135 protein-coding genes and 2 tRNA genes (1 of these 137 cut by a window edge) are annotated in these 106,360 nt (G+C 62.9%); 85 read left to right on the top strand and 52 right to left on the bottom strand.

Translation table 11 applies throughout. From position 1 onward, the window contains the following. The 3 genes from A9K66_RS24485 to A9K66_RS24475 all read right to left on the bottom strand — a co-directional run. Nucleotides 1-1,487, bottom strand: the 5' portion of a protein-coding gene (locus A9K66_RS24485; RefSeq protein WP_067328709.1) for a phage tail tip lysozyme. Its footprint begins 616 nt before the window's first position; the window shows 1,487 of its 2,103 coding nt (coding positions 1-1,487); its start codon is at nt 1,485-1,487; its stop codon lies off the left edge, out of view. 93 nt (nt 1,488-1,580) lie between these two features. Then, nucleotides 1,581-2,090 carry a hypothetical protein gene (locus A9K66_RS24480; protein WP_067328706.1) on the bottom strand — a complete coding sequence of 170 codons (510 nt, stop codon included), beginning with the start codon at nt 2,088-2,090 and terminating at the stop codon, nt 1,581-1,583. Nucleotides 2,091-2,098: 8 nt separating this feature from the next. Continuing rightward, nucleotides 2,099-2,530, bottom strand: coding sequence for a hypothetical protein (locus A9K66_RS24475; protein WP_067328704.1), 432 nt, complete (start codon nt 2,528-2,530; stop codon nt 2,099-2,101). 107 nt (nt 2,531-2,637) lie between these two features. Between A9K66_RS24475 and A9K66_RS24470 the strand changes: the two genes are divergently transcribed. Beyond that, nucleotides 2,638-2,826, top strand: coding sequence for a DUF1059 domain-containing protein (locus A9K66_RS24470; protein WP_067329104.1), 189 nt, complete (start codon nt 2,638-2,640; stop codon nt 2,824-2,826). A 64-nt stretch (nt 2,827-2,890) separates the two neighbouring features. On the opposite strand, the gene A9K66_RS24465 is transcribed toward A9K66_RS24470, so the two are convergent. From A9K66_RS24465 to A9K66_RS24400, 14 genes are all read right to left on the bottom strand, one after another. After that, a complete protein-coding gene (locus A9K66_RS24465) occupies nt 2,891-4,849 on the bottom strand; it encodes a DUF3383 family protein (RefSeq protein ID WP_067328703.1) in 1,959 nt (652 codons plus the stop codon). 25 nt (nt 4,850-4,874) lie between these two features. After that, nucleotides 4,875-5,606, bottom strand: a complete 732-nt coding sequence (locus A9K66_RS24460; protein WP_067328701.1) for a hypothetical protein — start codon at nt 5,604-5,606, stop codon at nt 4,875-4,877. After that, nucleotides 5,606-5,878, bottom strand: coding sequence for a hypothetical protein (locus A9K66_RS24455; RefSeq protein ID WP_067328699.1), 273 nt, complete (start codon nt 5,876-5,878; stop codon nt 5,606-5,608). The genes A9K66_RS24460 and A9K66_RS24455 overlap by 1 nt, the downstream gene beginning before the upstream one ends. Nucleotide 5,879: 1 nt before the next feature. After that, nucleotides 5,880-6,272: a hypothetical protein gene (locus tag A9K66_RS24450; RefSeq protein ID WP_067328697.1), complete on the bottom strand. Its 393-nt coding sequence runs from the start codon at nt 6,270-6,272 to the stop codon at nt 5,880-5,882. 6 nt (nt 6,273-6,278) lie between these two features. Further along, nucleotides 6,279-6,860 carry a hypothetical protein gene (locus A9K66_RS24445; protein ID WP_067328695.1) on the bottom strand — a complete coding sequence of 194 codons (582 nt, stop codon included), beginning with the start codon at nt 6,858-6,860 and terminating at the stop codon, nt 6,279-6,281. Nucleotides 6,861-6,877: 17 nt separating this feature from the next. Continuing rightward, nucleotides 6,878-7,321: a hypothetical protein gene (locus A9K66_RS24440; protein ID WP_067328693.1), complete on the bottom strand. Its 444-nt coding sequence runs from the start codon at nt 7,319-7,321 to the stop codon at nt 6,878-6,880. Nucleotides 7,322-7,325: 4 nt separating this feature from the next. Next, nucleotides 7,326-7,655, bottom strand: a complete 330-nt coding sequence (locus A9K66_RS30855) for a hypothetical protein (protein ID WP_067328691.1) — start codon at nt 7,653-7,655, stop codon at nt 7,326-7,328. A gap of 12 nt (nt 7,656-7,667) precedes the next feature. Then, nucleotides 7,668-8,093, bottom strand: a complete 426-nt coding sequence (locus A9K66_RS24430; RefSeq protein ID WP_067328689.1) for a DUF4054 domain-containing protein — start codon at nt 8,091-8,093, stop codon at nt 7,668-7,670. Between the two features lie 33 nt (nt 8,094-8,126). After that, the gene (locus A9K66_RS24425) at nt 8,127-8,558 is read right to left on the bottom strand and encodes a hypothetical protein (RefSeq protein ID WP_067328687.1); all 432 of its coding nucleotides are present in this window, start codon (nt 8,556-8,558) and stop codon (nt 8,127-8,129) included. A 370-nt stretch (nt 8,559-8,928) separates the two neighbouring features. Beyond that, a complete protein-coding gene (locus A9K66_RS24420; RefSeq protein WP_067328685.1) occupies nt 8,929-10,650 on the bottom strand; it encodes a SulP family inorganic anion transporter in 1,722 nt (573 codons plus the stop codon). A 132-nt stretch (nt 10,651-10,782) separates the two neighbouring features. Next, nucleotides 10,783-11,052 (bottom strand): helix-turn-helix transcriptional regulator, encoded by a 270-nt coding sequence (locus A9K66_RS24415; RefSeq protein WP_067328683.1) that lies wholly within the window; start codon nt 11,050-11,052, stop codon nt 10,783-10,785. Between the two features lie 668 nt (nt 11,053-11,720). Continuing rightward, a complete protein-coding gene (locus A9K66_RS24410) occupies nt 11,721-12,815 on the bottom strand; it encodes a hypothetical protein (RefSeq protein WP_197507516.1) in 1,095 nt (364 codons plus the stop codon). A gap of 60 nt (nt 12,816-12,875) precedes the next feature. Beyond that, entirely contained in the window at nt 12,876-13,823 is a 948-nt protein-coding gene (locus A9K66_RS24405; RefSeq protein WP_067328681.1) for a hypothetical protein, read from the bottom strand. Nucleotides 13,824-13,895: 72 nt separating this feature from the next. After that, on the bottom strand, nt 13,896-15,875 hold the full coding sequence (locus A9K66_RS24400; protein WP_082954059.1) for a DUF2213 domain-containing protein: 1,980 nt from the start codon (nt 15,873-15,875) through the stop codon (nt 13,896-13,898). A gap of 78 nt (nt 15,876-15,953) precedes the next feature. On the opposite strand from A9K66_RS24400, the gene A9K66_RS24395 reads away from it, so the two are divergent. From A9K66_RS24395 to A9K66_RS24385, 3 genes are read left to right on the top strand one after another with little or no spacing between them, the layout of a single operon-like run. Further along, the gene (locus A9K66_RS24395) at nt 15,954-16,232 is read left to right on the top strand and encodes a type II toxin-antitoxin system RelE/ParE family toxin (protein WP_067328679.1); all 279 of its coding nucleotides are present in this window, start codon (nt 15,954-15,956) and stop codon (nt 16,230-16,232) included. Further along, on the top strand, nt 16,232-16,543 hold the full coding sequence (locus tag A9K66_RS24390) for a HigA family addiction module antitoxin (RefSeq protein ID WP_156751149.1): 312 nt from the start codon (nt 16,232-16,234) through the stop codon (nt 16,541-16,543). The genes A9K66_RS24395 and A9K66_RS24390 overlap by 1 nt, the downstream gene beginning before the upstream one ends. Nucleotides 16,544-16,555: 12 nt before the next feature. Beyond that, nucleotides 16,556-16,939 (top strand): hypothetical protein, encoded by a 384-nt coding sequence (locus A9K66_RS24385; RefSeq protein ID WP_067328677.1) that lies wholly within the window; start codon nt 16,556-16,558, stop codon nt 16,937-16,939. 15 nt (nt 16,940-16,954) lie between these two features. Here A9K66_RS24385 and A9K66_RS24380 read toward each other — a convergent pair whose 3' ends face one another. The 11 genes from A9K66_RS24380 to A9K66_RS24345 form a co-directional block, all read right to left on the bottom strand. Further along, the gene (locus A9K66_RS24380) at nt 16,955-17,752 is read right to left on the bottom strand and encodes a phage minor head protein (RefSeq protein WP_082954058.1); all 798 of its coding nucleotides are present in this window, start codon (nt 17,750-17,752) and stop codon (nt 16,955-16,957) included. Next, nucleotides 17,697-18,227, bottom strand: coding sequence for a hypothetical protein (locus tag A9K66_RS30545; protein WP_156751148.1), 531 nt, complete (start codon nt 18,225-18,227; stop codon nt 17,697-17,699). The genes A9K66_RS24380 and A9K66_RS30545 overlap by 56 nt, the downstream gene beginning before the upstream one ends. 12 nt (nt 18,228-18,239) lie before the next feature. Continuing rightward, a complete protein-coding gene (locus A9K66_RS30540) occupies nt 18,240-18,503 on the bottom strand; it encodes a hypothetical protein (RefSeq protein ID WP_156751147.1) in 264 nt (87 codons plus the stop codon). 186 nt (nt 18,504-18,689) lie between these two features. After that, nucleotides 18,690-20,138, bottom strand: a complete 1,449-nt coding sequence (locus tag A9K66_RS24375; protein ID WP_067328675.1) for a DUF1073 domain-containing protein — start codon at nt 20,136-20,138, stop codon at nt 18,690-18,692. Between the two features lie 125 nt (nt 20,139-20,263). Then, complete coding sequence (gene terL, locus A9K66_RS31335) at nt 20,264-21,922, bottom strand: phage terminase large subunit (RefSeq protein ID WP_067328673.1); 1,659 nt, start codon at nt 21,920-21,922, stop codon at nt 20,264-20,266. Beyond that, a complete protein-coding gene (locus tag A9K66_RS24365; RefSeq protein ID WP_067328671.1) occupies nt 21,900-22,274 on the bottom strand; it encodes a hypothetical protein in 375 nt (124 codons plus the stop codon). Before A9K66_RS24365 ends, terL begins: the two co-directional genes overlap by 23 nt. A 51-nt stretch (nt 22,275-22,325) precedes the next feature. Beyond that, complete coding sequence (locus tag A9K66_RS30535) at nt 22,326-23,114, bottom strand: hypothetical protein (protein WP_156751146.1); 789 nt, start codon at nt 23,112-23,114, stop codon at nt 22,326-22,328. 387 nt (nt 23,115-23,501) lie between these two features. Then, on the bottom strand, nt 23,502-24,137 hold the full coding sequence (locus tag A9K66_RS24355) for a helix-turn-helix domain-containing protein (protein ID WP_067328667.1): 636 nt from the start codon (nt 24,135-24,137) through the stop codon (nt 23,502-23,504). A gap of 250 nt (nt 24,138-24,387) precedes the next feature. Next, a complete protein-coding gene (locus A9K66_RS30530; protein ID WP_156751145.1) occupies nt 24,388-24,537 on the bottom strand; it encodes a hypothetical protein in 150 nt (49 codons plus the stop codon). Beyond that, nucleotides 24,527-25,267 (bottom strand): ParB/RepB/Spo0J family partition protein, encoded by a 741-nt coding sequence (locus tag A9K66_RS24350; protein ID WP_067328665.1) that lies wholly within the window; start codon nt 25,265-25,267, stop codon nt 24,527-24,529. The genes A9K66_RS30530 and A9K66_RS24350 overlap by 11 nt, the downstream gene beginning before the upstream one ends. After that, nucleotides 25,245-26,510 carry a hypothetical protein gene (locus A9K66_RS24345; protein ID WP_156751144.1) on the bottom strand — a complete coding sequence of 422 codons (1,266 nt, stop codon included), beginning with the start codon at nt 26,508-26,510 and terminating at the stop codon, nt 25,245-25,247. Before A9K66_RS24345 ends, A9K66_RS24350 begins: the two co-directional genes overlap by 23 nt. 147 nt (nt 26,511-26,657) lie before the next feature. Here A9K66_RS24345 and A9K66_RS24340 point away from each other — a divergent pair, with 147 nt between their 5' ends. The 11 genes from A9K66_RS24340 to A9K66_RS24295 all read left to right on the top strand — a co-directional run bounded on the left by A9K66_RS24340 (nt 26,658) and on the right by A9K66_RS24295 (nt 34,373). Then, on the top strand, nt 26,658-26,909 hold the full coding sequence (locus A9K66_RS24340) for a hypothetical protein (protein ID WP_067328661.1): 252 nt from the start codon (nt 26,658-26,660) through the stop codon (nt 26,907-26,909). A gap of 129 nt (nt 26,910-27,038) precedes the next feature. Next, entirely contained in the window at nt 27,039-27,407 is a 369-nt protein-coding gene (locus A9K66_RS24335) for a hypothetical protein (protein ID WP_127335453.1), read from the top strand. Further along, the gene (locus A9K66_RS24330; RefSeq protein WP_067328657.1) at nt 27,407-27,661 is read left to right on the top strand and encodes a hypothetical protein; all 255 of its coding nucleotides are present in this window, start codon (nt 27,407-27,409) and stop codon (nt 27,659-27,661) included. The genes A9K66_RS24335 and A9K66_RS24330 overlap by 1 nt, the downstream gene beginning before the upstream one ends. Continuing rightward, nucleotides 27,648-28,382, top strand: a complete 735-nt coding sequence (locus A9K66_RS24325) for a DNA N-6-adenine-methyltransferase (protein WP_067328655.1) — start codon at nt 27,648-27,650, stop codon at nt 28,380-28,382. Before A9K66_RS24330 ends, A9K66_RS24325 begins: the two co-directional genes overlap by 14 nt. Before the next feature lie 490 nt (nt 28,383-28,872). Beyond that, nucleotides 28,873-29,736, top strand: a complete 864-nt coding sequence (locus A9K66_RS24315; protein ID WP_067328651.1) for a hypothetical protein — start codon at nt 28,873-28,875, stop codon at nt 29,734-29,736. 146 nt (nt 29,737-29,882) lie between these two features. After that, nucleotides 29,883-30,011, top strand: a complete 129-nt coding sequence (locus A9K66_RS31545) for a hypothetical protein (protein WP_259979827.1) — start codon at nt 29,883-29,885, stop codon at nt 30,009-30,011. A gap of 1,096 nt (nt 30,012-31,107) precedes the next feature. Then, nucleotides 31,108-31,248: a hypothetical protein gene (locus tag A9K66_RS30525; protein ID WP_156751143.1), complete on the top strand. Its 141-nt coding sequence runs from the start codon at nt 31,108-31,110 to the stop codon at nt 31,246-31,248. Beyond that, complete coding sequence (locus tag A9K66_RS24310) at nt 31,245-32,810, top strand: DUF4942 domain-containing protein (RefSeq protein WP_067328649.1); 1,566 nt, start codon at nt 31,245-31,247, stop codon at nt 32,808-32,810. Before A9K66_RS30525 ends, A9K66_RS24310 begins: the two co-directional genes overlap by 4 nt. A gap of 65 nt (nt 32,811-32,875) precedes the next feature. Next, complete coding sequence (locus A9K66_RS24305) at nt 32,876-33,232, top strand: hypothetical protein (RefSeq protein ID WP_067328647.1); 357 nt, start codon at nt 32,876-32,878, stop codon at nt 33,230-33,232. After that, entirely contained in the window at nt 33,217-33,666 is a 450-nt protein-coding gene (locus A9K66_RS24300; RefSeq protein WP_067328645.1) for a hypothetical protein, read from the top strand. Before A9K66_RS24305 ends, A9K66_RS24300 begins: the two co-directional genes overlap by 16 nt. Nucleotides 33,667-33,773: 107 nt before the next feature. Further along, nucleotides 33,774-34,373: a hypothetical protein gene (locus A9K66_RS24295; RefSeq protein ID WP_156751142.1), complete on the top strand. Its 600-nt coding sequence runs from the start codon at nt 33,774-33,776 to the stop codon at nt 34,371-34,373. A 594-nt stretch (nt 34,374-34,967) separates the two neighbouring features. Here the strand turns inward: A9K66_RS24295 and A9K66_RS30520 are convergent. Then, nucleotides 34,968-35,135 carry a hypothetical protein gene (locus A9K66_RS30520; RefSeq protein WP_156751141.1) on the bottom strand — a complete coding sequence of 56 codons (168 nt, stop codon included), beginning with the start codon at nt 35,133-35,135 and terminating at the stop codon, nt 34,968-34,970. A 369-nt stretch (nt 35,136-35,504) separates the two neighbouring features. Between A9K66_RS30520 and A9K66_RS24290 the strand changes: the two genes are divergently transcribed. From A9K66_RS24290 to A9K66_RS31325, 6 genes are all read left to right on the top strand, one after another. Beyond that, a complete protein-coding gene (locus A9K66_RS24290) occupies nt 35,505-36,107 on the top strand; it encodes a DUF6011 domain-containing protein (RefSeq protein ID WP_067328640.1) in 603 nt (200 codons plus the stop codon). Nucleotides 36,108-36,151: 44 nt separating this feature from the next. Beyond that, complete coding sequence (locus A9K66_RS24285; protein ID WP_082954056.1) at nt 36,152-36,652, top strand: hypothetical protein; 501 nt, start codon at nt 36,152-36,154, stop codon at nt 36,650-36,652. Continuing rightward, the gene (locus A9K66_RS24280; protein ID WP_067328637.1) at nt 36,652-37,173 is read left to right on the top strand and encodes a hypothetical protein; all 522 of its coding nucleotides are present in this window, start codon (nt 36,652-36,654) and stop codon (nt 37,171-37,173) included. The genes A9K66_RS24285 and A9K66_RS24280 overlap by 1 nt, the downstream gene beginning before the upstream one ends. Before the next feature lie 134 nt (nt 37,174-37,307). Continuing rightward, the gene (locus A9K66_RS24275; RefSeq protein WP_066993683.1) at nt 37,308-38,201 is read left to right on the top strand and encodes an ankyrin repeat domain-containing protein; all 894 of its coding nucleotides are present in this window, start codon (nt 37,308-37,310) and stop codon (nt 38,199-38,201) included. A gap of 411 nt (nt 38,202-38,612) precedes the next feature. Further along, complete coding sequence (locus A9K66_RS31330) at nt 38,613-39,119, top strand: hypothetical protein (protein ID WP_067328634.1); 507 nt, start codon at nt 38,613-38,615, stop codon at nt 39,117-39,119. Then, nucleotides 39,007-39,819 carry a ParB/RepB/Spo0J family partition protein gene (locus A9K66_RS31325; protein WP_245307683.1) on the top strand — a complete coding sequence of 271 codons (813 nt, stop codon included), beginning with the start codon at nt 39,007-39,009 and terminating at the stop codon, nt 39,817-39,819. Before A9K66_RS31330 ends, A9K66_RS31325 begins: the two co-directional genes overlap by 113 nt. Before the next feature lie 377 nt (nt 39,820-40,196). Here A9K66_RS31325 and A9K66_RS24255 read toward each other — a convergent pair whose 3' ends face one another. The 11 genes from A9K66_RS24255 to A9K66_RS30850 all read right to left on the bottom strand — a co-directional run bounded on the left by A9K66_RS24255 (nt 40,197) and on the right by A9K66_RS30850 (nt 46,180). Continuing rightward, nucleotides 40,197-40,472 (bottom strand): hypothetical protein, encoded by a 276-nt coding sequence (locus A9K66_RS24255; protein ID WP_067328628.1) that lies wholly within the window; start codon nt 40,470-40,472, stop codon nt 40,197-40,199. After that, nucleotides 40,469-41,155 carry a hypothetical protein gene (locus tag A9K66_RS24250; protein ID WP_067328626.1) on the bottom strand — a complete coding sequence of 229 codons (687 nt, stop codon included), beginning with the start codon at nt 41,153-41,155 and terminating at the stop codon, nt 40,469-40,471. Before A9K66_RS24250 ends, A9K66_RS24255 begins: the two co-directional genes overlap by 4 nt. Further along, nucleotides 41,155-42,252: an SAM-dependent methyltransferase gene (locus A9K66_RS29830; protein WP_082954054.1), complete on the bottom strand. Its 1,098-nt coding sequence runs from the start codon at nt 42,250-42,252 to the stop codon at nt 41,155-41,157. The genes A9K66_RS24250 and A9K66_RS29830 overlap by 1 nt, the downstream gene beginning before the upstream one ends. Before the next feature lie 3 nt (nt 42,253-42,255). Next, entirely contained in the window at nt 42,256-42,591 is a 336-nt protein-coding gene (locus A9K66_RS24240) for a hypothetical protein (RefSeq protein ID WP_067328624.1), read from the bottom strand. Between the two features lie 90 nt (nt 42,592-42,681). Further along, a complete protein-coding gene (locus tag A9K66_RS24235) occupies nt 42,682-42,990 on the bottom strand; it encodes a hypothetical protein (RefSeq protein ID WP_067328622.1) in 309 nt (102 codons plus the stop codon). Further along, nucleotides 42,990-43,415 (bottom strand): hypothetical protein, encoded by a 426-nt coding sequence (locus A9K66_RS24230; RefSeq protein ID WP_067328620.1) that lies wholly within the window; start codon nt 43,413-43,415, stop codon nt 42,990-42,992. Before A9K66_RS24230 ends, A9K66_RS24235 begins: the two co-directional genes overlap by 1 nt. Continuing rightward, nucleotides 43,405-44,106 carry a hypothetical protein gene (locus A9K66_RS24225; RefSeq protein WP_067328617.1) on the bottom strand — a complete coding sequence of 234 codons (702 nt, stop codon included), beginning with the start codon at nt 44,104-44,106 and terminating at the stop codon, nt 43,405-43,407. The genes A9K66_RS24230 and A9K66_RS24225 overlap by 11 nt, the downstream gene beginning before the upstream one ends. Continuing rightward, entirely contained in the window at nt 44,103-45,038 is a 936-nt protein-coding gene (locus tag A9K66_RS24220) for a helix-turn-helix domain-containing protein (RefSeq protein ID WP_067328615.1), read from the bottom strand. Before A9K66_RS24220 ends, A9K66_RS24225 begins: the two co-directional genes overlap by 4 nt. Before the next feature lie 80 nt (nt 45,039-45,118). Further along, the gene (locus A9K66_RS30515) at nt 45,119-45,328 is read right to left on the bottom strand and encodes a hypothetical protein (RefSeq protein ID WP_156751140.1); all 210 of its coding nucleotides are present in this window, start codon (nt 45,326-45,328) and stop codon (nt 45,119-45,121) included. 95 nt (nt 45,329-45,423) lie between these two features. Next, the gene (locus A9K66_RS24215) at nt 45,424-45,714 is read right to left on the bottom strand and encodes a hypothetical protein (protein WP_067328612.1); all 291 of its coding nucleotides are present in this window, start codon (nt 45,712-45,714) and stop codon (nt 45,424-45,426) included. 229 nt (nt 45,715-45,943) lie between these two features. Beyond that, nucleotides 45,944-46,180: a helix-turn-helix transcriptional regulator gene (locus A9K66_RS30850; protein WP_067328610.1), complete on the bottom strand. Its 237-nt coding sequence runs from the start codon at nt 46,178-46,180 to the stop codon at nt 45,944-45,946. Between the two features lie 75 nt (nt 46,181-46,255). Between A9K66_RS30850 and A9K66_RS24205 the strand changes: the two genes are divergently transcribed. From A9K66_RS24205 to A9K66_RS24140, 14 genes are all read left to right on the top strand, one after another. After that, nucleotides 46,256-46,879 (top strand): XRE family transcriptional regulator, encoded by a 624-nt coding sequence (locus tag A9K66_RS24205; RefSeq protein WP_179294523.1) that lies wholly within the window; start codon nt 46,256-46,258, stop codon nt 46,877-46,879. A gap of 323 nt (nt 46,880-47,202) precedes the next feature. Beyond that, on the top strand, nt 47,203-48,324 hold the full coding sequence (locus tag A9K66_RS24200; protein ID WP_067328608.1) for a hypothetical protein: 1,122 nt from the start codon (nt 47,203-47,205) through the stop codon (nt 48,322-48,324). Continuing rightward, on the top strand, nt 48,321-48,632 hold the full coding sequence (locus A9K66_RS24195) for a hypothetical protein (protein ID WP_067328606.1): 312 nt from the start codon (nt 48,321-48,323) through the stop codon (nt 48,630-48,632). Before A9K66_RS24200 ends, A9K66_RS24195 begins: the two co-directional genes overlap by 4 nt. Before the next feature lie 2 nt (nt 48,633-48,634). After that, complete coding sequence (locus A9K66_RS24190; protein ID WP_067328604.1) at nt 48,635-48,820, top strand: hypothetical protein; 186 nt, start codon at nt 48,635-48,637, stop codon at nt 48,818-48,820. Beyond that, nucleotides 48,817-49,923: a hypothetical protein gene (locus tag A9K66_RS24185; RefSeq protein WP_067328602.1), complete on the top strand. Its 1,107-nt coding sequence runs from the start codon at nt 48,817-48,819 to the stop codon at nt 49,921-49,923. Before A9K66_RS24190 ends, A9K66_RS24185 begins: the two co-directional genes overlap by 4 nt. A gap of 2 nt (nt 49,924-49,925) precedes the next feature. Continuing rightward, entirely contained in the window at nt 49,926-50,336 is a 411-nt protein-coding gene (locus A9K66_RS24180) for a hypothetical protein (protein ID WP_067328600.1), read from the top strand. Then, entirely contained in the window at nt 50,333-50,587 is a 255-nt protein-coding gene (locus tag A9K66_RS24175; RefSeq protein ID WP_067328598.1) for a hypothetical protein, read from the top strand. The genes A9K66_RS24180 and A9K66_RS24175 overlap by 4 nt, the downstream gene beginning before the upstream one ends. 4 nt (nt 50,588-50,591) lie before the next feature. Further along, on the top strand, nt 50,592-50,795 hold the full coding sequence (locus tag A9K66_RS24170) for a hypothetical protein (protein WP_067328596.1): 204 nt from the start codon (nt 50,592-50,594) through the stop codon (nt 50,793-50,795). Beyond that, on the top strand, nt 50,792-51,076 hold the full coding sequence (locus tag A9K66_RS24165; RefSeq protein ID WP_197507514.1) for a hypothetical protein: 285 nt from the start codon (nt 50,792-50,794) through the stop codon (nt 51,074-51,076). Before A9K66_RS24170 ends, A9K66_RS24165 begins: the two co-directional genes overlap by 4 nt. Then, nucleotides 51,073-51,312 (top strand): hypothetical protein, encoded by a 240-nt coding sequence (locus A9K66_RS24160; protein WP_067328594.1) that lies wholly within the window; start codon nt 51,073-51,075, stop codon nt 51,310-51,312. Before A9K66_RS24165 ends, A9K66_RS24160 begins: the two co-directional genes overlap by 4 nt. Further along, nucleotides 51,312-51,527, top strand: coding sequence for a hypothetical protein (locus A9K66_RS24155; RefSeq protein WP_067328592.1), 216 nt, complete (start codon nt 51,312-51,314; stop codon nt 51,525-51,527). Before A9K66_RS24160 ends, A9K66_RS24155 begins: the two co-directional genes overlap by 1 nt. Further along, complete coding sequence (locus tag A9K66_RS24150; protein ID WP_067328590.1) at nt 51,527-51,706, top strand: hypothetical protein; 180 nt, start codon at nt 51,527-51,529, stop codon at nt 51,704-51,706. The genes A9K66_RS24155 and A9K66_RS24150 overlap by 1 nt, the downstream gene beginning before the upstream one ends. Beyond that, the gene (locus A9K66_RS24145; protein WP_067328588.1) at nt 51,706-52,098 is read left to right on the top strand and encodes a hypothetical protein; all 393 of its coding nucleotides are present in this window, start codon (nt 51,706-51,708) and stop codon (nt 52,096-52,098) included. The genes A9K66_RS24150 and A9K66_RS24145 overlap by 1 nt, the downstream gene beginning before the upstream one ends. Then, complete coding sequence (locus tag A9K66_RS24140) at nt 52,098-52,613, top strand: hypothetical protein (protein WP_067328586.1); 516 nt, start codon at nt 52,098-52,100, stop codon at nt 52,611-52,613. Before A9K66_RS24145 ends, A9K66_RS24140 begins: the two co-directional genes overlap by 1 nt. Here the strand turns inward: A9K66_RS24140 and A9K66_RS24135 are convergent. Further along, nucleotides 52,597-53,244, bottom strand: a complete 648-nt coding sequence (locus tag A9K66_RS24135) for an outer membrane protein (RefSeq protein WP_067328584.1) — start codon at nt 53,242-53,244, stop codon at nt 52,597-52,599. The two genes, A9K66_RS24140 and A9K66_RS24135, sit on opposite strands and share 17 nt — an antisense overlap. A 346-nt stretch (nt 53,245-53,590) precedes the next feature. Here A9K66_RS24135 and A9K66_RS24130 point away from each other — a divergent pair, with 346 nt between their 5' ends. The 7 genes from A9K66_RS24130 to A9K66_RS24100 all read left to right on the top strand — a co-directional run bounded on the left by A9K66_RS24130 (nt 53,591) and on the right by A9K66_RS24100 (nt 57,715). Beyond that, nucleotides 53,591-54,397, top strand: a complete 807-nt coding sequence (locus A9K66_RS24130) for a glycosyltransferase family 25 protein (RefSeq protein WP_067328582.1) — start codon at nt 53,591-53,593, stop codon at nt 54,395-54,397. Between the two features lie 163 nt (nt 54,398-54,560). Then, a complete protein-coding gene (locus tag A9K66_RS24125; RefSeq protein WP_156751137.1) occupies nt 54,561-55,145 on the top strand; it encodes a hypothetical protein in 585 nt (194 codons plus the stop codon). Between the two features lie 35 nt (nt 55,146-55,180). Continuing rightward, nucleotides 55,181-55,621: a MucR family transcriptional regulator gene (locus tag A9K66_RS24120; RefSeq protein WP_067328578.1), complete on the top strand. Its 441-nt coding sequence runs from the start codon at nt 55,181-55,183 to the stop codon at nt 55,619-55,621. A 234-nt stretch (nt 55,622-55,855) separates the two neighbouring features. Beyond that, nucleotides 55,856-56,083, top strand: coding sequence for a hypothetical protein (locus A9K66_RS24115; protein WP_067328576.1), 228 nt, complete (start codon nt 55,856-55,858; stop codon nt 56,081-56,083). Further along, nucleotides 56,080-56,352: a hypothetical protein gene (locus A9K66_RS24110; RefSeq protein ID WP_067328574.1), complete on the top strand. Its 273-nt coding sequence runs from the start codon at nt 56,080-56,082 to the stop codon at nt 56,350-56,352. The genes A9K66_RS24115 and A9K66_RS24110 overlap by 4 nt, the downstream gene beginning before the upstream one ends. Next, complete coding sequence (locus A9K66_RS24105; protein WP_067328572.1) at nt 56,349-56,528, top strand: hypothetical protein; 180 nt, start codon at nt 56,349-56,351, stop codon at nt 56,526-56,528. Before A9K66_RS24110 ends, A9K66_RS24105 begins: the two co-directional genes overlap by 4 nt. 23 nt (nt 56,529-56,551) lie before the next feature. After that, complete coding sequence (locus tag A9K66_RS24100; RefSeq protein WP_067328570.1) at nt 56,552-57,715, top strand: tyrosine-type recombinase/integrase; 1,164 nt, start codon at nt 56,552-56,554, stop codon at nt 57,713-57,715. Between the two features lie 83 nt (nt 57,716-57,798). On the opposite strand, the gene A9K66_RS24095 is transcribed toward A9K66_RS24100, so the two are convergent. Beyond that, nucleotides 57,799-57,866 (bottom strand) — tRNA-Thr (locus A9K66_RS24095). A gap of 220 nt (nt 57,867-58,086) precedes the next feature. Between A9K66_RS24095 and A9K66_RS30845 the strand changes: the two genes are divergently transcribed. From A9K66_RS30845 to A9K66_RS24050, 10 genes are all read left to right on the top strand, one after another. Continuing rightward, the gene (locus tag A9K66_RS30845) at nt 58,087-58,263 is read left to right on the top strand and encodes a hypothetical protein (RefSeq protein ID WP_095802509.1); all 177 of its coding nucleotides are present in this window, start codon (nt 58,087-58,089) and stop codon (nt 58,261-58,263) included. 142 nt (nt 58,264-58,405) lie between these two features. Then, nucleotides 58,406-59,698, top strand: coding sequence for a UDP-N-acetylglucosamine 1-carboxyvinyltransferase (murA, locus tag A9K66_RS24090; protein ID WP_067328567.1), 1,293 nt, complete (start codon nt 58,406-58,408; stop codon nt 59,696-59,698). 78 nt (nt 59,699-59,776) lie between these two features. Beyond that, nucleotides 59,777-60,208, top strand: a complete 432-nt coding sequence (locus A9K66_RS24085) for a DUF2948 family protein (protein ID WP_067328564.1) — start codon at nt 59,777-59,779, stop codon at nt 60,206-60,208. Between the two features lie 9 nt (nt 60,209-60,217). After that, entirely contained in the window at nt 60,218-61,510 is a 1,293-nt protein-coding gene (gene hisD, locus A9K66_RS24080) for a histidinol dehydrogenase (protein WP_067328562.1), read from the top strand. Between the two features lie 2 nt (nt 61,511-61,512). Beyond that, nucleotides 61,513-61,998 (top strand): UPF0262 family protein, encoded by a 486-nt coding sequence (locus tag A9K66_RS24075; protein ID WP_066993793.1) that lies wholly within the window; start codon nt 61,513-61,515, stop codon nt 61,996-61,998. Continuing rightward, entirely contained in the window at nt 61,986-62,450 is a 465-nt protein-coding gene (locus A9K66_RS24070) for a low molecular weight phosphatase family protein (protein WP_082954052.1), read from the top strand. The genes A9K66_RS24075 and A9K66_RS24070 overlap by 13 nt, the downstream gene beginning before the upstream one ends. 196 nt (nt 62,451-62,646) lie before the next feature. After that, entirely contained in the window at nt 62,647-62,865 is a 219-nt protein-coding gene (infA, locus tag A9K66_RS24065) for a translation initiation factor IF-1 (protein ID WP_006200926.1), read from the top strand. Between the two features lie 19 nt (nt 62,866-62,884). After that, nucleotides 62,885-63,511 (top strand): Maf-like protein, encoded by a 627-nt coding sequence (locus A9K66_RS24060; protein ID WP_067328560.1) that lies wholly within the window; start codon nt 62,885-62,887, stop codon nt 63,509-63,511. Then, complete coding sequence (gene yacG, locus A9K66_RS24055; RefSeq protein WP_067328558.1) at nt 63,508-63,729, top strand: DNA gyrase inhibitor YacG; 222 nt, start codon at nt 63,508-63,510, stop codon at nt 63,727-63,729. Before A9K66_RS24060 ends, yacG begins: the two co-directional genes overlap by 4 nt. 157 nt (nt 63,730-63,886) lie before the next feature. After that, nucleotides 63,887-63,962: transfer RNA gene (locus A9K66_RS24050), tRNA-Phe, on the top strand. Between the two features lie 151 nt (nt 63,963-64,113). On the opposite strand, the gene A9K66_RS24045 is transcribed toward A9K66_RS24050, so the two are convergent. Both A9K66_RS24045 and A9K66_RS24040 read right to left on the bottom strand, forming a co-directional pair. After that, on the bottom strand, nt 64,114-64,320 hold the full coding sequence (locus A9K66_RS24045) for a hypothetical protein (protein WP_066993806.1): 207 nt from the start codon (nt 64,318-64,320) through the stop codon (nt 64,114-64,116). A gap of 377 nt (nt 64,321-64,697) precedes the next feature. Further along, nucleotides 64,698-65,579, bottom strand: coding sequence for a hypothetical protein (locus A9K66_RS24040; protein ID WP_067328555.1), 882 nt, complete (start codon nt 65,577-65,579; stop codon nt 64,698-64,700). A gap of 152 nt (nt 65,580-65,731) precedes the next feature. On the opposite strand from A9K66_RS24040, the gene A9K66_RS24035 reads away from it, so the two are divergent. Together A9K66_RS24035 and xth are read left to right on the top strand one after the other, a co-directional pair. Continuing rightward, nucleotides 65,732-65,941 carry a hypothetical protein gene (locus tag A9K66_RS24035; protein ID WP_066993812.1) on the top strand — a complete coding sequence of 70 codons (210 nt, stop codon included), beginning with the start codon at nt 65,732-65,734 and terminating at the stop codon, nt 65,939-65,941. A 58-nt stretch (nt 65,942-65,999) separates the two neighbouring features. Next, the gene (gene xth, locus A9K66_RS24030; RefSeq protein ID WP_067328553.1) at nt 66,000-66,788 is read left to right on the top strand and encodes an exodeoxyribonuclease III; all 789 of its coding nucleotides are present in this window, start codon (nt 66,000-66,002) and stop codon (nt 66,786-66,788) included. Nucleotides 66,789-66,815: 27 nt separating this feature from the next. Here xth and A9K66_RS24025 read toward each other — a convergent pair whose 3' ends face one another. Further along, on the bottom strand, nt 66,816-67,103 hold the full coding sequence (locus tag A9K66_RS24025; RefSeq protein ID WP_067328551.1) for a hypothetical protein: 288 nt from the start codon (nt 67,101-67,103) through the stop codon (nt 66,816-66,818). Further along, nucleotides 67,084-67,377 carry a DUF768 domain-containing protein gene (locus A9K66_RS24020; protein ID WP_189413692.1) on the bottom strand — a complete coding sequence of 98 codons (294 nt, stop codon included), beginning with the start codon at nt 67,375-67,377 and terminating at the stop codon, nt 67,084-67,086. The genes A9K66_RS24025 and A9K66_RS24020 overlap by 20 nt, the downstream gene beginning before the upstream one ends. Nucleotides 67,378-67,849: 472 nt before the next feature. On the opposite strand from A9K66_RS24020, the gene A9K66_RS24015 reads away from it, so the two are divergent. The 12 genes from A9K66_RS24015 (at nt 67,850) to A9K66_RS23960 (ending at nt 79,399) form a co-directional block, all read left to right on the top strand. Next, a complete protein-coding gene (locus A9K66_RS24015; protein ID WP_245307660.1) occupies nt 67,850-69,052 on the top strand; it encodes a phospholipase D-like domain-containing protein in 1,203 nt (400 codons plus the stop codon). A 241-nt stretch (nt 69,053-69,293) separates the two neighbouring features. After that, complete coding sequence (locus tag A9K66_RS24010; protein ID WP_067328545.1) at nt 69,294-69,698, top strand: DUF982 domain-containing protein; 405 nt, start codon at nt 69,294-69,296, stop codon at nt 69,696-69,698. A 463-nt stretch (nt 69,699-70,161) separates the two neighbouring features. After that, nucleotides 70,162-70,944, top strand: coding sequence for a heme-binding protein (locus A9K66_RS24005; protein WP_067329090.1), 783 nt, complete (start codon nt 70,162-70,164; stop codon nt 70,942-70,944). Nucleotides 70,945-71,045: 101 nt separating this feature from the next. After that, on the top strand, nt 71,046-72,821 hold the full coding sequence (locus A9K66_RS24000) for a methanol/ethanol family PQQ-dependent dehydrogenase (RefSeq protein WP_067329088.1): 1,776 nt from the start codon (nt 71,046-71,048) through the stop codon (nt 72,819-72,821). Nucleotides 72,822-72,870: 49 nt separating this feature from the next. Then, entirely contained in the window at nt 72,871-73,671 is an 801-nt protein-coding gene (locus A9K66_RS23995; protein ID WP_245307659.1) for a substrate-binding domain-containing protein, read from the top strand. After that, nucleotides 73,668-74,201 (top strand): c-type cytochrome, encoded by a 534-nt coding sequence (locus tag A9K66_RS23990; protein ID WP_067328541.1) that lies wholly within the window; start codon nt 73,668-73,670, stop codon nt 74,199-74,201. Before A9K66_RS23995 ends, A9K66_RS23990 begins: the two co-directional genes overlap by 4 nt. Then, nucleotides 74,198-75,211, top strand: a complete 1,014-nt coding sequence (gene coxB / locus A9K66_RS23985) for a cytochrome c oxidase subunit II (RefSeq protein ID WP_245307658.1) — start codon at nt 74,198-74,200, stop codon at nt 75,209-75,211. Before A9K66_RS23990 ends, coxB begins: the two co-directional genes overlap by 4 nt. Beyond that, on the top strand, nt 75,208-77,184 hold the full coding sequence (ctaD, locus tag A9K66_RS23980; protein ID WP_082954049.1) for a cytochrome c oxidase subunit I: 1,977 nt from the start codon (nt 75,208-75,210) through the stop codon (nt 77,182-77,184). The genes coxB and ctaD overlap by 4 nt, the downstream gene beginning before the upstream one ends. Next, complete coding sequence (locus tag A9K66_RS23975; protein WP_067328539.1) at nt 77,181-77,786, top strand: cytochrome c oxidase subunit 3; 606 nt, start codon at nt 77,181-77,183, stop codon at nt 77,784-77,786. The genes ctaD and A9K66_RS23975 overlap by 4 nt, the downstream gene beginning before the upstream one ends. Beyond that, entirely contained in the window at nt 77,786-78,127 is a 342-nt protein-coding gene (locus A9K66_RS23970; RefSeq protein WP_067328538.1) for a hypothetical protein, read from the top strand. Before A9K66_RS23975 ends, A9K66_RS23970 begins: the two co-directional genes overlap by 1 nt. Then, entirely contained in the window at nt 78,124-79,002 is an 879-nt protein-coding gene (locus tag A9K66_RS23965) for a cytochrome c oxidase assembly protein (protein WP_067328536.1), read from the top strand. The genes A9K66_RS23970 and A9K66_RS23965 overlap by 4 nt, the downstream gene beginning before the upstream one ends. Then, complete coding sequence (locus A9K66_RS23960) at nt 78,983-79,399, top strand: c-type cytochrome (protein ID WP_067328533.1); 417 nt, start codon at nt 78,983-78,985, stop codon at nt 79,397-79,399. The genes A9K66_RS23965 and A9K66_RS23960 overlap by 20 nt, the downstream gene beginning before the upstream one ends. A 30-nt stretch (nt 79,400-79,429) precedes the next feature. Here A9K66_RS23960 and A9K66_RS23955 read toward each other — a convergent pair whose 3' ends face one another. Next, nucleotides 79,430-80,347 carry a hypothetical protein gene (locus A9K66_RS23955; protein ID WP_067328531.1) on the bottom strand — a complete coding sequence of 306 codons (918 nt, stop codon included), beginning with the start codon at nt 80,345-80,347 and terminating at the stop codon, nt 79,430-79,432. Nucleotides 80,348-80,671: 324 nt separating this feature from the next. On the opposite strand from A9K66_RS23955, the gene A9K66_RS23950 reads away from it, so the two are divergent. Together A9K66_RS23950 and glf are read left to right on the top strand one after the other, a co-directional pair. Beyond that, nucleotides 80,672-81,844, top strand: coding sequence for a glycosyltransferase (locus A9K66_RS23950; RefSeq protein ID WP_067328529.1), 1,173 nt, complete (start codon nt 80,672-80,674; stop codon nt 81,842-81,844). Nucleotides 81,845-81,846: 2 nt separating this feature from the next. Further along, complete coding sequence (glf, locus tag A9K66_RS23945) at nt 81,847-82,983, top strand: UDP-galactopyranose mutase (protein WP_067328527.1); 1,137 nt, start codon at nt 81,847-81,849, stop codon at nt 82,981-82,983. Between the two features lie 9 nt (nt 82,984-82,992). Here glf and A9K66_RS23940 read toward each other — a convergent pair whose 3' ends face one another. From A9K66_RS23940 to ftsZ, 4 genes are all read right to left on the bottom strand, one after another. Next, a complete protein-coding gene (locus A9K66_RS23940) occupies nt 82,993-84,171 on the bottom strand; it encodes a beta-glucosidase (RefSeq protein WP_082954076.1) in 1,179 nt (392 codons plus the stop codon). Between the two features lie 96 nt (nt 84,172-84,267). After that, nucleotides 84,268-85,098, bottom strand: a complete 831-nt coding sequence (locus tag A9K66_RS23935) for an SIR2 family protein (RefSeq protein ID WP_067328523.1) — start codon at nt 85,096-85,098, stop codon at nt 84,268-84,270. Nucleotides 85,099-85,269: 171 nt separating this feature from the next. Next, nucleotides 85,270-86,526 carry a hypothetical protein gene (locus A9K66_RS23930; RefSeq protein WP_197507513.1) on the bottom strand — a complete coding sequence of 419 codons (1,257 nt, stop codon included), beginning with the start codon at nt 86,524-86,526 and terminating at the stop codon, nt 85,270-85,272. A 480-nt stretch (nt 86,527-87,006) separates the two neighbouring features. Beyond that, nucleotides 87,007-87,999, bottom strand: coding sequence for a cell division protein FtsZ (ftsZ, locus tag A9K66_RS23925; protein ID WP_067328519.1), 993 nt, complete (start codon nt 87,997-87,999; stop codon nt 87,007-87,009). 430 nt (nt 88,000-88,429) lie between these two features. Between ftsZ and A9K66_RS23920 the strand changes: the two genes are divergently transcribed. The 8 genes from A9K66_RS23920 to pqqE all read left to right on the top strand — a co-directional run bounded on the left by A9K66_RS23920 (nt 88,430) and on the right by pqqE (nt 96,049). Beyond that, on the top strand, nt 88,430-89,677 hold the full coding sequence (locus tag A9K66_RS23920; RefSeq protein WP_067328516.1) for an ABC transporter substrate-binding protein: 1,248 nt from the start codon (nt 88,430-88,432) through the stop codon (nt 89,675-89,677). A 19-nt stretch (nt 89,678-89,696) separates the two neighbouring features. Beyond that, nucleotides 89,697-90,668, top strand: a complete 972-nt coding sequence (locus tag A9K66_RS23915; protein WP_082954048.1) for a YVTN family beta-propeller repeat protein — start codon at nt 89,697-89,699, stop codon at nt 90,666-90,668. Nucleotides 90,669-90,746: 78 nt separating this feature from the next. Further along, nucleotides 90,747-91,535, top strand: a complete 789-nt coding sequence (locus tag A9K66_RS23910) for an ATP-binding cassette domain-containing protein (protein ID WP_067328512.1) — start codon at nt 90,747-90,749, stop codon at nt 91,533-91,535. A gap of 11 nt (nt 91,536-91,546) precedes the next feature. Continuing rightward, entirely contained in the window at nt 91,547-92,407 is an 861-nt protein-coding gene (locus A9K66_RS23905; protein ID WP_067328510.1) for an ABC transporter permease, read from the top strand. 537 nt (nt 92,408-92,944) lie between these two features. After that, a complete protein-coding gene (gene pqqB, locus A9K66_RS23900) occupies nt 92,945-93,883 on the top strand; it encodes a pyrroloquinoline quinone biosynthesis protein PqqB (RefSeq protein ID WP_067329083.1) in 939 nt (312 codons plus the stop codon). Further along, entirely contained in the window at nt 93,880-94,638 is a 759-nt protein-coding gene (gene pqqC, locus A9K66_RS23895) for a pyrroloquinoline-quinone synthase PqqC (RefSeq protein ID WP_067328508.1), read from the top strand. Before pqqB ends, pqqC begins: the two co-directional genes overlap by 4 nt. Then, the gene (gene pqqD / locus A9K66_RS23890; RefSeq protein WP_067328506.1) at nt 94,635-94,931 is read left to right on the top strand and encodes a pyrroloquinoline quinone biosynthesis peptide chaperone PqqD; all 297 of its coding nucleotides are present in this window, start codon (nt 94,635-94,637) and stop codon (nt 94,929-94,931) included. Before pqqC ends, pqqD begins: the two co-directional genes overlap by 4 nt. Continuing rightward, nucleotides 94,928-96,049, top strand: coding sequence for a pyrroloquinoline quinone biosynthesis protein PqqE (gene pqqE / locus A9K66_RS23885; RefSeq protein WP_067328504.1), 1,122 nt, complete (start codon nt 94,928-94,930; stop codon nt 96,047-96,049). The genes pqqD and pqqE overlap by 4 nt, the downstream gene beginning before the upstream one ends. A gap of 101 nt (nt 96,050-96,150) precedes the next feature. Here pqqE and A9K66_RS23880 read toward each other — a convergent pair whose 3' ends face one another. Continuing rightward, on the bottom strand, nt 96,151-96,828 hold the full coding sequence (locus A9K66_RS23880; protein WP_067328502.1) for a GntR family transcriptional regulator: 678 nt from the start codon (nt 96,826-96,828) through the stop codon (nt 96,151-96,153). A 126-nt stretch (nt 96,829-96,954) separates the two neighbouring features. Between A9K66_RS23880 and A9K66_RS23875 the strand changes: the two genes are divergently transcribed. The 9 genes from A9K66_RS23875 to A9K66_RS23835 all read left to right on the top strand — a co-directional run. Then, complete coding sequence (locus A9K66_RS23875; RefSeq protein ID WP_067328500.1) at nt 96,955-97,542, top strand: amino acid synthesis family protein; 588 nt, start codon at nt 96,955-96,957, stop codon at nt 97,540-97,542. Further along, on the top strand, nt 97,535-99,328 hold the full coding sequence (locus tag A9K66_RS31540) for an alpha/beta fold hydrolase (protein ID WP_067328498.1): 1,794 nt from the start codon (nt 97,535-97,537) through the stop codon (nt 99,326-99,328). Before A9K66_RS23875 ends, A9K66_RS31540 begins: the two co-directional genes overlap by 8 nt. Then, nucleotides 99,325-100,362, top strand: a complete 1,038-nt coding sequence (locus A9K66_RS23865) for an LLM class flavin-dependent oxidoreductase (RefSeq protein ID WP_067328495.1) — start codon at nt 99,325-99,327, stop codon at nt 100,360-100,362. The genes A9K66_RS31540 and A9K66_RS23865 overlap by 4 nt, the downstream gene beginning before the upstream one ends. Before the next feature lie 22 nt (nt 100,363-100,384). Next, nucleotides 100,385-101,857: an aldehyde dehydrogenase gene (locus A9K66_RS23860; protein ID WP_067328493.1), complete on the top strand. Its 1,473-nt coding sequence runs from the start codon at nt 100,385-100,387 to the stop codon at nt 101,855-101,857. Between the two features lie 65 nt (nt 101,858-101,922). Next, nucleotides 101,923-102,927 carry an ABC transporter substrate-binding protein gene (locus tag A9K66_RS23855; protein ID WP_067328491.1) on the top strand — a complete coding sequence of 335 codons (1,005 nt, stop codon included), beginning with the start codon at nt 101,923-101,925 and terminating at the stop codon, nt 102,925-102,927. A 61-nt stretch (nt 102,928-102,988) separates the two neighbouring features. Beyond that, the gene (locus A9K66_RS23850) at nt 102,989-103,849 is read left to right on the top strand and encodes an ABC transporter permease (RefSeq protein WP_067328488.1); all 861 of its coding nucleotides are present in this window, start codon (nt 102,989-102,991) and stop codon (nt 103,847-103,849) included. Between the two features lies 1 nt (nt 103,850). Then, on the top strand, nt 103,851-104,651 hold the full coding sequence (locus A9K66_RS23845) for an ABC transporter permease (protein ID WP_067328485.1): 801 nt from the start codon (nt 103,851-103,853) through the stop codon (nt 104,649-104,651). Then, on the top strand, nt 104,648-105,727 hold the full coding sequence (locus A9K66_RS23840; RefSeq protein ID WP_067328483.1) for an ABC transporter ATP-binding protein: 1,080 nt from the start codon (nt 104,648-104,650) through the stop codon (nt 105,725-105,727). Before A9K66_RS23845 ends, A9K66_RS23840 begins: the two co-directional genes overlap by 4 nt. Before the next feature lie 289 nt (nt 105,728-106,016). Then, the coding region (locus A9K66_RS23835) for a substrate-binding domain-containing protein (protein WP_156751134.1) at nt 106,017-106,360 on the top strand (344 nt) is incomplete at its 3' end.

Here is a 106,360-nt window from a genome sequence, read left to right as displayed (position 1 = left end):
CACCAGCCCCTTGTGCCAGCAGACGCACGCTGCGGGCCGCTAGGACCGTCCCTGCCCACCATGCCCCCGGCGAGCGCTCCGAGCTTGCCGGCCGAGCCGCCGGTACTGCCCCCGCCAAACAGACTGCCGACACTGCTGACCAGGTTGCTCCAGAAGCCGCCGCCATCGCTTTTCTGATCGGTGATGGTGACGGGAAGCGGATTGCTCTTGGAGACGGATTTGCCGTCGACCGTCGTCTCCGGCGCCTTGCGCAGATGCCTTATGAGGAAGTTGCCGATCGTGCCGTGATCTCCCGCATGAGGATCAGCACGCAGATGCGAGCCACCCCATTTGATCGCGGCCGCCCCGCCGAGAAGCATCCCGACACCGGTCGCCAGCGTCCCGAAAAAGCCCAGACCAGCGCGCGCTCCGGCGGCGCTGACACCGCCAGCGGCGGCACCTCCCGCGGCGAGCGAGCGAACGTTGGCGAGAACGCGCAGAAACTTCGAGCCGAGCCACAGGCCGAACAGGATCTCGGTGGCGTGGATGATACCGCCCAGCCCGTCGACCACGTCTTTCGCGCCGGTCGCGAAATTCTGCATACCGGTCCCGACGGCGTTCCAGTCGATCCTTTCGAGGAAGTCGATAAACTTCTTGACCGCATCGACGATGCCGGTCCGGATCCAGTCCTGGTTCTTCTCGATCCAGGCTGTCATCCTGTCCGCCGCCTCGACCAGGACCGGGCCGAGCTTGTCGTAGATGGCGTTGGCGAGGGCAATGAGGTGCTGGAGCAATTCGGCCCAGCTCGCTTGCAGCTTCTGCGCGGATTGAATCGCCTCGTTGGTAGGCGACAGGCTCTTTTCCAGCCTGCCCAAAAAGTCGTCGATGTTGCGGCCCATCTTGTACATGAGCTGCTCGGTCGCCGGGTCGATGCCCAGCGCCTGCGCGACGTTGTGGGCCGCGCCGGCGTCGATCTGGTGAAGCCTCTGCAAAGCCGCGGCGACATCGGACAGGTAGCGATCGAGCCCATGGTTGGGGTCGATCCGCATGCCGGTCCAGGCTTGCAGCTGCGAAAACTCGCGCGGCAGCGCCTCGCCGTTCTTGTTGAGGTTGTAGAGCTGCTTGTTGACGCGCTCCAGGGTCGACGCGGTGGCGTCGGCCGAGCCGCCGAAGCGTTCGGCTGCATTCTCCCAGGCCGCGATGCGCTGGGGCGATTCACCGAGACTCGAGGCGAAGCGGCCAAGCGAGGCGTCTGCATTGGTGAGCTTGCGCACAAACTCGCTGAGCGCCTGGCTGCCGGCGATGACGGCGAAGAGTTCGAGCACGCGCCGCGTGATCAGGTTGACGGTCTCGGCGGCCTTTTTCGAACTTTCCTCGACGTCCTTGCCGCCCTTCCGGAAAGCGTTGACGGTCTTGAGCCAGCTCTCGGACGTCTTCTTCTGCTGATCGGTGAAGTCCTTGGGATCGAGGCCGAGCGTGACGATCAGGCTGTCAATGACCGTTGGCATTCTCGTCCCTTTTCCTCAGCAGCATCAGGTTGTGGGCGTCGACCATCGCCACTTCGAGAAGGTCGTGGACGTCCTCGATCGACAGCCACTCGTCTAGCTCGCGGAGCGAGGTTTTGCCCTTTGAGAGAACCTGACCGATGGCTCGGGAGACATTGCCGTATTCGAGGAGGTGGACGCCGGCGACTGTGTCGAGATCGATTTCGACTGGTCGCCTTTGGTAAAAAAACCGACGTGAAGGTTGATGACCTCCTGCCGGAGCTGGATCAGCGTCGCGATCTCCTCGACGTCACCCTCGATCAGCGGGCGCTGGATGGCCGGGTTGCGGGGATCGGGCTTGATGGTGACGCATTCCATCATCTCGTCGAGCAGCGGCTCGGCATCCTCGAACGCGATCTTGGTGATCGCTCGTATGCCCACGATGGCGATGCCCTGCATGCCCATGCCGGCGAAGTCGTCGGGGAGCTCGACGCCGGAGCGCGCCACGGCGAGCAGCGCGCGCATCGCCCATTTCTCCGCGCGCGTCGCTGGCATCTCGCGGATGTGAAAGGTCTTGCCCTGGTCACGGCCGTCATCGGCGATCGTGACGTCGATCTCTTTACGCATGGATTACCTCAGTTCGGGACGCTTTGGACGCTCTGCCAGCGGATCGCGAAACGGCGCGGCTGCAGGATCTTGGCCGCCGCCGGCATCGGTGGCAGGCTCACCAGGAAGCCCTTGGTGGAGATGTAGGAGCGCCCGAGCGACGGCAGCGTCGTCGAGCCGTTGGCCGTGTAGACGTCCTTGGCCTGGACCTGCGTCGCGGCCCAGGTTTCGAAGAAGGCGATCGATGGGGAATCGGCCTGCAACACGAACGTCTGGTTGATCGGGTTGTAGACGAAGCCGCCCGACAGGATGCCGTCGACGCCCATGGCGGTCTCCACCTGGTCGACACTGTCCATGTCGTAGATGTTGTCGGTGGCGAAGCCCTGCAGTTGAACCGGCGTCGGAAAGAGGTTCGGCACGGCAAGGGTAATGACCGCGTTCGCGGCGGTGAGGGTCGACATGGTCTGGCTCCTTGAAGGGTCGTGTCTGGTGGTGGATTCTACGGTGCCGGTTGACAAAGCCCGCGCTCGGTCGCTCCATATTAGGTGTTCCTAAAATGGAGGCAGCGATGGCCTACACATATCGGTGCAAGGACTATCCGGGAATGGAAGCCTGTCCGGGGAGCTTTACGGCAGAAACCGCAGAAGAGGTCATGAAGCACGTCGAGCTTCATGCCAAGTCCGCGCATGGGGAAGACCCTAGCCAGTGGTCCAAAGACGATCGGCAACAGTTACAAGCGATGATGATCGCCAGCTAGACCCGCTTCGCAGCTTAGGCACAACGGCGTCCTTCTTCTCGCAAAGGTCCTCGAACCGGGCCGCTTACTGGACGAGGGTCGAGGTCAGCTCAATCTGCTGCACGGACTCGCCGTCCATGTACCAGAAGTTGATCGGCGGGCTCTGGCGGGCCTGGCGCACCTGCGGGGTGGCGTCCTTGACCTGGAGATACCAGCCTTGCAGCTGGAGGGTGTCGCTGGCCTTGACGCCGGCGGCCGAGTTGATCTGCGCGATCTGGAGCGCCGACAGCGTCACGCCGGCGCGGATGGCACCGAAATTCAGGGCCTGGTTGATCGGGTCGAGGCAGGCCGCCTTGATCAGCTCATAGCCAGCCGCGTTGTACGGCACCGAGTTGATGTTCTGGAGCAGCTCCATGAGGGAGAGCTGGAGCTGGTTGTTCAGCCAAATCTGGTTGATGTAGCTGTCCAGCCATTCGAACTCGCCCGACACCGTGCCGTTCTGGAACTCCAGGAACTGCTGCGCGGCCGTCGCATAGGCGCCGTAGAAGTTATAGCCGTTGGCGATGAGATTGCTCGCCACCGTCGCGGTGGTGACGCCTGCCACCAGGCCATCCTGCCCCCGGAATGCGAAGGTGATGCGGCCGTTGGTCTGCTGGAAGTCGATCGAGGCCGCCGCGCCGCAGATGAAGGCGGCGATCTGCGCCGGCGTCGTGATGCCGCCGGCGGGATGGTAGATGGCGCAGGTGCCGTCGAGATTGGCGCTCGAGATGATGTTGCCGAAGCTCGACGTCGCATCTTTGCCTTCGGTCGGCGTGATGTCCGTGTCCCATGCGATATAGGCAAAACGCTTGTTGGTGTTGTTGACCCATTCGGCGAAGGCCAGCTTCTGCACGTTGCCCGAGCCGCCATCGGGGTCGAAGATCGTCATGAACGTCGCCCAATTCTGGGTGAGCTGGGTGATCGCAGCCATGAAGGCGGCTGGCGTCGTTCCATCGGCGCCCTGAGAGAGCGTCGCGCCGGTCGCCTGCGTCAGGAAGAGGCCAGCCGCGACCGAGCCGGTGGCGAAGGCGGCGGACGACGCCGCACCGACAACGGCCGAGGTGATGACGAAGCCGCCGGAGACGGAGTCATAGGTGACGTCCAGCGGCGTGGCCGACGCCGTGATAGCGCCGCTCGCCACCGTCTGGGTCTTGTCGACGAAGTATGTGCCGGTAAGGCCCTCGCCGCTGCCAAGCTGCACGATGCACGTGCCAGCCGTCACCCCTGCACCGGCAAGCGTCTGGCCGACCGCCAAGGTGCCGCTTGCGAGCGCAGTGACCGTGAGGGTGCCATACGTTGCCGAGACGGCGGTGCTGGCGACAACCTGCCCGATCGACACGGCATATTCGCCGATGCCGCCGGGCGTTCCCGACAGCTGGTCGGTGATCTGCGTGCCGGCCGACACGCCAGCGCCGGAGAGCGCCGCCCCTGCGACCAGAACGCCCGACGTCACGCCGGTCACATACATGACATTGCCGGCGATGGAAGCGGTCACGGCTGCCGTTGCAGGGGCGATGGCGCCCGTCACGGTGGCCGCTTGCGGAGGAGCGGAGTTCAGGTCGGTCTGGATCAGCGCCGCGGCGGCCGAGAAGCTGTTTGCGCTCGACAGATCGATCGCGTTCGCGGTTCGCACATATCCGTCGACGTTGACGCTGAGCGTGCCGCTCAAAGCCTGGAGCTGCGCCAGCGAGAGCTGGTCGGCCTGGCCGCCTTGCAGATAGGCCGCGACCGACGCGGACGCATACTGCGCGAACAGGATCGTAGCCGGCTTCTGGGTCGAGTTGTTGAAGCCGTTGAAATAGACCGCCGCGATCTCGGCCTCTTCCGAGGACGGGCCGAAGAAGTTCGACACCGACACACCGTCGTTCGGAAACGAGAGCACCTGCCCAATCGGGACGCGGGTGTTTTGGGTCAGCACGAGGCCGTTCATCACGAGCGCGTTGCCGCCCGCGTTGAGAACGTTCGGAATGACGTTCACAAGCTGCGAGGCCGGGATGGTGGTCATGGACCAGGTCCTTTCTGTTTGAGGGTCAGGCCGGGAAAGTCGTTTCGACGTTGGCGACGTCCATCACGACTTGGTCGGCGAATTGCTGTGGCAGGCCAATTGCCTGATTGGCCTGCAGGTGCACGTCGACGACGTAGCGGGTCTCGTATTGCTGCTCGCCGTTGAAGAACGGGACCTGCTTTGGATCGTCAGCATAGAGCGGCGCGCCATCCATGCCGGCATCCGCGAAATACCGGGTCGCCCGCTCATCGCGGATCAGGGTGGCGATCGTCTGCGCCATGTCGGACGCGCTGCCATCCGACGCGCTGTGCACGTCAAGCTGGATGACGACGTCGGTCGGCTGCACGATGGTCTCGGCACCGCTCGATAGGATCTGCGCTGGCACGGTCTGTGCCGGCGCGATGGTATAGGTTCCGACGCCGCCCGGCGTACCGCCGGTCTGCTCGCTGATCACCGTGCCTGCTGTCACCGGCGTTCCGAAGACGGTCGCCCCCACCAGGAGCGCGCCGAACGAGACTTGAGTGACCGTCATCACCGCATCGGCGATGGAGGCCTCAAAGGCGCAGTCCTGATAGGTGTCGACGTTGGTCGAGAGCCGACCGCGGCGGCTCACCGTCATCGTGACGAAGTCGCCGGCCGGCTCCGGGACGCGGTTGTCTTGCGCCGAGATCACCTCGACGCCCGCGGGCAGGTATTGCAACAAAAAGCCGCGCAGGACCGTCTGGATGCCTGACTGGCTGGGGACCGGGACGCTCATCAGACGCTGGTGCCGATCCCGCGCACCGTGGCCTCGCCGGCGCCGACCGGCTGGCACCACACCTGGTCGCCGGCCGCGAGCGGGAACGAAACGAAGCCCTGGGAAAGCAGGACGCAATTCGAGGCATCCGCCCCCGGTTGGCTGTCAGAAATCGCTGCCATCACGCCGCCTATGCTGGTCACCTGCAACAGCGCCGATGAATAGTTGGCGCCGTCGGCGACCTTAGTCCACTGGCCGGCAGGGCATGCCACCATGTAGGTTCCGTTCGCCATATCAGGCTCCATCCGTTTGTAGGGTCAGGGCGCACTTGCACCAGTCGGGCCAGGACTCGAGCACGTGCGCCACGAGCCAGCTGTTGCCTTCCGGGAAAGTGCCGGCGGGGAAGACGAAGAGATCGCCGCCGGCTTGCAGCTCGCGCACCACGCCGAGGGCAGAACCGTTCAGGTAGACGGCGCGGCGCACGCCCTGAATGTTGAGGCCGTCGAGCAGCTGCAGATCGTCGTAGCTCAGCGCCTGCGCCTGCAGAGAGACGCCAGGCATGTCGACAAAGCTCGGCGTGCGCGTGCCGTCGGCCGCCGTGGTGTAGCCGCTCGACCGTCTCAGCGTGGCGGTCACGAACGGGTTCACCGTCCCGATCGCCGCCGAAACGATCCCGTGCAGGTTCATGGTCGATCAGCCGACGCGGTAGACCGTGAAGGTGCCGGCGCCCGTGTTGCGGAAGCGCAGGATGCCGCTCGACGGGATCGTGGGGCTGCTGTGCGCCGGGAAGTCCATCGACCCGACCAGCGTCATGCCGGCGTTGGTGGTGATGCTCGCATCCTCGGCATCGACGATGGAGGTGTTGATCACCGAGACATCGAAGGCGTCGTTGACCTGGAAGTCGGGCGGCAGCGCAGCCTGGAGCGCGGCACCCGTCGGGAGCTGCTGCACGGAGGCCGCGCCGCCGCCCTGGTCGATGGTGATGATGCGGGTGAGCAGATCAGCGGGAGTGAGCGTGCCGGAGACGGTGTGCGCCGCCGGATCGCCCTGCGTGCTGCCGACCTGCGCCGTGGCGGTCCAGATGGCAGCGCCAGGGGTCGCATCGACGCACATAAAGGCGGTGTCGCTCGCGGTGTTCACCCAGACAGAGCCGACCTGATACCCCTCGCTGGAATCGTCGATGGCGGCCGGATCGGTCACGGCCGAGAAATTGTTCTTGAATGCCAGGTCGGCTGGAATGTCGCCGACGTTGCTCGAAAAAAGGACGGCCCTCATCGTAGTGGTCTCCGGGTTCAGGATTTCTTGACGGCATAGTCGACCGACGCCAGCATGTGGCCGGTGTCGACGAGCTGCTTGTCGTTGCTCTTGCGGGCGATGGTGGCGGGCTGCAGCGGCGGGCCGTCATAGGCGGTGATCGCCGCCTGCAACTGGCCCTTAATGGCCTCGCCCATCTGGCCCAGCGTCTTTTCAGCGTCGTAGCCGTTCGCGACCAGGAGGTTGCCGACGGCGTCGGGCCACTCAGGGCTCTTGTCTTCGATCATGCCCCGGAAGTACGGGCGGGGCGGCGTGTCGCGGCTGCCGAACTCGTTCAGCGCCGCGACCAGCGGGACGGAGGTGCCGTCGGGATAGGTCGCGCCCTCCAGGAAGCCGACGTCGACCGAGACGGCCTTCTGCAGGCTCTTGGCTATCTCGGCCAGCCTCGCGGCGAGCTTGTCGCCGCCGGAGAGCTCGACCATTGCCTTACGCCTTCGCCTTGGCCTTCGGATCGGCGGCGCCGGTTGCTCCCGTGGCACCGGTCGCGCCGGCATCGGTCGCCGCGCCCGTGGCACCGGTTGCGCCCGTGGTGTCGGCCGCGCCGGTAGCGCCGGTTGCGCCCGCATCGGCCGCGCCGGTCGCGCCGGTCGTGCCATTTGTGCCATCGGTGACGACCGGAGCGGCGGGCGTCTCAGACGGCAGCTCGAGGGGTGGCGGGGAAGCGAGGCGCAGGCTGCGCTCAAGGGTCTGAATGCGATCCTCGGCGTGCTTGCGGAAGGCGCGGAACTCGCGCTGCAATTGCTGGAGGAGGTCCATGGGCGGTGTCCTTTACTGGTTGAGCCACGGGGTGACGGCGCGGCGCGGGCCGGGGATGTAGCGCATGGTCCGGTAGGCGGCGGTGGCCTGCCAGTAAGCCGCGCCGAATTGGGTTTGCATGAACCAGGCGTTGTTGGGCGTCACGGGGAAGTCGGCCTGCACCGACACGCTGCCCTCGGCAGCATTGGAGACGCGCCCAACGATCCCGGCCGGCGCCTGACCATTTGCGCCGTACATGAGCTGGCAGATGTGCGCGACCATCAGGTTGAGCAGCGTGGTTTGCGTCGCGGCATTGGTGACGGGGCCGCCGCCATCATTGCGGCAGTAGAGCGTCGCGACCGGGAGCGCGCCCTGCAGAACCTGCGGCTGGCTGAGCGATGCGAACTGCGGATAGATCGCCACGAAGGCGGCATGGTCGAAAGTAACGATGACGCCCATGGCGACCTCCCGAGTTCGCCTGTTTCAGTTAGATCAGGCCTCTTCCTTCTTGTAGGCCTGGATGCCACGCGGCAGGTTGTGGGGATCGATCGGCTCGAGGCCCGATTTCTGCGCCTCATGCTCCGTGATGAAGCCCTCGACCATATCGGTCTCGGTATGGGCCCAGACGAGGTTGTTCCTGACCGCGTCGAGGTCCTTGTTCTGCTCGAGCCACTTCTTGAAGAAATCGGCATCGACGCCATAGGTCAGGGCGTAGTTGCTGTCCTGCGCCATCGGGGCGGGCTCCTTGCGGCGGTCGAAGCGGCGCAGATAACCTTTCAGGACAACTGGATCGCCGATCACCTGGGCTCGCTTCACCTTACGAAAGCTGCCGCCGGCGGTCGGTTCATTCTGGTCGACCATCTCATGAAGGCGAAGGACGAGGCCATGCGGAAGCTTGCAGGCGACAGTGACAGTCGTGGACATTGATTTACTCCGGTTGGTGGAAAGGCGGTGGCCGTCGCCGATGGCGTCGGTGGAGCGGATGCTGGGAATCGAACCCAGCTCACAGCCGTGGGGCGGCCGTTTCTCTCAGAGCATCCGCGAAGATGATGGTGCCCCTCGCCCAATCCAATCGCCGATTGCCGGAGAGTTCGTCTCGGTGATGATCGGGCGCTGTTTGCGCCTCGGGCATAGAAGAGTTGGGACGGCTCGACCGCTCGCTACCCACCTCAGTCCGGTTTAGTCAGAGTCCCGACCTCATGCGCCAAAGCCTTCCGTCGCCTGATGCCTGATCGCCGCGCGCGCCAATCCGAAGCTAGCCGAGCCGATCGAAGCACCGGTGTGAGCAGGGCGCCTACGCAGTCTCCGCTTTTTCGTCCAGCTGCGCCCGCGCGTCACGGATCGAGGCGGCATAGGTCACCAGCGGCCGCTTGACGCCATGGCTTATCAGTGTGCGCCTCACCTGCGACGAGGCGCCCGCGATGATGAAGCGTCCTCCGGCCCGCCCTGCCTTGTGCACGGTGCTTTCAATCACGTTTGCCGCGGTCGAATCGAGAAAAGGCACTGCCGAGCAGTCGAGTATGAAGTTCTTGCTCTGGTCCGCGATGCGGTCGAGCACCGTGGCGACCGTTGCCGCCGCGCCGAAGAAGAAAGCACCGGATATGCGATAGATGACGGTGTCGGGATCCGTGGCTGAGCCAAGATCGTAGGCGAGGCGGCGGCCGTTCTCATCATCGGCGCGGTCGTCCGTCACCGGCGGGACATGCGCTTCTACCTCGACCGAACGTGCCATCCTACCGATGAACAGCAAGGCGCCCAGCGCAAAACCGATCACGATGCCGGTGGTGAGGTCGCGGAAGATGACAAGTCCGAAGGTTACCAGCAGCACCAGGGCATCGCCCCAGGACGATCGGATCAGCGCCAGGAAGGCGGGCTTCTCCACCATGTTCCAGGCCACGGTGGCCAGCACCCCGGCGAGCGCCGCCAGCGGGATGTAGCTGGCAAGCGGGGCAGCCACCACCATGAACAGCAGCAGGAAGGCGGAATGGAATATCCCCGACAACGGTCCATGCGCGCCGGCGCGGATGTTGGTCGCCGTGCGCGCGATCAGTCCGGTCACGCAGATCCCGCCGAAGAGCGCCGAGCCGATATTGGCGATGCCCTGCGCCACCAGTTCGCAATTGGAGCGGTGCCGTCGGCCGGTCATGCCGTCCGCGACCACGGCCGACAGCAGCGATTCGATTGCTCCGAGCAGGGCAAAGGAAATTGCGTCGGGTACTGCAGAGACGAGCTTATGCGCGTCGAAGGCCGGCAGAGTCGGGTCGGGCAAGATCCGCGGAATGCCGCCGAACTGGGTGCCGATCGTTTCGACGGGAAGACCGAGAAGCGTCGTGGCGAGCGAGGCCGCCGCCACCGCGACCAGGAGGCCCGGCCATGAAGGCCGCCAGTGCTTCATGCCCACGATGATCCCTATCGTCAGCGTGGCGACGGCAATGGCCGCTGGATTTACCGTTCCGGCCGCCTTGCCAAGCGCGATAAGCCTGGGCAACAGGTCGCCGGGCTCCTTCCCCGGCAGAGTCAAGCCGAACAGGTCATGCAACTGGCTGGACAGGATGATTACGGCAATGCCTGCGGTGAAACCAACGGTCACCGGATAGGGAATGAATTTCACATAGGCGCCGAGCCTCAGATAACCGGCCGCGAGCAGGAAGACGCCGGCCATGAGCATTGCCAGGATCAGTCCGTCAACGCCGTGATGATCGACAGCGGAGGCCACGACCACGATGAAGGCGCCGGCCGGCCCGCCGATCTGGAACCTGCTGCCGCCAAGCGCGCCGACGATGAAACCGCCGATGATCGCCGTAAACAGTCCGCGCTCGGGCTCCACATGCGAGGCGATCGCGATCGCCATCGACAGCGGCAGCGCCACGATGGCGACTGTCAGGCCGGCGATCACATCCGCCCTCAGCTGCTTGAGGTGGTAGCCCTCGCGCAGCACCGTCACCAGCTTTGGTGTGAACAGCTCGGCGAATGTCGGCCGTGCTTGATGGTGAATTGCAGGCCGAGCCGGATCCATGACCATATTCCGCTCCAAAGGGCGGCGGGATCGTCGGCTGCATGTCGGCGGTCGCCGTCGCGATAACTGTTGCGACCCCGCATTGCGCTGCCCGAAACCGGCAAGGGTTTCCGGGGCGGATGCGGTTGCGGCTCAGCCTTGCGGGTTCTGCGCCACGATGGCCTTGAGGCGTACGCCCCTGCCGCCGCGCTCGCTAGTCTGGTTCTCGCCGATCAATTCCACCCCAACCTCGTCAAGGGCCTGGATGACCTTCATCAACGTGTCGACAACGCCTCGCACGACACCCTCGCTCGCCTCCATGCGCTGTATCGTCGGAAGCGAAACTCCGGCGCGCTCGGCAAGAGTTCGCTGGTCGATACCGGCCAACGCCCTCGCGGCGCGCATCTGCGCAGCAGTGATCATCGGCCAGAACCTTTGTCTGAGTCTGCGGTATCAATGGATAAGACAAATATCATGATGTTTCAAGCATCATTCATTTCGGATGAGACACTGGCCACTCGCTATCCGTAAACGGCCTTGCGCCGCTGCAGCGTCGAGCCCAAGCCAGCACAGCATGGCGCAGGCAAAGCCCCCGCGCAAAGGACAAGCTGCGGAGCCGGCAGCGGTCTTAATCCCAGGGAATCATCGGACCAGATGATATGGCCATGATGGAACGCGTCTTGAAAAAGGTTCTCGCGGCTAACGCACATGCTGCTGAGAGGGAATGGTTAGCTTCAATTCGGCTCGGCGCTTTCAGGCTGGAACCACCGGACGAGGCAGGATTGATCGCCCACGGTGCGGAGATCAAGCGCCGATAGGTGCTATGCCGACGGAAACACCAGTCGAGATGGCAGAGACCTTGAAGGCGAGCAAATCATTGCCCGCCAACAAGAACTGGTGAGCAGACTTGCGGCACAAGGGCGTACGTTGTTGCAGTATGACTCTGTAGTGTTCCTGCAATCCTTGAAGCCGTGCAGCGGGAGCGAGTCGCCTATCTGGAACGCCTTCGGCGCAAGCCTACTTCGTCCCAGCCCCAAACGAGTGCATGAATGCGGCTCGTATTGGGGCGCGCAATACTATCTCTACGCCATCTAAACGCCCACCATCTGCGAAATGCCCATCGGCTGGCGAATGATCGCGCCCCAGGTGCCGCTGGACATTTTCTTTTTCCACGAGGAGAGCGCGCGCACGATTGGATGAGCGCGAAGCTTTTCGTTAAACGCACAATAGCCGGTCTGCTGACCATCGATGCCGTCGGCAATGAACTGAACCACGTTCCCGGCTGTGATACCCGTCGGATTGATCGCTGTCTCCGCCCGATATTGCACCGCTGAAACGACGCGAAGGTTCGGGAAGTTTTTCTTGAGCAGATCCTCGACATTGACGTTGAACGAGTTGGTCGCGGTCATGGCAAGCTGCGATTCCGGTGACATGGCCAGTGTCATCTTGGTGTTCTGGTCGACCAGGCCGGCTGTCTGGGTAACGAGCTGCAGCCACAGTGACTGGAGGTCGGAATAGATCTCATTCGCGGTGGCGACTATCTGGCCATTGTTGATCCATTTCACGCCGCCGTAAGCCTTCGGCGCCGGGGTGATCGGAGCCGCCAGGTTCGGGTCGTTGAGAAGGCCATAGTTCTGCAAGCCCTGCACGCCCTTGAAGTAGGTCGTGTTGAGGAATCGTGCGAGCACGGTGACGCCGGCGCCATCCACCTCGCCAACCCAATTGACGCGGCCGAGGCCGGCGCGCTCGATTTCCAGCTCGCCATACTCGGAAATCGTCTGGAACAGATAGGACTGGCGCTGCGGCCAATTCATGTTGGCGCCGGCTCGGCCGTTGTCGTTGTAGTCGCCATAGCTTGACACTTCGCCCGTCTGCTCAACGACGGGAAACATCGCCGTCTGGTCGATCCAGGTGCCCTTTCGAATTTCGCCGAAGATTTCGGCAGCTTTGGTTGGGGCGAAAAGGATGCGGTAGACCTCAGGATCCACAAGCGTGGTGAGGAACGCCGGGATGCCGGCGTTCGGTGCTGTCGCTAGCTGAGGCTGTGCATCCATCGCGAGATGATTGGTGCGGAACGCCTCGACGATGTAGGCGCGTGCATCGGGAAGGTAGATACCGGCCTGCTCGAACATCGAGCGATGCTGAGCCCACGCCGCAGCGGCCTGATCGAAGTCGTGAAATTTCATGGTGGTTATCCTCACAGATCGCCGACTTGCGGCGCATGGTTTCGAGATTGACGGGCGGGTTTAGCCCTGAGGCCAAGAGCTGATCTTCATCAGCTCGCCGGGCTGCGCGAAGGAACGCACGGTCCACTTGGTCTCGACGTTGGTGGCCGCGGTGAGCGCCGCGTTGACGACGGTGTTGACGTCGACCGCGTAGCTGCCAGCGCCGCCGGCGGGGCCGGTGAGCTGCTGTGTGATCGTGGTGACTGCGGTGATGCCGGCGCCGGTCAGCGTGTCACCGACGCCGAAGACGCCAGCAATAGCGCCGCCCGCCGTGAACACGCCATAGGTGCCGGAAATCACGGTGCCGGGGTCGACATTCTGGTCGGGGATGTTGACCGCATACGTGCCCACACCGCCCGGAGCGCCGGTGAGCTGCTGCACGATCTTGGTGCCGTTGACGACGTCGGTACCCGAGATGGTGGTACCTGGATAGATCGTGCCCGAGTTGACCGTCGTGACCGTCAGCACATTGCCGACGATGGAGCCCAGGAAGCCGCTGGTCGCGGCTGCGATGGAGCCGGCCGAAGTGGTCGCGCCATTCGGCGAGCCGGACGGAGCAGCGGTCGCCGTGCCATCGGCATAGTTGGCGTAGACCTTCTGGCCGACCAGGGCCGGCGTCGCGCCGGCGTTCTTCACCCAGAAATCGCCTCCATCGAAGACGGTGATGGGGAAGCCGGCCGGGACCAGCATCGTCGATTCCTGCAGGTATTGCTCGATCAGGCCCTGCTGCTCGCGATGGACGAAGCCTGCGACCGGGCCGGTGCCGAAGGTGTTGACTACGGCCGGCGCATTGTCGCTGTCGGCTTGGAGATAACTCAGCCAGGCGAAGCGGCCGATGACAGCACCTAGCGCGCCGCAGACCAGCGCGCCAGCGGCGGCAAGGACTGTAGAGCGAGGGTTGGTGGAAGCGAAATCGCCCTCGACAGCGGGGGCGGGATTGTAGGCAACCTGCGTCTGAAACCCAGACATGGGCGATCTCCTAAATGAAAAGAGCCGGCTCGCTGGCCGGCTCGACGGGCTTGGAAGGGGAAGCCGCTCGCCTTAGAGCGACTTGACGATGTGGGTCTTGGCGGCTGGGAAAAGTTCGTAGAACGAGTTCACCCCGGCAGCGTCCAGGGCGACGACCGGCTTCTTCGGTGCGCCGACGCTAGGTAGCGGCTGCGCCTTGAGAATGGCCGGCAGTGCGGAGGGATGCACACCATCGATGTTGACGCCGAGTGAGGTGAGCGCGGTGCGATAGACGGCATCCGCGCTATCATGGGCCATGGCGAGCTTGCCGATGTAGGGACGAACGGCCTCCTCGGCGGCGCGCACTTCGGCGGCCGACTTGAGCATCTCGGCGCGGACCTCGGTCTTGGCCTGCGCCACAGCCGCGGCGATTGCCGCGTCCATGGCCTTCTTGTCGACCTTGTCATCATCGTCCTCGTCGCTGTCTTCGGCCTTTTTCTTCTTTTCGTCCTCATCCTCCTCCTGTTCGGAGTCCTCGGCTTTCTTTCTCTTGTCGTCCTCCTCCTCGTCGTCTTCGTCCATGGCTTCCTGGACCTCGACAGCGTCGAGCGCGACGAGAACCGCCTCGAGACCGTCGAGCTTCTCGTCGGCGGCGAGCTTGCCCTCGGCGGCCTTGCCCACTGCCTTGAGGATGGCGGGGCGCTTGGCCTTGAAGTTTTCGGCGGTAACGCCCGCGAGAGCCGCGCTGAATTCGATCTTCTGATCGCTCGCGAGCTTCGGCATGACGTGGGCAAGGATCGCGCCGTGGGCGACGGACGCCATGCGCGACAGCAGTGCTGTTTTCTTCATCGTGATGATCTCCATTTTGCTGTCGCCGACAACAACATCAGGCCCGGCGCGGCCTTCCTCAACCAAGGCGACGTGATTGGCGGAAATGTCCCGCATCACGCCGTCGTAGGATTCTCCAGCCAGGGTGCCGGGCGTCATGTCGGCCCGGTAGCGATAGCTGCTCGAAAGTTCTTTCTGCCGATCGGATTCGATCAGCGCGATTGCAGCACCGTCCCAGATGCTGAGCGGCGCCATGAGATACGGCGCATGGAACTCGACGGCATCGCCGAGCGCGCCGACCACGGCTTCGCGGGGATGCTCCTTGGCGCTGATCGGAATGTGCTTGAGCAAGAGCGGCTTGCCGACGAAGGTCGGAGCTGCTTTCGCGAGCTCGTCCGCATCGCGGTAGAGGCGATAGATGCGCTCGGGGTCGAGCCCCAGCGCCTCGAAGTCCGGGATTTCGCGGCCGTAGTAGGGGCAGATGTTCGCCTTCGATATCGGCGTCATCTCGACGCGCAGATGGCCGTCCTGGTCGAACGAGCGCACGCTGTTGCGATCCATGGCCAGCGCGTCGTTGGCCTGTGCCACCGCGCCCGTGCCGCGGCATTCGTCGCACACGATCCCAGGTCCAGCGACTTCGCCGGTGCCGCCGCAAATCGGGCAAGCGCCCTCAATCACGATGTCTTCGCCCCTCGTCCACTTCACGAAGTTGGCGCGCAGCGAGTCCCATGCGTCGGGCGAGATGTCGGCCGCGATGCCAAGCCGCTCGCCCAGCATGTCGCGCAGGCCGGGATGGAGCGGCTCGGGCAGGGAGCGCAGGGGAGCCCAGGCATAGCCGGAATGCTCGTCGGTCAGCACCGGCGCGAATTTCGTCTCGACGGCCTGAGCGAAGGTGTGATGCACCCAGCCATTCGGCGTGCCGCGAGTGTCGATGAGCTGGCGCGCGCCAGACGGCAGCGTGCCGATCTCCTCGGTGGTCTCGCGCGCCGCCGTCGCCTCGGCGTCTTCGGCTTTATCCGACTTGCCACCCGGCCAGCACCAATGGCCGGGCCAGCTGGTATCGGTCGACGACCGCCGGAGCACCAGGACATCGCCATCGGGTGCGACCAGCATCAGCGAAGCCGCCTGGCCCGAGCTGTCCTTGCCGACGAACTCTTCGCCGACCGCCTTCGGGATGCCGAGCACGCCTCGACCCTCGGCCGCTGCGTACATGGCGCGGCGCTGGGCCTCAGTCTTCGAAGTCATCGAAAATCGCTCCCGAAATGTAAGGCTTGACCTCACATTTTGTTTGACATATGTAAGGTACCGCCTTACACTCAAAGTATGATCAAGACGTTCCGAAACAAAGCCCTGCAACGCTTCTTCGAAACCGGCAAAGCGCGCGGTCTCAGCGTTCAGGACGACAAGCGTGTCGCTCGCATCCTGCGGGCCTTGGAAGCGGCGGCGCGGCCCCAAGACATGGACCTTCCCGGCTATCACTTCCACGGCCTCTCGGGTCCCGACAAGGGCCGCTTTTCGGTCCGCGTCACAGGCAATTACCGCATCACGTTTGCATGGGACGGCGAAGACGCAACCGAAGTCGAATTAGAGGATTACCACTGATGAACACGATACCCATCAAGCGCGGCTTGCCCGCGATGCATCCCGGCGAGCTTCTGCGCGAAGACGTCATTCCGTCGCTCAATGTGTCGAAGACCGAGATCGCGAAGTTGCTCGGCATTTCGCGTCGCACGCTCTACGACATCCTCGACGAAAAGCAGCCCGTTACGGTCGCGATGGCTCTCCGCATTGGAAAGCTGGTCGGCAACGGCCCGGTGCTCTGGCTCAACCTCCAGCGCAACTATGATCTGGAGCAGGCCGAGAAGGCTCTCCGCGCCGAGATCGAAGCAATCCCCACACTGCACGCCGCTTAGGAAGGCAATTCGATGTTTCGCTGTATTGTGTCAGCTCTCGTTCTCGGTCTAGCGACGGCGCCGAGCCGTGCAGAAAATGCCAACGCGTTTATCTACAGCTACGGCCTCAAGAGGTGCGGTGCCTTTGTGGCCGCAGAGGCAGATAACCATCCAGGCAAGGCCATTCTCAGAACGGCCGATGGCAGGAAGTTTTTCGACGAGAGCGCGAGCTTCATGAATTGGGTGCTCGGCTATCTCAGCGCCGTTAACATGATGCGCGCCCCCGGGAAGCCAAGCATCGAGCTCGATAACGCTGCCGTCGATCTGTGGCTCCGGAACTGGTGCGACGCCCATCCGACCGCCTCGATTTTCGACGGCACCGTTGCCCTTGTCGCGGAGGAAAACAAAGGGCAGTGACCGCCCGCCCCTCGGTCACGAGAAGCCCTTGAGAATTGGCTTGCCGACACAGCGGCAACCGGGCTCCTCGCCTGGCCGGATGAAGCGCTTGACGGCCGGGTCATACCACCCGGTCGAAATCTTGTAGCGGACCTTTTCGCGGCCGGCCTGGACATGCGTGGGGCGAGGCTCTTTCCCGCCGCCGCTGTGGTGCCACTCGGCTTCATCGATACCGAGTTCCAGCTGGCGCGCCCTGTTGAAGGCCGATGTCGCCTTGTTGTTCTGGTCGAGCGCGATGAAGGCGGCGCGGCGCTTCGTGATGCCGGAATAGCGCTCGAGATCCTGCACCAGGTCGGCAAGGTCGCGGCCGGTCTGGACCGACCGCATCACCGCGCCTTCGACCTGGTCGAAATACTGCGACGGGATCGACTTGATCAGCGCCACATTGGCGTTGACCGTCGCGTCGATGACGTCGCGCATCGCCGCCGTCTTCTTGAACTCGACCGAGATGCCGCCATCGCGCAGGATCTTGCGCAGCGCCGCGCTCGAACGTTTCTCGACGGAGAGCGCGAAATAGTCGCCCAGCTGCTCGGACGCGACGTCAAAGCGCTTGGTCCACTGCGCGGCAAGCTTGCGGATCGACCGGCGCAACGCATCCGCCGGCGTCTCGTCCTGCGCCATGCGCGGCGTGTTGGCACGGTAGAAGGCGCGCAGCCAGTAGAGCACGCTCTGGCTCATTGCCTCGATCAGCGCGTAGAGCTTGCCCCTATAAGCAGCCTCAATCCCGGCGTTCGGCCGGACGGGGCGAAGCGCCTTTTCGTTTCGCTTCGCCATCCGGCGACTTTGCAGGCTGGACATCACGATCCTCAGGTGCCTCCTTGCCCGGTGGCCAAGACGACTGTCTATCAGGTCGGGCAATCACCCAAAACAGCGAGCCGACGATGGCTCCCAGCACACCGCCGGGCCACAAAACACCTTTGAGAGAACGCAAATCTGTCAGTGCAAATCGGACGCCCGGCAAGCCCTGATCCAGCGAAAGCGGAAACAGGACGGAGAACACCAGCCACATAAATGCACCAATCACGAATCCTATTATGCCCGCGATCCAGAAGGTCGTGAGACCTCTCGCTCTCAAGAAAAAATAAGCAGGCATCCCCAGCGCGAGCGTGCCCGCGCAACTGACCAGCGCTGTGATGACCGTCGCCGTCAGTATCCATCCCGCCGCCAGATGGCCGGACAATACCCAAGGCAGCGTGAATAACGGAACTGCCAGAGGTGCGCTGAAGAATGCGACAGCGTGGCGCTGCATCGGTGTCTCACCTTAGTTTGTCGATGATCCTCTGGGATTGCCCTGCTGTTGATTGTTGTTGAAACCGGCGACAGGGCCAGCTGACGACTGAAGCAGGCCCGTTCCCTCTCCTTCGTTGTGCAGAACCGTCTGCCCATTAGCGTTGGTTGTCGCGTATCGCACGACGTAATCCGACTCTAGCGGATGCCCGGAAAGTGTCACATTCAGCGTCTCGGCGATCTCGCGATCGTCGGGCGTCTGTGCTTTGAGGAGTTCCCAGAGGTTGAGCGTGATCAAGCGGTGCCGGCGTTGTCCGTGGCGGGAGCCGCACTATCTGCCGGCTCGTCGGGCTTGGCAACACCCGCGTCCCAGACAAACCGTTCCAACACGAGAACGGTTTGAAAGAACTTGTCGGGGTCTATCTCGCCGGACGTGCTTGCGCCTACCAGCTCGACCAGCCGGAGCCGGATTTCGCGGGCCTCGCTAGGCCGCCTCGTCTCGCTCCTCGGAGCTGCCCTTGACCACAAGGCCGTCATCCTCCTCTTCGAGCAGGTCGGGCGTGTCCTCGAGGTCGATCGAGGAGAAGTCCGAGTCCGGATCGCCGGCAACGCGCTGGCGCGATTCCTCGGGCGAGATCACGCCGGCGTCGATCAAGATGACGTCGCGCTCGGCCTTGGTCTTTTCGACCTCGGCCGCTTCCTTCTCGTTGGTCTCTTCGAGCTTTTCGAACTCGAAGTCGATGCCGGGATCGGGCTCGCCCCAGAGCGAGATCATCACCAGGCCGAGCAGGCGATGGATCGGCTGGCGAAATAGGTGCTCCTGGAAGGAGTGGACGTAGTCGTAGAAGACCTGGATTTCGCCCTCGGAGGAGGCGTTCAAGCCGGCCGGCTGGACGCCGAGCAGCTTGACCAGCGGAATGTGGCTCACCGATGCCATGTGCTCTTGCGCCTGCGCCTGGAGCACGTCGAGCCCGGAGAGCGGAGCCGCGACGTTCTTGAAGTCCTCGGTATCCTTGTCGATCATCATCAGGCCCCGATTGGACCTGACCAAATTGAAAAGTTCGGCGCGCCGGAAGAGCTGATCACCGTCGGCCTGCAGCGTCTCGCCGAGATTGGTGGCCAGCAGGAAAACGCTGAACATCGAGATGATGTCGTTCACCGACTGGCGCGTCTCCAGCCAGTTGTCGACATAGGGCTTGCACATCTGCGACAGCGACAAGCCGCCGAACGAATAGGTCGGCTTCAAAAGGTCGGGCACTTCGCGCCCGATCAGCGTAATGAGGCGCGAGGTGTGGACGATCTTGGCCTGCACATACCAGCTGTCGGGCCGATACCAGTTGTCCTTGAGCGGATCGCTTGAGTTGTAGTTGGTCGGATAGCACCAGACCGCCTCGACTGTGCGCAGCGCCTTGATCGGCTTCTTGGAGAACTTGGTGACGCTGAGCTTGTCCCAGCCGTCGCCGATTGGCTTTTGCAGCTCGTCCGCGTCGTCAGTGTCGCCGGTGTCGATGTAGATATGGCCGCGGCCGAAGAAACCATCCTGCTCGGCGGCGCGGCAGAAGATGTCGCGCACGTTGAGGCGCTTGAACTCGGCCTCCAGCTCCGCGATCTTGTGGGCCTTGTCCTCGCCGTCGTTCGAGGTGAAGCGAATCCATTTGCGCGTCATCTCGGTGGCGATCGTCTCGGAGATCACCCTGTACTCCGGGCGCTGCGCCAGCTCCGAGAGATAGGCGTAGCCGAGGAAGGTGATCCCCTCCGAGAAGTAGCCGCTCAGCGCGAAGCCGTTGGCCCAGCTTTGAACCGCGCCGACGGCGCTGTCCATGGCAAGCCCCGTATTGCCCGCCGGAAGAACCCCTTCCGGGTGCTTGGGCAAGGTGAAAACCGGCACCGGCTGTTTCGGCGCGGCCGCTTGCGCGCGGATCGCCGACAGCATCGCATCCGAGATGCGCGAGGGAGGACGCGCTCCTGGAGGAACTGCTGCCGGCGGCGCCGACGCAGGGACGTCGGCGACTGGTCCGCGTGTCCAACGACGGCGCAATGCGCCCCAAAATTTCTTGATCATCGCGGCCCCGGCTGGGCAGCGCGCCGAAGAACGTCGTCGCTGATCACCATGGCCCCCTTGATGTTGAGCAGCCTCGTAAAGGCTCCGGAAGATGCGTCGACCTGATCCATCAGCTTGGAGGCTGGGAACAGGCAGAGTTCGTCGAGGTAGAGCGTGTTCCACTCGCCTTCGACGATGTAGACGTTGCCGTGTTCGCATTGCGCCGCGAAAGGCTCGGCGCGCGTGACCTTGTCGCCGGTCTCGCCCTCGGCATGCACCTTGTAGCCGGCGAGCTGCGCCACGAAATCCTGCACCTGCGCCTTGCCGGCCTGACCAGGATCTTGCGGCAGGCTGATGTGGACCGTCTTGCCGTCGAGCGCTGCCTGCGTCTCGATCGTCTTGCGGACCGACTTGCCTTCCTCGCGGAGCGTCACGACGTGGCCGACATAGTACCGGCCCTCCGGATCGCGGCCGAGCTTGACGCCGGCGGCGCGAGCGCCAGTGCCGCCGCGCGTACCGGCCAAATCCCAATGTCGGACCCAGATGGTGCCCTTGGGCGATGCCCTAACGATGCGGCCTTCGAACCAGGCGCGCTGGAACATGCCGCCGGCGCGCGGCGCTGGTCGCTGCTGATACTGGCCAGCCACCGCATACGACGTCATGTCGTTGTAGAGCTGTTTCAGCTCATCGGGCGGGAAGCGGATCGGATCGAGGATCTCGCCGTCGACGGTGCGAGGATCCTGCCGCCAGACGAGCTGGAGCTTGATCGCCTCGATCTCGGCGCGGCGCTCTTCCGGCAGATTGTCGTTCTCGCCATACCAGTGCTGCTTGCTCGCGTCATAGCGCGCCAGGATCGGCTCGCCGACGGAACTGGAAACCTTGACCGGGGTGTAGCAGCAGCGGTCGGGCTCGAACTGCATCGGCAGGCAGAGATGGACGTAATCCATCTTGCCGTCGAGGATGACGCCCGTGACGTCGGCCTCGTGCAGGCGCTGCATGATGACGATGATCACGCTGCGCTTCTGGTCGTTCAGGCGGTTTTGCGCGCCCTCGCGAAACTTGCGGGTCGTGGCGGTGCGCTCGGTCGCCGATTCCGCCGTCTCGGTCGAGTGCGGATCGTCGATGATCAGGCGATCGCCACGCTGCGAAGTGAGCGAGCCGAACACCACGCCCTCGCGGGTGCCGGTGCTGTTGTTGGCAAACGAGGTCTCGGCCCTGCGGCTGAGATAAACCTCGGGCCAGCGGTCCTGGTACCAGCGCGACAGGATCAGATCGCGGCATTTGCGGGTGTCGCGATTGACCGGCCCGTCGTTATACGCCGTCGACAGATACCGCATGCCGGGCCGGCCGGCCGGTCCCCACTCCCAGGCCTGCAACAGCACCGAAACGAGAAGCGATTTCGATGTTCCGGGCGGCACGTTGATGACGAGGCGGTTGCGCAATCCGAGTTCGAGGAACTTGCCCTCGACCAGCGCCTGGAGATGGTCGCAGACCACCTGCATGTGCCAGTTCCAGATCAGCGGTGTCTCTGGCTCGAGCTCGGGCCAGGCGGTCTTGACGAACTCGCCGAACGAGCCCTTCGCCTTGCGGCGATCGCGCTCAATCAGCAGTTCCTGCAGTGTCGGCGGCTGAACGGCGGCCGCATCGCCTCTCCTATGCCGGTTTCTTGCCCGCATTCTGTTGTTTTTGGTATTCTTCGTACATGATCGCGGTGATGGCGGCGGTCGAGTATTTCATGATGGTGGTGCGTAGCTGGCTCTGGTACGACGTCACCTGTGCGGGCTTGACGCCGGCCTTTGTGAGCGCGGCACCAAACTTGTCCATGTAACCACGGCAGGCATGGTCAACGGCTTCCCCGATGTCGACGCGTTTCGGCATGCTAAGATTCTCCGCCATGGTCTTCACGGTACAACTGCGGTACTCTTTGATTGCGCCGGTGATTATGGCATCGGTCCCTTTGTCACCGCTGGTAGTCGAACAACCAGCAAGCGCACCTAGGCCGATAAGTGCAGCAAGAGCCTTGTTCATTTGTGCACTCCCTTTTGGGGCGCCTGTGAGGCGCCTCCCTGCTGGATTCCGTCAGTCGGGCTTGGCTTTGAAGTTCTTGAGCGGGTTAATGACTCCGTCGTCTAGCCATTTTTGAATATCCTTCTGGAGAGCCTCCCGCACGTTACCCACACGCTCACGGACTCCCCAGATACCTTGTTTGAGGTCCAGTATGGTGTCGGCTGCCTTGTCAGATAGGTCCTGCGTCTCTGCAGTGCCGCTTCCGAACGTGTCGTTGATCCAAGCACCTAAGGTGCGTTTGGCGGCATTGTTGACCATCCCTTTGGCGACACCCTTCTGCACCGCCCGTGTGTCATCATCCGTCCAACCGACGTTCTGCTTGAACTTCCCCCAGGTCGTGCTGTCGGCCGCCAGCTTCGCAGCATTCTCGGCTTCAATCTGTTCTTTGACTTGTTGCCGGCGGAAAGCGTCGATCTGCCGTAGTCTGAGTTCCTCGGCCGACGGTTCGATAGGCGCGTAAGTCACCGGCCGCGTGTGAGGCATTGTGGGTCGCCATTTGCCCTGTGTGGACTGTGAGGGCTGGCGCGGTTGCGGGTTGCTAGTTGCCTGTTGAATGGCCTGTCCCAACAGGCCAATTCCTACACCAATCAGTGCTGCCTCACCGGCGCTGATTCCGCCGCCACCTCCGCCGCTCGGTACAGAAGGAACATAAACCCTGGCGCCGCTTGACGATGACGGGGGAGCGCGACAAGCGGCCGGGTTCTGCTGGCAGTACCGACCGTCGTTGAATGCATCTTGGGCGTACGAGTGATGAATAGTCGACGTTGTCAGGGCGATAACAAGCCCCATGGCACGTATCATGACCTTTCCCTCCCCAAGTGGGATATCAGCGTCACTGTTGCATGCGTCCCATTTGCCCCAGTTTAGTCCTGGTTCTCGGATCTCCTGCTCTGGGTCTGCTTACGGCCACTGCGCTGAGGGCGGCGATGTCCACGGGAACGGACAAAACGGAGTGCCCTTACACCGATGGCTATGGGCACCCAGCCGATACCAGGACTGTTTAGGCGCACAAAAGTAGACTGGCGCCCATGATTCTTCGAGTCGCGTGAAAACAAGTTGTTTTCAGGCGATCCACGATGCGCAGAAGTCGAAAGTCCCCAAAGATGCCAAATGGGTACTTCAGCATCCCCTAAGATGCCGGTTCTGTAAAGTCCCTCATTTCAGATTCGAGCCTAGCGACCAATCACATTACCCTTGGGTTGGCCCGCTCTCGCGCCGCTGGGCCGCGTTGGTCAGGATCTCCAATTCTTCATCGCTGAGTTTCGACAGGTCCAATTTCTGCAATGTCTCGACGGGCCCGCCATCTTTGCCTGTGTTCTCGACGCGCCGGACGTAGCCGCGATCCTTGGCCTTCAGTTCCAGGTACCAACGAATGGTCAGCATATCGCCGGCGCGGATCGCCATGATCACCTTGCCCTCGGCGATATCCTTGATCTCGTCGTCGATCTCGGCGGCGGCTTCCAGGGCGGCGGAATGTTGGTTGAGGAACGCGTATAGCGTCGTGCGGCCGACGTTGAGCTTATCGGCCGCCACCGATTTAATGCCGCCATACTGCCGCAACGTCTCGATGACGCGCGGCAGATCCTTTTCGGTCAGCTTCGGCGTTGCCCCGCCCCTATGGCCGTCGGCCGGCTTCGGCTGTGGCGCCGGCTCAGGCTTGGGAGCAGGCTTCGGCGCCACAGGAGGCGATGCCTTGCTGGCCGGCTTCTTCTTGCCGCGCGCCGGCTTTTTTTTCGGCTCGGCTTTCGGCTTCGCTTTCGCCGTTTCAGCCTTGGCCTTGGCCTTCGGCTTCGATGTCGTCACGCTGGTCGTGGTCTTGATCACCGGACGACTCGCGCGTGCGAGTGTTCGGAATGTTCGGGATGGCTCTTCTTTTTGCCACCCATCCCGCAACCCATGGACATCATGCCGCGAGCCGAACCGAATGCGATTGTGCTGGTCAAATCGGGCCGCAAAGCGTTGCTGGGCATAAGGTCTGCAAACATGCGCCGAAATGCAAACTGACCCATAATGCTTGACGCTGCGGCCACACTAACCACCGGCTCTGCGTTACACACACACGAATGCATCTGGATCACGGAAGGAGGACGCGTGCGAGGCACACGGCGAAGGTGAACGACAGGATGGCGAGCACCACGAAAAACGGGGTGCCGAATAGCGGGCCGGCGATGGGCGCTTCGGGCTTGGGGAACGAGCCGCGCAAGCTTGGCAGTTCATGCCGCATCGGATTTGTCCTCCGCTTCCGCTTCGAGTTGATCCAGCCGCTCGCCGGCAAGGCGCGCCATGACTGAGAGGGCGATGCCCGAATTGACGATGTTGAGCTGGCTCTTGGTGCGCACGATGGCGTCGAAGAACTCGTCGAACTTCGACTGCGGCGCGGCATGGATGCGGAAGCGCTTCGCCCTTTTGGCGAGAGCTTCCAGCTCGACCTCGAACCGCACGCGGTCTTCCGGCAGGAAGGAGAACAGCAGCTCGTCGTATTTGATGTTCGCCCCGCCGAGCGCAGTCGCACCTGGTCCCTTGTCGCCAGAGAGCACGCTGTCGTCGAGACCGGAGAACTTCTTCGCATCGATGTCGAGCGAGGCGTAGAGCTGGGCAAGCAGCGACTGGTCGTCCTCGCCGTTGATCGAGTTGTGGCTGAGCTGGATCGCCACCTTGCGCTTTTCGCTCAACGGGGTGGTGATCACGAGCGTGTCGACCATCGGAAAGCCGGCCTCGATCGCCGCGGCCGTGCGATGATGTCCCGACAGGATCTCGAGAGAGCCGTCTTTGTTCTCGCACGCCAGGACCGTGGTGGTGAGGCGGCCATCGATTTTGACGTTCTCGACAAGGCGCTTGAACATCGCCGGTGCCATGTAGTGCGCGTTCTTCTCGCGGCGGCGAAGCGTGTTCGGATCAACCTGGCGCGCCTCGATATCGAGGACCTTCCAGTCAACGCTTGAAGTGCTTGCCATACCACCACTCGAACGCTTGTTGCGGCGTCTCGTCGATGCGGGCGCCGACGTAATGCAGGCGGAACTTGCCTTCCGGCCCGTCGATCTCCTCGCGCTTGGTCTGCTCGAAGATGCCGCGATATTTCATCGAGACCGGATGATCCGAGAACGCCGAGGTTTGCACCTTGTCGAAACGGTCGATGAAGCGCTTGCCCATGTCGCGCAGCAGCTCGCCGTTGCAGGCGAGCCTGGTGACGAGCTTCGACAGTCTGCCCTCGCGCGAGATGGCGAAGTCGGACAGCAGGTAGATCGATCGCTTCGCGAACTTGTCGAGGTTGTAGATCAGGCCGCCGACAAGCATGTCGTCGACGCGCACCAGGTAGTTCACCATGCCGGGCGTGTGGGTGATGCCCTTCTTGAGGTAGACGTCCTTGAGGAACGTCATCTGGGCAGCGTCGGCCCGGCCAATCGTCACGACCGATTCCGGCTTGATCTTGTCGAGATCGATCGGCTTGTAGCGGAACGGCGCCGACCGCGGCACGAGCTGCAGGTAGGACGACTTGCCGGTCGACACGTAGCAGTAGTGCGGGTGGCCCCGGCCGGAGACGAATTCCAGCTCCGGTTTCAGATCGTTGTAAATCTGGTCGGAGAGGATGCAATAGGGGACGCCCGCCTGCCGCACGCGCTCGATAAGACCGCGCAGCGCCTTGGGGTCGAACAGCTCATATCGGGGAGCTTCCCATTTGATGTTCTCGGCCAGGAACTCGAACATCTTTTCGTAGCCGCCCTTGTAGAACGGCGGGTAGGAGAAGATCGCGGCCTTGCGGTCGATCGCCTCGTCGAGATGCAGGATCCAGTCGCGCGGCGAATAGCTCTTGATCGGGATCATGCCCGGAAGCTTGCGGACCTTCTCCAGGGTGCGCTCGACATAGCTGCCGAAGTTCGCAACCAGGTGCTCGCGATGGCTGGTCTTGTAGGCGTTCGCCTTGCCGCCAGCGAAGCGGCCGAGATTGAAGCCGACCGCCAGCGCGGCGAGGCGCTGATCGGGCTCGCGAAAGTCGAACTCGTTCACGAAGTCGAGCGCGCCGTGAAACTCATAGTCTATCGGCTTGCCCAGCACGTGACCGGCGATGGCTGACGAGTAGAGGCTGACGTCGTTGGAATACATCTCAACGCCGGGAAAAGTGGCAAGCGTGATCTGCTCGAACCGGAACGTTCCGGAGCAGCAATTATAGACGCGGCCCCACTTGTCGACCTCAGACACGCGAAGGATTTGCGCGATGCATTCCTTCGGCACAACGCCTTGAAACATAACGCCGAGGGCCTCGCTTTTTCACTTGCATCGGAGGTGTAACCGAATAAGTTACTTGTAACCAGAACGGTTACTTTCCCTACCACGGATCACCGACCAATGACCCTCAACGACCTCGCGGCCAGCCTTCATCAGAAGTCCGGCTTCGGCGGCGCTCGCCTGGAAGCGATCACCTTCGCCGCTGCCATCGGCTTGGCCCGCTACGCCGGTGCCGAGCACCAGACCTATTTCAAGCGGCGCTTCGCCGAAACCATTGAGAAACTAAGCTCTGACGACGTGCTCGACGTCGTGGGCTTTGTGGCGAAAGAGGCTGGCATTCAGCCCTCGCCAGACGGCTTCAACACCAACTGATTTTTCAGGGGCCGGCCGAATCGCGAAGCAATATCAGGCTGCGCGATTTCTGCCTCTCCCCCCGGCTTTTTGTCAAGCGGCGTTCGCAACCATTTTGGCAACAATCCCCTACCACGGAGACCAGAGACCATGGCCAACTACCTATCACCTACCGGAAGCCCGATCACCGGAACATTGGAGCGGCTGACCGGCCGCGCTCACATCAGCGACATCGACCCGGAGACGGGCGAGCCGGAATACGCCGGCGGCACCGAAATCTTCTGGAACGATATCCAGACCGCCAAGCGCAACGGCAAGATCGTCTTCCTCGACGAGGAGGGCGACGAGTGGACGTTCGACCAGCTCACCCGCGAGGACGTGGACGAAGAGGAGGAAGACGCCTGCGACGGACCTGACCCGCGCACTGCTGAATTGCAAGAGATCGCAGACGGCGCTTTCGGCGACGGACCCATGGCGCGCGGAGCGGCGCGCGACATGCTCAAGCGGGAGCAGCGCTGATGGCCCGCTATCTAGTCACATGGGAGATCGACTACGAGGGCGAAGGCGATCCCGAAGCGGCCGCACGCTGGGCGTGGGATATCCTGCGCAAGCCGCACTCCACCGCAAGCGTCTTCACGATGATCGATGAAGACGGGAACGAAACCAAGATCGATCTGGCCGAGCTCGACGAGGCCCGGCTGGAGAGTTCCATCAGCAGCGTCGGCGACGTGCTGCGCAGGCTGACCGAGGAGGCGCGCCATGCCCATCGGTAGCCATCAGTCCGCGGCGGCCGGCACCGACGTCTGGCTTACCCCTCCCGCCGTCCTGGCCGCGCTCGGCGGCGCCGAGAGTTTTGACCTCGATCCCTGCGCTCCGCTCGATCGGCCGTGGGACATGGCGCGCCAGCACTACACCATCGCCGACAACGGTCTAGCCCGGCCCTGGCACGGTCGCGTGTGGCTCAACCCGCCATACTCGAACAACGTGATCGGCCGCTGGATGGGCCGTATGGCCGAGCACGCCCATGGAATCGCGCTGATCTTCGCCCGCACCGAAACGCAGGTGTTCCACGAGTGCGTCTGGCGCGCGGCCGATGCTCTGCTCTTCATGGAAGGGCGGCTGCATTTCCACGATGCCGCAGGGACTCGAGCAAAGGCCAATGCCGGCGCGCCGTCGGTGTTCTGCGCCTATGGCGCCGACGATGCTGACCGCCTTGCGGCCAGCGGCATTCCCGGCGCTTTCGTGCCGCTGCGCCTGCGCTCGCTGATCTTCGGCTTTGCCTCCGTCGGCTCGTGGGTCGACGAGGTGTTGAAGGTGATGCAGCGCGCCGGCGCGGCCGTGCGGCTCGACGATCTCTACCGCGCCTTGGCCGAGAATCCGAAGTCCGAACGCAATCCGAACTGGAAGGCGAAGGTCCGCCAGACCCTACAGCGCGGCCCGTTCGAACCGCTAGGCGAGGGCGTCTGGCAGGTGGCCGAGGGGAGGTTGCTCTGATGCGCCACTTCCGGACACGCCGATATGGCCCGTTCGAAGACACAAGGCGAAAGCGGCTCGCCTTGGCCCGAAAGCAGCGCCTTGAGCGAGAGCAACTGCCGCTCTTTTCCGAGATGATCGCAGAGGAGCAACCGGACGCCGACACCGTTATGGCGCAGCGCCGAGCAAGCGGTGATCTGGGAGCAGAATACTCGCGACCGCCGCGCCGCGAACTGGCGTCGAGCCAGGAGCCGGCTTTTCGCCTACGGCGACAACGTCCGGAAAATCCTGCGGGCACTCTGGAATAGCGCGCCATACCCGGGCACGCCGGCATACTTCGCCGACATGCTCCACAGCTACGACGTCGGCCGGCTCGACCCGGAGAACCCGCCATGGGTCTACCGAGGTCCGGGCGTCAAGGGTTTCGACCCTCTCCCCATCATCAACCGATCTCGCGAGCGCATGGGGTTGCCGCCCCTCTCGTCGCTCGCAGAACTTCCGAGGTACGGCAATGGCTAAGACCGCCAAGGCGAAAGCACCAGCCAAGAAGCACGCTTGGCAGATCGAGGCCGAGAAACGCGGTCAGGAGATCGCCGAGAATGTCGCCATGCTGCGCGACGGGTCCGACGAATATCTGGTCGGAATCGCTCGGGAAGCCCTCCACCACTACCACGCCGCGATGATGGCCTGCGACAAGCCCGGCCGCCTTCCCTACGAGCTGGTGATCGAGGCATGTGTCGAGGCGCTCTACCGGATAGAGGAATACGGCGGCCGGGAAGAGCGCGCAGACGGTTCTGGCCGTTCCTGGCCACCGCGCAGCCGCTCCCGCTTCGACTGCTGGAACTCTGCATCATCTTGGCTCGGCAAGCAGTTGGCCGCGCCCGACGGCGAAATCCCGATGCACGGCCAGCCCGGTCGGTTTGTGCTGACCATACACGGTTGCCGGACAGACGTGCGCTACCCCGGCGTTTTCGGGGGCGTCGGGCTCGACGGACGCGTGATTGACCTCGACCGGCCGTTTTTCAGCGAGACCGGCTACCGATCCTTCACGGGCGGCGGGCTCTCCCGCGAGCGCTGGTTCGTCGACGAGGCAATGACCGTCGACGAGATGCTGACGATCGTGATGGAGCAGAATCTGCTTATCGACCATCGTGGCAAGACGACGGCGAAGGCTAGGCTACACAACCCTCCGTTCGGACTTAGCCATTGCCAGGGCAACGTGCGTCACCCCGCCGACGACAGCAGGCTCCGCGAGGAGCACCGCAACGATCCCGCCTACCAGCCGGGCGGTTTCATCCATGAGCTGCCGGGCCTCGCGCCGATCGGCATCCCGAGCCGCGTCGAGAAGACTGGCCAACTCGCCTTCGCATTTTGACGGACAAGATCCTTACACCCGCGCCTGATGCCAGGCCGTGAACGCGATAGAAAAGAATCCGCGGCAGGCCGGCACACTGTGACAGGGTTGCCCACAGGCAATCAATTTCGTACCAAGTCGAGATCGATAGACCTGGGATCGGACAAATGGAAGATTACGACAACCAGAAGGGCGCCAAGCCCGAAGACGTGCGCCACGCTTTGAAAGGGTGGACATTTTTCCTCGTGATAATGACAGCCATCTTTGGCGCGGCCTACGCTCTGATAGAGATGTAAGATGACCGCCCCGGTAGACGGATTGCCGGAGAAGATTGGAACGGCGGTTGGTGCGGTGGTCATCGTCGCCGTGTTCGCCATGCTGGCGTGGACGGTGCTTAGGGGATTTATCTAGCCCTTGCGCCATTCCGAATGGAAAAGCCCAGCGTTGAGGGGGATCGGGGCTAGGGCTTACGCATGTATGCGGAACAAGCACGCCCCGGACAGGCAGGGCGCCCCTAGTTTTTATAGATTGGACACTCTGCGGGCGAGCTATCGCCAGACGCATCAACCTGTTTGTTGATCAGAGCGGGAGGGAAAGCGCTCTCGACAACAAACCCAAGCTGCTTACATGCATTTACGCATCGGGCTACATCAGGGTCGATTTTATCATTGCTTAAAGATGCAGGGGCAGTTGTTAGCCCGCATGAAGCTCGCGCGCTGTCGGCGTCTCGACGCATCTCGAACGATTGTACGCCATCCACTGCGCCGCATCCGAACAGAGCGAAGATCAGCAATGCAACGGACGGTTCGGCGGCGCATTTCATTGAGGTTAGTCCTTCCCCTCGTCCCGCTTGCGCCGCGCAGTTCCTTTATCTGCTCATTGGTGAGCTTGGGCGCATGGGCGATCTTATCCATCGCCGCATCAAAAGCCGAGTCGATTGATCGGTCCTTAGTTCTCGGGCGGATGGCGATCGGGGCATACTGGTCGTGGCTTCTATTGCGCTAAGAGCAGTACGGCGCACCTGTCGACACCTCTAACCTCCCGACAACTGCACCTGGGCGAACACGATCTTTTGTCCGTGGCCGCATTGTAACCAATTTGGTTACAGTCTAAGTTACTGTGGTTACAAGGTTTTTCCCTACCACAGAGACGAGTCGACCCATGCCCTACTGCGACGACTGCCTAACCCCCTTCCCCTTCGACGGCAGCGAAAGCTGCCGCTGCCCTTCCTGCCGCGACCGGCTCGCCGACCTCCAGGCGGCCGAAACGGACATGGAAGCTGACGCACCAGCAGAAGGAGGCGCGATGCACTGAGAGAGACAAACAATCCCTTCGATAGGGCGGCGGGAGAGGTCCCGTCGCCCGGCGATCCCTACCACAGAGACCAGACCAATGACCAAGCCAGTTGAATACGAGTTCACGCTGCCGGACGGCAGCAAGCGCTACGAGATCGTCATCGAGCGCAAGGACGTCTTCACCTTCCAGAAGATGCACGCCGCCGTGAGCGCCAAGCCGGTTGAGGCGAAGCCATGAACGCGCTGATCCCTCGCAACACGATCGAGCAGATCGTCGCCTATCGCGATGCAGCCGTGGCCGCCTATCATGGCGCATTCGCCTCGATCGAGCAGGCTGATCGGGAATTGAAAAAGGCGGCCGCTCTCTGGAAGGCGGCCGCTGGCGAGCATGCCTGCTCCAGGTACGGCGACCGCGACAACCGCGAGGTGAGGGCTTTTTTCGAGGCCGTCGATTTGCCTGACGCCGAGCAGTGGAAGCGTACCGCCATCCGCCTCATCGACATCTCGTGCTGGCACTATCTGGTGAAGATGACGGACCTTGAAGTCCTCATGGACAAGCAGGCCAAGGACGAGCTGCGCGACACGTTGAGGTGGGTGCCGGAGCGCTATGACCGCGGCGACGGCAAGGAGCTGGTCAACCTCGACGAGATCATGGGGATTCCCCCGGTCACGGTCGACAACGTGTACGCCACGATCGAGAAGTGGGCCGGCGAATCCGAGATGATCTTCCGGCGCGGCATAGCGACGGCCTTCTCCAAGCTGGACCGCCGGTTCCGGTCTCACGACGGCTTCAAGGTCGGCAGCCGCATGATCCTGACTTATGCCTTCGACCGCGACCACGGCAACGTAACGTGGGGCGGAACATGGGAGACGGTGCGCGATATCGAGCGGACGTTCTCAATCCTCGACGGCAAGAAGCCGACCTACAACAGCATCGAGAACCAGGTGCGAGCCGAGCGCAGGGGCTTTCAGCCTCAGCAGTCCGAACATCACGGCAAGTATTTCAGGATGGTCGCCTACAAGAACGGCAACGCGCATCTCTGGTTCACGCGTGACGACCTGGTGGAAAGGGTCAACAAGATGCTCGCCGAATACTATGGCGAGGTGATCGGCGACGGCCAGACGCGCGAGCAGGACGATCTGTTCCGGAACCGCAAGACCACGCCGGCGAAGAACTTCGGCTTTTTCCCGACGCCGGACGATGCGGCCGACGAGCTCTTGAAGGGCATTCCGATCATGCAGGCCAGCGATGCGCCGCGCCTTCGGATCCTCGAACCCAGCGCCGGCACCGGCAACCTCGCGCGACGTTGCATCACCAGCCTAAACGACTTCTCCGGTCACTACGGCTACGACGACCCGGTGAAGCGCGAGAGATGGCGCGCCGAGTATCGCTTCGACAATATCGTCGATTGCGTCGAGCTGCAGCCTGCGCTGGCGGCCACGCTCGAAGCGGAGCGCCTCTATCGCAAGGTCTACGCGACCGACTTCCTTGCGCTCCGCCCCTCAGTGACGGGAAAATACGATCGCATCATCATGAACCCGCCGTTCGACATGGAGCGCGATATCGACCATGTCGTGCACGCCCTCGACTTCCTGGAAGACGGCGGGTGCCTCGCCGCCATCATGTCGGCCGGCACCGAGTTTCGCGAAACTCGCAAGGCCATCGCTTTCCGGGCCTTGATCGAGAAGCTGAACGGCCAGTTCCGCGATCTGCCGCACGGATCCTTCGCCGAGGTCGGGACCTACGTGAACACCGTCACGGTCAAGCTATGGAAGGACGGCCGCAGAAATTACTTTTAGCTTGACCATATTGTAACCAAATTGGTTACATCATAGGATCGTTATCCCTACCACGGAGTCCAAAAGTGTTTCGCCCGTTACCAGAAGACGAGGAGGAGCGGCGGCGCCGGCTCCCCACCATCAGCCAGGCCCTCGACATGTGGTCGTCCTGGCATAGCGACTGGTCGCCCCTCGGCTGCACCGGGGATTACGCCCTGGACATGCGGCTCGCAGATGCATTCCGCAATCTGCTCTACCGGCCGGAGCTTCGCGACCGGCTTGACTGGATCGAGCGACAGCTACGCGAGCCCCGCAATCGTGCGGCCGACGACCGCTACCAGGCCGAGCTGATCAAGTGGTGGCTCGAATTGTTCGCCACCGAAAAGCTCCCCACCATCAACGAACGCCTAGAGGTAAGAGAACTCCGATGCGCTTCATCCTGATCGATTCCACGCTCCGGCGAGTCTTCGACTACCAGACGTCGCGCCCCTTGGGGCACAAGCTGTTCTGCGAAGTTCTCGAGAGCGACACCCTCGACCGCGTGGAGCTGGCGCCAGGTCTCGACCTCTGGCTCTCAACCGGGCCGTGGCGCAGGACGTTCCAGTTCTTCCGTTCGGGCGCCGAGTTCGCGGGCAATGGAATCCTGGCCGGACGAACGCTGCTCTACGACCTCAAGAGCCTGCCGCGCGCCATCAGTTTCGAGGCTGTAACGGCGTGGGTGAATTATCCCGAAGTGCGCTTCGAGGCGCCGCAGCCGCGCCGGAAATATCAAAGGCCGACCGGGTTGCCCCTGATCGGCCCTCCTCTCCATCCCTACCACAGGACAGCGCCCGAAGGCGCTGGAGAGAACCCATACCTAATGCAGATGTACGGGTGAGGCAACGTACCAAAATGGTAACACAAAGTGTCATCTTGGTTGCTTGAGAAGTTCACCGGATTTTACATTTGGACCTGTCCAAAGCCCTACCACCGAAAGAGTCGAAGATGCGCATTTTCACCAGCTCCTGGTTCACCAAGCTCCCGCCCGAAATCCAGAAAATCGGAGTGTCGAGGGGCACGCCGCGAGGATATCCGGCAGGCTATCGCAAGATGCCCGAACTTGCTCCAGGCGATTGGTTTAAGACCGCCAGCGAGCGCGACTACAAGCAGCTGTATTTCGAGATCCTCGACAAACTCAATCCGGGCCGGATCGTCGCGAAGATGGAAGACCTCTCGGGCGGCAGGGACGTCGCCCTGCTCTGCTACGAGGCCCCGACCGACAACCAGTATTGCCATCGCGCCTACATCTCGGTGTGGCTGAAAGAAAAGCTCCGGCTCGAGGTATTCGAGTATGGCCTGGAGGCCGAGGGCTGCGCTTGGCACCATCCCAAGCTGCCGGCGCAATACCGCCTGCGCCAGCCACCGCAGCCCCTCCAGGTTGCTCCTTACCTCGGGGCCCACGCGCTCGACGCCCAGGGCCGCGTCTGGACGGTGATCGGCGTCGATCCGGAGCACGTCGACCAGGCGCTCGTGCAGTCCGGCAACGATAAGCGCTCGATTTCAGGCGACGTCCTGCGGAGCCGGTTTCAGCCAATCGATGTGTAAGCGGTGTTCTCAGGTGACGGACAGGGGATGTGGCCATAGACGGTCGTGAGGACATTCCGCGAGAAGGTTCGAAGCTGTTTCGACGGCTTCGACGATGGCGGTGAGGCTACCCGCAAAAGCCCGCAAAGCAAGGGTCGCAGAGAGGTGGCAAGCGAACCGGGTTCATAGCGCCAAAAACCGGAACAGTTCGGCTAAAGCTGCGCCCTAGCTTCCTGAGCTGCTTCGACAAGACGGTCTAACTCTTCTCGGCGGATTGAAAAGACATAAGAATCGCTCCCCGTATATACGTTCAAACGGCACGTCTGTTCACCATCATCGGATCGGTAGATCTTGAATGAGAACCGGAAGTGACGGCCTTTCACGTCTAACTGTTTTACGAGCCGAGACGACCAGAACCGGCGCCAGCTCCTTGCCATAGATTGCCAATCCAAGCTGGCCCCCCTCCCTCGTTGCCATTCTGAGGATTGCTGGCAAATCGCGTTAGCGCAAGCCTGGCGGACGGCCCAGTTGAAGGCTGCATCTTTCAATGGCAGTTTTGCCAGAATGCACACGTGGGCGGCCGCCTTATCATCCCCTAGTTTGGGCGCTCTCAAGTCAGTCGTGCTGACTTCGGTTCAATGTTTCATGAATTCCACGCAAGGTGACGGCGATCTCGCGAAGGGGCCGCACGACTTTCATTATCAGCCAAATGTTGGTGGCCAAGTAGAGCGCCATCGGCAGCCACGAAATGATAAGCCCGAACAGGGACTCGGTTCCGGTCATCGTCCACCCCTCACATTTGACGGCAAGCCTGCCAGCAAGTGGGCTTAGGTAACGGGCTTGTCAATAATCGGCACTGATCACCACCGAAGTGGTTGAAATTATTAGACTTTTTCATCTGCGCCCACTTGTAACCGATTTGGTAACACGCTAAGTTATTGAAGTAACTTAGAAATTCAGATCGGTGCAGCAGAAAGCCGTTTCCTTTCACCGCTGCAGCCTTCGCCGGAACTCCCCTTTCAGCAATGGGCCGGCGATTGGTGACTTCTCGTCAAACTGACCGGCCGAGTGAAATCGAACCGGGGACGGGCCAGGCCGAGCATAACCGCCGGAGCCGCACCGATCTGGAAATCCCTACCACGGAGACCAGACATGAACCTCGAAATCGAAGCCCTCCGCCAGTCAGCCCCGAAGCTGCACGGCCGCGACGCGGAGTTCGCCGCATCCCTCCTGCACCAGTATGACAGTCGCTCGAGTCTCTCGGAGCGGCAGTGGCCCTGGGTGGCGACTTTGACCCAGCGCGCACAAGCCGGCGAGCCCGCGGCGCCAAAGGCCAAGGTCGGCTCGATGGATGGCCTGATCGCGCTGTTCGACACGGCGATCACCAACAAGCTCAAGCATCCGAAGATCCGTTTCGACGTCAACGGCGAGACGGTCGTCCTTGCTCTCGCTGGTGCGCGCTCCGCTCACGCCGGCCAGATCAACGTCTCGTCGCCGGGCTCGTTCGAGAGCCGCGACTGGTACGGCCGCATCGACCGCAAGGGCGAGTTCACCCGCTCGCGTCGGTCGCCCGGTCCCGACGGCCTGGTCTCGGCTCTGACCGCTCTGGCCGAGAACCCTTCGAAGGCCGGCGCCGCCCACGGCAAGCGCACCGGCAACTGCTGTTTCTGCGCGATCGAGCTGACCGACCACCGCTCCATCGATGTCGGCTACGGGCCGGTTTGCGCCAAGCGCTGGGGACTGGCGTGGGGTTGATCCCCGCGCCTTCCTCGAGATCCACCCTACCACGGAGAAAGACAATGACCATCAACGTGACGCCGGCCGAGATGCTGGCGATCTGCAATGCTCTCGCCGCCTCGGGCAACCAGGCGCTTTCCGCCCGGCTGGCCGAGGATGCCGAGATGGGCGAGCCGAAGACCGGCTTCGACGAAGCGATCGAGAAGGCGTTGGCGCGCCGGTCGCGTGAGACCGCTGACCGCATCCGCGCCGAGCGCCGCATCGCCCGCGCGCTGGTGAAGGCCTGCCTCGACCGGGGCTACCTGATTTCCGTCTACGACAGCGAGGATTGGGTGGTGAGGCGGTCCGACGACAAGGCGGCGATCATGCTGGCGCTGTTCTCGACCGACGAGGACGGCATTCATCTGCGGAGCCCGACCGGCGACAAGCTCGGCTGGTTCCAGCTGATCTATGGCAATTCGGGCTACGATGTCGTGTCCGACCACGCCGACAACGAAATCTGCAATGCGATCTGGGACGAGGTTATTTCGCCCTTGGCCGACAAGATCGAAGGGGAAATGTGATGGACACGATTTACATCAGCATCGCCGCCAAGGGCACGATGGAATCGCTGAACAGCGCCGCGCGAGGCAAGGGCGAAGTCGTGCTTTCGTTCTACGGCCCGAAGGGCGGGTCGCGGGCGTGTGAAACACTCACGCTCGAGTCCGCCGCCACGCTCCGCGACGAGCTCGTCGAAAGGCTCCCGTTCGATCACGCCAGCGACACCGTCGACGCTCTGACTCGGGCCGAGTCGTTCATTTCCGGCTTCGAGAGTGATCCGCTGCAGAAGAGCGTCGGTGACATCCTGGCCAGTTTGCGCGCCGCGATCCCGCGCGAACGGGCGCGGCCGGACATCCTGGCGGCGCTCAAACTCTGCGTCATCCGAGACCCAAGCCTGAAAAGCAATGCGATGGTGGCCGAAGCCATCGCCAAAGCCGAGCCGACGGCGGCCGCCACCAATCGTCCCGGCGATCAGGCCGCAATCTATGCCGAAGAGACCGGCGTCGACTACGCGACCGCGCTCGTTCACTGCAATATAGACTGAGGGTGGCCGGCATGAACATCGACACACCACCACCGTCCAGCCGATCGTCGTCCCCTCATCATATATTAGCGTGTACTAACTCTCTGCGTTCGGTTAAATTGCAGGGTGAGATACGAGCAGCCTAGAGGGGTGCAATGATCAAGCCGGGACGCATGTGGACGCTGTGGGTTTCGTGCGCCCTCCTGGCCCTGCCCGCGCAAGCGAGCAGCTTGGGGGATTTGGTCAAGGATGGCGACGTCGCGGCCGTGACCTCCGCCTTGGACAAAGGCGCAGATGTCAACGAAATCGACGGTGTTACGGCGCTCTACATCGCCTCCGAACGTGGAAATGTCGAGTTGGCAGCGCTGCTGATCAAGCGTGGGGCAGACGTCAACCTGCCTGTCAGTTGGCAAAGAACGCCACTCTACGCCGCCAATAAGGGTGGGCATGCTGCCATCGTCAAGCTGCTGCTAGACAACGGGGCCGATCCAAATCGGGTGGCGAAAGCGCAGACGCCGCTGCATGTTGCTGCCGAAAATGGCTGCCTTGAGTGCGTTATCCACCTTGTCGGCGCCGGAGCAGACGTCAACGCCCTGACGTCGAATGGAAGTCCGCCGATACATCTGGCCAAGGTCGGAGGCCACGAGGACGTCGCGGCGTACTTGCGCGATCATGGCGCCGCAAGACCGGCCATCGCGCCGATTTCCGCACTCCTTGCATCAGCAAACGCTCAATCGGGCAAAGAGATATACGACAGCACCTGCGTCGCCTGTCATCTTTCGCCGGGCGTCAAGGTGCCCAAAAAGGTCAATCTGTGGGGCATCGTCGGGCGCGAGAAAGGATCCCAAAGCGATGTCCAGTATTCGGCGGCTCTGAAAGACGCTGGCGGCAAATGGACCTTTGAGGAGCTCAATCTCTTCATCTCGAATCCCTCGCTCACGTTGCCCGGTACGGACATGTCTTTCCCGGGTTTGAAGGAGGGAAACAAGCGGGCGGACCTCATTGCCTACCTGCGGACCTTGAGTGATGCACCGCTGCCGCTCCCTTGACCGCTGTTGGTGGAAACGTTGATACCAGCCATGCTTCCGCTTCCCTGATCATCAGACGCCGAGGCAGGATTACCATTTTGCACGGCTTCGTTTCTGGCGGTCGCGCGCGCAAGCGGGGGGCCCGCTGATCGGAACTTTTCTTAGTAACCACTTGTAACCATATCGGTTACATCCTAAGTTATTGATGTTGCTAGGAAATTCCCTACCACGGAGCCCGACCATGAAGAAGCGCATCCCCCTCAACCTTGTTATCCCGAACCCCGACCAGCCGCGCAAGCATTTCGACCCGGTGAAGCTTCGCGAGCTGGCTGAATCGATCCGCGAGCGCGGCCTTATCCAGGCCATCACGGTTCGCCCGGTTTTCCTGACCGACGGTCGAATCGAAGAAATCACATCGGAGAACATCGCAGAATGGAACACTTTGCTCGACCTCCAATCGAAGTCGTCGCCTACACGGCCGGCTTCATCGACGGAGAGGGAACGATCAGCGTCAAAGGCAACCGGTTCCGCGTCGTCGTCAGCCAGTCAGTCACAAACGACGGCGCAACGATCTGCCGATGGTTGCGAGACGCATGGTGCGTCGGCACCGTCGCTCCATCACACCGAGTCTTTCACGGGAAAACCTGGGAGCAATGGTTCTGGACCGTCGCGGCGGCGAGAGAGGTCAAGCACGTCATCGATTATTGCCTTCCCTACTTCCACGTCAAACGAAGCGCGGCAGAGCAAGTCGGAGTTAGAGTCAACGACTTCCTCAACAACGGGCATCGGTGCCGGTGGTCGCCGGAGGAAATCAAATTCCTCGGAGATCAATGGTGGCGGCACGACGACTGGATCGGCGAACAGCTCAGACGAAGCGCTACAAGCGTCCGACATCAACGTCGAGCCCTCGGCCTCGCCAAGCCGCCGGGCGGTCTATGAGATCGTCGGTGGGGAGCGCCGCTGGCGCGCTCACCAGCTGATCGAGGCGGCCGACATTCTGTGCGAGGTCGTGAAGATCGACGACAACGAGATGGCGCTGCAGGCGATCGTGGAAAACCTCGCCCGCGCCGACATCAAGCCGCTGGAGGAAGCGCGGGCGTTTCACGCGATGATCGACCGCGGCTGGACGGTCGAGCAGCTGGCGAAGGACATCGGCGTCCAGCCGACGCGCATCAAGGCCCGCACGGCGCTGCTTAATCTGGACGAGACGATCCAGAAGCTGGTCGATAGCGGTGCCTTCCCGCTCGGCCATGCAAACGACCTGGTCGACCTCCCGACGGCCGATCAGATCAACATCGTGAGGCTGTTCTCCAGCGGCAGGTTGAAAGACTGGTCGAGCATCAAGGCGGCGGCGCAAGCGGTCCGCGACCGGATCGAGCAGGGCGGCATGTTCGACGACGAGAACAGGCCGGAGCCTTCGAAGGACGATATCGCCGCCATGAGCAGGATGGAGAAGACGGTCGAGCGCATCATCGCCGCGATCGCCGGCGGCTTCAAGGACGGCGAGTGCATCGCCTTGAAATCGATCGATCCCACCAAGGCCGACAAATGGGCCGACACGCTGGCGTCGGCGTCGCGCTCCATCCGTTCGATGGAGTCGCAGCTGCGCCAGGCACATGCGCGCTCGATGCTGGTGTAGGAATCCGCACCGCCGGCTGCGGCCGGCGGCTGTGGTAGGGAGGGGCAGCGGATTGGTCTCCGCTGCCCCATTTTTTTGTCGAGTGTAGAGGCCCGCCAGCGCGCGTCAGTCGCCGGCCTTCCCTTCGCACGCTCGTTGGTCGCCGCGCTCGTCCTCGGCCGCCTCTGGTGGCACAACGTCCAATCTGGCGAGTTCCTTCGCCCGCACCGTGGCGCAACGTTCGCATTGGCCGGCGCCCGAATTTTCCATGAGCCACCCGGCCGGCGCATCCTGGGAGCCGCAGAGAGATACGGCGAGTCCGAGACCGCGCCGGCGAAAGTAGTGTGTGGTAACGGCCGTTGGCGATTTGAGAGCCCAGCCTTCGCGAAATCCTGACATCAGCGGTGCTCCACCGGAATCATCCGGCCCTTTCGAAAGATGCGTTCGGCCGCGTCGCGGGCGCTGGTGATGGTTGCGCCATCACGGCGCATATGCCCATTGAAGTAGCGCAACAGGCTTTCGGTGACGGCCTTCCATGCCTCCACCTCGGTCGGGAATATCCTCGGCTCGCCGCCGGGGCCAAGCACCGGCTCGGCGCGGCCGTCCTCGGCAAAGCGCAGCATGGCGTGATGACCACCCACGACCGGCGTGGTGAAGCCCGCGAAGTGGTTCATGCGGCAGTCCTTTCGATGATCTCGGGATCGGCTTCCTTGCACTGGCGGGCTCGAAGGAGTCGGCAGATGCCGCGCGTCAGCTCCTTGCCGGTGCAGTGCCACCGCAAGGCCGCGACCATGTCAGTCATGACAGACTGGCGCGTGGCGGAGACACGCAACGAAGAGCAGAGCTGTTGCAGCTCGTCACGCCACAAGAGATCGAGAGCGCTTGCCGGAAGAGGGCGCTCGAACACAGGGTGAGGCAGCGCCCATTTTTCGAGATGATCGTGGTTGGCGGTCGGCAAGGCGCGCCGGCGCTCCGGGTACACCCAGATTTCGCATTTGTGGCTGACCCCCTCGGGGACCTTGCGCATGAAGAATTTCCCGTCGCGCTCCTCGTGGGCCGCCCACTGGTTGGTCTCCTGCTCGACCAGGAATTTTTCGTGGATGGCGGCAATGACGTGATGCGCCGCGCCGAACATCGATGCGACCTGTGCCGGCAGGCGATCGAGCTTGTCCTTGGCCGATTTCACCTCGCAGGCGATGATCTCAGCGCGGTCGACGGCGACAACGTCGATGCGGTTGGGTCCATTCGAGCTGACGTTGATCTCATGGATGATCCTTGCATTGGGGCGGCGCTGGCGGATGCGAGCGACAGCCGCCTCTCGGATCTCGGCTTCAGCCGAGCTGCGATATGCAGGCATCACACGGACTCGCTCGGCTGATAGTCTTTCCAGTCGACGCGGTTGATGACCGTCGGCCCGGCATAGTCGCCGACCAGGTTCTGTTCCCAGACGAACCAGGCCAAGTTCATGCGGCTCGAGGCTTCGTTGCCGTCCCAGCCGTCCCGATGCATCATCGGCAGGCGCCGCGTGAAGACATGGATGCGCGCCGGCTTGCAGTCGTCCATGGCGTAGTTGCGGTCCGGATCGTCGAAGCCGCAGAGAAAATTCAGGTTGAGCAGCAACGCCATCTTCGGCGGCCGATGCACGCGCAGCGCATGCGCGACGAAAGCATTGAGCACGCCGCCGTAGGGCGGGTTGGTGGCGATATCGTCGCAATCGTCGCCTGCCTCGCTGGTGAGGAAGTCCCGCACGTCCTGCAAGACGCCATGGCGATCGGCGGTGCCATAGTCGACGAGATCGGAAAGCAGGACGTCGTAGCCGGCCGCCTCCAGGATGCGCGAGATCGCGCCACGACCGCATGCCGGTTCCTTGATGCGCGGGCCGAAGGTCTCCAGCGCCAGCAGCGTGTGCGTCGCTTCCGGACACGTCTCGTAGAGATTGTTGCCGCGCTCGTCCGCGCTGGCGGTGTCGGTGCCGATCGCCACGCGCAGGTTCGCCCGGCTGGGCTCGAGTCCTTCCGCGACCCGCCCGGCGATCACCCGCTCGACGATGCCAGGATCTCGCCGCTCCGCATCCGCCAGCTTGCGGGCGTCGTGGATTTCCTTTCGGGTGAGCCCGGCTTCGGCTGCCGTGAAACCGTTCCCGTCTGGAACGGTTTTCGGTCTGCCGCCTTTCGATGCCTCCCCTCTTTCCTGGGCGGCAGTCCACTCCGTGGCGATGGTGATCTTGGCACGGGCCTCGATCAGCAGGGCGTCGCCTTGGAGCTTGCGCGCCTTGAAGATCAGGTGCTCGCCGGCATGGAAGCGAGCAGCATAGCTGCCGGCGGCCTTCGCCTGGTCATACGCACCCGACGCCAGCATTCGCGCCGAAGCGACGTCGCCGTCGTCGAACAGTATCCGAGCTCGCTCGATCACCTGAGCGAGTCCGGAATCGTCGAAGGGAACAACCGCCTCCATGGCCTATGCCATTTCAGACAGCTTGGCCCGGGCCGGATCGAGCACCTCGAGTGTCGTCCTGATCTGGTGGAGATCCGCGTCGGTTTCAGCGTGGCAGTTATCGCGCACCATCTTCGCGAGAGCGACGACGCGCTCAAACTCTGCCGTGGCGGCCGCCTTCACCCCCTCCAGCTCGGTTTCCTTGCGCCGCATCTGATCGACGAAGCGCTTGAGCGTTTTGCCAGTGTTGGCGATCATCGAGCGGACCGACGGCGGAGCGTCCTGCTCCAGCTGTTCCTCCAGGGCGCTTGACATGTCCTCATCGGACACGAGGGGCGTTTGCACTGCTGGCATGTCCATTTTAGTTGATCCTCAGGTAGATGCCGCGACACGACACACGCGGGATTGCGCGGCCGCGAAGACGACGGATGAAACGGGAAAGGAAGGCGGTCATTGCGCTTGCTCGCCGTATTGTTCGGCGACGATGGCGCCGACGATCTCGTCGACATGGTCGTCGCTCCACCACTTGCCTTTCTTGGCGCCGATCACCTGGCCTTGCGCCGAACGCGGAGTGCCGTAGGCCAGACATTTTCCGAGCCCAACTCGGCGGGCATCAGGAAAGCCGATCATCAACGCTTCCATGGCGAGATGACGAGCGCGCATGCCGAGTTCGCCGGCGCACACCGCAAACGGATCCTCTCGGTGCGGCCGGCAGGCCATGACGATGGCGAGGGCGATCTGGTCGGCCGTCGGGAACATCAGACGATCCCCGCCGCAAAGCGATCGGCCGCGCGCATGGCCTGACCTCTGAGCATCTGCATCATCTCGGACTGCGACCAAACGGGGGACCTAAGGGCTGCGGCCTCGGCCAGGATCACACCGTGAAGAAGGTCGAGACTTGCCCTGTACCAGTGCTGGCCGAGATGGCAGTTAGCGAGATTGCGTTCTGCGCCCAGAACCATGGTGCGGGCCACGGCGAGCCCTGGCGTCCAGACGACGTGCGCGAAATGCAGCCTCTCCCACCGGCCGGGCTGGAGCTGGGGGAGATGCGCTTCGATGTTTTCGGCCGTAGCGAGCCGAAAGACGCCCGGATCAGCCTCGAAGCCGACGGCGCAGATCGCGGCATGGCCGGCGTTCTTGCGCCGATCGACCAGGTTGCGCGGCATCGCGATGTCAACCGGCATTGTTTTCCTGCTCCTCACGCCGGCGACGTTTCTCCTCGCGCTTGCGTTCCCTTCGAAGCTGGTCGATTTCCCGAACGGTCTTGCGCCGGAAACTGCGGCTGGTGCGAACCAGGCCGAACTCCTTCTCGATGCCGACCAGGATCTGGCCGAGGACCCGGCTCTTGACGTCGTGCAGTGCCTGCCTCGACATGACCTCGACGCGATGCCGGTCCCAGACGCGGGTGCAGAACTCGACGCCGTGGCCGCCGGCATGCGCCAGGAACGTCCGCTTGTAGCGCTGCGCGTCTTGCCCTTGCCGCCCTGCCCGCACGAAGCGGAGAAGGTCCATGATGTCGACCATGCGATCGGCGGCCGACTGGTGAACCACGATGCGAACTTCGGTGCTGTCGTACTGTGGCATCCCGTCGGCCATGCGCGACAGCTCGCGCACATAGGCCTGATGCTCGGTCTCTCGCGAGGGCATAGCCGATCCGACCTTGGAGACCATGCGGCGTTCGACGTCGGGCATGTTTCGGGCCGTGTCGACGGCGTCGGCAAACAGTATCCAGAGCAGGTCGCGCGGCGTAGGCAGGCCTCGCTTGTTCTTGGTGAAGAAGATGTCCTCGGCATGCCGCATGTGCTCGATGAAGCGGTCGATCCGCTTCTCCAGCTCGGCGGGCGTATCGAGAAAAAGGCGTTTCATCTTCATCATGCCCGAGCCGCCGAAGCAGTATCCGTTCCGGTTCCAGATGTTGCCAAATTGGTTACACCATTGGCAAGCGAAAGATCGGGTGGCCAGCGTGTCTCTCTCACGATTTTTCGATGACGGATCGACGTCTGCACGCCGGCTTCGCCGTACTTGGCGCGGATCGAGCCCAGCCAATCCCGCCACTCCGGCCGATCCGGTGTGATGACGAAATGCCCGTCCTTGTCGATGTCAGGAGCGCCATCGAACTCGGCGAACCGACGCTCGCTGAGGTATGTCGCAAGCTTCGGCACGCGAACACCGCGCAGGATCATGGCGCGGACGAACAGCGCCATGCATGCCGACGCCTGACCCCGCTCGACGTCGGTCAGACCGCGGTAGGCCCTGAACGCAGTGTCGAGATCGCCTACCTTGTCCGCTGGATAGCCAGAAACCAATTTCCCAAAATCATCTCCAAGCCCCCCCCTGGAAGGGGGTGAGGGGGGTAGATTTTGTTCAATAGGTTCTTTGTATGTGTCGGCTTCACCGTTAAGCGGATTTCCAGTTACCGGTTTTTCAGGAAGCGGTGAGGCCGTTTCCGTGTTTTCAGGACGCGGTGCGCCCGCTTCCTGATTTTCAGGACGCGGCAGCGGCAGGCTCTCGGGCACAGCATCATCATGGACGATGTAATTGTAGGCCCCGAAGCGGCCGTCTGAGCTCTTGGTCTGTTCGCGCTTGAGATAGCCGACCTCCTCCAGCTTCTGGAGGATCCGATAGACCTTGTCGCGGCCGATGCCCCCCTGGTTCTGGAGGTTCTTGACCGACACGTTCCAGTCGTGCGGCTTCGCCAGCAAGTAGACCAGCACGCCACGCTCCTCGAACGTCAGCCTGTCATCACTGGCGACAGCGTTCGGGATGATGGCGTACTGGTCCGCACGCTTGCGGGTAATGATAGTCATGCCGTCGCTCTCTCAACTGCGAGGAGCGGCAATCCTACAAGCTACAAATGGTATTGCCGTTCTATCTGGTAGTTCATTGCCTATCCGATCGACGCCAATACCGCCGACAGGATCTGTTTAGTCATGGTCGGACCGACGGTTTCTCCCAGATATGCCGCTGCTGCTACAAGATGCACAGTTGCCCTTCGCTCGGCGGCAGCCGATCCAATGCTTCTTGCTGTTTGACAAAACCCGGCCATAACTGTCTTTACTTCACCGTTTACCGCCTGCCCGCCGTCAGTCTGCTTCATTTTTATTAAACCTCCTCGGAATGTTTCAACTTGAAACATTGCGTGCGGACCTAAGGCCGAAGTAATTGGCGGAGGAAATCACACCTCCGTCAAAATCAGCCTGTGTTCGAAGCTTTCGCGATGACGGCTACAGGATCGTTAACTGGCTCAACATCGGAGCCAGTCTTTTGGCACAAGCGGTTGTAACGGCCGAGGAGGTCGAAGATGGCTTTGCCGTTCCAGTTGGAAGCCGTGCCATACCAGGCCTCCCTCACCCGCCAGTGGCCGCGCGGGTAGCCCAGCGCGTCACAAGCGGCGTTGATCTGAGCTTTGATGCCCATGCCTGGTTTGATGGTTCCGGCGGCTTTGAACACCACCTGTTGTAGCTCTGCAGCGATGTCTTGCATCGATTCCTCACAAAAAACAGGAGAAGGAACGACGACCCATCGGGATTCTCGGATGCCTTGTCGGACACATCCAACAATTTCCCCGCCATTATCGCTACAACCGCAAGGGGAAAGCCGATGGCCCACGACGATGATTGCTGGAAACCGCTTGGAGTTGCGGCCTGGGAATTTGTTGAACGCGCCGACCAATTTCGGACGGAACGAGGAACCGTGTTGATCGTATCTCGGGTCAAGCCGGAGTCCGGCGCCGTGCAACGATATCTGCCGCCTCCCTGCCCAACCAGTGGTTTGCGTTCACCTCACCGTCGGACATAACGACGATGCGGTCGAGATATGGTTGCCTGGGCATCCGGCCGGCCTCGTACCGATCGACTGTCAGCCGCGTACAATCGATCATCCGGCCCACGTCGGCAGCGCTCAGATTGCGGTCCAAACGCCATTTCGTCAGTTGATGCAGGTTTTCCATGGCTGGGTTTTGTCACCAATTTGGTTACACGTCAAGGTTTGTAACCAAATTGGCACAGTTTCGCACGAATTCGTTTTGAGCTACCGCATTGATATGGCGAATGGAATTAAGCACTTCCGGGAAAAGGCTGGGATCAGCAAGGCCGAGCTGGCGCGTCGCGTTGGCACCACAAGGCCGCAGATGGGCCGTTTGGAAGAAGAAGACGGCCCCAATGGACGCAAGCTCACCTTGAAGTGGGCAGAGCGAATCGCGCCGCACCTGAACGTGAGGCCGGAAGAGCTTATGTTTCCAGAGCTTGCAGAGGTGGACGTAAGCAAATTCAGCCACGTATTCGAGATCTCCGCCGGGAAGAGCCGCCCGGCAGCGCCAGGACTGGTGATCGATCCAGAGTTTTTGACGCGGATGCTGCCGAACTCGGAGGGGCACAACCTTCGGTTCATGATGGTCGACGCGTACCAGGCCAATGGCATTGTTGCCAAAGGGGATGCGCTTGTGATCGATCTGGACGACAACATCCCCAATCGACCCGGCCTGTTCGCCCTGGAGATCGCCGGCGCGGTGCAATGGCGCTACCTTTCGCCCACGACGACAGGCGCCGTTCAGGTCCACAGCGACAACCCCGCGGCGACCAACGAAACCGTGCAGCCGGCGGACTTGAAGGTCATTGGCCGCGCTCGGCTCAGAATTTCCACCCTCTAATCTGCTTTTTTTTGCCCGGGATGTAACCATTTCGGAAACACCTCTTGCAAAACGTACCAAATCGGTTACGATCCTGATCACGCAGAAGGATCGCTAGACCGATGGCCCAGTTGCCCCTGGTTGTATTTACCCATCACGCCTCGCGGTCATGTGTTGAGTATCTGCGTGCCCCCGGCCGGGCTGGTGTGACCCCCCGCACCATTCGCCCGCACCAGCTCGGCCGGGTTCTCCCGATCTAAGCAGCACTGCACCCCGCGACCGCTTTGTCGCGCCCATTGTGTTGCCAAAATGGTTTCACGTGTAACACAAAAGGAAACAGACGGATGACGGCGGACCAATACGCATGGTGGCGTCAGGCAATGAAGCTGGCGGGCGGATATCGCGAGCTGACCCACGATCAGCTGCTCCTGCTCGCCCCTTCGGCCGACAGCCCGGAGTCAGGATTTTTCAGGAACCGTCCGTTCAAGGATGCGCCCCTGGTTCCCGTTGCCATCTGGCGCGACGCGGCGGGCAGTGTCATCTGCCTGCAGGGCGGCAAGGAAGCGGAGGCCGACAAGGTCTGGAACTATGCTTGCCGCAACCCGATCACCGAAGCGCTCTATCATTCCGTGCTGGCCGGCGAGCCTTGGCCCGATGACCCGCCGCCGGTTTCGAAGGAGCACAACCTCCCGGCCAAGACAGGCGATCTGCACAAAGACCTGACCCTCGAACTGGCGGCCGAGAAGGAAACGGTCGAGGGCTTCCTGAAAAAGCCGATCAGCACCCAGGAGCAGGCCGATCAGGCGGGCGTCTGGGCAAAGCGGCTCGCCGGCATCGCCAACAAGGCCGACGAACAATTCAACGTCGAGAAGCGTCCTTGGCTCGACGGCGGCAACGCGGTCGACGACAAATGGCGCGATCTGCGCACCGATGCCAAGGACCTCGCCAAGAAGCTGAAAAAGCATGGTGAAGCGTGGCTGAAAGAACTCGACCGCCAGGAGCAGGATCGCCAGCGCAAGGCCCGCGAGGACGCCGATCGCATTCGGCGCGAGGCAGAAGCGGCTGAGCAGCGGGCGGCCGACGCAGCGCGCGCGGTCGAGGAGGAGAAGGCCCGGCGTGAAGCCAGCACCTCCCCCGGCATCGCGTCTTCATTCGCGCAGGAGAGCGAGCAGGAGGCGTTGCAGATCGAAGCCGAGGCGGAGGCCAAGCGGCTGAGCGAGCGTGCGGTGCAAGCTGCACGTGAGGCACAAGCCCGTCCGGTCTTCGCCGGCAGGACCGGCGCCAAGATGTCCCTGCACACCTATTGGGTCGCGAACATCACCGATTACGACGCTCTGGTCATGGCCCTGAAAGACGAGCCGGAGGTGCGCGAGGCGGTCGAGAAGATCGCAGGCCGCATCGCGCGCAACAAAGACGCCGCCCTGCCAGCCGGCATGGACCGGGTTCCAGACAAGAGGGCAGCATGACCGACCAGAAGATCGTCGCCGTGAAATTTGGCGAGAGCGACAAGACCTACGACTATTTCGCAGGCGCATTCGATGTGGCTGTCGGCGCCCGGGTGATGGTGCCGATGCGCGGCCGCGAGACATCGGTCACGGTAGCCGAGATCAAGGATCATTCCGACGTCGCCAAGATCTCGATCGTCGGCATCGACAAGCGCACCGACGAGCAGCGCGCGGCCAAGCATCCGAACGGCCGGCACGTATGGGCGCCAGACGGCACGCTGCTCGACGAGAACGGCAACCGGTCGATCTTCGACGACGTGGACAAATAGCCATGAGCTTGGTCCGCGTTGCCATCGTCATTTTCTGGCTCCCCGTGATGATCAGCGCCGCTTTGAGGCGGCTTTTCCGCGAAGTCCCCACCGCCTTCTGGTTCGCATGGAACGACATGCGCATCGAGCAAAACGAGATGCGCCGGACGTGGCGCGCCAACAGCTTCAACCCCGAGGATTGGAAATGAACGAACGGGCTCAGGTACCGGCCCTTATGGTCGGCGGCGCGATCAGCGCCATCATCCCTCAGTCGATCGAGGAAACTTGGCGTCTCGCCACCATGATCGTCGAGGCCGGTCTGGCGCCACAGGCGCTTGTCGGTCGCGAGCCGGCTGAGGATGCCGGCGACGACGCCTGGAAGCGTTGGGGCAAGAAGGGCACCAGCGCCGTGGCCATCGTCATCATGTCCGGCGCGGAGCTCGGCCTGCCGCCCATGGTGGCGCTGCGCAGCTTTACCGTCATCGGCGGCAAGCCGGCGCTTTACGGCGACGGACTGATCAACGTCGTTCGAAAGTCGGGCAGAGCGAAATCGGTCGAGCTGGGGTATCTGCGCGATGCGACGAAAGAGGCGCTCCTCAATCTCGGCCTGCACAAGGATGTGGTTGCCCAGATGAACACCGTCGACGAGCGTACCATCGGCTGGTGCAAGGCGGTGCGCTCCGACACAGGGGAAATGAAGGTCGAGGCCTATTCGGTCGCGGATGCCAAGCAAGCCGGCCTTTGGGACGAACGCCCGACCCGTCGCGGCAAGGTCTGGAAAAACAACCAGCATGTGTGGGACGACGTGCCTAACGATTCCTCCTGGTTCCGCCATCCCAAGCGGATGAAGCAATGGCGCGCAGCTGGCTTCTGCCTGCGCGAGCTATTCGGCGACGTTCTTGGCGGCGTGCGAGATGAGTTCGAGGCCCGCGAGATCGCCGGCGATCTGATCGAGCACCACGACGACGAGCCGGCACCCAGGGCGAGGCTCACCCCGCCATCGCCGCCACCGGTGCCCAGCCTCGACGCCGTCGACCCTATCCCCGAGAACGGGTTCGACAAGGATGTCGAGGGCATGCACGACGGCGCAGAAGCCGCCGAGGAGGAGCAACCAGCGGCCTTCGACTACGGCAAGTTCTTCGAGGATTTTCAGATCGCCTTGGCCGGTGCGAAGTCCGCCGCGGCCGTGGAGGAAATCTGGACCGAGTTCGACGTCGAGGCTCAATTCCACGACGACGAGAGCAGCCGCCAGCTGGCCGACAAGATCAAGGCGCGGCGGCTCGCTGCGCTCACTCCGCCGAGCGCGGGCTGATCATGGCCGGCCGGATCGCAATCCTTCCCGACCACGGTGCCCAGGTGCTCGGTCCGCCCGAGAACTGGCGGCCGCGCGTGCTGAGCGTCCGCGAGAAGCTTGAGATCGTGGTGCGCCAAGGCGGCAAGGAGCCCAGCGGCGCGCGGCTCAACCCGCTCGACGGTGTTCAGTTCGATCACGATCCGGCGTTGCAGCGGCGGCGCTGGGACCCGGAAGCGCATGACACCATCCCGCCATCGTGCGCCCTCGACTACATCGTGGCGCTGAACAAGCCCACGCATGGCGTCAAAACCCCGGTCGACCAGCGCGAGATCGCGAAGACGAAGCGGCTCGAGGGACGTACCGGAAAGGGCAAGCCGAAACGGAAGATCCCGAGCCGGCCCTTCCCGAAGCTCCACAGAGGTTTTCGATGAGGCGCGCCAGCTACACCGAGATCGCGGTCACGCCCGGCATGGTCTTCATCGCGGACCGCTGCCGGCCGGGTCTACCGAGTGTCACCAACGACGCCGAGCGCGTCGTCGAGGAATGTCTGGCCGCCTATGGCGAGCGCCGGATCGTCTACCGCGACAGCGCGCGCGGGTGGGGCGAGCTGCTGCACACCGGCATCCAGTTCCGGGGTTTCGCGCCTTACACCGACCGCACGCCCGACGAGGAGGCAGCATAACGGCATGAGCAGCATCCGCGACCTCTCCTACGAGCACCAGATGGTGATCGAGGCAATGAAGAGCCAGCTCATCATCGCCCTGGTCCGCCGGCTCGGCAACAAAGTCGAGATGCCGGTGGCCGAGATCGATTCCACCGGCTCCTCAAATCTCACGATGAAGGCGGTGGACGGCGTGTTCACATTCGAAGTGGTGGACAAGAAGCGATGACACCGGTCCAGCGCGATCTTCCCCGGCACGCCCTCGGTCTCGACGGCCGGCGCCAGGAATCCTACCGCAACTATTTCGTGACCGGCGAAGGCAGCACCGACCACCCGCATTTGGCTGGCGATGGTCGAGGCCGGGTACGCGACGCGGCGCTCAGGCTCAATCCTCACCGGCGGCGCTTCCGCCTTACGAGGGCCGGCGCCGACCTCGCGCTGGATCCTGGCGAAAGCCTGAACACCGTCGAGTTTTCTCCCGTTCAACCCCAGAAGGACACGACCGCATGACCGACCAAGTAACCGCTCCGCTCCGTCTCTCCGACCTCCAGGCCAGCATCGCTCGTGCCCAGATCGAGGCGAAGATGGATGTGCTCGAGAGGACCAACGAGCGCTTGACGCTTCACCTGCAATCAATCTTCGACGGCATCGGCCGCAACGAGCAGGTCGAGCTGATCTACCCGAACGGCGAGGTGGTGCTCATCACCAAGGCCCGGAAGCGCGACCGTGGCGAAGGCGGCGAGTGATGCCGATCATCTCCGTGTATGTCGACGAGCGGACCGCAGCTCGCATGAAGGCGATTTCGGCCGAGAAGGGCCGGACGGTCGAAGACCTGGCAGAGTGCGCGGTCGCCGAAGCCGCGCTCGACTACTACCGTCTTGCGCCGGCCGCCTCGGATCCTGGTCGCGCCGACGGCGGCGCGAACATCATCACCACTCACACCAACATCGCGGGCGCGTGATGAGCACGTTCTTCCTGGCCGTCGGCTTCATCCTCATGATCAGCGCGTGCGCACGGCGCGCTTATCTCGATATCACCGGTCGGTGGGTGCCGATCGAGGGTTATGTCTTCGGCGCGGTAGTCTCGTTCATCGGCGCGCTGCTGATCCTGATCGGCATTTTGCTGGCGGCGGCGCCGTGATGGAAACCGCAATTGGACATGTCCAAACGCAACTCAGTCCTGACGAGGCGCTTGAGAAGCTTTATGGCCTGCTGACGGCGAAGAACGCGCCAAAGCCGGGAAGCTTCTCCAGCCTGAACGCGGACCAAAAGCGGGAATATTTTCGCCTTGCCCGGCGGCGTAGCCGGGCCAAGGTGCGCGCCGCGCCCTCGGTCGCTGCCACCGCAGCCAACATCAGTCAGGCGCTCTCCGACGCGGCGCTGATGATCCTCGCCACCGGCGCGCCCGGCGCCGAGCAGGTACGCAAGGTACTGCAGACGATCTTCGAGCAGCGGCCGGGTGTCCCGATCTCGGTCGAGAACAGGGCCAAACAAGGCAAACTGAAACCCAAGCTGATCGCCAGGAGCGAGTGATGGACGACCTTCCGAAGCTTGCACTGTCGGTGCGCCAGCCATGGGCGCACTGCCTCATGATGGGCTGGAAGCCGGTGCAGAACCGATCCTGGCGCGCAGGCAATCCTGGTCTCAAGTTCCGCGGCGATTTCGCTATCCACGCATCAACCGGCATGACGCGCGACGAATATGAGTGCTGTGCTGATCTGTGCTGGTTCCTCGGCTTCCAATACTTGCCCCCGGCCGAGCTCGAGCGCGGTGGCATCGTCGGGGCTGGCACAGTCGTCGATATTGTCACCGAGTTCGAGAGCCCCTGGTTCTTCGTCCCGAAAGGCCTGATCATCGCCAATGCGCAACCAGTTGAGTTTGTTCAGGCGGCCGGCCAACTCGGGTTTTTCGATTGGAAGCGGCTCGTGCCGTTCGCGAAGAACGGGAGGCCAATGCTGCCAGACTGCCACGGCGAAGCCACCCCCAACCAACGACAGGCAGGGGCGGCTCCTATGAACCCGACCGAGCGCTTCAGAACTTGTAGTTGATCTTGCCGACCACGACATTTTCCCTGTCGCGAATGTCGATGATACCTGTCTGCACGCCGTTCTTGGTGCCGAAGTCGTAGTAGTTCCATTCCACCCCTGCGGTCCAGTGATTGGTGAGGGCGTACTCGGCGCCGAGGCCCGCGGTCCAGCCGGCCCGCGACCCGCCCCTGTACGTATCAGGAAAAGGCTCAACCTCGGCGGATTTATACTTGGTGAACGCGACACCGGCATCGCCATAAACCAAGAAACGGTCGAAAGCGTATCCAAGACGGCCACGCACCGAGCCCAGATAATCCTGCTTGGTCTCGCAGGTTGCCAAGAAACCTGAACATTGGTTCTCGCCTCTCACGGTCGAGCCCGCGAGGTCGCCTTCAATGCCGACGACATATTGGCCGATCTGGTAGTGGTAGCCGATCTGGCCCCCGAAAATGCCGCCAGACCCGTTGGTGTTGAAGGGATCGAAAAAACTCCCCGACCAATGGCTGTCATTCCATCCACCACCGGCCTGGCCTCCGACATAGAAGCCGGTCCAGGAAAAAGGCATGGCAGCGACGGGCTGGACGAGGTCCGCAGCCAGGACCGGTGACGAGATCGCCAGGAATGCGACCGAACAAAGCAACGCAAGTTTCATGTGAGCCTCCCGCATGGATGGACAGTCGTATCCCTGGAGATTCGCGGAGCACAACTACACGTTTAAGCTCTCGAAATTGTGATCACGTGCAGTTGCACGGATGCAACAGCTGCCGCACGCCGAACGAGCAACGGCAAAGCGGGCCAAATCCCCACTTTCAACCATCGGCAAGGAGGGATCGCTCCCATGAGTCCATCACCGATCCGGCGGACTTTCGTCCATCACTCAGATGTGATGCCAACCAGCCGAAACGTGCTGAGACAACGTGCCGGTTCTCAAACTAAATCGCCGACCTTGAGAGCACTCCATAAAGACTGATCCGCCAGCAAAGCTGCCGATCTACGCCATGAAATCGTACGTCATCAACCTGGACCGCAGCCCCCACAGGTGGCAGCGGATGGCCGATCGCCTCAACGCTATCGGAGCGGATTTCCAACGAGTACGGGCGGTGGACGGGCGGCTGCTGACCGATTCCGAAATTTCGGACGTCTACAGGCCCGTCCCCGGCGCAGCCGCGATGACGCCGGAAGAGGTGGGCTGCTTCCTGAGCCATCGAAAATGCTGGGAGCGGATCGCGTCGGGCCAGGACGCTTACGGCTGCGTTTTCGAAGACGACATGTTGATCTCCAAGCGGGCAGGTCTGTTCCTCGTTGAGGGGTCCAGCTGGATCCCCGGCGATGCGGACCTGGTCAAGGTCGAGAGTGTCGTCGGAAGGGTGTGGCTAGACCGCACGGTACATGCGCTGCGCGATGGCTTCGAACTGGCGCGCCTGCGCAGCTACTCTTTTGGGTCCGGCGGATACATTCTCTCGAAACCGGCGGCAGAGCGCCTTTTGCGCGTCACCAAGGTATTCTCGGATGCGGTCGACCATGTGAAGTTCAACCCCGCCTGTGGGATCGCCGGTAGTCTGAAATCCTATCAGATGATCCCGGCCCTGAGCGTTCAAACGCAGAGCTTCTATCCCAAGGGTTCCCCTTTGATCGAAGTGCCGGCGCTCGCCGTGCATAGCGATCCTCGCTTTCCCGGGAACTTGATGGAGAAGCCCTGGCTGCAGCGAAAGCTCTTGCAGGCGCTGCGTCGGCTGGGACACAGGCTGCGCCGGCATTGGCGCACCGAGATCCTGTTTGCCGACCAGCCAGGTGCTTTCGGTTAGGCCACAAACCAAGACCTCATCCAAATTAGACGGCCTTTTTCGCTTGACTTCGGTGTAACCAAAATGGTTACACTAAGCACCGATTTGGTAGCAAAGAGAATCCGAAATGAGCAGTCCCCCCGCAATAGTCGTCGCCGGTCTCGGCCGCTGCGGGACATCGTTGATGATGCAGATGCTCTTCGCCGGCGGCGTTGCATGCGTCGGCGAATGGCCGGCGTTCGAAAGCAGCGCCAGCATGTTCGGCAGCTTCGACCCGAACGCCTTCGCCGCGTTGCGCGGCCAAGCCACCAAGCTGGTCGGGCCGGCCGACCTGCCTACCGGCGACATGCCCAAGCACATCGTTATCTGGCTCGACCGGGAACCGCACGAGCAAGCCAAGTCTCAGTTGAAGATGGTCTCGGTCATGTTCAGCGGGGTCGCGACGAACCGCAGAAGCATCCGCTCAATGGTGGCCGGTATCCGGAGCGAGAGATCAACGAACATGGCGGCGGTCGGCGCGAAGAGCCGCTGCCCGACACTCGTCATGTCATTCGAGCGGTTGCTGACGCAGCCGGCCGGAGCGGCAGAGACAATCGCCGCCTTCCTGCAAGAGCACGGCTACGAGCAGTTGAACGTCACGGCCATGCGTCGGCAAGTCCGCCCCCGCTCCCCTACCTGCTTCCCCGGCATGATGGAGATTGATCTCCTCGAGACGCCGGCACCAATCGGGCACCCGCGCCCGTCACCAGGTCGACCCGAGGCGATCTGACCTCGACGACATACCCCCTACCACGGAGAGTAAGCATGGAAGACAGGAACTATATCGAGCTGACAGCCTCGATCGTCTCGGCCTATGTCGGAAACAACCCGGTGCCGGCCGCGCAACTACCCGACCTGATCGCCAGCGTGAATGGAGCGGTGCGCAAGCTCGACGCCGCGGTCGCCATCAACGCGATCGTACCGAAGGAGCCGGCCGTTCACCCCAAGAAGTCGGTCCATCCCGATTTCATCATCTGCCTGGAAAACGGGTTGAAGTTTAGATCGCTCAAGCGGCACCTGATGACCGATCACGGCCTGACGCCGGACGCCTACCGCGCGAAGTGGAACCTGCCGGCGGATTACCCGATGGTGGCGCCGAACTATTCCGCCACGCGGTCGCGGCTGGCGAAGGCCTCTGGCCTCGGCCGCCATCCCAAGGCACCGCCGATCCGCTCCAAAGCGTCCGCGCGCCGCACCTTCCAGTAGGCGCGCCATGAAAGTCGCCGCTGTCATTGAGCGACTTGCGAAGGGCGATTCCCTGCGCCTCGGCTTCTCCAGTGGCCAGAGGCGTTGGTGGTTCGAAGGGCCTTACCAGGCCGTGCCCGAGCACGTGGTTCACGCGGCGGTGCGCGATTGGGGCTGTCGCCGTCATCGAGGCGGGCGACAGCCTCTTCGGCTTCAAGGGAAATTCGCAGACATGGTTGGTCGAGGAGGCCACCGATGCCGTTCACCGCTGACCAAGTCGAGAACCTGGCCCACAATCAAACGTGCAGCCACCTCCACCCCTTCACGTGCCCGAACCGCGGCGACGGCGAACACCGGGACGCCTATGGCGACACCGGCGCACTGGTGACGACGGTGCGCGGCTGGATTTGCCCCTTCTGCGACTACACCCAGGATTGGGCGCACCACGGCATGCTCGCTGGCAAGGTGCCGAGGTCGAAATGATGCTCGGCGATCCATGGGCCGACTATGATGCCTGGAAGACGACGCCGCCCGATTGGGTGATGCCCTTCCACACCCGTCGCTACGCCGACGAAACCCGTTGGCGCATGCACCGCGACCTCGGCCGCCACCCTTTCTTCGACGGCGACGAGTCCGAATACGAATACCTCTGCGAGGAATGGGACGAGCTGGCGCGCATCGATGCGCATGAGCGCGAGCCCGAAGAAGAAGATTTCCAGCAGATGGCCGCCGCGACCGGGACGAGCGCATGAACGACCTCCCGCCCGAGCTGCTGACCGTCTCGCAGACGCCGGAATACTGGTCGTCGCGTTTTCGCGACAAAGGGTTGCGTATGTCCGCCAGGTCTTTGCGCGAGAAGGCAATCAAGACGGGCCTCTGCTACTTTGTCGACAGGCAGGTGCTGATCTCGCCGCGGCAGATCGATTAGTTGTTTTTATGGGGTAATGCGTCATGCCGCTCACGATCTATAAGCGCGGCCGGTTCTGGTGGCTCACCGGAACGGTCCCCACCCAAAAAGGCGAGCAGCGCGTACACGAGAGCACTAGCGAAACTGACGAAGCCAAAGCGAACAAGGTCCGCCTGAATCGCGAGCTGCGTGCCCAGGAAGAGATCGACCTCGACCCAAAGGACCGCTTCAATTTTGCCCAGGCCGTTGAGCTCTACCTCGACGCCGGCAAAGACGAGCGCTTCATCCGGCCATTGCTTGAGCATTTCAAGGAGACCAGGATCTCCGACATGACGGGCTCGGATGTGCGCGCCGCCGCGAAAGCGATCTATCCGGCAGCGGTCTACACGACCTGGAACCGCCAGGTGGTGATCCCGGCCCGCGCCGTCATCAACTTCGCCGCCGACGAGGGCAAATGCCGCGAGGTGCTGATCAAGGGCTTCACGAAGAAGGATCGTGACGTCAAGGTTTCGACTGCGCCGGCCAAGCGCGCCGTCGATCGCTCTTATATCGACGATTTCCGTGAGGCGAGCGACGATCCCCGCCTCAGTGCCTTGATGCTGTTCATATTCCAGACCGGCGCCCGCATCTCGGACGCGATCAAGCTGGAAGACGATTCCCCCGACGTCGACCTGGTGAACAGGAAGGTGATCTTTCGCGACATGAAGAACGGCGAGGATGGTGAGGCGGACCTCACCGTGGAAATGGTCTACGAAATCCAGCAGCTCCGGGAGTGGAAGCGGGAAAGGTTGGCGTCATGGGAGGCGCGCACTCCCTGGGGGAAAAATAGGCGAGCTGGCCCGCGCCACAGCGGGCGAGGCGCCAAGAAACCCAATAACCGGCTCTTCGGGTTCATGACCCGCTTTCTGCGTAAGGATATCATGCGTATCTGCGAAAAGGCCGGCATCCCCTATCTCGGCACCCATCAACCAGGCCGCCACAGCTTCGCGACCGAGATGATCGTGATGAACGGCGTCGATGTTGCCACCACGGCCCTCAAGGGCCGCTGGAAGACGAAGAAGCTCCTCGTCGAGAACTACACCCACGCCAAGAAGGGAAAGGGCGTCATCGACAAGGTTTTCGGAAAGAAGAAGGCTCGACGGCCGGCGAATGGCGACAGCGAGACGAAAAGCGGTCTCGCTTCAAAGAAGCGGTCGACGGCATCGTAACCACACCGAACCAGATTGGCACCGAGACCTTACACCAGTCGAAAATGATGGGTCTGGCAACGATATGAATTTGCTTGGGAAAATGGCGCGGCTACAGTTTGGCCTCTCCCTTACCAAGGGAGTGCTCTACCACTGAGCTACCGCAGCCTGCGATGGCGGCGCTTCTGCCATAACGAACCGGCAAGCGCAAGGCCAAGAAAACCTTAAAACGACGCATGCCTTCGTGCGAAATCGCTGCGCGGTTTTCCCGCGGCATGTGTCGAATGCCGCGGCTGTGGAGGCCGCTTGCGAGCAGGCTTCGATGACATGGCGGCGCCACAATGTTAACTATGCCTGAACCACAGCCGGCTATCCGCCGGCGAGGACCGGCGATGAACGACAAGCCAAATCCGCCGAAAAAACGCGACGGCGAGCGCAAGGACCGGCTGGCCGAGGCGCTGCGTGCCAACCTGCAGAAGCGCAAGGCGCAGGCCCGTTCGCGGCGGGATGGCAATCCTGATGATCGGCCGGAAGGATTGCCGACTGCTGGAAAAATGCACAAGGACTAACCGAAATCAGCCACACTGGCCGATCACACTCGGTCCACAGATGGGGAAATCCTATTTCTTGAACCGCACCGGCCGATAGTCTAGAGCCGGATATACTCAACCGATTGAAACCGGCCCGTCCGGGCCGAGGGGACGTTCTTTCATGGATCGCATCAGAATTGTCGGCGGCAATAAGCTTGCCGGAAGCATTCCGATTTCGGGCGCCAAGAACGCGGCGCTGCCGCTGATGATCGCCTCGCTGCTCACCGACGACACGCTGACGCTAGAAAACGTGCCGCATCTGGCCGATGTCGAGCAACTGATCCGCATCCTCGGCAATCACGGCGTCGACTATTCCGTCAACGGCCGGCGCGAGAAGCAGCAGGAGGGCTATTCGCGCACCATCAATTTCTCCGCCCGCAACATCGTCGACACCACCGCGCCCTACGAGCTGGTGTCCAAGATGCGCGCCTCCTTCTGGGTTATCGGCCCGCTGCTTGCCCGCATGGGTGAGGCCAAGGTGTCGCTGCCGGGCGGCTGCGCCATCGGCACGCGCCCGGTCGACCTCTTCCTCGAAGGCCTGCAGGCGCTGGACGCCGAGCTCGACGTCGACAACGGCTATGTCGTCGCCAAAACCAAGAACGGTCGTCTCCACGGCAACCGCTACGTGTTCCCGAAAGTGTCGGTCGGCGCCACCCATGTGCTGATGATGGCGGCTTCGCTCGCCAAGGGCGAGACGGTACTCGAAAACGCCGCCCGCGAGCCGGAAATCGTCAATCTCGCCGAATGCCTGATCGCCATGGGCGCCAAGATCCACGGCGCCGGCACCTCCACCATCACCATCGAGGGCGTCGAGGCGCTGTCGGGGGCGCGCGTGCGCGTCATTCCCGATCGCATCGAGACCGGAACCTATGCCATGGCGGTGGCGATGACCGGCGGCGACGTGGTGCTGGAAGGCGCGCGCCCCGACCTGTTGCAGAGCGCGCTCGACGTCATTGCCGAGACCGGCGCCGAGATCACGCCGACCAATGCCGGCATCCGCGTCAAGCGCAACGGCACCGGCATCGCACCGGTGGATGTGACGACCGCGCCCTTCCCCGCCTTCCCGACCGACCTGCAGGCGCAGTTCATGGGCCTGATGACGATGGCGAAGGGCAAGTCGCGCATCACCGAGACGATCTTCGAGAACCGCTTCATGCATGTGCAGGAGCTTGCCCGCCTCGGCGCCCACATTACGCTGTCCGGCCAGACGGCGATCGTCGACGGCGTCGCCAAGCTGAAGGGCGCGCCGGTCATGGCGACCGACCTGCGCGCCTCGGTGTCGCTGGTCATCGCAGGCCTTGCCGCCGAAGGCGAAACCACCGTCAACCGGGTCTACCACCTCGACCGCGGTTTCGAGCGCCTGGAGGAGAAGCTTTCCGGCTGCGGCGCGGTGATCGAGCGGATTTCGGGCTGACAAAGCGCCTCGGTTGCGCAGAGCGGAAAGACCGCATAACAGAAGATTGACTAATCAACCTTCAGGTTTGCATTCCGCATGGCCCTCAAGCTCATCGCGCTCGACGACCAGGATCTGAGCATCATCTCGGCCCACGTCCAGGACGCCGTGATGAAGGTCTCCGACCTCGAATACCTGCCGGCGGCCAAACGTTTCGTGCTGACCATGAACCGCTTCGTCTGGGAGGCGAGGTCCGGCTTCTTCCGCCAGCACAATGAACGGCGCCAGAGCGTGCTGCATTTCGACCGCGTGCTGGGCGCCAAGACCAGCGGCATCGCCCGCGACAAGCCGGCGGAGATACTGTCGCTGCTGGCGGTCAGCTTCGTCGCATTCAGCAAGCCGGCCGGCATCATCGAGCTGGTTTTTTCCGGAGGCGGCACGATCATGCTCGACGTCGAGTGCATCGAGGCGCGGCTCGCCGATGTCGGCGGCTCCTGGGAAGCCACCTCGCGCCCGGTTCACAGGACCTGAGCACCGACGATGGCCATCACGCTTAGCCAAACCGACGCCGATTTCGAGCTGCGTTTTTCGGCATTCCTCACCACCAAGCGCGAGGTGTCGGCCGACGTCGAAGCCGTGGTGCGCGACATCGTCGCGCGCGTGCGCGCCGAAGGCGACAAGGCGCTCATCGACTACACGCTGAAATTCGACAAGGCCGATCTCAGCAGGCTCGGCATCGCCGTCTCCAGGGCCGACATCGAAAAGGCATACGCCGCGGCCGATCCAGCCACAGTCGCGGCGCTCGAATTCGCACGCGACCGCATCCGCTCCCATCACGAGCGGCAGAAGCCGAAGGACGACCGCTACACGGACGGGGCCGGCGTCGAGCTCGGCTCGCGCTGGATCGCGATCGAAGCCGTGGGGCTCTATGTGCCCGGCGGCACAGCGAGCTATCCGAGCTCGGTGCTGATGAATGCCGTGCCGGCCAAAGTCGCCGGCGTCGAGCGCATCGTGATCGTGGTGCCGGCCTCTGGCGGCGTCATCAATCCGCTGGTTCTGGTCGCGGCCGACCTTGCCGGCGTTTCCGAGATCTACCGCGTCGGCGGCGCGCAAGCCGTCGCCGCGCTCGCCTATGGCACCGAGACGATCCGGCCGGTCGCCAAGATCGTCGGGCCGGGCAATGCCTATGTCGCGGCAGCCAAGCGCCAGGTGTTCGGCAGCGTCGGCATTGACATGATCGCCGGGCCGTCGGAAGTGCTGGTCGTGGCAGACGCGGATAACGATCCGGACTGGATCGCCGCCGATCTGCTGGCGCAAGCCGAGCACGACGCATCCGCGCAGTCGATCCTGATCACCGACAATGCCGAATTCGGCACGGCGGTGGAGCAGGCGGTCGAGCGCCAGTTGAAGAGCCTGCCGCGCGCCGCGACGGCGGCGGCGAGCTGGCGCGATTTCGGCGCCGTGATCCTGGTGCCGACGATCGAGGCTTCGCTGCCGCTGGTCGACCGCATCGCGGCCGAGCATGTCGAGCTCGCCTTCGACGACGCCGAAAGCTTCCTCGCCGGGATGCGCAATGCCGGCGCCGTCTTCCTCGGCCGCCACACGCCGGAAGTCATCGGCGATTATGTCGGCGGCTCCAACCACGTGCTGCCGACCGCGCGCTCGGCGCGCTTCTCGTCTGGTTTGTCCGTGCTCGATTTCGTCAAGCGCACCTCGATCCTGAAGCTCGGCCCGGAGCAGCTCAAGGCGCTGGCGCCGGCGGCGATCGCGCTCGCCAAGGCGGAAGGGCTCGACGCCCACGCACGATCGGTGGCGATCAGGCTGAACATGTAGCGATGTCCGGCCACCACCAAAACCGCGATAGGCTGATCGACGTCGAGCTCGACGAATCGATCGGGCGTTCGACGCCCGATGTCGAGCATGAGCGGGCAGTGGCGATCTTCGACCTGATCGAGGAAAACAGTTTCCGGCCGGTCAACGACGATGGCGCCGGCCCATACAGGCTGAAGCTGTCGCTGGCCGAGTCGCGCCTGGTGTTCGCCGTCAGCCGCCAGAATGGCGCCGATGTGGTTACCCACATCCTGTCGCTGACGCCGCTTAGGCGTATCGTCAAGGATTACTATCTGATCTGCGAAAGCTATTATGAGGCGATCCGCTCCTCCACGCCCAGCCATATCGAGGCAATCGACATGGGCCGCCGCGGCCTGCACAATGAGGGCTCGCAAACACTGATGGACCGGCTCGCCGGCAAGATCGAGATCGACTTCGACACGGCGCGCCGGTTGTTCACGCTCGTCTGCGTGCTGCACTGGCGGGGGTAGTCCTGGCCGCGCTGCCGCATTCGATTCTTTTTGTGTGCGGCATGAATGCCGTGCGCTCGCCGATGGCCGAGCAACTGGCGCGGCGGATGCTGCCCGCCACCACTTTCGTCGCCTCGGCCGGCGTGCGCAGCGGCGAGCGCGACCCCTTCGTCGATGCCGTGCTTGCCGAAGAGGGTCTCACGCTCGGCGAGCGGCAGCCGAGGACGCTTGACGAGCTGGAAGACGATTATTTTGACCTGATCGTGACGCTGGCGCCGGAAGCGCATCACGCCGCGCTCGAGCTTACCCGCTCGCTCGCCGTCGAGGTCGAGTACTGGCCGATGCCGGACCCGACCGACACCGGCGGCACGCGCGAGCATATCATGGCCGCCTATCGCGATGTGCGAGAGCGGCTGAAGACGCGCATAAGCCGGCGTTTCTTGCTTCCGGAAGCAAAAAACGCGACGGATTAAGCATGTTCACAAGCGGGCGATTATCATATAGGTTCCGCCGCAAATTCCGGCTGGAGTCGGACGAGTTCAGGTCTGTTCGACCTGAAATCGTCCGGCTCCAGATCAAGAGTAGAGCATGATGTCGTCCGAAAACCGCTTCACACTTTTCGGCATCATGCTCTAAGCCCCGGAACCGCCATCCAAGCAAAGGTATCGAATGCCGAAGGAAGAAGTCCTCGAATTTCCGGGCGTGGTCACGGAACTGCTGCCCAATGCGATGTTCCGGGTGAAGCTCGAAAACGAGCACGAAATCATCGCCCACACGGCCGGCCGCATGCGCAAGAACCGCATCCGCGTGCTGACCGGCGACAAGGTCCTGGTCGAAATGACGCCTTACGACCTGACCAAGGGCCGCATCACTTACCGCTTCAAGTAACAATTCGGCGCGAACCGCGATGAGCATCCTGCAGAAGCTCGTGCTTGCCTCGGGTTCGCCGCGTCGCATCGAGTTGTTGCAGCAGGCCGGCATCGAACCGGACCGCGTGCTGCCCGCCGATGTCGACGAGACGCCGCTGCGCGCCGAGCATCCGCGCTCGCTGGCGAAGCGCCTTTCCAAGGACAAAGCCGAGAAGGCGTTCGCCTCGCTGAAAAGCGAGGAAGACTATGCGCCGACCTTCATCCTGGCCGCCGACACGGTGGTGGCAGTGGGGCGGCGCATCCTGCCCAAGGCCGAGACGATCGACGACGCGGTGAACTGCCTCGGCCTGCTTTCCGGCCGCTCGCACCGGGTCTATTCCGGCATCTGCCTGATCACGCCGGGCGGCAAGCTCAGGCAGCGGCTGGTGGAGACCAGGGTGCGCTTCAAGCGACTGCCACGCGAGGAGATCGACGCCTATGTCGCGTCGGGCGAATGGCGCGGCAAGGCCGGCGGTTATGCCGTGCAGGGCCTCGCCGGCTCCTTCGTCGTCAAGCTGGTCGGCTCCTACACCAATGTGGTCGGCCTGCCGCTCTACGAGAGTATCGCGCTGCTGTCCGGCGAGGGCTTCAAGCCGCACAAGAACTGGCACGTCGCGCGGCCATGAGCCCGGACGAAAAGGTCACGCCGCTGAGGCCGAAGCGCCCCTGCCCCGAATGCGGCAAGCCTTCGGTGCGGGAGCACTATCCGTTCTGCTCGACACGCTGCAAGGACATCGACCTCAATCGCTGGCTGAAAGGCGCCTACGTCATTCCCGGCCGCGACGACGAAGAGGAAGAAGACGGAGGCCCCAAGCAAGGCCCTTCGTCCACAGACGAGCAGTGAAGGCCCGTAGCAATACGCCGTTTCCCGGCGATTTTTCTTTATCAACACCTAAGCGCTGGACAGGGCGAATTCCCGTGCTATAACCCACGCGCTTTCGAGGGGGGCGCCACCCGGCGCTTCCGTGAAACCCGGCGGACGAGCCCGTTAGCCGGCGCAGGCCCAGATAGCTCAGTTGGTAGAGCAGCGGACTGAAAATCCGCGTGTCGGTGGTTCGAATCCGCCTCTGGGCACCATCACCCTCTTCTCCCCGCATTCGCTTTCGCCGAAGCTTCTACGCTGCAGCAAGCAGCTGGTGTTGGCGATCTTTTTGCTAGCGATGGCGCAATTTGGCGGGATTAGGAGCGCTGCGCTGGAGCTGTTACGGCTGCACGCTTGCCAGCCGGTTTAGCCGTGCCCAGGTTCTTCGAGCTTTTCCAGTCTCGCGGACAGCCGGTCAAGGTCAGTTGTGCCCTGGCCGAAAAGGCTCATGGCCCTCATGGCGACCAACTGGCGGTCTTCCTCGCTCTCAAGTCCATGCCTTGAACAATAGCGATGGACAGCTTTTGAGAGGATTTCAAGTTGGGTGGAATCCAAAACACCATGCAGGGACATGCGTGCCTCCTAGCCAGGGGCGAAAGCACGATACCGCTTTCAAGCGTCCGCTTGCCTCACTACTCGGTACGAACGACAAAGGGGTGATACGCCTCTCCGGCAAGTCGCGCGCTAACAAATGAGGCCGTGATGAAAATCGCGCCTGAGCGGTTACGTCTTCTTGAGAAGGCGCGCCTGCCGAAGAAGCGAAGCTGCGTCGATGCTGATCAAGTCGATGAGCTCGCGTGCTTGGCTGCGGGGATGCCGGTCCCGCGGGGCTGAAATCGCACCCGAAATTCCTTTTCGGCCTGCGACATTCCACCTGAACGTCGGGTACGCGAGCCTTGGCGGCGGCCCGTCTCGCTTGTCATGTGACAGCCATCAAAGACCCAAGAATATCAATCGGCACTTCGCGAACGTTTTCTCCGCTCCAGGCTTTTCGCCTTTCGGCGAGCGATTCTGAGTTCGCCAAGCGTCGGCCGCCACCACCCTCTCGATCGTTCCGCTGATCCGGCAGGACGCCGCGCCGGCCATGTCTTGATCAGTTCAGCCAAGGTCGGCGGCCGCCACCTCGCCCAAACGGCGCCGAAGCCGGTCTCCATCGACTGTGGGTAGAACGGCGCCAGCTCAGAGGGGTCGGCGAGCTCGCCTGAAATCCCGGTGAAGACAACAACGTCATATTGCACCGTCGCCACGGCGCGACCGAGCGGAGGCGGGTCTTCGGCTGGAACCGGATAGCGCCGGCGCCTGCGTTCGGCATGGCGCAGCCTGGCGGCCTTGTGCTCATCGGAGTGTTTACCAGCCTCCCGCCGGCGTTTCCTCTCCTCCGGCTCGGCGCGCTGGGCGGCTCTTTCGATGCTTGGCCAACGGCGCCGCAGCTCCTCATAAGCGCGAAAAGGCACCCGCCAGACCCGCAGTTCGTCGTCCCAACTCGCCCATGGAACCGCTCGCAGTTCCTCCAGCACGGTCTTCGAATAAGGCGTGCGAATGCGCAGGTCGTCCGCGACTTCCAGATAGTGGCTCGACAGTGGATCGAAGGCGAAGGCATCCCGCCCCTTACTGTCGTCATGGGCTGCGCGAGCCGCTGTCTCCTGTGCCAGCCAGCGCTCGATCCGCCGCGCCGCCGTTTTTCCGGGCACGAACCAGCTCCTGAGCTCGTCGCTCCACCTCGCGCGCGGAAACGCAAGCTGGAACCGCTCAACTGCCGCTCGATCGTACGGGAAGCGCGCTTCGGCACCACAAGGCTTCTGCGGTTCAAAATGGGCTTCGGATTTTTCCATCGGATTGCGCTTGCTAGCTCTGCTCGCAAGGAACGCCGCGCAAGTTCCTTGGGTTCAAGCCACACAGCCGAGACAAGCCGAACTGCTCGAGGAACGCGAGCGGAAACCTTCCCGGCATTCGACGGTTAATCCGGATCAGGAGAGGTCAGCCCATGGCGAGACGACGTGATGCAGATGAAACAGCGGCGAGCCGGCCCAGAAGGCCACGTTCGCGCCCGCTGAAAGGCGAAGAAACGGAAGTGAACCATATCGTGGAAACGCAAAACATCTCGCCGGCCCAGGCGCGGGAGCTGGTGCGGCGTCATGGAAACGATTGGCGCAAGATCGATGAGGCCGCCAAATCCTACAAGAAAGACAGCTAGTATTCCAAACCAAGTATCGGGGTGACTGCCCGGAGAGATCATCGGCCAAGATAACCGGATGAGCAGGATCGCTACTTTCAACGTAAATGGCGTCAATGGGCGATTGCCGGTCCTCCTGAAATGGCTTGGCGAAACCGGCTATGACATCGTCTGCCTGCAGGAGCTCAAGACATCCGATGAGAAGTTCCCTGCCGAGGCGATCCGGCAGGCTGGTTACTGCGCCGTCTGGCATGGGCAGAAATCTTACAACGGCGTAGCGATTCTGGCCCGTGGGAAACAGCCGCAGGAGCGCAGGCGCGGACTGCCAGGCGACCCGGACGATACGCACAGCCGCTACATCGAGGCCGAGGTGGATGGGCTGGTGATCGGCTGCATCTATCTGCCGAACGGCAATCCCGCGCCTGGACCTAAATTCGATTACAAGCTCGCGTGGTTCCAGCGTTTGATCAGCTATTCCCAGACCTTGCTTAAAGAGGAAACGGTCCTGTGCGGCGATTACAACGTGGTGCCAACCCTGATTGATGCGGTGGTGCCGGCGCGCTGGTTGGGCGATGCAGTGTTTTTCCCGCAGAGTCGTGACGCTTACGCCGATTTGCTGAAGATGGGCTGGACGGATGCGGTTCGGCAGATCCATCCCGAGAAGGGGGTCTACACCTACTGGAACTTCTCCTACCGGGGCGGTTATGACCGGAGCTCCGGCCTGCGAATGGACCATCTCCTGATCAGTCCGGCACTTTCAAACCGGCTGCGAGGGGCGGGCGTCGATGCTGCGGTAAGAGCTTTGGAAAGGCCAAGCGATCATGCCCCGGCGTGGATCGAGCTGACCTGGCCTGGAAAGCTCGACTGAGGTTCCGATGGCCTGCCAGGAGCGGCATCAGCCCGAGCGTATCACGCCGGGCTCATCGGTCTGTTCGTGGGCTTGTCCGACAGCTTGGGGCGCGGCCACAAGGTCCTGGAATCCGATCGTGGCGACCAGATACCCCGCTTCGTCGTAGATTTTCGTAACCCACGATGTCGGGTCGACGCCTTCGACAATCCCATCGAGCATCGCCTCCTTAGCCGCGCGTTTCGCCTCGGCCTTGGCGGCATCCAAATTTTCCATGTCGACCTGGATGGCCGGCTGCGCCGTACTTTCGATGAACTCAAAACGGAACTTCGGCATTGGCTTCTCCATTCGGCGCCGCCGGGAGCGGATCGGGCGGGCTCTCAATCTTGCCGTTGCTGGAAGTTTCGTCTCCGAGCACTGTTTCCGCGATGTATTGCTTGAGATCGCCGACTTCGTCGCCGATATCCTCAGCCAGTATTCCCAGGCCTTCGGCATCGGCGATGCATTGTTCGGCGAGCTTCTCGGCGGCGATTTCGGCCGGGATTGCAGCTGCGGCTTCCGCCTTGTGCTCGTCGATCCATTCCCCGACGAAATGTGCGGTCTTGTTCACGATGATATCCGGTTCCTGAGCGGAAACCGTGTCAGCGTCAGTTGGCTTCGTGTCCATGTCTAAACCCGCCCTCTAGGATCCTTCTTCAACGCCGATTGCCTGCGAAGGATGCAGGCGTTGGTCGAAAGTTGTTATAGCTTCAGGCTTGCACTTCAGACTCCCGGCTCAAGGCTGGAACCTGCGTCAGGATCAACAGTTCTTGAGCATGGCAAATCACCCGATAACGAGTTTCCTCACCTCAATCGGGACTTTAGCGTCCCGTCCCGCCGCATTCCTGGTGCTGCTGGCCTACGCAGCACTGTGTGTCGTTTTCGATCGGCAAAGTCTGAATTGGTATGGGGCGGCCACCCTGGCGCCTCCAGCGGGCGCGTGAAAGGTGAGATTTGGTCGGAACCGGCGGAGGCTGCTCAGCAGCCTCAAGTATCTGGCCGTCGCGCTTGTCACCAGTCTGGTCACGTTGCTCGCGATCAACTTGACCCCCGAGACCCGTGTCATCCGCACCATCGTGCCGTACCGTTTCGATGCGGCAGATCCGCAATTCGCAAGGAGCATGAGCAGCTATTCGCAGGGGCAGATGTTCGAGGCGAACGCCGTGCAGACCCTCGTCAACGGCGACGAGATTTTTCCCGCCATGCTGCAAGCGATCCGTTCGGCCCGAAAGACCATCAACATGGAAACCTACATCTATTGGTCGGGCTCGGTCGGCTACGAGTTCGCCACGTCTTTGGCTGCGAAAGCCCGAGAGGGTGTCGAAGTGCGCGTGCTCGTCGATTGGCTTGGCAGTCTTCCCTTCGATGAGAAGCTGATCCAAATCATGACGAGTGCTGGCGTTCGGTTCGAGCGCTATCGGCCGATCCACTGGTACACGCTCGACCGCGTCAACAACCGAACGCATCGCAAGCTGCTCATTGTGGACGGGCGGGTCGCCTTCACAGGCGGGGTCGGCATCGCGGACAACTGGCTGGGAGATGCGCGCAACCCCAATGAGTGGCGCGACACGCACTACCAGATCGAAGGGCCTGCTGTGCCCGGGTTCCAGGCGGCCTTCGCCGAGAACTGGCTGGAAACAGTGGGCGAGACGTTGCAGGGCGAGAACTTCTACCTGCCGCCCGAAGCCGCGGGTGCGCTCCGTGCCCAGCTGATCCTTTCTTCGCAGCCGAACGGCTCCGAAAACATGGAGCTGATGATGCTGGCCGCCATAGCCGCGGCCAAAGACCACCTGCGCATCGGCATGGCCTATTTCGTCCCGGACGACATCGCCCTGCAGCAGATATTGGACGCCAGAAAAAGAGGCGTCGCCGTCGACGTGATCGTTCCCAATTCCCTGACGGATGTTCCGATCGTCCGCAAAGCTTCGCGCTATTTCTGGGGCAAATTGCTCGAGGCCGGGGTGCGGATCTACGAGTTTCAGCCCACGATGTATCACCCCAAACTGCTGATCGTGGACGACGTCTGGGCGAGCTTCGGTTCCACCAACCTGGACCAGCGGTCTTTGCGTTTGAACGATGAGGCCACGCTCAACGTCTATGGCAAGGAATTCGCACGAACGCAGATCGACTTGTTCAACGAAGATCTGAAGCGCTCGAGGCAGATCAGCCTTGCCGAATGGAGATCGCGTCCCATGCGCGAAAAGTTCACCGATTGGCTGGCCAGCACGCTCCACGCGCAGCTCTAGTCAGCCCATGGAGCCGAACGCAAAACACCAGCCGCTGCTTGTCTCTTCGGCCGCCCGTCACCCAGATCGGCGGAGTTGCCAACCCACCCCAGGTGAGCCAGGGTCGGCCGCCACGGGGCGGCTCTTGACGCCGAAAATCGCGCTTCCAATATTTCACCTCAGCGCCGCCGGCACATGCCCAACACCTTGCTGAGCATCTGTTTGGCCTGCCGGCGATTGGCGCATCAAGCGGAGGAAGGTCATGGGCCCAAATGTCTTCGGGGAGCCCGCTGGGCGTGCTTTGATTTCTCGGCAAAGCGACAACTATGGTCACGACCACGGCGCGGCAGAACCAGGCGCAATGAGCACTGATGTGTTCGCTGAACCTGTCCTTGTTGATGACGTGCCATTTGGCGTGAGGAAAATCCGTTGCGCGATGGACGCCATCGAATTCCTGGAGGAGTGGCCCTTCGAGAAGCGGTGCCGCCTGCACGGTTTGGCCAGCGACGCTTGCTGCGCGGCATATGATGGCCGCGGGCCGGTCGCCGCGGCCAGGAAAGTGTTCGTCAGCTGGGCGATCCAGACCGGGATTTGCGCGAGCGCGCCTTGCCTCGAGCTCGACGCCGCCGAGGCAGCGGATCAAGTCACAGGCAGTGGCACGTCCTGATGAGGAAGAACACGCCGACCCCATAGGGAAGCAACAAAAGCAGCAGGGCCAGCCAGTAACCGGGCTGTGCGATCGGCGCGAAATCTGAACGAAGCTGCTCCATTGCCCGTCCAACGCAGGGCGGCACAGCTGGTTCCTCTACTGCACATGTCGCAAGACCAAGCAGCCGCGTACCTCCTGCTGTTGACGGCTGCAGCGATCGAGGAACGCTGGCCGCCTCCCAGGAGCGGTGATGGCACCGCCAGGGCCTTGGTGCGGTTGGGCCGGACTTCGATATGGATGCACCTGCCACACGCAATTCTTGCAGTCCCTTTCTGGGCAGCAGGAACAAAGGGGCTCGTTGTCCGTTCGGTTTCGCGCAGCAAGAGCAGGATCAGCTTGCAGAACGGCGAGACCGGAGTTTCTGCCGCCCGGCTTCGGTTGTTGCCTTGTTGCCGCGTTGAACAAGGTGTTCCGAAGCGCCATGCATTACCGCCAGTGTCCGTCGGTCGCTCTTGGCCTCCTGCTATTGGCCATCGCGGTGCTGCCGCACAATCCCGTTTGGGCGCAAGCGCCCTGCCCGGCCGATCACGACAAACTGCTGTCGGTCTTGAAGGCCAATGTCAGGGCGAGTGGCGGGCCGGCAAATGGCGGCTTCGAGACCAATGAATGGGCCGCGATCGTTGCCCGTGACGGTACGGTCTGCGCCGTCGCCTTCAGCGGCCCTACCGTGGACGCGCAATGGCCCGGCGGCCGGCTGGTCGCGGCCGAGAAGGCCAACACGGCCAACGGGCTCAGCCTGGCGAATATGGCCCTGTCGACCGCCAATCTTTATGCCGGGGTGCAACCAGGCGGGCCGCTGTTCGGCCTGCAGGCCACCAACCCCGTCAATCAGGCGGCGGCTTACGCCGGCGACGCCAAGACATTCGGCAGCCCCAATGATCCGCTGATCGGCAAACCGATCGGAGGCGTGGTGGTGTTCGGCGGAGGCCTGGCCCTGTACGACGGCAAGGCGATCGTCGGCGGCCTCGGGGTCAGCGGCGATTCCTCCTGCGCCGACCACAACGTCGCCTGGCGCGTCCGCGCAGCGCTCGGCCTCGACAAGGTTCCGGCAGGCGTCAACCCCAATCGCAAGGACGCCATCATCTATGACCTCGACCCAGGCGGCAAAAGCGCATCCGGCTGGGGTCATCCGCTTTGCGCCGGGCGCGAGGCCGACATCGCCGCGGAACTGGGCGCCAGCGTCGGAGGCTCGGTCCCGAAATGAAGGCAGCGCGACAGCTGACGGCGAGGTGTGCGCAGTCCGGACGCGCTCGCCTAACCCGGGCTGCGCGGCAATATGCGGGATCAAGCATTGTTGGAGCGATGATGCTGGCCTGTCTCCCAGCTCTGATGGCGGCCTCGGAGTCGCCCTCGACGCCTGCGATCTCGCCGCCGGCCGCCGCCGCCCCGCCCGACGACGGCCAATGGACGATGCCGGCCAAGAACTACGCCTCGACCCGCTATAGCGAGCTCGCGGAAATCAATGCAGGCAACGTCAAGAACCTGCAGGTCGCCTTCACCTTCTCGACAGGCGTGAACAAGGGCCAGGAAGCGGCACCGCTGGTGGTCGGCAGCACGATGTATATCGTGACGCCGTTTCCCAACATCGTCTACGCGCTCGACCTCTCCAAACCTGGCGCACCGATCAAGTGGAAATACGAACCCAATCCCGAGCCCGCGGCACAAGGGGTGGCGTGCTGCGACGTCGTCAATCGCGGCGCCGCCTTCGCCGACGGGCGCATCTTCTTCAACACGCTGGACGGCCACACGATAGCGCTCGATGCGAACTCCGGCCAGCCGATCTGGAACACCCATATCGGCAACATCAATGTCGGCGAGACCCTCACCATGGCGCCGCTGGTGGTGAAGGGCAAAGTGCTCGTCGGCAATTCGGGCGGCGAGATGGGCGTACGCGGCTGGGTCAAGGCGCTCGACGCCGGCGATGGCCATGTCGTCTGGACGGCTTACAGTACGGGCCCCGACAAGGAGGTGCTGATCGGCCCGGATTTCAAGCCGCATTACGACATGGACAAGGGCAAGGACCTCGGTGTGACGACATGGCCGCCGGAGGCCTGGAAGATCGGGGGCGGCAATATGTGGGGCTGGATCTCCTATGATCCCGATCTCAATCTGATCTTCCACGGCACCGGCAATCCAGGCCCCTGGAACCCTGACCTGCGCCCCGGCGACAACAAATGGACATCGGGCATTTTTGCCCGCGATCCCGATACCGGAGCGGCTAAATGGTTCTATCAGTGGACGCCGCACGATCTGCACGACTATGACGGCATCAATGAGCAGATCCTGCTCGACATGAACTGGCAGGGCAAGCCGCGCAAGGTGCTGGTCCGGCCGGAGCGCAACGGCTATCTCTACGTCCTTGATCGCACCACCGGCGAGGTCCTGTCCGCAAAACCCTATGGCCCCGTCAACTCCAGCAAGGGTGTGGATCTCAAGACGGGCAGGCTGATGGCAAACCCCGACAAGAAGACCGGGACCGGCAAGGTCGTCCGCGACATCTGCCCGACCGCCTCGGGGCTCAAGGACTGGCAGCCTTCCGCCTTCTCGCCGAAGACGGGCCTGCTCTACATCCCGCACAACAATCTGTGCATGGACGAACAAGGCGTCGAGGTGAACTACATCGCCGGCACACCCTATGTCGGAATGAACGTGCGCATGATCCCGGGCCCCGGCGGCAATCGCGGGGCCTTCACCGCGTGGGATATCGCCGCGGAGAAACCGGCCTGGAGCCTCAAGGAAAACTTCCCGGTATGGAGCGGCGCGGTCGTAACCGCCGGCGATATCGTCTTCTACGGAACCATGGAAGGCTGGTTCAAGGCCGTCAGCGCGAAGACCGGCGAACTGCTTTGGCAGTTCAAGACCTCCTCGGGCATCATCGGCCAGCCGGTGACTTATCGCGGCCCCGACGGACACCAATATGTCGCGATCCTGTCCGGCGTCGGCGGCTGGGCCGGCGCCATCGTCTCGGGCGATCTCGACCCGCGCGATGCCACTGCTGCGCTCGGTTTCGTCAACGCGATGAAGGACTTGAAAAACACGACAACGGCGGGAGGCACGCTCTATGTGTTCCGACTGCCTTGATGCATTCAAACCGACGGCACTGGCGAAAAGATCCGCCCCGCGGGCCCTCGTGGCCGGTCTCGTCGCGTTGGTCTGGCTGGTTCTGGCCGGCGCGGCGGATGCGCGGGAACTGCGCGCCTGCGCCGATCCCAACAACATGCCGTTCTCCGACGCCAGCGGCGAAGGCTTCGAGAACAAGATCGCCGAGATCGTTGCGGCCGACCTTGGCGCGAAGCTTACCTACACCTGGTGGGCGCAGCGCCGCGGCTTCGTTCGCAACACGCTGAAAGCGGGGCTTTGCGATCTGGTGCTCGGAACGCCGGCAAATGTCGAAATGCTACGCACCACCTCGCCCTACTACAGATCCTCCTACGTCTTTGTCGCACGACAGGGTGGACCGGACGTAACGTCCTTTAACGATCCACGGCTGCGCGACATGCGCATCGGCGTTCAGCTCATCGGCGATGACGGCGCCAATTCGCCGCCGGTCCAGGCGCTCGGCCGTCGCGGCATTGTCGGACATCTCGTCGGCTACCCGGTCTACGGCGACTATTCCGCTCCCAACCCCGCGGCGCGCATCGTCGAAGCTGTCGCGAGCGGCGAGGTCGACGTCGCCGTGGTCTGGGGCCCGCTCGCCGGTTACTTCGCTACGAAGCAAAAGGTGCCGCTCCGGATCACGCCGGTCACACCTCGCATCGATGGACCGCAACTGCCGCTGATGTACGACATCTCGATGGGCGTTCGGCGCGAGGACGAGCGACTGCGCGGCGATGTGAATAGCGCGCTCGCCAGGCACAAGGCCGAGATCGACGCGGTTCTGACGCAATATGGCGTTCCGCTTCTCGACATCGCCGGGAGTCCGGTGCGATGAGGCTGGGTCTCGCGACGCTGCTGTCCGTGACGCTTGCCTTGGCGGCATGCCAGCGCGAGGAGCGGGACACGCGTCCGCAATCTTCGCTCGGCTCCGGCGGGCAGCCGACGCCCGTGACTACGCTGGAACCTGGCGGCCAAAGGCTCTCCCCCAGCAACAACAAGGCGGCGAGTTTCGAGGCGAACGCCTTTCATCTCAGCGAGGGCAAGCGCCTGTTCGGCTGGTTCAACTGTTCGGGATGCCACGCCAATGGCGGCGGCGGCATGGGCCCGGCGCTGATGGACCAGAAGTGGATCTATGGCAGCTCCATGGAAAGCATTCACGCCACCATCCGCGACGGACGTCCGAACGGCATGCCGAGCTTCCGCAACAAGATCCCCGACGATCAGATCTGGGAACTGGCGGCCTTCGTGCGTTCGCTAAGCGGCAACGCGCCCTCTTCCGCTGCGCCACAGCGAAATGACGACATGATGCCCCATCCGTCGGAAAACCGCATGCCGGATGCCGCCACGCTGGGGAAGTCGCCGTGAAAGGCCTCGCCTCGATGGCGTTTGCCGCGGCAAGCGTCCTTTCTCTCCAGGGATGCGCGGGCTGGCAATCGGCCCTCGACCCGAAAGGCCCCGCGGCGAGCGAGTTGGCATGGCTGATCTGGTTCTTCATAGGGCTTTGCTCGGTAGTGTGGGTGCTGGTGATGATCGCTCTCGCCGCACCGCTGTTGATGCGGCCACCCAGGCGCACCGAGCCGCTGATGCTCGACGCCAGCGCCGACCATCGCAAATTGCGCGTTGTGGTCATCGCTGTCGGGCTGACCGCAGCGACGCTGGTCGGGCTGACCCTGCTCAGCTTCTTGGCCAACAGGACGCTTGCGGCAATCGGCTCGAACGCTGCGCTCACCATTCGGGTGACCGGGCACCAGTGGTGGTGGGAGGTGCGCTATGAGGATGCCACGCCGAGCCGCATCCTGACGACGGCGAACGAAATCCACATCCCCGCCGGCGAGCCGGTGCGGCTTCTTCTGACCTCGACCGATGTGATCCATTCCTTCTGGATCCCAAGTCTGGCCGGCAAGCTCGACCTCATCCCCGGTCACATGAACGTGCTGGATGTCAAGGCGGACAAGCCCGGAACCTATCGCGGCCAGTGCGCCGAGTTCTGCGGCGCGCAGCATGCGAACATGGGCACCTTTATCATCGCCGAGCCGCGGGCAAAGTTCGACGCCTGGTGGAACGACCAGCTGCAGCCGGCCGCGGCCCCGACGGGCGACGAGGCGAAGGCGGGCGCGGACTTGTTTCTCAAGCGTCCCTGCGTGATGTGCCACAAGATCGGCGGCACGCCCGCGGGCGGAACGGTCGCTCCGGATCTCACCCATATTGCCAGCCGGCAAACACTTGCCGCGGGAAGCTTGACGATGAGCCGCGGCAATCTCGCCGCCTGGATAGCCGACCCGCAAGGCATCAAGCCCGGCTCCCACATGCCGGTGGTCGAGCTCAATGGCGACGAGCTCAACGCGATCGTCGCCTATCTCGAGGGCCTGAAATGAGCAGCGCGGACCTGGCCAGCGAACGCGACCTGCCGCCGGAACGTGAGGCGACTGCCAAGGGCGACGTTGCCCCCGAACGTGATGGGCCGCGCGACACCGGCATGGACGATGCCAGCCTTCACCGCTGGCTCGCGCGCACATGGCGGACGCCGCCCGGCATCATCGGCGCGTTGTCCAGCGTTGATCACAAGGTCGTCGCAAGGCGCTATCTGATCACGGCATTCGGGTTTCTGTGCCTGGGCGGGCTGAGCGCCGTCGCCATGCGCATCCAGCTTTCGGGACCGCAACGCGGCCTGATCGGGCCGGACCTCTACAACCAGCTGTTCACCATGCATGGCGTCACCATGATGTTCCTGTTTGCCGTGCCCATCGTGCAGGCGACCGGCATCTATCTGGTGCCGCTGATGGTCGGCAGCCGCAACATCGCCTTTCCGCGCCTGAACGCGTTCAGTTACTGGATTTATGTCTCGGGAGGTCTCTTCGCCTGGGTGTCCTTCGCCCTTGCAATGGCGCCGGATGTCGGCTGGTTCGCCTATGTGCCGCTGTCAGGTCCCGAATTCAGTCCCGGCAAGCGCGCCGACGTGTGGGCGCAGATGATCACCTATACCGAGGTCTCATCGCTGGCGGTCGCCGTCGCGACCATTGTCACCGTATTGAAGCAGCGTGCGGCAGGCATGTCGCTGGACAAGATCCCGCTCTATGTCTGGGCGTTGCTGGTGACCTCATTCGTCGTCGTCTTCGCCATGCCGGCGGTCATGATCACCTCGACCTTCCTGATCCTCGACCGACTGGTCGGAACGCATATTTTCAATCCAGCGGAGGGCGGCGACGCCCTGCTGTTCCAGCACCTGTTCTGGTTCTTCGGTCACCCCGAGGTCTACATCATCTTCCTGCCGGCGACAGGCATCGTCTCCGCGATCATTCCCGCTTTCGCTCGAAGGCCGGCGTTCGGATATCTCGGGCTGGTCCTGTCGTTGATCGCGGTCGGCTTCCTGTCGTTCGGTCTCTGGGTCCACCACATGTTCGCGACGGGATTGCCGAAGCTCGGTGCAAGCTTCTTCACGGCATCTAGCATGTTGATCGCCATTCCCAACGGCGTGCAGATCTTTTGCTGGCTGGCGACCTTGTGGGACGGCAGACCGGTGATCCGCACGCCGTTGCTCTTCGTCTTCGGTTTCTTCTTCATCTTCGTCATTGGCGGTCTCACCGGTGTCATGCTGGCCTCGGTGCCGCTCGACCTGCAGGTGCACGACACCTATTTCGTCGTCGCGCATTTCCACTATGTGCTGATCGGTGGCTCGGTTTTCCCACTGCTGGGTGCCGCCTATTTCTGGTTCCCCAAGATCACCGGCCGCATGATGAGCGAGCGCCTCGGACGCTGGCATTTCTGGCTGGCCTTCATCGGCTTCAACGCGGCCTTCTTCCCGATGCACCTTGTCGGCCTGTGGGGCATGCCGCGCAGGGTCTATACCTATCCGGCCGAGCTTGGCTGGGGGAACATCAACCTGTTCATCACCGGCGGCGCGGTGCTCTTCTTCCTGAGCTTCGTGCTGTTCACCTTCAATCTCGTGCATGGCGCCTTGAAAGGCGCGCCGGCCGGCGACAATCCCTGGGATGCCGGCACGCTGGAATGGGCCACGTCTTCGCCGCCTCCAAGCTATAATTTCGCGCGCATTCCAATCGTCACGAATGTCGAGCCGCTCTGGGCCGAACGCGAGGCCCTTCCCGTCGCCACCGGCCTTCGCGTCGATGTGCGCGAGCTCCTCATCTCGACGGTGGCGGAAGCGCATCCCGATATCCGCGAGAAATCGGCGACGCCGTCGATCTGGCCCTTGTTCGCTGCGATCGCTGTCGGCGGCACCTTTCTGTATTCGATCTTCACGCCCTGGGCGATCGTCTGGGGCGCCGCGCCGATCGCGATCACCCTGATCGGCTGGTTCTGGCCGAAAGATACGCCGGAGGACGAGGAATGAAGCAGCGTCCCGCCGCCGATCTGTCGGGCCTGCCAAGCTTCGGGCTTGGTCCGCGCAGCCCTACTTGGTGGGGTACCCTCGGTTTCATGGCGTTGGAAGGAATGGGCTTTGCGCTGGCGGCCGGCGCTTATCTGTATCTGGCGACCTTGTGGCCCAACTGGCGTCTGAGCGCCCCGGAGCCCAACCATTGGCCGGGAACGATCGTGACGCTGCTTCTCATCGTCAGCCTGGTGCCGAACCACCTCCTCAACCGCTACGCCAAGCAATGCGCCATCGGGCCGGTGCGGATCGGCATGGTGGTGATGTCGCTGCTCGGCAGCGCACCGCTCATCGTGCGCTGGTTCGAGTTTCCGGCCCTGAACATCTATTGGGACACCAACGCTTATGGCTCGATGCTCTGGGTGCTGCTCGGCCTGCACACCATCCATCTGATCACCGATGTCGGCGACACGATCGTTCTGACAGTGCTGATGTTCACGCGCCACGCCTATAGCGGCCGGCGTTTCGGCGACGTCGGCGACAACGTCTTCTACTGGGATTTCGTGGTCTTGACCTGGATCCCGATCTATCTGCTCATCTACTGGGCCCCGAGGCTAGGCTGATGCGCGCGCTGCGTTTGGGAACGTCCTGGGGTGGTCTTGTGTCGGGGCCTCTGGCCTGGGCCATCTCTACGCAGCTGAATTACGCGCTGGTGCCCTGGCAATGTAATCGCCAGGTCCCGGTGGTGCTTTCCGTCGCACTGGTGCTCATGGTGTTTTCGCTCCTCGGCGGCGTCCTGTCGTGGCAGGCGAAGCGGCAAGGCGGCGCCGCCTTCAAACCGGAGCGTACACGCAGCACCGAGCGATTCATCGCCGATCTCGGCATGCTTTCGGCTTTGCTGTTTGCCCTCGTCATCGTCATGCAGGCCAGCGCCGCGCTCATCCTCGACGAGTGCCTGCGATGAGTTTCGAGGCGTTCTTCTCGACCTCGATCTGCTACGGCGCCGGCGCGCCCGAGACCGGGTGGACGCTTGCCCTTCCCATCACGCTTCCGCTGGCCGCGCTCGCGCTGGTCTATGCGACCGGCGCCAACCGGCTGTGGCGCCGCAGCAGCCGAGGCCGACCAGAGCGGATACGACAAACCTTGCTGTTCGCCGCAGGGTGGTGCGTGCTGACGGGAGCGCTGGTCAGCCCGATCCATGCGCTCGGCGAGCGGGTCTTTGCCGCTCACATGATCGAGCACGAGCTGCTGATGGCGCTGGCGGCTCCGCTGCTGGTTGCAGCCCGCCCCGGCGCGGCGCTGGTATGGGCATTACCGGTCGCGTTTCGGCAGAGAACGGGAAGGCTCACGCATGGCAAGATGCTGCAGGCGGTCTGGGCCTTCGCCAGCCGCCCTCTCAACGCAACAATCATCCACGCGATCGCCATCTGGATCTGGCACATCCCGTTCCTGTTCGAGGCAGCCCTGCAGCGGGGCGTGCTGCACTATACCCAGCATGCGAGCTTCCTCGGCACTGCCTTGCTGTTCTGGTGGGCGCTTCTGCCCCGTTCCGGTCGGCAGCAGGCCTATGGCAGCGCCGTCATGCATCTCTTCTTCACCTCGATGCACACCGGCCTGCTCGGCGTGCTGCTGCTGCTGTCGCCCAAACTATGGTATCCGGAAAATGCCGGTGGCGCAGCGCTGTGGGGTTTAAGCCCGATCGAGGACCAGCAGCTTGCGGGTCTGGTGATGTGGGTTCCGGCTGGCCTGATCTATGGCGGAGCCGCTTTGCTGCTCGCCGGCCTCTGGATAAGCAAGAGCGGAACCAGGGAGGCGACGCATGCGCTCCGATCTGGCTAGACTGATCGCCGGCGCCCTCGCCGCCATGATCGTAGTTGCCGTAGCCGTCGCCGCCGTGGCCTTATGGGCCGACCGGCGTGATCGTGTCCGGCACGAGTCGGACGCGGCAACCGGCGGCGTGGGCGCGCGCGCCATTCCGATCATGACCGCGAACGGCTGCTCCGGCTGCCATACGATCCCTGGCGTGCCGGGCGCGCAAGGTCAGGTCGGCCCGCGCCTCGACGCCAGCCTCGCCGGCCGGGTCATTATCGGCGGCGTGCTGGCAAACAATCCGGAGAACCTGATCCGCTGGATACGCGGCGCCAGAGAGGTTAATCCGCACACCGCCATGCCATCGACGAGGATCACCGAGCAGCAGGCGCGTGATATCGCGGCCTATCTCTATGCTTTGAAATAATCGAACCCCGCCGCGCCGGAACCTGGGCTGTCACGCAACCTTCGACAGGACGCTGATATCGCATCTGGCGAGGCCATATCGCCAGCGATGGTTCGTCGCCGCGACACGGCTCTGGTAAAAAAGCGTGAGCTGTTCGCCCTCGATCATGACGGTCGAGTGACCGTTTTCTCCTGGCCCACCTGGATCAAGAACCGGACCGATCGAAACGTACGGTCCGGTAACCTCGGCGGCGATGGCGAAAAACACGCGTTGTCGGCTGCCTCGCGCTCCCCGCGGAAGGAAGCACGTGGCGTTCAGAAGCACGCGGCCATCGGGGAGCTCGACCAGTTGGGCGCCTTCGATCCCCCACTCGTAGTCGGGATCATCGCGCGTATTGTGGTGTGGGATCTCACTATGGTCGAGGATCTTGCCCAGCCGCTTCCAAGGTCCGAACCACGAGTCCGACTGGCTGCGCGCCAGGTAGACATCGGGTTGCGGCACACGACTGAATTTCGGCATGCCGGAATAGACGATGTAGCGCTTGCCGCCGATGATCGCCGGATGCGGATCATAGATCCCATCTTCGTCCGTGCCAGGGATCGACAGGATTGCCGGGTTGAGCACCACCCAGTTGAAGCCATCATTCGACACCGCGTGCTCACAGCGGCCGCCGGACTTCATGAACTCGGTCTGGATGAACATGTGGAAGACGCCGAGCTCGTAGACAACACCGGGCGCGGCAACGCCCGATCCTGTGACAGGAAGCTCGATGGGCTCGTGCTCCGTCCAGGGACCATGCAGCTCCGGCGCGGTTGCGTGAAGTATCTTCCAACTCTCGGTTGTTACCGTGCCGCTCGAGCCGAAGACGTGCCAAAGCCTGCCGTCAAAGACGGGGCATGGATCCTTGAGATCATCCACCGCCTGCGGATGGAAGAGCGGGAACACATTCGTCTCGAACTCGATCTTCATCACTTGCCCCAGCAATTGCCGGCGTTTGAGGCTCGTTTGGCTCCGGTCCAGGCGAATCGTTGGAGCCGTCGAACAGCTTAGCTGCCCATGCTACCGAAATACGGCCACCGAGTGACCGTCCCCAAGAACCTGCGTGCGAATCTTGGCTCCACCTCCCAAAGGGGCAGCAGCACCGCGGCATGATCCTTCGCCGCTTTAACGGTTCGCGGCTGGAACAAGTTATTCGACGGAAAGTTAGACGGAAAGGTGGATCTCGCCTCCGCTGCCTGCGATTAACAAATGTTAATCGCAATATACATCGTTCTGCCACTAGGGAAAATTTGTATGGACGCGGCAATAAGAATACCAACTCGCAGAAAAACCACGAAGACGCAAGACTTACTGGTATGCTTCTCTCATTTACGATGGAATTTTGTCTATCAGCGTCCACAACATATTCTTACCTTGGCCGCGAAGGAACATGAGATTATCTATTTCGAGGAACCTGTTTTCGAGGAGCGCTCGCATCCTTCGATGCGTTTCTCAGAGGTGGCGCCGGCAATTCGGGTCGCGACTCCTCTGCTTCCAATTGGCACAAGCCCGGCCAGAGCTGATGCCGTGCAGCGCAAATATCTCGACCGGATCATCGCTTCGACGCCGCACACTAACCTGACCGCCTGGTACTACACGCCCATGGCCCTACGCTTCAGCGCGCACATCAATTGCGATGTCTGCGTCTATGACTGCATGGACGAACTTTCGGCGTTCAAGAATGCGCCAACCGAGCTGGCCATGATGGAGCGAGCCCTCTTCGGGCGCGCCGACGTGGTCTTCACCGGCGGCTTGAGCCTCTTTGAAGCGAAGCGCTGCCAGCACCGTGCCATCTATCCGTTTCCGAGCAGCATCGACGTCAGCCACTTCCACAAGGCAAGGACACCCGGCAAGGACCCGGCCGATCAATTCGGCATTCCTCATCCACGGGTGGGCTTCTTCGGCGTCATCGACGAGCGCCTCGACATCGATCTCGTGGCCCAGGCCTCCAAGGCGATGCCGGACGTGCATTTCGTCATGCTCGGTCCGGTGGTCAAGATCGACCCGAGCAGCCTGCCGACAGCGGGCAATCTGCATTGGCTCGGCGGGAAAGCCTATGCCGACCTTCCAGATTATCTGCGCCACTGGGACGCCGGCTGGATGCCGTTCGCGCTCAACGAGGCCACTCGCTTCATCAGCCCGACAAAAACGCCGGAGTTCCTCGCCGCTGGCCTGCCGGTGGTCTCAACAGCAATCGTCGATGTTGTGCGAACCTACGGCGCAGCCGGGCTCGTCGACATAGTGGACGCCGAGGACGTCGACATCAAGCTGCGATCCGTCCTTACCCAATCGCGCGAGGCGCGGCTTCAGCAGGTCGATGCCTATCTCCGGGACATGTCCTGGAAGCGCACATGGAATGGCATGGCCGCTCACATCAGGAACGCCAGTGCTCGGAAAAAGGTCGTCCCGTTCCGCAGGAGCGCCTGACCATGTTCGACTGGCTGATCGTCGGCGCCGGCTTCGCCGGCAGCGTTCTCGCCGAACGCATTGCCTCGCAGCGGGGAGAAAGCGTTCTCCTCATCGATCGCCGCAATCACATCGGTGGCAACGCCTATGACTGCTACGACGAAGCAGGCATCCTCATCCACCGCTACGGGCCGCACATATTCCATACAAATGCGCGGTCCATCGTGGATTATCTGTCACACTTCACGACATGGCGGCCGTATGAACATCGTGTGCTGGCGGCGGTCGACGGAATGCTTCTCCCGATCCCCATCAATCTCGATACGATCAACCGCCTCTATGGTCTCGATTTGGATCCGGTGGAACTGGAAGACTTCTTCGCGTCTCGCCGCGAGACCATCGAGGAAGTCCACACGGCCGAGGACGTCGTGGTCAGCACTGTCGGGCGGGAACTCTATGAGAAATTCTTCCGCGGCTACACCAGGAAGCAATGGGGCGTAGACCCCTCCCAGCTCAGCAAATCGGTAACCGCCCGGGTTCCGACCAGGACCAACCGCGACGACCGCTACTTCGGCGACAGCTTCCAGCACATGCCCGCGAACGGGTACACGCGCATGTTCGAGCGCATGCTCAACCATCCCAATATCAAGATCATGCTGCAGACCGATTATCGTGAGGTCCGGGACCGGATTCCGTTCCGCAAGCTGATCTACACCGGCCCTGTCGACGAATTCTTCGACTGGAGACTTGGCCGCCTGCCGTATCGCTCACTGCGTTTCGAGCACGTGACCGTCGAATGCGAACAGTTCCAGCCGGTCGCTGTGGTCAACTATCCGCAAACGGAGGACTTCACCCGGATCACCGAGTACAAGCATCTGACCGGTCAGAAGAACGCCCGGACAAGCCTCACCTATGAACACCCGACCGACATTGGCGATCCGTATTACCCGGTGCCCCGGCCGGAAAACGAAGCGCTCTACAAGCAATATGAAGCCTTGTCCGCCAGTCGCCCGGATGTCTGGTTTGTCGGCCGCCTTGCGACATACCGCTATTACAATATGGACCAGGTCGTGGGTCAGGCTCTGGCTACTTTCGCCCGCATTCAGAAGACGGTCCCAATTGGAGGCGCCTTGCAGCCGGCAATGGCTGTGCCAGGCTAAAGCCGCTTGCTACTCTTGATTGCAAGGCTGCGTGGGTCGAGAATGCTTCTCAAACAGCCTCTGCTGCCTCGCCAGTTCATCGGCCATCGACTGACGGGTGCGGCGCGATCCATCCGCATGGATGACGGAGAAAAGGCCAACTTCGGCGTGGCGTGAATTGTCCCATCCCGGGTAAGCCGTGATCGGATAAAGGCAAATACCCCCGACCGGCGCGCCTTGGTTCATAGCCTCCCGCACCTCGCCGCATACATAGTGAAGCCATGCCGGGCCCCCCGATCCCTCCGCACCTGTCTCTGCAATGTACATCGGCTGTCGGTAGCGTCGGGCGACCTCGACGAGCATTTCCGACAGAGCCCGGTATTCGTGATGCCCCATCGGGATTGTTGGCCCGTGCAGGTACCACTGATTGTGCGGGTAAAAATTCAGACCGATGACATCGATGAGATCTTCGCTGCCGCCAAGCTGCGGCTCGACGCGCCCCATCAGCATGTCGTACGCTTCGAACTGTCCTTGACGGACTTTTTCAGCCGCCCGCATTTCCGCGCGGCTTCGATCGCGCGGCGCGATGTGAATAAGCGGCTCGGCCCAGATGAACCGGCATTCTGGATCCGCTTGGCGCATGGCTCGTATGCCTTGCACGGCAGCCTTGACGAGGTGGCGTTTGAACCAACCCCTTCGCCTTGGGCCGGCCGGTGGAAAATAGCCCACTTCGACTGCCCAGGCGAAGAACGATATCTCGTTGATCGGGCAGACGAGCGCAGGCTTCCCGCTGACGGCCCGATGCAACCGGACAGCTTCCGCTGCGAAATCGGCATAGCGCTCGATCAGCTCCTTCCCGCCCTGGTCAAGATAATCGGGGGTTCCGTAGTGAAAGACGTCCCAGATGACCTGAACGCCGGCGAGATTTGCCGCCTCGATCATCGGCGCCCAACTCGACCAATCGTACACGCCCGGCGCCTTCTCGATCAGGTGCCAGCGTAGCCCGTCACGAACAGTTCTGAGCCCAAGGTTCGCGCAGCCGCGATAGTCGCGTTCTGCGTGAGAATCATGGCCAGTCGCTCGCACGAGATCGAGACGCACGCCATCCTTTCGCCGGTGCGAGGAGCATTCGAAACCGCCCATGAAAAAACTGTCGAATGTGACCGCGCTGGCAGCCGGATTCACGTTTTGGCTAACGGCTTGCGGCACATTCTTACTCCTTGCATTGGCCGGCACGGTCGACCAACGGCCAAACCCTCTTTGGATTGGGCAACTTCTTCGTTCTTGCCGCGTGCTGAACGGCGTTCAGCCCAGCGTGATCTCCTGATCGTTCACAACCTCGCCCAGCCGACTGAGGAAACTCACGAGGCCGACTTCCGGATCGTCGTTGTCGCCTGTGAGCACGGTGATACCCCAACGCCCCAGCACGGCTTCTTCGACGGGGTCTCGGCTCGCCATGAAAATGTATGACGGCGGCCGATCCGCCTCGTAGCCCGAACGGTTCCATGTCTGCCAAAGCCGATGCAACAGCAGCCGGATGTTCAGGTCCGAGAGGCTATAGCCGACGAACAGAACCGTGCTGCCCAGCGCATCGGAACGAAACCGCACATCGAGCGGCGAATCGAAGGATAACCGATCGAGATAGTCGGTTTCCGTAAGGACCAGCGAGGAATCGTCATCGAAGTCGCCGTGGAATTTCACGATACACGCGACGTCCCGGCGAGCCTTCGAGACATCCCGAGCATTGGCCACCTTCACGTAAGCGCGGCCGTGTATCTCAAAGGCGACTTCGAGGTTCCGGTCATAGTTGGTGGTGTAGATCACCGGAAAATCCAGCGCGACGATCAGACGATGCAGTTCGGACTCCCGAATCTTCTCCCTCGTCACGGTCCAGTGCCTGTCCATCCAACTGCGCAACGGCCCGATGCTGCCATGCTTGATCCGGTAATACTCGGCCAGGGTTTGGAAGCGATCACGCGGTCTCGCCCCATCCAGGCCGAGTTCGCTCGCCATGCGTTCAATCAGCTTCTCCCAGGAAGGCAGCCCCACGCTCATCGAAACACCAGCTCCGACAAAGAGCACCGCATTGCGCTCTCGGATCGCTTTAGCGAGTGGAAGAATCGGGTCCTCGTTCATTGCCGAAGCTGAGTGGGCTGCCGCGGGTGGGGCATGACGCATACTTCCGAACCTGGAGGTGGATGAAGTGTTCCCCGCTCAGCCGTGAAAATCCAGAAGACGCCGATACTCAGGTCAGACTCGCCGAAAGCAATGCGCAGGCAGGGACAGGCGGCTTGGCTTCGGTCCCTCTCAGCATCGGCGAATCGCCAGCGCGACATCGGTCGCGAACGGTGGCACCTCCAGCTTCAACCTACCGTCCGCTTGCGCCCGCCATTCCGCCGCTTGCGTGCCGGCCGCAGTATCCCAGCCGACTATGCGGTAGCTACCCGGAGCCAGCCCAGGCAGGTCGATCATGACGGGCTCGGTTTGCACGTCGGCCTGCAGCATGCCGTTGGGCCCGATCGTTTCGCGGTGCACCAGCCAGGCCACCGCCTGGGCATCGTCGCCGCAGGCGACCGCCGCGACATCGGGGCGGGAAACCCGCACCCGGCCGCCGAGATGGACACGTCGGAACCGACTCCAGTCGATCAGCGGCAGGAAACCCGCCAGCGAGCGCTGCGCCCGCCGCATGCCGGGTGTGAGCACATGCGGCGTACGGTTCGGCCAGCGCATGCCGCCACCGGCACCGCCGGCAGCCAGGTGCGCCCATTGCATATGGCGGAAATATTCGTCATCGAACGGCTCCGGCAGCGTGATCTTCTTGTCCTTGAAGGTATGGATCGGGCCATGTTCGCTGTCGAGGAACGGCCGGCCATCGCAAGTTTCGGCCAGGGCCTCGCCGACGATCCGCCCCAGGCCGAGCGCCGGGGCCACTGTGTCGCGGGGATGATCGATCGTGCCCTCCTCGTAGATGTGGAGGGAGGCGAAGTCGAGATCCGGATGCCGGAAGATAGGTTCGCGGAGCGGCATGTGCGCCCGCCAGCGAAGCTCCGGTCCGAAGAGCGAAACCGTTTGCGGGTGGGAGCGGCCGTAGAGCGAAATCTCCAGCCGGCGAACGAAAGCACCGAGATCGTGGATGAAGTCGCCGAAATCGTCGGCGCTGCCTTCGGCCTGCTCGGGATGGATCTCGTTCCAGAGGTCCCAAGCGAAGAGCGCGCCGCTGCCGCCCCATCTGCGCACCGCGAATTCCAGCCTTGCCTTGATGGCGCGGCGCGTGGCCGTGCAGACCAGAAAGCGCGAGGGCTGATCCAGCACGCCGCCGTTCCTCTGATTATAGGGGTGATGACGCCAGTGCCGCCACTGCCAAAATGTATCGAACGGGGTGAGCAGTATTCTCAAACCGTGCTTTTCACAGAGACGAAAAAGATCGTCCCACAGCCGCACGATAGCAGGAACGAAGCGACCGAGCGGCCGCTCGAAGTAGCGGTGGCGGACCTGAGCATATTCCAGCATCAGCCTGAGGCAGGTGACGCCGCTTTGCTTAAGCCAGCGGAGGTGAGCCTCCACGCCGGCTATGTCCTTGCGCCGGAACAGCCCATTTAGCTCAGGCCAGCTTATCGCGTCATTCTGCCCGATCGGCATCCACGGCTCGCCGTCCTCAGTGGCGAAATATGAGCCGGCCACCGTGATCCACTGCAGACCCGCGGACCGGACAGCGAGTAAGCGCTCCGCGTCACTGGTCGTGCTGTCCGTTAATCCCGTGTTGTCCAAGTGGCTTTCCGGTATTCCCCAAGGCACTCCAAACTGTCTCAGGGGAAAAATGTTCACCGGCGCCGGCGCAAAAATCGCAGCCCGCCCGGGCCTCATCGCCGAGAGAATGGCCCGTTATTAAAGAATGGCCAGCTGATCTGCTCCAGCTTCGCTCGACTGAAAACCCTAGCTAGGATCCGCTCGCCACCATCCCGGCCGTAGGGGGCCACCGAAAGCCAAGTCATAGCGACGAGCAGAGATTCGCCGGCGGGATCTCGCCAACCAGGAAGGCCGGCTTCAGGCGATCCTCTGCTGAAGCTGCGGCATGTCTTCGCTCTTCCGCAGACCCGTCGCGACGACCGACACCCGAAACTTTCCGGCCAACGCCTGGTCGAAGATGGCGCCGACGATAATGTCGGCGTCGGCGTCGACCTCTTCCCGTATCCGTGTCGCGGCTTCGTCGACCTCGAAGAGCGTCATGTCCGTGCCGCCGCAGATCGATACGAGCAGGCCTCTGGCGCCCGTCATGGAAGCCTCATCGAGCAGCGGGTTGGCGATTGCTGCCTCGGCCGCCGTCCTTGCGCGGCCCTCCCCCGAGGCTTCACCGGTTCCCATCATCGCCCGGCCCATGTCCCGCATCACCGACTTCACGTCGGCAAAATCGAGATTGATCAGGCCTTCCTTCACGATGAGATCCGTGATGCAGCCGACACCAGCGTAGAGAACACGGTCCGCCATAGCGAAGGCATCAGCAAACGTCGTCCTGGCGTCGGCGACCCTGAAAAGGTTCTGGTTGGGGATGACGATCACGGTGTCGGCGCTTTCGCGAAGGCGTTCTATGCCCTCTTCGGCGGCCTGGGACCTGCGCTTGCCCTCGAACGTGAAAGGCTTGGTAACGACGGCCACCGTCAAAATGCCGGCATCGCGCGCCGCACGCGCAATGACGGGCGCGGCGCCAGTCCCGGTGCCGCCGCCCATGCCCGCCGTGATAAAACACATGTGCGTTCCCGCCAGATGATCCATGATCTCGTCGATGGATTCTTCGGCGGCCGCGCTGCCGACGTGGGGGAGAGATCCGGCGCCCAAGCCTTCGGTCACATGCGCGCCCAACTGGATCAGCCGCGGCGACTTCGACATGGTGAGCGCCTGGGCGTCGGTATTGGCGACGACGAACTCGACCCCCTGCAGGCCTTCAGCGATCATGTTGTTGACGGCGTTTCCGCCAGCGCCACCGACCCCCACAACGGTTATCTTAGGTCTCATCTCCAGGATTTCCGGCTTGGCGGTCATTGTGATCTCTCTACGGGACGCAGTGGCTGCGCCAGAGCAACTAGCAAACGAATCAGATGGTCCCGCCAAGATCAGGGAATCAGAGGACAGGCCTCGCCGCAAGGTCAAGCTGAGGGCGTCAAATCGCAAGTTTTGCTTCAGGAGCGCCGTGGTCCGAGCGCAACCTGCGTGAACCGGTGGGGGTGCGGGGGGCGACGAAAGACAAATGGTTCGCCGAAGCAACTCTTCCCTGAGATACGTCCGGGCCGCTTCGGACCGTCGCGCGGCCAGCATCGTTCGGAACTTACTGCGCAGTTGCCGGCAGAGCCGGAGACGTCCTGCTCACGAGGTTGATAAATCCCGCCGGCTCTCTAAGTTCGCCTTGGGACACCTTGACTTCGCGCTGGTCCGGCAAACGATCGGACTTAGGCGCAAGAACGGTGATTTGTCGATGACAAGCGCGGTGTCGGGCACCTTGGCGGCCCTTTTGTGCTTTCTGTCCCTGACCGCTGCTGCTCCGCGTGCGTTCGCCCAGCAACCGACCGTGCAGCCGGCCGGAGCGATCAAGCCGGACGAGAAGAGAACCGAAATCAAGATACGCTATTTACGGGCCTACGCGCCGCGCCTGACGCTTTCCCTGCTGGACGAGCCGCCGCGTGACGAAGGTGTCGCGGGCGCCAATGTCGCCATCGGCGACAACAACACCACGGGCAGGTTCATCAATCAGAAATTCAGCCTCGACGTCACCGAGATAAAACCGGAGGCCGACGCGGTTGAGGCATTCAACGCGTTGATTTCCAAAGGCGACCGCTATGTCATCGCGGATCTCTCGGCCAAGCAGCTGCTGTCGATCGCCGACATCGCCCGCGACAAGGGCGTGCTTATCTTCAACGTCGGCGCCACCGACGACAGACTGCGCGAGGAGGACTGCCGCATAAACGTCTTCCACATCGCGCCGACGCGAAGCATGCTCGCCGACGCTCTGGCCCAGTATCTGATGGTGAAGAAATGGCCGAGCTGGGTGCTGCTCTACGGCTCGCATGATGAGGACCGCCTTTATGCCGACGCGTTGCGCCGCGCGGCAGCCCGCTTCGGCGGGCAGATCGTCGCGGAGAAGGAATTCAAGGATACCGGGACGGCGCGCCGCACTGACACCGGAGCCACGCAGATACAGCAACAGATTTCGGTATTCACGCAGGACCTGCCGGAGCATGACGTGCTGCTTGTGGCCGATGAAAGCGAGGTGTTCGGGACCTACGTGCCCTACCGCAGCTGGACGCCGCGGCTCGTCGCAGGCACGGCCGGTCTTGTGGCATCGTCATGGCATCCCGCGAGTGAACAGTGGGGCGGCATTCAAATGCAAAATCGCTTCCTGAAGACGGCAGGCCGGCGAATGATGTCCAAGGACATGTCGGCCTGGACGGCCGTGCGGGCCGTCGCCGAAGCCACCACGCGCACCAATGGTGACGATCCGAAAAAGATCAGCGATTACATCCGCTCGGACGACTTCTCGGTCGCCGCGTTCAAGGGACAGAAGCTGACCTTCCGCAAATGGAACCTCCAGCTTCGCCAGCCGATCCTGCTTGGCGATGCCAAATCGGTCGTCTCGACATCTCCCCAGGAGGGCTATCTCCACCAAGTCTCCGAACTCGACACCCTCGGCATCGATCAGCCGGAAACGAAATGCGTTCTCAGGTAGCGCCGATCGGGAGGAATTCGTGCAGAGCCGAGCTTGCGTACTCGCCATTCTCGCAACCGGCGTCATGGCCGGCCCGGCATCGGCCTACACGGCCTATGTCTCAAACGAGAAGGACAATACGATGACCGTCGTCGATACGGCGACCATGCAGGTGGTCAAGACCGTCGACGTCGGCCAGAGACCGCGCGGCATCGCCATCTCGCACGACGGCAAGTTCATCTATTTGTGCGCCAGCGACGACAATACGATCCAAATCATCGATACCACGACGCTGCAGGTCGTCGGCACGCTGCCCTCCGGCGACGATCCCGAATTGTTCGTGCTTTCGCCCGACGGCAAGGCGCTCTACGTCGCCAACGAAAACGACAATCTGGTCACCGCGATCGACCTCGACAGCAAGCAAGTCACGTCCGAGATCCCGGTCGGCGTGGAACCCGAAGGCATGGCCGTCAGCCCCGACGGCAAGACCCTGGTCAACACCTCGGAGACCACCAGCATGGCGCATTTCATCGACACCGAGAGCCATGAGGTAACCGACAACGTGCTGGTCGACACGCGCCCGCGCTTCGCCGCGTTCAAGCCCGACGGCTCGCAGGCCTGGGTCAGTGCCGAGATCGGCGGCACCGTCAGCGTCATCGACAACGCCAAGCGCCAGGTCGTGAAGAGGATCAAGTTCGCGATTCCCGGACTGCGAGCCGAAACCATCCAGCCGGTCGGCATCGCCATCAGCGCCGACGGGAAGAAGGCCTATATCGCGCTCGGCCCGGCGAACCATGTCGCAGTGATCAACACCGAAACCTACGAGGTGGAAAACTACATCCTCGTCGGACAGCGCGTCTGGCATCTGGACTTCACCCCGGATCAGAAGACACTGATCACAACGAACGGCAATTCCAACGACATCACTTTCATCGATACGGCGACCGAGGAGCCGGTTCAGTCGGTCACCGTGGGGCAGCAGCCGTGGGGCGTGGTCATATCGCCCAAATAGAAAAGCAGGCTAAAGATTAAGGCCATGAAGCCGGGCCAAAGACGTCGAGCGCGCTAGATAGCATCTGAAGGAGCATCCATGCAGCATGCGAGGACGGCGAAAACGGGGACCGGAGCGGCGGCACTCGATGTCGCCGGCGTCAGCCATTCCTATGGCCCGACGCGGGCGCTCAACGACGTCTCGTTCTCGATAGCGCCGGCGACTTTCACCGGCCTTCTCGGTCTCAACGGCGCCGGCAAGACGACCCTGTTCTCGCTGATCAGCCACCTCTACGACACGCGCCAGGGATCGATCCGCATCTTCGGCCATGATGTCCGCCGTGCGTCCGGCGAGGCGCTCAGGCGGGTCGGCATTGTGTTCCAGGCACGCACGCTCGACCTCGACCTGAGCGTATACCAGAACCTCTCCTATCACGCCTCGCTGCACGGCATCGGACGGCACGAAGCCCGGCAGCGCATTGCAGCGCTGATCGAGACGGTCGACATGCAAGGCCGTCAGCATGACAAGGCTCGCGGCCTTTCCGGCGGCCAGATGCGGCGCATCGAGATCGCCCGGGCGCTGCTCCATAGCCCGTCCCTGCTGCTGCTCGACGAGGCGACGGTGGGTCTCGACATCCAATCGCGCGCGGGCATTCTCGCCACCATCCGCAAGCTGGTCGAAACCGAGGGCATCGGCGTGCTTTGGGCCACCCACCTGATCGACGAGGTTGAAGACGGCGACCATGTCGTCGTGCTGCGGCAAGGTGACCTGGTCGCCAAAGGCAAAGTGGCCGACGTGGTCCAAGCGAGTGGCGCCGCGTCGATCCGCGACGCCTTTTCCAAACTCAGCCGCGGCGAAGCAGCCGGCCAGGCGGAGATCTCGCCATGAGCACTCCCGCAATGCCGGAAAAGGTCGCATCCGTCACGCCGGTGAAGTCCGGCGCGTTCGGCTTTCGTCACTACCTCATCTGCCTCAAAGGCGTCGTCGTGCGGGAAGGGCTGCGCTTCCTGCACCAGCGCGAGCGCTTCATCTCGTCGCTGGTGCGACCGCTCGTCTGGCTGTTCATTTTTGCCGCCGGGTTCCGGCAAGTGCTCGGTGTCTCGATCATCCCGCCCTACAAGACCTACGTGCTCTACGAGGTCTACATCACGCCGGGCTTGTGCGGCATGATCCTGCTGTTCTCGGGCATGCAGTCTTCGCTGTCGATGGTCTACGATCGTGAGATGGGCAATATGCGTATCCTGCTGGTCAGCCCATTTCCCCGCTGGTATCTGCTGGTGTCGAAGATGCTCGCCGGCGTCTCCGTGTCGATCGCGCAGGTTTATGCCTTTCTGATCGTTGCCTGGTTCTGGGGCGTCAAGGCGCCGCCGCTCGGTTACCTGTTCGTGCTGCCGGCTCTGTTCCTGTCGGGGATGATGCTTTGCGCGCTCGGCATGCTCCTGTCCTCGATGATCAAGCAGCTCGAGAATTTTGCCGGGATCATGAACTTCGTCATCTTTCCCGGCTATTTCGCGTCGCCGGCGCTCTATCCTTTGTGGCGCATCCAGGAAGCGAGCCCGCTGCTTTACAAGCTCTGCCTCGCCAACCCCTTTACTTATGCCGTCGAGCTGATCCGCTTCGCCTTCTACGGGGAGATCGATTGGGTGTCGCTGGGTGTCGTCGGCGGCTGCACGCTGCTGTTTCTCGGGGGCGCCATCATCGCTTATGACCCTTCGCGCGGCCTGATAACCCGCAAACAAGGCGCGGGAGGAAACGGTTGATGGAACGGATGAGCCTCGTTCGCAGCTTGGTTGCGGCTGTCATGCTCATGCCCCACGGCGCCATGGCCGCGAAGTCGCCGGGGTGAGCTTGATCGAACGGGAGAGAGACGAAGCTAAGGAACTGATCCCTGAGCTAGGCAGTTGTGTTTTGTTCCTGTGTTTTTTGGCTGTTTGAGAACCCAGCGTTTCATTTGTCCGTTTGTGAGGTGATGGAGGGGCTATTGCTTTCCCCGCAATGGCGCCAATGACGACCGGTCCCTTCGGACTGGCTAAAGAGGAGAATGCAATGAAGAAGAAGAGCTGGAAGAAACCGATGATGTGCCAGGTTGCCGCGGGCTTCGAGATTTCGCGGTATCTGCCTGCTGAAACGCCTCCCAGGAAGTAGGCCGCAGAGCTGCGTGTCCCTGGCTGCGGGGGCATGCATCCCCTTGCCGCTTGAGGTCGTCGAGACGGGGGTTGCGCGGGAAGCGCGGGCGCGAAGCCGTTTGGCACCGAGAATTTGGCGTCGGTCAAATGGGCCGCAGAGCAGGCATCGCCATGCGCGTGAAGATCATAGGATCGGCGGCGGGAGGCGGCTTTCCGCAATGGAACTGCAACTATCGCCTGAGCCGCTCGGCTCGGAGCGGCATGGCCGGCCTGCATTCGCGGACCCAGTCGTCCATTGCCGTATCGGCGGACGGGACAGGCTGGGTTCTGTTCAACGCGTCGCCCGACATTGGCCGGCAGATCGCGCAAACGCCTGAACTGCAGCCCGCGGCCGATGCGCCGCTGCGCTCGACGCCCATCCGCGCGGTCGTGCTGACGAATGGCGACGTCGACCATGTCGCCGGCCTGCTCAGCCTGCGGGAGCGGCAGCCCTTCGCAATCTATGCAACGGCACAGGTGCTGGCGACGCTGGCGGCGAATTCGATCTTCAACGTTCTCGATCCGGCGATCGTGCCGCGCCGCCTTCTGGCGCCAACGGAGGAACTGGCGATCTGCAACGCGGACGGCCAGCAGACCGGCGTGGTCGTCGACGCCTTTCCCGTGCCCGGCAAGATCGCGCTCTATCTCGAGCAAAGAGGCGATCCAAGTGCCGATTTCAGCTCCGACACGGGCGACACGATCGGCGTGCGTGTCAACGGGGCTGGAAGTCGCGCCGCTGTCTTCTACATTCCCGGCTGCGCGGGCATCGATGCCGCCCTGCGCACGCGTCTGGCGGACGCCGCCTGCCTTCTGTTCGACGGCACTGTCTATACAGACGACGAGATGATCCTCGCCGGCGTCGGCCAGAAGACCGGTGCGCGCATGGGGCACATCGCAATGTCTGGAGAAGCGGGTTCGATCGCCGCCTTGGCCGATGTGAGGATCGGCCGCCGCGTCTTCATCCACATCAACAATACCAATCCTGTTCTCGACGAGAGTTCCGCCGAACACGCGACGGTCAGAGCGGCTGGCTGGGAAATCGGGAGCGACGGAATGGAGATCGAACTTTGAGCGACTTCCACGACGCGGCGCGACATGGTCTGTCCAAGAGCGAGCTCGAGGCGGTGCTGCGGCAGGTCGGCGCCGAGCGTTATCACAACCGCCATCGCTTTCATCACAGGATGACCAGTGGCGGGCTGACGAAGGCCGAAATGCAGGCCTGGGCATTGAACCGCTACTGCTACCAGGCCGTCATTCCGCGCAAGGACGCCATGATCCTGGCACATGCCGAAGACCCGGCGTTTCGCGCCGCCTGGCGCAAACGCATCGAGGATCACGACGGCGAGGACGGCTGGAGCGGCGGCATCGCGCGCTGGCTGCATCTGGCGACCTCGCTCGGGCTCGATGCCGAAGCCGTCAAGAGCGAAAGGCTGGCGCTGCCGGCGACCCGCTTCGCCATCGGCGCCTATCTTTCCTTCTGCACGAACCGCACGCTGCTCGAGGCGGTGGCATCGTCGCTGACCGAGATGTTCTCGCCGATCATAATCGGCGAGCGAGTGCCGGCGATGCTGGCCAAATACGACTACATCACCGAGGACACGCTGGCCTATTTCAGCCGGCGGCCGGAACAGGCAACGCGCGACGCCGACTTCGCCCTCGCCTATGTGCTGAGCCACGCCGATACGGCCGAGCGCCAGCAGCAGGCGATCGATGCGCTGGTGTTCAAATGCGATATATTGTGGGCCATGCTCGATGCGCTTCAACATGCCTATGGCGCGCCGGGAAACCTACCACCGGGCGCCTTCCGGCCGGAGGCAACCCGATGATGGCGATGCGCGAAAGAGCCATCGTCTCCTTGCAATCGATGCCGTCGCTGCCGAGGCACGTGCGTATTCAGTACGACCCCGTGCGGCAGGCCTTCGCCGTGCTTTCGCCGGAAAAGGTATTCTGGCCGAACGATATCAGTCTCGACATATTGCGCCGCTGCGACGGGCGGTCCGCGGTCGGCTACATCATCGCTGGTCTTGCGGCCGATTACGATGCTGAACAGGAGGCCGTAGCGGCCGATGTCATCGCCTTCCTGCAGGAATGGTCGGACAAGCTGCTGGTGAAGCCATGAGCGAGCCGCTTCTGCCTCCGATCGGCATGCTGGCGGAACTGACGCATCGCTGCGCGCTGCAGTGCCCTTATTGCTCCAATCCGCTCGAATTGCTCAAGGCCAATCGTGAGCTCGACACCCACACCTGGCTCGATCTTTTCTCGCAGGCCGCCGATCTCGGCGTTCTGCAGGTGCATCTGTCCGGCGGCGAGCCGACGCTGCGCCGCGATCTCGAGCAATTGATCGCCGGGCTTTCGGCGCGCGGTGTCTACACCAACCTCATCACCGCCGGCATCAACATTGCCGAGGGCCGGATCGCGGCCTTTGCCGAAGCCGGGCTCGACCACCTGCAGCTGAGCTTCCAGGGCGCCCGCCCGGCGACGACCGACGGTATCGGCAACCACAGCGGCAGCCACGAAAAGAAGCTGGAGACGGCACGCCGCGCCCGCGCGGCCGGGTTGCCGCTCACCATCAATGCGCCGATCCATCGCCACAACATCGAGGAAGTGCCGGAATTCATTGACCTGGCTCTTTCGCTGGACGCCGAACGGCTCGAGATCGCCAATGTGCAGTATGCCGGCTGGGCGCTGGCCAATCGCAATACCCTGATGCCCGAACGCGCCGCGGTCGAACGGCAAGCGGAGATCGTCGCGGCGGCGCAAGCACGGCTTGCCGGCGTCATCAACATCGATTTCGTCCCGCCGGACTATTTCGCCGTCTATCCCAAGCCGTGCATGGGCGGCTGGGCGCGCGACGCCTTCATGGTGACGCCCGACGGCACGGTGCTGCCATGCCATGCCGCGCAGACCATTCCTGCGCTCCGCTTCGAGCGTTTCGGAGAGCGCTCGCTGGCCGAGATCTGGACCGATTCACCGGCATTCAATGCCTTTCGCGGTACCGAATGGATGCTGGAGCCGTGCCGAAGCTGCGAGCGGCGCGAGATCGATTGGGGCGGCTGCAGATGTCAAGCGATGGCGATTGCCGGCGATGCCGCCGCAACGGATCCGGTCTGCATCAAATCGCCGATCCATGCCCGGGTGGGCATGCTCACCGACGAAACGCGGCGCGCCGCGGCAGACAATGCGGCGGGCGAACCCTTCATTTACCGTCGGATAAGAGCTGTGGCGGAGCTCGCCTGACCGTTCTTCCCCTGGGTGGTCCCCAATAGGATAGAACCGGAATTCGGCATGGCGGGATTTGTGCGAAAGCGTCGCCTGAATCCGTTCCAGCGCGACGCGCTTTAGAGAGGGTCAAGGCGCAGTTTGTCCCGGGCGATCTTCCAGGCGGATTCGACGTGGCGCCGTGCCGCGGCTTCCGCCTCCCGCGGCTTACGCGCCCGGATCGCATCCATAATCGCGTTCATCTCGGCGATCGCCGGCTCGCGACGGTTTGCCGAGGCGATCGTCATCGAACGCAGCTGGTTGATGCGCACATTCAACCCGCTGACGATCTCCCAGGCGACACGCTTGTCCGCAGCCTCGAAAAGCGCTTCGTAGAACTTCGTCGTCGCGCGCATCACTGCCGGCGGCTTGCCCGAGGCCCAGGCCTCGAAGAGCTCGCCGAGGGCGTGCTCCAGTACGGCCAGTTGGCCATTGGTGGCCGATTGCGCGCAGGCGCGCGCCGCGATGCCCTCGAGCAAAGCCCTGAGCTCATAGATCTCGTCGGTGCGGCCGATATCCGGTTTGGCCACAGCCGGACCATGCCCGGGGATCATCTGCACAAGGCCTTCAGCCTCCAGCTGCCGCAGGACCTCGCGCACAACCGATCGGCTGACGCCGAGCTGGTCGCAAAGCGGCCGCTCGACCAGCCTTTCGCCGGGCTGGAAATGAAAATCCATTATGGCCTCGCGCATGCGCTCAAGGGCCAATGTTCTCAAGGTTTTGGCGCTGCGATCGATGCGAAGCGTGTCGTCCTGCATGTCTCTGCTCCCTTGGCCGCCACGAAAACAGATTCCATGGCAGGTTGACAAGGTATTTGGTGCTCCATACTATGGTATACCATAAGACGACAGGCGTTTCTCGAGCGCCACCTGACAGAGGTTTCCATGCAGCCGGCCATTCGCAAGATCGTCACTTACAGCGAGAACACGCTGATCGAAGGCGGCAAGGCAGCATCCAAGCCGCTGCGCCTGATCGGGGTCGCCGCCGTGCTGACGAACCCCTGGGCGGGTCGCGGCTTCATCGAGGATCTTTCGCCCGAGATCCGCGCCTTTGCGCCGGTGCTTGGAGAAACCCTGACCCGCGAGATCGTTGCCGCCGCCGGCTCGGCCGAGGCGATCGAGGGCTACGGCAAGGCCGCGATCTGCGGCACGTCGGGCGAGATCGAGCATGCCTCGGCGCTGATCCACACACTGCATTTCGGCAATCACTATCGCCGCGCCGTCGCCGCCAAGACCTATCTCGCCTTCACCAATCTGCGTGGTGGACCGAACACACCGATCATGATTCCGCTGATGGACAAGAATGACGAGGGCCGCCGCTCGCACTATCTGACCGTGCATTTCCAGATCGGCGACGCACCGGCGCCGGACGAGTTGGTCGTGGCGCTCGGTGCTTCGATCGGCGGCCGTCCTCACCATCGCATCGGCGACCGCTATCAGGACCTCAAGGAAGTGGGCGACCTGCATGGCTGACGCCGTCGCACCTGGATGGACCCGGGCAGCCGCGCCCGACGGAACCGGCTTTATCCGCGCCGGATCGGGCGCGCCGGTGCTGTTCATCCACGGCGTCGGCATGAACGCGACGATCTGGCAGCCGCAGATCCAGCGGATGGCTGACCGCTTCGACCTGATCGCCATCGACATGCTTGGCCACGGCCGCTCGCCGCTGCCGCCGCAGGAGCCGGAACTCGCCGACTATGCCGCGCAGGCGATCCGGCTGCTCGATCATCTCGGCCTCGACAAGGCGTCCGTCGTCGGTCACTCGATGGGGGCTTTGGTCGCGCAGGAACTCGCGCTGCTAGCGCCGGAGCGCATCCGCCGTGTCGTGTCGCTCAACGCCGTGTTCCGTCGTCCGCCTGATCTGGCCCAAGCCGTGCTCGAGCGCGCGGCGGCGCTCACCGGCCACGGCGATGCGGCGGGGGTCGCCCAGACCATCGCCCGCTGGTTCGGCGATCCGGTTCCGGCCGAGCTCACGGCGGCGGCCGAGAAGGCGGCGGCAGCGTTGAGCGAGGTCGATCCCGAAGGCTACGCCCGCACTTATCGCCTGTTCGCCCGTGCCGACCGCGACCACGCCGAGCGCCTGCAGACCCTGGCCATGCCGGCCCTGTTCATCACCGGCTCCGAGGACAAGAACTCCTCGCCGGCAATGTCGGCCGCCATGGCCAGGCTCGCGCCGCATGGCCGCTGCACCGTTCTCGCCGGCCAAAGGCACATGATGGCGGTGGCGGCACCGGATCTCACCTCACGATGCATCGCCGAGTTCCTGAACGAAGGTGAAAGCCTGGAGCAAGGAGCAGCAGCGGACGCCAGCTTCGACAGCGGCGAGTTCCGGCGTGCGCTCGGCTCCTTCCTAACAGGCGTCACCATCGTCACCACGATCGGCGCGGAAGGCGAGCCGCGCGGGTTCACCGCCAACTCGTTCACATCGGTGTCGCTTGATCCGCCGCTGGTGCTGGTCTGCATCGCCCACAAGGCGCTCGGTCATCCGGTGTTCGCGACATCGAAGAGCTTCGCCATCAACATTTTGAACGAGACCCAGAAAGCGGCCTCCGGCATCTTCGCCTCGAAGGCAGCGGATAAATTCGCGTCGGTCGACTGGCGCCCGGGGAAGACCGGCAGTCCGGTTCTCGACGGCTCGGTCGCAGCCTTCGACTGCGATATGGAGCGGTTGGTCGAGGCGGGCGACCATTCGATCCTGATCGGCCGCGTCCGCGACTTCCAGCACAATACCTCGCAGCCTCTCGGCTATTGCCGCGGCGCCTACATCACGCCCGGGCTCAGTCAGGAGGCGCTGGCCGCCGCCCAGCCCGGCACCGATGTCGGCGCCATCCTCGAAAACGGCGGCCGTATCCTGTTCCTCGAAACGCCAGACGGCTTCCTCGAACTGCCGCGCGGCCGGGGGCTGGGCTCGGCAAGCGACGGCAAGAGCCTCAACGGGCTTCTGGCCGCAAAGGCCATCGAGGCCCAGCTCGGCTTCCTCTTCGCCGTATGGGACGACGCGGGCAATCCCTCGCGCACCCATGTTTACTATCGCGGTACCTTCGACGTGCCGGCTTCCAGCGATCGCGGCATCCGGCTGATCGACATCGACGCGATCGACGGCTTGAAGATCGCCGATCCGGCCATCCGCTCGATGCTCACCCGCTATGTGCGCGAATGCACTGAAGACGCATTCGGCGTCTATGTCGGCAACGAGGTCGAAGGCGAGGTAAGGCCGCTCGCCAGGACCGTCGTCCTCAATACAGGTGACCAGGGATGAAGTTCTCGCTTTTCGTGCATATGGAACGCTCGGATCTCGTCAAGCCGCATTCGGAGTTGTTGCGCGAGCTGGGTGAGCTGGTCCTACTGGCGGAAGAGGCGGGCTTCGAGACCGCCTGGATCGGCGAGCATCACGGGATGGAGTTCACCATCTCGCCCAATCCGTTCATCAACATCGCCTATCTGGCGGCCAAGACCAGCCGCATCCGCCTCGGCACCGGAACCATCATCGCGCCCTTCTGGCACCCGATCAAGCTTGCCGGCGAGGCGGCGATGACCGACGTGATTGCCGGCGGCCGGCTCGACATCGGCATCGCCCGGGGCGCCTACAGCTACGAATATCAGCGGGTCTTCCCCGGGCTCGATGCCTGGGGCGCCGGGCAGCGCATGCGCGAGATCATTCCGGCGATCCGGGGTCTCTGGGACGGCGACTACGAGCACTGCGGCGAATTCTGGCAGTTCCCGCCAACCACCTCCTCTCCCAAGCCGCTGCAAAAACCCTACCCGCCGATCTGGGTGGCGGCGCGCGATCCGAACTCGCACGACTTCGCTGTCGCCAACGGATGCAAGGTCCAAGTGACGCCACTGGCGTCCGGCGACGATGAGGTTGCAAGCCTGATGCAGCGGTTTAACGACGCCTGCGCCGCGCATCCCGAAATCCCGCGTCCGGAAATCATGCTCTTGATGCACACGTTCGTCGCCGAGGACGCCGCCGATGCCGATCGGCTGAGCCAGGATCTGTCGAACTTCTACTGCCAGTTCGGCGCCTGGTTCCAGAACAAGAAGCCGGTGCACCAGGGCATTTTGGAACCGCTGAGCCCCGAAGAGATCGCGGCCATGCCGCAATACGCGCCGGACAACATGCGCCAGAACCTGGTGATCGGCGAGGCGCACGAGGTGGTCGCGCGGTTGAAAGCCTATGAGACGCTAGGCTTCGACCAGTACTCGATCTGGATCGACAGCGGCCTTTCGCACGAGCGCAAGAAGAAATCGCTGCAATTGTTCATGGACCGGGTGATGCCGGCCTTCATCTGATCGCGAACGAACGGGCAAGGCCATGACCGACGCCGCATTCAGGAACTTCATCGACGGCCGCTTCGACGAGCCGTCGGCCAGCTTCGACAGCGTCGATCCGTCGACCGGTGCGCCATGGGCGAAGATGCCGGCTGCAACCGAAGCCGATGTCGACCGCGCCGTCGAGGCCGCGCATCGTGCGCTGCGCACCGGCCCTTGGGCATCGATGACAGCAACCGCGCGAGGCAAGCTGCTGGTCAGGCTCGGCGACCTCGTGGCCGCCAATGCGGGCCGCCTGGCCGAGCTGGAGACGCGCGACACCGGCAAGATCATCCGCGAGACGCGCGCCCAGATCGCCTATGTCGGCGACTATTACCGCTACTATGGCGGGCTCGCCGACAAGCATGAAGGCGCGCATGTGCCGATCGACAAGGCCGATCTCGACGTCACCATCCGCCGCGAGCCGATCGGCGTCGTCGCCGCGGTGGTGCCGTGGAACTCGCAGCTCTTCCTCTCGGCGGTCAAGCTCGGCCCGGCGCTTGCCGCGGGCTGCACGGTGGTGCTCAAGGCCTCAGAAGACGGCCCGGCACCGCTGCTCGCCTTCGCCGAGTTGGTCAGCGAAGCCGGCTTTCCGGCCGGCACCGTCAACATCCTCACGGGCTTCGGCCAGGAGTGCGGACGGCGCCTGACCAGTCATCCGCTGGTCTCGCGCGTCGCTTTCACCGGCGGCCCGGCCACGGCGCGCGCCATCGTCAGGAACACGGCGGAAAACCTCGCGCACACGACGCTCGAGCTCGGCGGCAAGAGCCCGGTCGTCGTCTTTGCCGACGCCGACCTCGACAGCGCCGCCAATGCGGTCGTCGCCGGCATCTTTGCGGCGACCGGACAGAGCTGCGTCGCCGGTTCGCGCCTGCTGATCGAGCGTACCGTAAGACAAGAATTCCTCGGTCGGTTGAAGCGCAAGGCCGAAGCGATCCGCATCGGCGATCCTCAGGATCCGGCCACCGAGATGGGGCCGCTCGCGACCCTGCGCCAGCGCGACCGGATCGAGACCATCGTCGCCGAAAGCCTCGCCGCCGGGGGCACGCTGGTCACCGGCGGCAGGCGCCCCGACGCCGGCGCCGGCTTCTACTATGCGCCGACGATCATCGATGCCGGTGATAGCAACCTGCCCTGCGTGCGCGAGGAATTGTTCGGGCCGGTGTTGAGCGTGCTCGCCTTCGACACCGAGGCCGAGGCATTGGCTCTAGCCAACGACACGCCCTTCGGTCTCGCCTCCGGCGTCTTCACCTCGATTCTCGGCAAGGCGCACCGCATGGCGCGCGACATCCGTGCCGGCGTCGTCTGGGTCAACACCTATCGCGCCGTGTCGCCGCTCGTTCCCTTCGGCGGCTACGGGTTGTCGGGTCTTGGCCGAGAAGGCGGGCTCGACGCCATCCGCGACTACACGCGCTCGAAATCGGTCTGGATCAAGACCTCGGACGAGCCGATTCCCGATCCCTTCGTCATGCGCTGAGAACGCATGCCGAGGGTGCAGCGACAAGAACAAGAAACGGAACAGAGAAATCAGAGGAGAATGACATGAGACTGATCTTAGCCGGCGTGCTCGCCGGGCTGCTATCGGCAACCGCCGCCAAGGCCGACGAAATGGTATTCACCAGCTGGGGCGGCACCACGCAGGAAGCGCAGACCAAGTCCTGGGCCGAGCCGTTCGCGGCGAGCTCCGGCATCAAGGTGCTGCAGGACGGCCCGACCGACTACGGCAAGCTGAAGGCCATGGTCGACGCCAAGAACGTGACCTGGGACGTGGTCGACGTGGAAATGGATTTCGCCATCAAGGCCGCCAAGGACGGGCTGCTCGAGCCGATCGACTTCGCCGCCGTGCCGAAGGCCGATCTCGACCCGCGCTTCAGCAACGAGCATGCCGTCGGCAGCTTCTACTATTCCTTCGTGCTGGCCTGGAACAAGGGCGCCGTTTCGGGTGAGCCGACAAGCTGGGCCGACATGTTCGACACCAAGAAGTTTCCCGGCAAACGGACCTTCTACAAATGGTCGGCGCCGGGCGTGATCGAGATCGCGCTGCTCGCCGACGGCGTGCCGGCGGACAAGCTCTATCCGCTCGATCTCGAGCGCGCTTTCAAGAAGCTCGACACGATCAAGTCGGATATCGTCTGGTGGGGCGGCGGCGCGGAGTCGCAGCAGCTCATCGCTTCGGGCGAGGCTGCCTTCGGGCAGCTCTGGAACGGCCGTGTCTTCGCGCTCGAGAAGGACGGCGCCGATGTCGGCGTCTCCTGGAACCAGAACCTCACCGCCGCTGACGTTCTCGTCGTGCCGAAGGGCGCCAAGAACAAGGACAGCGCGATGAAATTCCTCGCCGCCGCGACCAGCCCGACCGGCCAGGCGAAATTCGCCGAGGCAAGCGGCTACGCGCCGATCAACACCAAGGCCAAGGCGGAAATGCCCGCCGACGTGGTGAAAGGGCTGCCCGACGCGCACGTCGAGGGTCAGATCAATCTCGACATGAACTACTGGGCCGAGCACCGCGACGAGATCGCCACGCGCTGGTACGCCTGGCAGACCAAGTAGCGCCACAGCAAGCCGGAGGCGCGGCAAGCCGCGCCCCCTTCGGGACGACGGGAACCGCTCGATGCAAGCACACTCCCTCAGCCGCGGCTCGGTTGCCGGCCTGCCGGCCGGCAGCGGCGGCGCCCTGCCGGCCCTGGTGCTGGTCGGCCTGTTCTTTGTCGTGCCGGTGGTCGCGCTCTTGCTGCGCAGCGTCACCGATCCCGAGCCCGGCCTGCAGAACTATGCCGCGCTGTTCGGCAGCGGCACTTATGTGCGGGTGTTTCTCAACACCTTCCTGGTCGCGGCCGTCGTCACCGTCGTGACCATCCTCGTCGCGTTTCCGGTCGCCTGGATGCTGGCGATCATGCCGCCGGCGCTCGGTTCGGTCGTCTTCGGCATCATCATCCTGTCGATGTGGACCAATCTCCTCACCCGCACCTATGCCTGGATGGTGCTTTTGCAGCGCACCGGTGTGATCAACCGGGCGCTGATGGGGCTCGGCGTCATCCACGAGCCGCTGCCGCTCATCAACAATTTGACCGGCGTCACCATCGGCATGGTCTACATCATGCTGCCCTTCATGATCCTGCCGCTGGTCGGCACGCTGCGCGCCATCGATCCGATGACGCTGCGCGCCGCCGCCCTTTGCGGCGCTAGCCCGTCGCAGGCATTCCGCCGCATCCTGCTACCGCTGTCGCTGCCCGGCATCGCCGCCGGCGGGCTGATGGTCTTCGTCATGTCGCTCGGCTATTTCGTGACGCCCGCGCTGCTCGGCGGCACATCGAACATGATGCTCGCCGAAATGATCACCCAGACGGTGCAGTCGCTGCTCAACTGGGGGCTCGGAAGTGCTGCGGCCTTCGTGCTGCTCGCCGTCACCATGGTGCTCTACGCGATCCAATTGCGCATGGTCGGCGCCAGGCGCCTCGCCGGAGGGCTCTAAGATGCTGCTCGACTACGACCGGCTCGGATGGCTGCGTGCGGCGCTCGCCGGCTTCACTGCGCTCATCGCGGCTTTCCTTCTGTTACCGGTGGTCTTCATCGTCCTGTTGTCGTTCGGCTCGTCGCGCTGGCTGGCCTTTCCGCCACCAGGCTGGACGCTGAAATGGTATCAGGAACTTCTTGCCGACCCGGCCTGGGTCGACGCCGCTTTGACCAGCGCGAAGATCGCCGCGATGGCCGCCATCCTCGCGGTTCTGATCGGCCTGCTCGCCTCGTTCAGCCTGGTCAGGGGCGAATTTCGCGGCCGGCAGTTCCTGCGCGGCCTGCTGCTGACGCCGATGGTGCTGCCGGTGGTGGTTTTCGCCATCGCCATCTACGCCTTTTTCCTGCGCATCGGGCTCGCCGGCACGACGATCGGTTTCGTCATCGCCCACACGATCCTGGCGCTGCCCTTCGCCATCATTCCGATCGCCACCGCGCTCGAAGGTTTCGACAAATCCATCGAGGACGCGGCGATCGTGTGCGGCGCCAGTCCGCTGCAGGCAAGGCTCAGGATCACCCTGCCCTCGATCCGCATCGGCATCTTCTCGGCGGCGATCTTTTCCTTCCTCGCCTCATGGGACGAGGTGGTGGTGGCGATCTTCATGGCGAGCCCGACCCTGCAGACCTTGCCGGTGAAGATCTGGGGCAGCCTGCGTGCCGATCTGAGCCCGGTCGTCGCCGCCGCCTCCAGCCTGCTCGTCGGCCTCACTCTCGCCCTGATGATCGTCACCGCACTCCTTCGCAGAAGACTGTCCAGATGACCCGGCCATTCCTGTCCATCCGCGCGGTGAGAAAGGCGTTCGGCGCCTTCGTCGCCGTCCACGACGTCACCATCGATGTGCCGAAGGGCGAATTCCTGACCTTTCTCGGGCCGTCAGGCTCCGGCAAGTCGACGACGCTCTATGCGATCGCCGGTTTCCAGGATCCGACGGCGGGCGACGTGCTTTTGGAAGACAAGTCGCTGCTTTCGGTGCCGTCGCACAAGCGCAACATCGGCATGGTGTTCCAGCGCTACACGCTGTTCCCGCACCTGAGCGTCGCCGAGAACGTAGCCTTTCCGCTGCGGGTGCGCCGCCGGCCGGATGCCGAAGTGAAGCGCAAGGTCGCCGATATGCTGGCGCTGGTGCGCCTGGAAAAATTCGCTGAGCGCTATCCCGGCGCGCTGTCCGGCGGCCAGCAGCAGCGCGTGGCGCTTGCCCGCGCGCTCGCCTACGATCCCCCGATCCTGTTGATGGACGAGCCGCTGTCGGCTCTGGACAAGAAACTGCGCCAGGAAATCCAGGCCGAGATCCGCCGCATCCACCGCGAGACCGGCGTCACCATCCTCTATGTCACGCACGACCAGGAGGAGGCGCTGCATCTTTCCGACCGCATCGCCTTGTTCAAGGAAGGCCGCATCGAGCAGATCGGCACCGGCGAGGACCTTTATCTCAGACCAGCGAGCGAGTTCGTCGCCGGCTTCATCGGCAATTCCAACTTCCTGCCGGCGGAGCACCTCGAAACAGAGAACGGCGTTGCCTTGGTGCGGCTGGCTGATGGCTCGATCGTCAAGGGCGTGAAAGCCACACAGGGGCTCGGCCGCGGCCAAAAGGCCAGGCTGATGGTGCGGCCGGAAGCGTTCCGCCTGACGCCCATGGAGGGGAATGCGTCGCTTGCCGTCGAGATCGTCGACACCGCCTTCTTCGGCGATCGCCGGCGCGTCGTGGCGCGCACCGGGTCGGGCGACGAGATCGACGTCAGGCCAACTTCGGATACAGCCGAACCGGGCGGCACCGATGCCGCTTCGGGACGGCAGATTTTCTTCGATCCCGCTACGGCCTTCCTGTTTCCGGTCTGAAGCCGCCATCCAGTGCCACCTCGCCACAACCGCGACCGCTTTGGCCCGCAGGGAAGACCGGAACGCCTCTATGCGGCTCATCCAGGTGAGGCCCAGCTATGATGGGGCCACGCTGAGCCCGGGCATAGAAGGCACCGGATGCGGGAATTCCTCGTCTGAGCAGTTCTCACCGGGCGAGCAAAGCGCTTGCCTATTTGGTATGCTGGTATAATGTGTACCTGACATAGCGTGATCATCTGGCGCTATGCTGAGGCTGCCAAGCCAGTCGTTTCGTTGGGAGGAGAATGACATGAGAATTTCGATTGTTGCGGCGCTCGCCGGCGTCGCACTGGCAAGTGCTGCTGCGCTGCCGGCAATGGCGTCTCCGGACGCGCCGGTCATCGCGCTGGCCAATGCCTATTACGGCAATACCTGGCGTCACCAGATGGTGGAGGCTTTCGAGGCATCGGCCAAGGAGGCCAAGGCCGCTGGACAGGTCGCCGACTACATCGTCATGAACGGCGACGGCTCGGTCGCGCAGCAGAATAGCCAGATCGCCGAACTGATCCTAAAGAAGGTCGACGTGCTCGCCGTCGACGCCGCCTCGGAGACCGCGGTTAACGGTGTCATCGAAAAGGCCTGCAAGGCCGGCAT

It is taken from the genome of Mesorhizobium sp. AA23 (genome assembly GCF_001672435.1).
Lineage (GTDB): Bacteria > Pseudomonadota > Alphaproteobacteria > Rhizobiales > Rhizobiaceae > Mesorhizobium.
The sequence above is the reverse complement of the archived record's forward strand: the minus strand, read 5'-3'. Positions and strand labels throughout refer to the sequence as shown.

Bases quoted from the DNA above. Each gene is read 5' to 3' on its own strand.
- A9K66_RS30530 (WP_156751145.1), bottom strand. From the start codon at position 24,537: ATGCGGCATGAACTGCCAAGCTTGCGCGGCTCGTTCCCCAAGCCCGAA.
- A9K66_RS24450 (WP_067328697.1), bottom strand. From the start codon at position 6,272: ATGAACCTGCACGGGATCGTTTCGGCGGCGATCGGGACGGTGAACCCG.
- A9K66_RS23965 (WP_067328536.1), top strand. From the start codon at position 78,124: ATGAGTTTCGAGGCGTTCTTCTCGACCTCGATCTGCTACGGCGCCGGC.
- A9K66_RS31545 (WP_259979827.1), top strand. From the start codon at position 29,883: ATGGAAGATTACGACAACCAGAAGGGCGCCAAGCCCGAAGACGTGCGC.
- A9K66_RS23970 (WP_067328538.1), top strand. From the start codon at position 77,786: ATGCGCGCGCTGCGTTTGGGAACGTCCTGGGGTGGTCTTGTGTCGGGG.
- A9K66_RS24290 (WP_067328640.1), top strand. From the start codon at position 35,505: ATGAACCTCGAAATCGAAGCCCTCCGCCAGTCAGCCCCGAAGCTGCAC.
- pqqD (WP_067328506.1), top strand. From the start codon at position 94,635: ATGATGGCGATGCGCGAAAGAGCCATCGTCTCCTTGCAATCGATGCCG.
- A9K66_RS23865 (WP_067328495.1), top strand. From the start codon at position 99,325: ATGAAGTTCTCGCTTTTCGTGCATATGGAACGCTCGGATCTCGTCAAG.
- A9K66_RS24475 (WP_067328704.1), bottom strand. From the start codon at position 2,530: ATGTCGACCCTCACCGCCGCGAACGCGGTCATTACCCTTGCCGTGCCG.
- A9K66_RS24045 (WP_066993806.1), bottom strand. From the start codon at position 64,320: ATGTCCCTGCATGGTGTTTTGGATTCCACCCAACTTGAAATCCTCTCA.
- A9K66_RS24190 (WP_067328604.1), top strand. From the start codon at position 48,635: ATGAGCTTGGTCCGCGTTGCCATCGTCATTTTCTGGCTCCCCGTGATG.
- A9K66_RS24195 (WP_067328606.1), top strand. From the start codon at position 48,321: ATGACCGACCAGAAGATCGTCGCCGTGAAATTTGGCGAGAGCGACAAG.
- A9K66_RS24175 (WP_067328598.1), top strand. From the start codon at position 50,333: ATGAGGCGCGCCAGCTACACCGAGATCGCGGTCACGCCCGGCATGGTC.
- A9K66_RS24275 (WP_066993683.1), top strand. From the start codon at position 37,308: ATGATCAAGCCGGGACGCATGTGGACGCTGTGGGTTTCGTGCGCCCTC.
- A9K66_RS24470 (WP_067329104.1), top strand. From the start codon at position 2,638: ATGGCCTACACATATCGGTGCAAGGACTATCCGGGAATGGAAGCCTGT.
- A9K66_RS23920 (WP_067328516.1), top strand. From the start codon at position 88,430: ATGACAAGCGCGGTGTCGGGCACCTTGGCGGCCCTTTTGTGCTTTCTG.
- A9K66_RS24100 (WP_067328570.1), top strand. From the start codon at position 56,552: ATGCCGCTCACGATCTATAAGCGCGGCCGGTTCTGGTGGCTCACCGGA.
- A9K66_RS24130 (WP_067328582.1), top strand. From the start codon at position 53,591: ATGAAATCGTACGTCATCAACCTGGACCGCAGCCCCCACAGGTGGCAG.
- A9K66_RS24480 (WP_067328706.1), bottom strand. From the start codon at position 2,090: ATGCGTAAAGAGATCGACGTCACGATCGCCGATGACGGCCGTGACCAG.
- xth (WP_067328553.1), top strand. From the start codon at position 66,000: ATGAGCAGGATCGCTACTTTCAACGTAAATGGCGTCAATGGGCGATTG.
- A9K66_RS23960 (WP_067328533.1), top strand. From the start codon at position 78,983: ATGCGCTCCGATCTGGCTAGACTGATCGCCGGCGCCCTCGCCGCCATG.
- A9K66_RS24335 (WP_127335453.1), top strand. From the start codon at position 27,039: ATGGCCAACTACCTATCACCTACCGGAAGCCCGATCACCGGAACATTG.
- A9K66_RS24010 (WP_067328545.1), top strand. From the start codon at position 69,294: ATGGGCCCAAATGTCTTCGGGGAGCCCGCTGGGCGTGCTTTGATTTCT.
- glf (WP_067328527.1), top strand. From the start codon at position 81,847: ATGTTCGACTGGCTGATCGTCGGCGCCGGCTTCGCCGGCAGCGTTCTC.
- A9K66_RS24255 (WP_067328628.1), bottom strand. From the start codon at position 40,472: ATGAACCACTTCGCGGGCTTCACCACGCCGGTCGTGGGTGGTCATCAC.
- A9K66_RS24155 (WP_067328592.1), top strand. From the start codon at position 51,312: ATGCCGATCATCTCCGTGTATGTCGACGAGCGGACCGCAGCTCGCATG.
- A9K66_RS24365 (WP_067328671.1), bottom strand. From the start codon at position 22,274: ATGAACAAGGCTCTTGCTGCACTTATCGGCCTAGGTGCGCTTGCTGGT.
- A9K66_RS24350 (WP_067328665.1), bottom strand. From the start codon at position 25,267: ATGGCAAGCACTTCAAGCGTTGACTGGAAGGTCCTCGATATCGAGGCG.
- A9K66_RS24025 (WP_067328551.1), bottom strand. From the start codon at position 67,103: ATGCCGAAGTTCCGTTTTGAGTTCATCGAAAGTACGGCGCAGCCGGCC.
- A9K66_RS24375 (WP_067328675.1), bottom strand. From the start codon at position 20,138: ATGCTGTCGGCGATCCGCGCGCAAGCGGCCGCGCCGAAACAGCCGGTG.
- A9K66_RS24115 (WP_067328576.1), top strand. From the start codon at position 55,856: ATGCCGTTCACCGCTGACCAAGTCGAGAACCTGGCCCACAATCAAACG.
- A9K66_RS24425 (WP_067328687.1), bottom strand. From the start codon at position 8,558: ATGTCCACGACTGTCACTGTCGCCTGCAAGCTTCCGCATGGCCTCGTC.
- A9K66_RS24125 (WP_156751137.1), top strand. From the start codon at position 54,561: ATGATGCAGATGCTCTTCGCCGGCGGCGTTGCATGCGTCGGCGAATGG.
- A9K66_RS30850 (WP_067328610.1), bottom strand. From the start codon at position 46,180: ATGGAAAACCTGCATCAACTGACGAAATGGCGTTTGGACCGCAATCTG.
- A9K66_RS31540 (WP_067328498.1), top strand. From the start codon at position 97,535: ATGGCTGACGCCGTCGCACCTGGATGGACCCGGGCAGCCGCGCCCGAC.
- A9K66_RS24420 (WP_067328685.1), bottom strand. From the start codon at position 10,650: ATGGATCCGGCTCGGCCTGCAATTCACCATCAAGCACGGCCGACATTC.
- A9K66_RS24285 (WP_082954056.1), top strand. From the start codon at position 36,152: ATGACCATCAACGTGACGCCGGCCGAGATGCTGGCGATCTGCAATGCT.
- hisD (WP_067328562.1), top strand. From the start codon at position 60,218: ATGGCCATCACGCTTAGCCAAACCGACGCCGATTTCGAGCTGCGTTTT.
- A9K66_RS24085 (WP_067328564.1), top strand. From the start codon at position 59,777: ATGGCCCTCAAGCTCATCGCGCTCGACGACCAGGATCTGAGCATCATC.
- A9K66_RS30525 (WP_156751143.1), top strand. From the start codon at position 31,108: ATGACCAAGCCAGTTGAATACGAGTTCACGCTGCCGGACGGCAGCAAG.
- A9K66_RS24135 (WP_067328584.1), bottom strand. From the start codon at position 53,244: ATGAAACTTGCGTTGCTTTGTTCGGTCGCATTCCTGGCGATCTCGTCA.
- A9K66_RS24460 (WP_067328701.1), bottom strand. From the start codon at position 5,606: ATGAGCGTCCCGGTCCCCAGCCAGTCAGGCATCCAGACGGTCCTGCGC.
- A9K66_RS23840 (WP_067328483.1), top strand. From the start codon at position 104,648: ATGACCCGGCCATTCCTGTCCATCCGCGCGGTGAGAAAGGCGTTCGGC.
- A9K66_RS24170 (WP_067328596.1), top strand. From the start codon at position 50,592: ATGAGCAGCATCCGCGACCTCTCCTACGAGCACCAGATGGTGATCGAG.
- A9K66_RS24140 (WP_067328586.1), top strand. From the start codon at position 52,098: ATGGACGACCTTCCGAAGCTTGCACTGTCGGTGCGCCAGCCATGGGCG.
- ctaD (WP_082954049.1), top strand. From the start codon at position 75,208: ATGAGCAGCGCGGACCTGGCCAGCGAACGCGACCTGCCGCCGGAACGT.
- A9K66_RS24400 (WP_082954059.1), bottom strand. From the start codon at position 15,875: ATGACTTCGAAGACTGAGGCCCAGCGCCGCGCCATGTACGCAGCGGCC.
- A9K66_RS23975 (WP_067328539.1), top strand. From the start codon at position 77,181: ATGAAGCAGCGTCCCGCCGCCGATCTGTCGGGCCTGCCAAGCTTCGGG.
- A9K66_RS24280 (WP_067328637.1), top strand. From the start codon at position 36,652: ATGGACACGATTTACATCAGCATCGCCGCCAAGGGCACGATGGAATCG.
- A9K66_RS30535 (WP_156751146.1), bottom strand. From the start codon at position 23,114: ATGATACGTGCCATGGGGCTTGTTATCGCCCTGACAACGTCGACTATT.
- A9K66_RS24105 (WP_067328572.1), top strand. From the start codon at position 56,349: ATGAACGACCTCCCGCCCGAGCTGCTGACCGTCTCGCAGACGCCGGAA.
- yacG (WP_067328558.1), top strand. From the start codon at position 63,508: ATGAGCCCGGACGAAAAGGTCACGCCGCTGAGGCCGAAGCGCCCCTGC.
- A9K66_RS24340 (WP_067328661.1), top strand. From the start codon at position 26,658: ATGACCCTCAACGACCTCGCGGCCAGCCTTCATCAGAAGTCCGGCTTC.
- A9K66_RS24430 (WP_067328689.1), bottom strand. From the start codon at position 8,093: ATGGGCGTCATCGTTACTTTCGACCATGCCGCCTTCGTGGCGATCTAT.
- A9K66_RS24330 (WP_067328657.1), top strand. From the start codon at position 27,407: ATGGCCCGCTATCTAGTCACATGGGAGATCGACTACGAGGGCGAAGGC.
- A9K66_RS24300 (WP_067328645.1), top strand. From the start codon at position 33,217: ATGCGCTTCATCCTGATCGATTCCACGCTCCGGCGAGTCTTCGACTAC.
- A9K66_RS23860 (WP_067328493.1), top strand. From the start codon at position 100,385: ATGACCGACGCCGCATTCAGGAACTTCATCGACGGCCGCTTCGACGAG.
- A9K66_RS23950 (WP_067328529.1), top strand. From the start codon at position 80,672: ATGGACGCGGCAATAAGAATACCAACTCGCAGAAAAACCACGAAGACG.
- A9K66_RS24145 (WP_067328588.1), top strand. From the start codon at position 51,706: ATGGAAACCGCAATTGGACATGTCCAAACGCAACTCAGTCCTGACGAG.
- infA (WP_006200926.1), top strand. From the start codon at position 62,647: ATGCCGAAGGAAGAAGTCCTCGAATTTCCGGGCGTGGTCACGGAACTG.
- A9K66_RS23935 (WP_067328523.1), bottom strand. From the start codon at position 85,098: ATGAACGAGGACCCGATTCTTCCACTCGCTAAAGCGATCCGAGAGCGC.
- A9K66_RS24380 (WP_082954058.1), bottom strand. From the start codon at position 17,752: ATGGCGAAGCGAAACGAAAAGGCGCTTCGCCCCGTCCGGCCGAACGCC.
- A9K66_RS24060 (WP_067328560.1), top strand. From the start codon at position 62,885: ATGAGCATCCTGCAGAAGCTCGTGCTTGCCTCGGGTTCGCCGCGTCGC.
- A9K66_RS24075 (WP_066993793.1), top strand. From the start codon at position 61,513: ATGTCCGGCCACCACCAAAACCGCGATAGGCTGATCGACGTCGAGCTC.
- A9K66_RS23845 (WP_067328485.1), top strand. From the start codon at position 103,851: ATGCTGCTCGACTACGACCGGCTCGGATGGCTGCGTGCGGCGCTCGCC.
- A9K66_RS24385 (WP_067328677.1), top strand. From the start codon at position 16,556: ATGTTTCGCTGTATTGTGTCAGCTCTCGTTCTCGGTCTAGCGACGGCG.
- A9K66_RS24000 (WP_067329088.1), top strand. From the start codon at position 71,046: ATGCTGGCCTGTCTCCCAGCTCTGATGGCGGCCTCGGAGTCGCCCTCG.
- A9K66_RS23955 (WP_067328531.1), bottom strand. From the start codon at position 80,347: ATGAAGATCGAGTTCGAGACGAATGTGTTCCCGCTCTTCCATCCGCAG.
- A9K66_RS24235 (WP_067328622.1), bottom strand. From the start codon at position 42,990: ATGTTCCCGACGGCCGACCAGATCGCCCTCGCCATCGTCATGGCCTGC.
- A9K66_RS24185 (WP_067328602.1), top strand. From the start codon at position 48,817: ATGAACGAACGGGCTCAGGTACCGGCCCTTATGGTCGGCGGCGCGATC.
- A9K66_RS24160 (WP_067328594.1), top strand. From the start codon at position 51,073: ATGACCGACCAAGTAACCGCTCCGCTCCGTCTCTCCGACCTCCAGGCC.
- A9K66_RS24200 (WP_067328608.1), top strand. From the start codon at position 47,203: ATGACGGCGGACCAATACGCATGGTGGCGTCAGGCAATGAAGCTGGCG.
- A9K66_RS24465 (WP_067328703.1), bottom strand. From the start codon at position 4,849: ATGACCACCATCCCGGCCTCGCAGCTTGTGAACGTCATTCCGAACGTT.
- A9K66_RS24180 (WP_067328600.1), top strand. From the start codon at position 49,926: ATGGCCGGCCGGATCGCAATCCTTCCCGACCACGGTGCCCAGGTGCTC.
- A9K66_RS24440 (WP_067328693.1), bottom strand. From the start codon at position 7,321: ATGGTCGAGCTCTCCGGCGGCGACAAGCTCGCCGCGAGGCTGGCCGAG.
- A9K66_RS24390 (WP_156751149.1), top strand. From the start codon at position 16,232: ATGAACACGATACCCATCAAGCGCGGCTTGCCCGCGATGCATCCCGGC.
- pqqE (WP_067328504.1), top strand. From the start codon at position 94,928: ATGAGCGAGCCGCTTCTGCCTCCGATCGGCATGCTGGCGGAACTGACG.
- A9K66_RS24120 (WP_067328578.1), top strand. From the start codon at position 55,181: ATGGAAGACAGGAACTATATCGAGCTGACAGCCTCGATCGTCTCGGCC.
- A9K66_RS30515 (WP_156751140.1), bottom strand. From the start codon at position 45,328: ATGAAGCAGACTGACGGCGGGCAGGCGGTAAACGGTGAAGTAAAGACA.
- A9K66_RS24445 (WP_067328695.1), bottom strand. From the start codon at position 6,860: ATGAGGGCCGTCCTTTTTTCGAGCAACGTCGGCGACATTCCAGCCGAC.
- A9K66_RS24035 (WP_066993812.1), top strand. From the start codon at position 65,732: ATGGCGAGACGACGTGATGCAGATGAAACAGCGGCGAGCCGGCCCAGA.
- A9K66_RS23910 (WP_067328512.1), top strand. From the start codon at position 90,747: ATGCAGCATGCGAGGACGGCGAAAACGGGGACCGGAGCGGCGGCACTC.
- A9K66_RS24150 (WP_067328590.1), top strand. From the start codon at position 51,527: ATGAGCACGTTCTTCCTGGCCGTCGGCTTCATCCTCATGATCAGCGCG.
- A9K66_RS23905 (WP_067328510.1), top strand. From the start codon at position 91,547: ATGCCGGAAAAGGTCGCATCCGTCACGCCGGTGAAGTCCGGCGCGTTC.
- A9K66_RS24240 (WP_067328624.1), bottom strand. From the start codon at position 42,591: ATGGACATGCCAGCAGTGCAAACGCCCCTCGTGTCCGATGAGGACATG.
- ftsZ (WP_067328519.1), bottom strand. From the start codon at position 87,999: ATGACCGCCAAGCCGGAAATCCTGGAGATGAGACCTAAGATAACCGTT.
- A9K66_RS24005 (WP_067329090.1), top strand. From the start codon at position 70,162: ATGCATTACCGCCAGTGTCCGTCGGTCGCTCTTGGCCTCCTGCTATTG.
- A9K66_RS30845 (WP_095802509.1), top strand. From the start codon at position 58,087: ATGAACGACAAGCCAAATCCGCCGAAAAAACGCGACGGCGAGCGCAAG.
- A9K66_RS24165 (WP_197507514.1), top strand. From the start codon at position 50,792: ATGACACCGGTCCAGCGCGATCTTCCCCGGCACGCCCTCGGTCTCGAC.
- A9K66_RS29830 (WP_082954054.1), bottom strand. From the start codon at position 42,252: ATGGAGGCGGTTGTTCCCTTCGACGATTCCGGACTCGCTCAGGTGATC.
- A9K66_RS24295 (WP_156751142.1), top strand. From the start codon at position 33,774: ATGCGCATTTTCACCAGCTCCTGGTTCACCAAGCTCCCGCCCGAAATC.
- A9K66_RS24220 (WP_067328615.1), bottom strand. From the start codon at position 45,038: ATGACTATCATTACCCGCAAGCGTGCGGACCAGTACGCCATCATCCCG.
- A9K66_RS23880 (WP_067328502.1), bottom strand. From the start codon at position 96,828: ATGCAGGACGACACGCTTCGCATCGATCGCAGCGCCAAAACCTTGAGA.
- pqqB (WP_067329083.1), top strand. From the start codon at position 92,945: ATGCGCGTGAAGATCATAGGATCGGCGGCGGGAGGCGGCTTTCCGCAA.
- A9K66_RS24315 (WP_067328651.1), top strand. From the start codon at position 28,873: ATGGCTAAGACCGCCAAGGCGAAAGCACCAGCCAAGAAGCACGCTTGG.
- A9K66_RS23850 (WP_067328488.1), top strand. From the start codon at position 102,989: ATGCAAGCACACTCCCTCAGCCGCGGCTCGGTTGCCGGCCTGCCGGCC.
- A9K66_RS24395 (WP_067328679.1), top strand. From the start codon at position 15,954: ATGATCAAGACGTTCCGAAACAAAGCCCTGCAACGCTTCTTCGAAACC.
- A9K66_RS30855 (WP_067328691.1), bottom strand. From the start codon at position 7,655: ATGGACCTCCTCCAGCAATTGCAGCGCGAGTTCCGCGCCTTCCGCAAG.
- A9K66_RS24215 (WP_067328612.1), bottom strand. From the start codon at position 45,714: ATGCAAGACATCGCTGCAGAGCTACAACAGGTGGTGTTCAAAGCCGCC.
- A9K66_RS24310 (WP_067328649.1), top strand. From the start codon at position 31,245: ATGAACGCGCTGATCCCTCGCAACACGATCGAGCAGATCGTCGCCTAT.
- A9K66_RS24405 (WP_067328681.1), bottom strand. From the start codon at position 13,823: ATGTCTGGGTTTCAGACGCAGGTTGCCTACAATCCCGCCCCCGCTGTC.
- A9K66_RS31330 (WP_067328634.1), top strand. From the start codon at position 38,613: ATGGAACACTTTGCTCGACCTCCAATCGAAGTCGTCGCCTACACGGCC.
- A9K66_RS30520 (WP_156751141.1), bottom strand. From the start codon at position 35,135: ATGACCGGAACCGAGTCCCTGTTCGGGCTTATCATTTCGTGGCTGCCG.
- A9K66_RS24455 (WP_067328699.1), bottom strand. From the start codon at position 5,878: ATGGCGAACGGAACCTACATGGTGGCATGCCCTGCCGGCCAGTGGACT.
- A9K66_RS24110 (WP_067328574.1), top strand. From the start codon at position 56,080: ATGATGCTCGGCGATCCATGGGCCGACTATGATGCCTGGAAGACGACG.
- A9K66_RS24225 (WP_067328617.1), bottom strand. From the start codon at position 44,106: ATGATGAAGATGAAACGCCTTTTTCTCGATACGCCCGCCGAGCTGGAG.
- A9K66_RS24230 (WP_067328620.1), bottom strand. From the start codon at position 43,415: ATGCCGGTTGACATCGCGATGCCGCGCAACCTGGTCGATCGGCGCAAG.
- A9K66_RS24325 (WP_067328655.1), top strand. From the start codon at position 27,648: ATGCCCATCGGTAGCCATCAGTCCGCGGCGGCCGGCACCGACGTCTGG.
- A9K66_RS23855 (WP_067328491.1), top strand. From the start codon at position 101,923: ATGAGACTGATCTTAGCCGGCGTGCTCGCCGGGCTGCTATCGGCAACC.
- A9K66_RS24415 (WP_067328683.1), bottom strand. From the start codon at position 11,052: ATGATCACTGCTGCGCAGATGCGCGCCGCGAGGGCGTTGGCCGGTATC.
- murA (WP_067328567.1), top strand. From the start codon at position 58,406: ATGGATCGCATCAGAATTGTCGGCGGCAATAAGCTTGCCGGAAGCATT.
- A9K66_RS24410 (WP_197507516.1), bottom strand. From the start codon at position 12,815: ATGAAATTTCACGACTTCGATCAGGCCGCTGCGGCGTGGGCTCAGCAT.
- A9K66_RS23990 (WP_067328541.1), top strand. From the start codon at position 73,668: ATGAGGCTGGGTCTCGCGACGCTGCTGTCCGTGACGCTTGCCTTGGCG.
- A9K66_RS30545 (WP_156751148.1), bottom strand. From the start codon at position 18,227: ATGCAGCGCCACGCTGTCGCATTCTTCAGCGCACCTCTGGCAGTTCCG.
- A9K66_RS23875 (WP_067328500.1), top strand. From the start codon at position 96,955: ATGCAGCCGGCCATTCGCAAGATCGTCACTTACAGCGAGAACACGCTG.
- A9K66_RS24040 (WP_067328555.1), bottom strand. From the start codon at position 65,579: ATGGAAAAATCCGAAGCCCATTTTGAACCGCAGAAGCCTTGTGGTGCC.
- terL (WP_067328673.1), bottom strand. From the start codon at position 21,922: ATGCGGGCAAGAAACCGGCATAGGAGAGGCGATGCGGCCGCCGTTCAG.
- A9K66_RS24250 (WP_067328626.1), bottom strand. From the start codon at position 41,155: ATGCCTGCATATCGCAGCTCGGCTGAAGCCGAGATCCGAGAGGCGGCT.